The sequence below is a fragment of the Sphingomonas tagetis genome (assembly GCF_024211275.1).
Lineage (GTDB): Bacteria > Pseudomonadota > Alphaproteobacteria > Sphingomonadales > Sphingomonadaceae > Sphingomonas > Sphingomonas tagetis.
Genome location: NZ_JAMLDX010000003.1, coordinates 228,730 through 344,072, shown reverse-complemented (window position 1 = coordinate 344,072; position 115,343 = coordinate 228,730). Strand labels below are relative to the sequence as shown.

Here is a 115,343-nt window from a genome sequence, read left to right as displayed (position 1 = left end):
ACGACAAGATTGGAAACGCGATCAGCGCGATATCGTAAGAGCCGCTCTGGTCGTATATCTGCGCGGTGAGGACCGGGCTGATAATCACCGCGACAAGCGTTAGCGCGAAGCAGGTGCCGAAAATGCGAGCGTAGGCGAGGCGACCGAACCGTCTCGCTATCACATAACCCATCAGGTCAATCTCCGCGCCTTGAACGGCGCCGAGGAAGAACGCCGCGGGCAACGCCCAGCGCAATCCGTCGAGCATGAGCAGCAGCCCCGTGACTTGCCCGAGGTAAAATACCGTGGCGACAGCGCGCACCGACCAACGATCAAGCAGGATGCCGGTGACCAGCCGCCCGAACAGCGAGCCCGCAGAAACCATTCCAACCGCAGCCGCGATCTGCGCGGGCGACCCGCCTGCATCGGCGAGCAGCGCCGGAAAATGAAAGTTGATCCCTACGCACGGCACGAGGAGCAGCGCGAACGAACCCGTAAACAGCCAGAAATCCGCCGAGCGCAGCGCGGCAGCCAGCGACATGCCTTGGTCGGCAGACTCGCGCGCCGCTGTGCGTTCCGCCTCGGGAACAGCGCCGCGATTGTCGCGGAGCAGCAGCACGACATTGAGCATGCCGATCGCCAGTGCGACGCAACCGACCACCAGAAATGCCTGCCGCCAACCCTGCGATACGAGCAGCGCGGTAACCGCCCAGGACGAACCTGCAACGCCCACGGCCACTCCCGCGGACGCAATCGCCAGCGCCATGCCCAATCGCTTGTCGAACCATCGCTGAACCAGGCCGAGATATGCCGGATAGCCGGCCAGGCTTCCGCCGATCACGGCGAAACAGGCCAGCAATACGAACGATGCGAAGGACGAGACCTGCGACATCGCGGCATACCCGCCCATGCCGAGCAGCACCCCGATCGCTATGACCCGCGGCGGCCCGAACCGGTCGGCGAGGAAGCCGGCGGCAGGCAACGCCAGGGCATTGCAAACACCCGCGACTGCCAGCGTCATGGAGAATTGCGTCCGCGACCAGCCGAATTCGGCAGTCATCGGCTTCATGTAGATGCCGAGCGGGATCAGCATGATCGCCGAGGTGGCGACGGACAGACCGATGAAACAGCCGAGCAGAACCAGGAAACGCCGCACTTCTCACCACTCCTGGTCTCTCGGAGCCGGCCTCGCGGCCCGATGCTTCAGGTTCTGAACTGGCGGACCATGTCCGACACCGCGTCGATCAGCCGCGGATTGGAAAGGTTGATCGCGCGCAGGATGTCGTCCTGCTCGAACCGCTCGCGCTGCGCATCGAAATAGCGGTCCATCGCGGCGCGCGCCACGGCGGCATCGCGGGCGCGGATGCCGTCGAGAATAGCGACGCGGTGCGGCTGGAAATCCATCGCGCGCGCGCGCCAGAAGCGGATGCCGCGGCCCGACAGCGTCTTGAACTGCACCTCGTTGAGCAGCGCCAGCAGGAACGCTTCGAGCGATTGCAGCAGCGCATTGTGGGAGGCCGCCGACAGCGCGCGCTGGAAGCCGATGACCCGGGCGATGACGTCGTCCACTTCCTTGAGGTCACCCAATTGCTCGAACTGGTCGGAAATCCGCGCCATCTCGGCGATGTCGGCGTCGGTCGCCTTGGCGACCGCCAGCTCGATCGACAGCCGCCCCAGCGACTGGCGGATATCGATCACTTCCATGATGCCGACGCTCTCGAGCTGAAGCAGCGTCTGCAGTGCCGAGGCGAGCGCGAAATCGCCTTGTCCCCGGACAAAGGTGCCATTGCCGTGCAGCACCTCGACCAGCCCCAGCGTCTCGAGCGCGCGGATCGCCTCGCGGATCGTCGGCTGGCTCACCCCGAACCGGTCGGACAATTCCTTCTCGCTCGGCAGCCGCTCGCCGTCAGGCAGCCGGCGCGTGACGATGTCCTGACGCAGCGATTCGATGATCTCGTCGACCAATTTGATCCGCCGCGGCCGCGGCTTGAGCTCGGTGGGAAGCGCCACGGTCGAGGGTTGCTTCGTCTTCATGTCAGCTGGTCACCTTTCCGCCTGCGTCTTGCAGGGTCGCGCCGGGGTACGCAAGGTTGCAGCTACCCGGCCATAATGGGCAGCTGGAGATAGGACGCGCGCGACCCGCCGGTATGGATGACGTGCTGGCCCTTATTGTCGGGCGTCAGGTCGGTCACCAGCGGCACCAGCGGCCCAGTGATGTTGCGCGCGCCGATCACCAGCCGCAATTGCTCGCCGGGACGGAAGACCATGCCCATCGGCGACAGATCGATTTCGATGTCGACCACCTCGCCGGGCGAGAGTTTTTCGACACGGTCGAAGCTGTGCGCGGGAACCTCGTCGGTCGAGAGCGCGGGGTCGAGATGGCGGGCCGAAACCCGCAGGCGTCCGAGCGAACCCTTGTAGCGGAACACCGACGAGCCCTGTTCGGTGATGTCCTGCATCCGTGCGCCGCTATTGGGCACGGTGATGTGGCTCAGATGGCTGCCCTGGGCGTCGAGCTTCTGGACGAGGAGGAACAGGTCCATATCGTCCGATCCCCTGGCCTCCACCCACAGATGCGCCTTGGGATAGCCGGCCAGAACCGTTTCCTGGTCAAAGCGCACGGTGAAGGAACACAGCGCCGGGTTCGACTCGCTGTCATATTCGGCCGGAATCTCCGGCACCGGCGCGATCGGAGCCAGGATGCGCGGCCCGCCATGCAGGAAGAATTTGGTGTTGGTCACGCCCTCGGGTGGAAAGCTGTCGGCGGGCAGGTTTTCCTGGTCGCCACCGCGCATGTCGTGCACGGCGTAGCGGACTCGCGGCGTCTTCTCCCAGCCATTGTCGGCGCCCTTGAGGAAATGATCGAAGAAGCGGCGCAGATCCTCGGTATTGGCCTCGTCATAATAGTCCGGCCATTCCTGGGTGGCGTGGATTCGCAGCCATTTTTCCTTCGACGCCATTCGCCGCCAGCCGCGGAACGTGCCCATCGTGTGCAAGGTGTTCGAATAGCTGGCGGTGACATAGGCCGGCACGGTGATGCGGTCGAACTTCGCGACCTTGTCGTCCCACAGCGCGTTGACCAGCGGATTGGCCTGTGCTTCGAGCGAATTGTCCTCGCGCTGGCCCGCGCCCGTATAGTTGAGCCGCAGCCGCTCGGCGAACCCGAAATCGGGGATGCCGCCGCGAAAGACCAGATCGCGATAGACGTCGCTGAGCCCTTCCTCGGGATTGATCGCCGCCAGATGCGGCGGCTGTTCGGCGGCAGTGAACCATTGCGAGATGGCGAGATAGGAGGTGCCGCTCATCCCCACCTTGCCGTTGCACCACCCCTGCACCCCGAGCCATTCGATCAGGTCGTGACAGTCCTGCCCCTCCTGCGGCCCGAACATCGCCGCGTCGCCCTCGCAAAAAGCAATGCCGCGCGGATCGGGATTGCAGACCGCATAGCCATGCACGCACCAATAGGCCGGATCGGGCGCCTCGAACTTGGCGAGGCCGGAGACGATCGCATTGTCCATGCCCAGCATCGTGTAGAGCATGGTCACCTTCGGCGCGGTCCCGCCACTCTTGCCATAAGGGCTCCAGGCGATCAGCACCGGCACCTTCTCGGACCCCACCGGGCGGAAGATGTCGACATAGATGGTCACGCCGTCGCGCATCGTGACCGGCACATCCTTTTCGAACACGATATCGCACGGGATCGGCTTGAACTGGGGATCGATCTGATAGCCGGCCGGCAGCGTCCGCGTGCCCGGTTCGAACGGGCTTAAGACTCCGTGTAGCGGCCCCGCTTCGTAAGGGGTGGCGGGAACATAGATCTTCTCTCCGGGACCCATCGGCTTGTCCTTATCGGCTGCGTTTGATTCATGGTGACTTGGTGTCTTTGACACGTCAAGCGCTAGTTGCTAACGCCCGCAAGGTCAAACGCCGGCACGGCAGGGAAGAGGATGATGAAGATGGTGGACGACAAGGCCGATATTATCCAGGTGCTCAACCTCTACGGCTTCGCGCTCGATTCGCGGCAGTGGGATTTGTTCGACCTTGCCTTTACCGACGATATCGTCGCCGATTTCGGGCCGGCAGGCGCATCGTGGACCGGACTCGCCGACTGGAAGCGTTCCTTTGCCGAATTCCACGCCACGCTCGACAATCACCAGCACACGATGATGGGCCATCTGGTCCATGTCGAGGGCGACACGGCCTGGGCGTTCAGCTGGGGCAACTGGCTGCTGGTGCGCGACGATGCCGAGGGTGGATCATCCTGGCTCGGCACCGGCTGGTATGACGACGAACTGGTCCGCACGCCGACCGGCTGGAAGGTCCGGCACCGCATCTGCCGCCTGACCGGCTGGACCGGCAACCCCAGCGTCCCGCACCCGAACGACGAGCACAAGCCCGACATGCGCACCAACGCGCTCCACGAATTCGCCGCGGCGGGGAAGATCCGCTACCTCGAAGCGATCAAGGGCAAGTAAGGCGATGGACGATACGGCAAAGCTCCAGACGCTGTGGGACGAGCGCGCGATCAACCAGGTGATGCTGGCGTTCGGGCATAGCCTCGACGCGCGCGACGCGGCAGCCCACGCGGCCTGCTTCACCGATCCGGTGAACATCAATTTCAAGGCGTTCACCGGCCGCGACGAAGTGCGCGTGCCGGCTTCGCTGTGGGCGCAGTTCGGCGGGTTCATCCTGGCCGATGCGCCCAGCCACCATATCCTCGGCAATTTCAAGATCGCGATCGACGGCGACCGCGCGTCAGCACGGGTCTATATGATCTCGAGCCTGTGGACCGGCGCAGACCGCGCGGGCAACCGGCAATATGGCTGGTACGATGTGTGGTTCGAGCGCGCGGGCGACGAATGGCAGATCTCGCGCCTGAAGCATGAGTTTCAAGGCGTCGAGGGCAATGCCGCCGGGCTGGAGAATCACGACCCGGCCTTTGCCGCGATCGCGCAACAGGTGTTCTCGCCCGCCAACGTGACCGCGGCGCAGGCGTGGCTCGACCAGATGGGCGGCGCGTAGCCGCTCAGCCGGGAATCACGGGCAGCAGGATATGGCTGTCGTAGCGGCCGCCGGCATGGATGACGTGCCGTCCAGCGTTACGCGTGACCGGGTGGAGCGCGATGGCCACGCCGGGTTCCTCCGACGGGGGGAACGGATCGCTGCCCGTCACCACCACGCGCAACTGCTCGCCCGCGCGGAACAGCGTGCTCGACGGCCAGATTTCGATTTCTACGGGCACGATTTCGCCCGGCTTGAGCCGTTCCTCGCGCTGATGCGGGTGATATGGCTGCCACGGCGTGCTTTTCGCCGCGTCGAGTTCGCGGTGTGACACGCGCAGCCAGCCATGCGCGGCATGGCCGAATTTGAACCGCGTGATGTAATAGAAATTGACGAGTTCGCCCGCCGCATCGAGCTTCTGCACGGCGGCGAACAGGTCCATGTCGTCGGCGCCCTCGGCCTCGACCCACAGCTTGAGCTTGAAATAGCCGGTCAGCTCGGTGTCCCGCTCGAACACATGCGAGAAACCCGCCTCGCCAGTCGCCGCGTCATAGGCGACGACCGATTCCGTGCTGACCGGCGCGGGGTCTAGCGAGAGGTTTGCCGCATCGAGATAGAGCGGCGTATATACGGTGCGCGCCAGCGGCCATTCCGCCTCGGCGCGCTCCTCGCCGACCTCGATTCCTTCGCGGACTTCCAGCCGCACCTTTGGCCAGTCATCGACCTCGTTGGGGATGCCCTTCAGGAACCGGTCGAAAAACGCGACCTGCCGCCGCGTGCTTTCCGGCGTGTACATCCGCGCCCATTTGTTGCGGCCATGCACCTCGAGCCATTTCTGCCCCGTGCCCAGCCGATTGAAGGCGGACAGCGAACCGCGCGTATGCACCGCATGGTCGCTCCAGCACGAGATGACATAGGTGGGCACATCGATCCGCTCGACGGTAGGCACTTTGCTCTGCCAATAATCGTCGAAGAACGGATGCAGCTCCATCGCGGTCAGCCAGTTTTCGGCGCGGTTGCGTGAATTGCGCGTCTGCGCATTCCAGAAGCCGATAAAGCCCGAATTGGGAATGCCGCCATGCGCGACGATCTCGCGATAGAGGTCGCTCATCCCGTCATAGGGCATCAGCGCGGCGAGATGCGGCGGGCGCGTCGCCCCGGCGAACCATTGCACGATGCCGAAATAGGAAGCCCCGCCCATCCCGACCTTGCCGTTCGACCATTGTTGCGCAGCGATCCATTCGATCGTGTCGTGGATGTCGTCGCCCTCCTGCGGGCTCCAGGCGGTGGCGTCGCCTTCGGACGCATTGATGCCGCGCGGATCGGGGACGACGATGGCATAGCCGAGCGGGCACCAGGTCAGCGGATCCTGCGCCTCGATCGGGGCATATTCCGATACCTCGGCATTTTGCGTGAACAGCCGCCGCACCGGCTCGGGCCAGCGGTAATGCTTGCCATAGGCGCTCCACAGCAGGATCGCCGGGAGCGGTCCCTCGACACCCGCGGGCCGGTAGATGTCGGCATAGATGGTCAGGCCGTCGCGCAGCGTGACCGCCACGTCATAGTCGATCGTCAGGCCATCGGCGGTGACGCGGCGGGGGTTGAAGCCGGGGTAGAAGCGGCCCTCGGGCGGCAGGCCCGGCTCCATCACCGCGTCGTCGACGCCGTTGACCACCTGCCCCATCGTCAGCCGGCCTTTTTGAGCGCCGCGGGTGCGAAGCGGTCGAGCGTGGTGATCCCCGCGAAATTGTGCGGCTGAATGCCCGCCATCAGCCGCCCGTAATTCTCCGACAGTGCCTCGAGGTTGAGCGCGCCGTGAAGCGTGATCACGCGCGCGTCGCGCCAGGCCCGCTGGATCGACTCGCTTTCCATGATCGCGGTCGATCCCGAGTTGCGCTGGAGCAGCTCGATCGCCTCGGCGCACCATTTGGCGACGTAGGCCGTCTCGACCAGCACGCGCGCGCTGAAATTCTGCATATATTCGGGATCGGCCGGCGTACCCGCCGCGGCAAGCTCGCCCAGCCGGTCCGTCTCGGCGGCATTGGCCTGCGCCATCAGCGTCGCCGAGCGTATCTTCGAATGCACCTCGGCGAGCATCAGATGCGTGAGCGGCGCCTGGAGCTGGTCTTTGTAGGTGGTGCCGCGGATCGGGCGGCCGGCGGAACGGTCGAGGAAGCGGTCCAGCGCGCCCTGCGCGATCCCGATCGACATGCCGCCCATCAGGCTGAACGCCCAGCCGAGCGAAGGTGCCTGCCACAGCGATCCGGCAAGGCCGTTGTCGATCGTCATGCCCGCGATGTCGCTGAAATCGACCACGCGGTAATCGGGCACGAACAGCTCGTCCGACGGCAGCATCAGCGAGACGCTGCCGGTGCCGCGCATGCCGGCGACCTGCCAGTCGTCGAGGAAGCGAAGCTCGCCGATCGGCACCTGCACGGCGAGCAGGCGTTTCCCGTCAGCTTCGTCGGTGATGCAGCCGAGATTGGTGTACGGCGCCCACAGCGAATCACTGCCGAAGGTCCACGGGCCGCCCGAGATGATCCAGCCTCCCTCGGTGCGCCGCGCCCGGCCGCGCGAGGCGGGGAAGTGGCTCGATCCGGCCACGCGCGGCCCGACCCATTGCGGCCCATAGACTTCCTCAACCACGCGCGCGCCCGAACCCGCCGGGATCCAGTTGGTCGAGGCCGCGACCCATACGCACCAGCCGCACGAGCCGTCCCATTTGGCGACTTCGGACACGACGTCGAGCTGTTGCCGCACCGACAGCTCGTCGCCGCCATATTCGGCCGGGCTGCCGATGTTGAACGCGCCGGTGGCGTCGATATCGGCGATCGTCTGGTCCGACAGCCGCCCGGCGCGCTCGGCGTCGAGCGCGCGGTCACGCAACGTGGGTCCCAGCGCGCGGACCTTCTCCACTATTTCCGCAAGCCGCCCGGACTTGTCCTGAACCGCAGCCATGATCGTCAACTCCTGTGAATTTGATGCGGCTCGGCCGCGGCATGTGCCGGCGGACGCCACCATTTCTGCGGTTCGGGTGAGAAGCCGAACTGGCGTTCGACCTCGTGCGGCACCGACAGCGTCTTCAACCGGTGCGTCACCACACCAATCGCATGGTTGCCGCCGATGAACGAGGCGGGTTCGGGGACGGTCCAGCCGAACCCAGCCGCCCTGACGCGCTCGAACACCCCGCCGGTCAGCGCGGGGTCGCGATGGCCGACCGCGATTGTCTTGAAGCCCTGCCGGTCGAGCCGGTCGTCCGCCGGACTGCCGCCCGCAGGCGATTGATATTCGACGACCTCCAGAAACACCGTGCCGCCGCGCAACGTCGCCACCCGGCGCTGAGCATCGGGCAGCCCCCAGAGCCCCTCGTCATCGGCCGAATGCAGTGTGACATCGCTTCGTTCGAGTCCGACGACATCGCCGAAAAAGGCGAGCGCCGCGTCCAGATCGGCCACCGACACCGCGGCATAGACCACCGCTGGCTCCGCATCGTGATAGCGGTCGCGCTCGCCCGGAAGCGCCGCCCCCTCCTCCATGATCTCGACCGGCACGCCGGTCGTGGGATCGCGAAAGCACACGCGGCGCAACCCATCGGCCTCGACCGGCGGCGTGATCGTCGCGACGCCGAGCTCGCCGAGCCGCGCCAGCACATCGTCGAAATCGGGCACCGAAATACCCAGGCGGCAGAAGCCGATATCGTTCGGCTGCCAGTCAACGGGCAGCGCCCGCTGTGGCGGCGTGCTGTGAGTCCAGAATTCGAGCTGAAGCAGCTCCTGCCGGCCGACCATGTAGAGCATCGCCGCACCGCCCCACTCGCCCAGTCCCATCACCTGGCCATTGTGCCGGGTATAGGTGATGCGGTCGCCCGCCGGCGCGAAGCCGAGCACGGTCGACCAGAGATGCTTGGCGAGCGGCAGATTGTCGCTGCCCAGCACGATCTGGACGATGTTGGGGGAAGGCACGCCGGCGGTCATCTGGCCGGCACGATCGGAAGCTGGATATAGCTGGGATGATCGGGGCCGGTATGTACCGTGTTGGCCGCGCCCACATGATAGCTGGGATCATAGGCGCGCACTGGAATACCCGCCGGCGAATAGGGCTGGATATCGATGCGCAGGCGGCAGCCCTTCCGGATGAGCGCGCTGCTGGGGTACAGGCCGACCTCGATTGCGACGATCTCGTCGGGCTTGAGCGGCGCATGGTCCGCTTCGAGATGCGACGGGACCGGCCAGTAATCGGTCGTGCGGGCCTCATCGAGCTTGCGGTGCGAGACCTTGAGAATGCCATGGCCGACCGGGTGAATATGCACCGGATCGTTGGGCATCACGGGCGTTTCGTAGCGGATCTCGCGGCCCGTTTCGTCGAGCACGCGCAGCGACACGAACACGTCCATGTCGTGATGCGTCGAGGACACCCACAGGCCGGCCTTCATATAGCCGGCCAGCACCATGTCCTCGGCCATCGGCTCGCTGACGAAGCTGATGCCGGTCGATCCGCGCGGCGTGCCGCCAATGCGGCCGAGCGGCGCCGGGATCGGGTGCCCGATGTCGAGATGCGCGTCGTAACTGGCGCTTGCCGCCGTCTCGGGCGGCCGATCGGTGATGCGCAGGAAGTCGGTGCGCAGCCCGTCGCCCGGCCAGTCCGAAGGCGAGGCATCGAGATACCAGCGCGGATATTGCGTGCGCGCGATCGGCCATTCGCGCTCGTGCATCAGCTGATGCGCGCCGTCGCCGGTGCGCAGCTGGATGCGGACCGGCGCCTCGTCCATCACGCCATTGTCGATGCCCTTGAGCCAATGGTCGAAGAAGCGGACATGGTCGGCGGTCGTCGCTTCGCTGTAGCAGCCCGGGAACCACGCGTCGGTGAAGTCGAAGCGGCGCGCCTTGGCCGCGGTCGAGTGGATGAAGGTCTCGCTGCTGCCGAGCTGGTGGATGGTGACGCCGGTCTGCGGCCCGGTGATCCACACCGGTGCGGTCGCCTTCGACAGGTCGGGGCGCATGAAGATCGACCCGTTCGGACCATAGGCCGCAGGGTCGTTGAACGGCGTCGCTAGCGTGCGCGCCATCCAGTCGGTCTCGCGGCGCTCGCCGCACCAGTTGTTGCCCGACCAGATCTGGTGCCACCAGGTCCAGAAGCCCTCGCCGAAAAGGCCCCCGCCATAGATCGCTTCGTTGTAGATATCGGCGTCGGTGCCCTGCGCGATCATCGCCTTGAGGTGCGGCGGCTGGAGACTCGCGACATTATGCTGGGTCATGGCGAGGTACGACATGCCCCACAGCCCGACATTGCCGTTCGACCAGGGCTGAGTCCCCGCCCATTCGATCGCGTCGTAATAATCCTCGGCTTCCTGCACGCTCAACGGCGACTGGATGCCCGGGCTGTTGCCGACGCCGCGCGCATCCACGCGGACGCAGGCATAGCCCTGCGGCACCCACACCGATGAATCGACGCTCTCGTGATTCTCGTACTGGAGCCCATCCGGATTGCCGGAGAAGAAGCGGTCCTCGAGGATTTCCTTCTCGAGCGCGTCGTCCACGCTGCAAATGCATTCGTGGTAGAAGGCCTTGCCGTAAAAGCCCTTGTTGAGGACGACCGGATATTGCCCGTCCCCGGCGGGTCGGAACACGTCGCCGAGGACATAGGACCCATCGCGCAACGGGATACGGACATCGGTCATCTTGACGATGCCGCGAATGTCCCGGCGCAGCTGATTGCGGGCCGCGGCGGCGTGACGCAGCGTGCGCGGGGCGGCGAACGCGCCCGCTATGCCGTTGAGCTTGTCGAGCAGCGCCGTCACCGCGGGGTCAGCCGCGAAGCTGGCCTCGTCCTGGCTGTAATTGATGACCGTCGCGCCGATCGCCTCATGGACCGCGGGCGAAATCGTCACCCCAGCCTCGACATTGCTGTCCTGGGCGAGCGACTGCACCAGCCGCGCAAGGTTGGTGACGGCCGGATCATGGAGCTTGTCGATCTTGCCCGCGACGCGGTTGACGAGCTGCACGAGATTGACTCGCGGCGCGCCCGCCGTGGCGCCCAGCACCAGCCCACCGACCGAGAAGGCGACGGCCTCACCCGCGCGATAGTCGAACTCGCCGCCTGAGCCGGTGACGCCAGCCAGCGTCGGCGTCTGGTACTTCAATCCGGCGATGGGGCCGGCGAAAATACCGGTGGCGACAGGGTTGGACATCACACTCTTGCTTTCACTCGTCATTGGCGCGGCAAACCTGCCACGACACGTCGGAAAAACGCAGATCAGGCCGGTGAGGCGCGGACCGTCCGGCCCGCGCCCCTGCCCCGGTCAGAACTTGACCCTGACCGAAGCCTCGAAGGTCCGCGGCGCACCCGGCGTTTCGAGCGGCACGGTGACCATGTCGAACGCCAATGCGGTCGCGATATACTGCTTGTTGAACAGATTGCGGACCGAACCGCGGATCTCGAAATTGCCCCAGCTGAAGCTCGCATTGAGGTTGGTCAGCGCATAGCCCTTGACCCGGTACAGGCCGAGCACCTGGCTCGTCGTCGTGCCCGCCGGCAGCACGCCGGGAATGCCGGGATAGGCGGTGCCGGCCGGAACGCCCTGATAGTCGTTGGTATAGCTCGACGAATAGGTTTCCTGAGCGGTCAGCTCGAACGTGCCCGGCCCGACATCATGGCTGAACGTGACCGATCCGTTGAGCGAATGCTTGGGCGAACGCACCAGCGGCACGCCGGTCAAATTGACCTGCGGCGAAGGCGGCGCGGGCAGGCTGTACTGCGTGATCTTCGAGTCGACATAGGTGTATTGCAGGCCGAGGCGCAGGTTGCGCGAGACCACCGCGGTGGCATCGAGATCGACGCCGCGTCCGCGCGCCTTGGCGGCGTTGCTGATGATCGGCGTGATCGCGCCGTTGACGATGATGTTCTGCGCGAGCTGAAGTCCGCTATATTCATTGTCGAACAGCGCGACGTTGAGCTGGAGCCGCCGGTCCAGAAACTGCGATTTGAGACCCAGCTCATAGGCATCGACATTTTGCGGGCCATAGTTGATGCGTGCGACCGCGCCGGTGTTGAGTCCGCCCGGCGAATTGCCCTTGGCGTAGCTGGCATAGACCATCACGGCGGGCGTGATCTTGTAGCTCAGATTGGCGCTGCCGGTGACCGCGTTGAAGTTGGCGGCGCGATAGACCATCGGCACGGTCGGGATGACGAGGTTCGCCAGCCGGTTGCGGATCGCGACACCGGCCGTTCCCGAAATCTCGTCCCGCCCCCAGCGCAGCCCGACATTGAGGTTGAGCTGATCGGTGATGTCATAGCCGACCTGGCCGAACGCGGCGTAGGAGAAGGTCTCGGTATAAGACGGCTGGTAGAGCGCGTTGACGTTACCCAGATCATATTGGACCGATCCCGGCATGAAGCTCGCGAACGGACGCGTGGTGTCGAAGATCTTGCCGCCGCCCTGCTCGACGTCCGAATGCAGCAGGTACACGCCGAAGATGTAGTTCCACGGCCCCGCCTTGTCCGACACGCGCAGCTCCTGCGAGAAGCGCTTCTCATAATAGGGGCTCGACCCGTTCGCCCAGTTGAGCCGGGTATTGTCGAGCGAGAAGAATGGATCGAGCGTCGAGTGCTGATAGTCCGAAAGCGAGGCGAACTCGCCGAACGGCGTCTGGAAGCGCATGTCGAGCGTGACCTGCTCGCCCCTGATCTTGCCATGCTGTTCGGTCTGCAGCTGGCCCCGCCACACGTTCGGCGCGAAGACGAGCGCGGCGCGCGAAGCGGCGCTGGCCGGGTTGGCGAACACCACCGACTGGCCGAGCGGCGCGCGGACGAGGCCGGCGGTGACGAACGGCAGCGGGAGATCGTCGCGGTAGATCGCGCCGGTCAGGCGGATCGCGACGGCGTCGCTCGGCTCCCACAACACGCGGATGCGACCGATCTGGCGGTCATAGCCGGCCGAGTGAATGTCGGTGACGGGATCATAGACATAGCCCTCGCGCTTTTCGGCAAGGCCATAGAGGCGTACCGACAGCGTGTCCGACAGTGGCAGCGACACCGCGCCCTGCACCCGCCACATCGTGTCGCCATGGGTCGAGCTGACGCCTGCGCCGGCATCGAGATAGCCCGAGAATTCCTTTGCGGGATCGGCGGTGGCGATGTTGAACGCGCCGGTGAACGAAGCGCGGCCATAGAGCGTGCTCTGCGGCCCCTTGGCCACCTCGACGCGTTCGGTATCGGTGCGGTTGATCACGGTCGACAGCGTCGGCGCGACGAAGACGCCGTCCTGGAAGATGCCGACCGCCGAGTTCGACGGGTTGCCCGCCGCAGAGCGGTTGCCGAAGCCGCGAATGCCGATCACCGGCACCGGGCCGATCACCTGGAAGGTCACGCCCGACACTTTCGACTGGATATCGGCGAGCGAGGCCATGCCACCCAGTTCGTCGCCGGTGATCGCGGCCACACTGGCCGGAATGTCCTGCTGCCGCTCTTCGACGCGGCGGGCGGTCACGACGATGTCGGCGATCTGCGCGCCGTCACCGGCATCGGCGTCCTGTGCAGGTGCGGCGACCGGCGCCGGATCGGCGGTTTCGGCTTGCGCGACACCCGGCGCGGCGAAAACGGCTGCGAGTGCCAGTGACGAACCGGCCGCGAACCAGGTGCCGAGTTGCCGCCGCGGGTTCGACCCCATCCGAATCTTGCGCATCATATCCCTCCCAAGATGTTTTGATCTTCGACTCAAAGTGACTTGGTGTCTTTAACTCGTCAAGTGCAATCTGTCGCCATTGGATTTCAGTCAAGAAAATCAGGCGGAGGCGGCGGACCCCATACCGCCAGCGCCTCGTCGGCGACGTCGTGCCGTTCGCGCTGGTGGGCTTCGGTCAGGATGTCGCCATCGGCATAATGCTCGATCATGAAGCCCGAGCAGTCGCGCCAGTAATCGAACACCTGGCTGCCAAGGATGTGGCGCCCGACGCCCCAGAATTGCGTCCAGCCCTGTGCCTTGAGCCACTCGCTGCCCATCATCACTTCGTCCGGGTCCTGCACCTCGAACGAGCAATGGTGAACGTGCGTCGCCGGCGATTCGAGGAAGAACAGGCTGTGGTGATCGACCCACTCGTCGCCCTGCGCCACGCGCAGGAACGCGGCGATGTCCTTCTCCTGCGGCCCGGCATGCAGCGTGTCCGACGCGGCCATGCCGAGATTGTCGCGATACCAGGCGAAGGTCGCTTCGAAGCTGCTGACGTTGAACCCGAAATGCCCGAGCTTGCGGACGCGTGCGGGCCGCCGTTCGAAGCGCTGGAACTGGCCGAAGCGCTGCTTGCGGTCGCCGAAATTGACGACGGCGGCGTCGGTCTCGGGCAGCGGCGCGAGCGGCGTGCGCCCCGCGACGAGGTCGATCCGGAACCCGTCGGGGTCGCGAAGCTCGACACAGGCGCCACCCTGCGGCCCCGGCAGCGGACGCACAAGCGAGGCGCCCTCGATCGACCGCGACGCTTCCTCGAGCACCGCGACATCGGCGACCTCGAACGCGCCGGCGACGAACGCCGGCTCGCCCTCATGCGCGACATAGCAATAGCCGTCGGCGGAGACGCCGCGGAAGTAGATCGCCCCCGGCTCGCGCCCGCATGGCAGGAAGCCGAAATCGGTCAGGAACCGCTCCGCCTCGGCCAGCGACGCGTGGCGATATTGCATGAAGGCCGGCCGCAGCACGCGAATGCCCATGTTATTCATCCCGTCCGTTGCGCGCCATGTGGCGCATAAAGAAGGCCGCGATCAGCGCAGAGGCATCGAAGTCCTCGCCGTCGGGGCCGAAGAGCCGCAAATGCTCGCGATCGGAACTGCCCGGCCAGGCGTGCGCCGCATTGGGCAGTGCATGGAAGTCGAGCAGGCCCGACCCCTGCGCCGCGGCATAGCGCGCGCAGGTCTCATCCATCCCGATATCCCAGCGCATGTAGCCGCTTCCGCCATAGGGATTGATCGGATCGTCGAGGCCATGAAAGGCGATGGTCGGCGGCGGGGCGCGATCCCCCGCGACCGCCCGCAGCCCGGCGACCAGCCCGGCTGCGGTCCACGGCAAACGGCTCTTGACCAGCAGATGCGAGGCGAGCCGTGCGCCGCCCGAATAGCCGGCGAGGAACAGCGGCGCATCGGTGAGACCGAGATCGGACCGTGCGGCGGCCACCCGCTCATCGATCCAGCCAAAATCGTCGCTGGCCGGAACCGCCAGGTCGGAAGCGTCGGGGAGCGGCGCGCCGGGAATGTGCCAGGCGAAGCCCGCTTGCAGGTCGGGCATCAGCTGAAACGGGATCGCCGCTTGCGGCAGCAGCACGGCGATATCGTTCGCCAGCAGCAGATCGGCGAGCCCGCTGATCGCGCGCTGCCGTGCCGCATCCATACCGCTGCCGTGAAGCTCGACCGCCAGCGCGCGGACGCGCCCGCGTTCCGGCGTGAGCAGCAGCGCACGTCGCTCCGGCACGTGGCAGGAAGAGCGCGCCCGATTCACCTTAATGTTGCGGCGGTGGCGTGACCACGATCATGGCCGCCGGCTCGCTGCCCTCATTCACCACCGCGCGCGATTCGTCCGCGGCGATGAAGATGCTGTCCCACTGGCTCAGCACGTGCCGTTCGCCGTCGGCCTGCTCGATCGTCAGCGTGCCTTGCGTGACGACATAGACCTTGCCGATCGGCCCCGCCCCCATCGGCACGCGCGCGCTGGCGGGAAAAGTCGAATAGCCGACCAGCGCGAAGTCGGCGGAACTCGCCTCACCGCCCTGAAGCCGCCGCGCCTCGACCGCTTCATGATCCGGCGCCGTGTAAAATGGCGCGTCGGCAAATCTCACCACATCCATCAGCTCAATCCGATCACAAGAAGATTGACAAGGTCACATGGTGACTTAGTAGATGTTCAGCGGCATGGTCAAGCGCCGGGTGGGAAGAGGATAGATATGATTGACGTGGCGATCATCGGCGCCGGCCCGGTCGGGCTGTTTACGGCGTTGCTGCTCCAGCAGCGGGGCGTGTCCGTCGCGTTGTATGAACGCTGGCCGACCTTTTACCCGCTGCCGCGCGCGTGCGGGGTCGATCACGAGATCGTCCGTCAGTTGCAGGGCGCAGGGCTCGCCGAGGCGATGGAGCCGCTGCTTGATCCGGTGATCGGTCCCGACAAGACCTATGAATTCTTCGACGCAAAGGGCGAGACGATCCTGCAGATCGACTGGAACCGCCCGGGCCTGTCGGGCTTCGCGCAGATGAATATGTTCTACCAGCCCGATCTTGAACGGATGCTCGCCGAGCAGCTCGAGGCCTCGCCGCTGGTCAGCATCCATCGCGGGCGGGAACTTGTCAGCATCGAGCAACATGACGGCCATGTCGCGCTCGAATTTGCGGCGACCGAGGATTTGGCGGACCGGATCACCGTCGAGGCGCGCTACGCGATCGGCGCCGATGGTGCACGCGCCACCACGCGCAACCTGCTCGGCATCGCGGAGACCGATCTCGGCTTCGGCTATGACTGGCTCGTGCTCGACGTCGTGCCGCATGAGAAGCGCGTGTGGAAACCCTATGTGATCCAGCATTGCGATCCCGCGCGCCCGCACACGCTGGTCGGCAGCGGGCCGACACGACGGCGCTGGGAATTCATGCGCCTGCCCGGCGAGACGATCGAGCAGCTCAACTCGCCCGAGATGGCGTGGCAGCTGCTCGCGCGCTGGGATCTCCATCCCGGCAATGCGACCCTGGAGCGCCATACGGTCTACACCTTCCGCGGCGCCTGGGCGGACGAATGGAAGAAGGGCCGCGTGATGCTTGCGGGGGACGCCGCGCACCTGATGCCGCCATTCCTCGGCCAGGGACTGTGCTCGGGCATGCGTGACGCGATGGCGCTCGGCTGGCGGCTGGCGGCAGTGCTCAAGGGCGAGGCGCCGGAGGCGCTGTTCGACTCCTACGGCCCCGAACGCAGCGGGCATGTGCAGGAGATCATCACGCAGGCGGTCGAGATGGGCCGGATCATCTGCATGCTCGACCCCGCCGAGGTCGCCGCACGCGACGCGCATATGAAGGCGGCGATCAAGGACCCCGCGCTCGCGCTCAAGCCGCCGCCCGAGCCACGGCTGGGCGAGAGCGGCGGCTACCGCACCGACGATCCCAATGCGGGCTATCTCTCGGTGCAGGGCCGCGTCGGGCATGGTGGGCGCGAAGGGCTGTTCGACGATGTGATCGGCACCGGCTGGCAGTTGCTGCTGCGTAACGGCTCGGCGGTGCTCGACCAGCGCGCTTGCGAAGGCGTCGCGCGGCTGGGCGGCGTCATCGCCGATTTCGGCCCGGACGGCGGCGTCACCGATCTCGACGGCACCTATGCCGCGTGGTTCGAGCGGCTCGGCGCGGAGGCGGTGCTGGTGCGGCCCGATTTCTACGTGTTCGGCACAGGATCGATCACGGACGCAGCGGCGCTGGTTGCGGACGCGCGCGCGATGCTCGGGACCGAGGCGGTGGAGCTACGCCGCTAGGAAAGCGGCATATTCCCGGCGCACGAACCCCTCGAAGCTGGTTGGCGCGCGGCCGAGCAGCCAGGTCAGGACGTTCGGATTGCCGAGGAAGTCATGTGCGCTGTAGCGCGCAGAGATCGCGCCGCTCATGCGCAGCTGGTGGGCCAGTTCCTCCGGGTCGAGATCACCCAGCCGCGCGCGGATGAACGCCGCCGGGTCGATCCGCTCGACCGCGATCTCGCGGCCCAGCACGCCGGACAGGACACGCCCGATATCATGGGCGGTGAAGCGGCCCGGCGCGGCCAGCTCATAGGTCGCCGCCGCATGGTCCGCCGGATGCGTCAGGACCAGCGCCGCGACATCGGTCACATCCTCCAGATCGACCATCGACTGATAGCGGTCGAGCGCCCAGCTCAGCCGGAACACGCCTTCCTCGAACACCGGCTTCAGCCGATGCGGCAGCATATAATTGGCCGGCTGGAGGATCGTGAATTCGAGTCCCGAGGATAGCAGATGCTCCTCGATGTCGCGTTTGATCTCGTGCTGGATCAGATCGGTGGTGATCGCGTGGAGGACCGAGCTGAACACGAAATGCCTGACCCCCGCCGACCGCGCCGCATCGACCATCGCGAAGCCGATCGCGCGCTCGTCGCGGTGCAGCGTCGGGCCGATATGATAGAGGCCGGCCACACCGTGTATCGCCTGAGCAATGAATTCCGGGTCGGCAAGGTCGCCGGTCAGCACCTCCTGCACGCCCAGTTCGCTCAGGCTCCGCGCCGACGCATCGGAACGCACGCATGCCCGCACCCGATGGCCGGCCGCGAGCAGCTTGGGGATCAGCCGCTTGCCCTGATTGCCATTGGCGGAGGTGACGAGAATCACCGCGGCGCGGCTCCGTGCGCGATCTCGGCGAACATCCTGGCAAAGCCCGCGCGCGCGAAGCCGATCGTCGTCTCGTCCTCGAAGCGGCCATCGGTCATTTTGGTGTTGACCATGCCGACCACGATCTCCGGCGTATTGACCGGCCGCGCCAGCGCCGACACGAGCGTCTCGCGAAGCTGATATTGCGCGCGCACGCCCCCGGTGAACGCATGCGAAGACGTCGCGATCAGCACCGGCTTGTCCTTGAGCGGGGAACCGTTATGCGGCCGCGACGCCCAGTCGAGGGCGTTCTTGAGCACGCCCGGAACGCCGTGATTATATTCGGGCGAGACGATCACGATCCCGTCCGCCGCGGCGATCTGCGCGCGCAAGGCCGCCACCGGCCCGGGCAATGGCTCGACATAAAGGTCCTGATTGAACAGCGGCAGCGCGCCGATATCGGCATGGTCCCAATCCGCCTCCGCCGCCGTCGCTTCGGCGAAAGCGGCCAGCACCGCTGTCGAATAAGCCCCGCCCCGCAGGCTGCCCGAAATGCCGAGCAGGCGATGCCTCATGCCGCGCCCCGCGCGATGGGGTTGCACAACGTGCCGATGCCCTCGATCTCGATCTCGCACACATCGCCCGGCCGCATGAACACTTGCGGCTTGCGGGCATAGCCGACGCCCGAGGGCGTGCCGGTCGCGATCACGTCACCCGGCTCGAGCGTCATCGCTTCCGACAGCGTCGCGATCAGCGTCGCCACATCGAAGATCATGTCGCCGGTATTGCTGTCCTGCATCGTCTCGCCGTTGAGCCGCGTCATGATGCGCAGCGGCGCGGCGCCAGCCGGCAGTTCGTCGGGGGTCACCAGCTCCGGGCCGAAGCCACCGGTGCGGTCGAAATTCTTGCCCATCGTCCATTGCGTCGAGAGGCGCTGGTAGTTGCGCACCGATCCATCGTTGAAGCACGAATAGCCCGCGACATGATCCAGCGCGTCATCCTTGCTGACGGCGGTGGCGGTCTTGCCGATGACGACGGCCAGCTCGGCCTCATAGTCGAGCTGCTCTGAAACCTCGGGATAGGTCAGTGCCTCGCCAGGACCCACGAGCGAGGTCGCCACGCGCAGGAACACTGCCGGATAATCCGGGATCGGATTGCCGCCTTCCAGCGCATGCAGGCGATAGTTGAGGCCGATGCAGATGAACTTGCCCGGCCGCGCGACCGGCGCGAGCAGCGTGACATCGGCGAGCGCGACCTCCTCGCCGGCCGGATGGTCGGCCGGGCTGACCGCCAGATCGACTGCCGAGGCCGCGCTGGGATGGATGGTGACCCGGTCGCCGTGGCGGACGCCATAATGGGTGCCGCCGTTACGGCTGAGCGCTACAATCCGCATCGGTCAGCGTCCCGTTTCGGCAAAGGCCATGGTGTCGTTCCACCAGCGGTCGGGCGGGACGATCCAGCCACCCGCCTTGAAGCCCGGCGCTTCCCACCTCACTGGCTCTTCCTCGATATCGATCGTGTGATAGTGGCTGGGGAACAGCTCGACGCGGTGCCCGTCGGGATCGCGCAGATAGAGGAAGCGGGCAAGGCCGGGGCTGAAATGCCGCGCGGGGCCGAACTCGACCTGCCCTTCCTGATCGCGGCACACGAACAGGTCGCAGACATGCATCAGATGATGCGTCTCAGGCACCTGATAGGCGCAATGGTGCAACCGCGGCCCTTCGCGATTGGCGAAGACGATGTCGTGCGGATTGCCCTTGCGCTGGAGGAACACCATTTCCAGGCTGCCGTCCTTGGTCACATATTCGGACAGGCGAAAGCCCATGCCGTTATAGAAGTCGAGGCTCTCGCGCACCTTGGGCGTCACGATCTGGAAATGGTCGAGCCGCAGCGCGCAGGCGCCATGATAGGCGTCCGCCTGCGCGAACAGCCGCGGGCGCGTCTCCATCGTGGCGCAGAATTCGAGCGGCGTGCCGGCGGGATCGGTGGTGTGCAGCGTGCGGCCCTGATGGGGAATTTCGACCCATGCCGTCGGAAATCCCGCCGCACGGAAATGCGCCTCGAGCAGGTCGAGATCCTCCTCGGTCAGCACGCGCAAGCCGATCCGCTCGACCGCCGGCTCGCCCTTCTTGAGCACCAGGCTGTGGTGGCATGCCTCTTCCAACCCGCGCAGCCACAACGTCGAGCTGTCCTCGTCGCTGACGACCAGCCCGAGCAGCTCGCAATAAAAGGCGCGGCTGGCTTCGAGGTCGCTGACGCGCGACACCAGATGGCTCGCTCGCGTGATGTTGAACGCCGGCTTGTAGACGGGTGTGGGCAATTGCATCCTGATTCTCCTGAACGTCGCGCCGGTCTCAGGCCGAAACCGCGGTGAAACTATCCTTGTGCAGGCCGCGCAGCTCGACCTTCTGCACCTTGCCCATCGCATTGCGGGGCAGTTCGTCGACGATGATGATGCGCTTGGGCCGCTTGAACGCCGCCAGCTCGGTCGCGAGCGCGTCACTGATGGCAGCCGGGTCCAGTTCGCGGCCGGGCGCACGCGCCACGACCGCGACCACACCCTCGCCGAAATCGGGATGCGGCACGCCGATCACCGCGCTCTCGGCCACGCCATCGAGCGCGTCGATCGCCAGTTCGATCTCCTTGGGATAGACATTATAGCCGCCCGAGATGATCAGGTCCTTGGCGCGGCCGACGATGCGCACAACGCCGCCCTCGTCCATCGTCGCGACATCGCCGCTGATGAACCAGCCGTCGGGCGTGTGATCCTGCGCAGTCTTTTCGGGATTGCGCCAATAGCCCGCGAACAGGTTCGGTCCCTTGATCTCGAGCACACCGGGCTCGCCCGCCGCTGCCGGCTTGCCGCCCTCCGCGACGACGCGCACCGCGATGCCCGGCAGCGCCGGCCCGACACTCCCGGCGATGCGCGGGCCATCATAGGGGTTCGACGTCACCATCAGCGCTTCGGTCATGCCGTAGCGTTCGAGGATGCGGTGGCCGGTGCGTTGTTCAAACGCCTCGAACGTCGCGTCGAGCAATGGCGCAGAGCCGCTGATGAACAGGCGGATATTGCTGACGAGCGCCGCCTCGAACGCAGGCTCGGTGAGCAGCCGCGTGTAGAAGGTCGGCACGCCCATGAACACGCTCGCCCGGGGCAAGTCCCGTATCACGGCAGCGGCGTCGAACCGCTCGTGGAACAGCACCGGCGAGGCGTTGCAGACCGCCAGATGCAGCGCAACGAACAGGCCATGCGCGTGGAAGATCGGCAGCGCATGCAGCAGTACGTCGTCATCCTGCCAGCGCCACGTCTCGCTCAGCGTGCGGACGTTCGACGACAGGTTGCCGTGCGTCAGCACCGCGCCCTTCGACCGGCCGGTCGTGCCGGAGGTGTAGAGAATCGCGGCGGGCTCATCGCGCCTGGCCTCGACCGTCGCCAGCGCGCCGCCGAACCCGGCCCAGGGCGCGGCATCGAGCGCGCCGGTCAGCACGGCACGCGCGCCATCAAACACGACCGTTTCCGCAGGCAGGCCGGGGCTGGCGACCAGCAAAGCCGGCTCGGCGTCGCCCAGGAAATAGGCGAGCTCACCCGCCTGATAGGCGGTGTTGAGCGGAATGAAGGTGACGCCCGCACGCAGGCAGGCGAGGTACAGGATCACCGCGGCGGGTGACTTGTGCACTTGCACCAGCGCGCGATCACCCTGCGCCACACCGATCGAACGCAGCCAGGCCGCCGCACGCGCGGTCTCGTCGAGCATCGCGTCATAGCTCAGCAGCGGCCTGCCCTCGACGATCAGGAAGTCCCGCTCGCGATGCGCCGCAGCGGCAGCCTCGAACAGCGCGAAGACATTCTCGTTGGCGGTCATCGTCAGTTATCCTCGAACTGGATCGCGACACGCGAGGCGACCAGCGGCGTCACGAAATCGGCGAGAAAGGCCTTGTGGCGCGGGTCGGTCTGATAGGCGTCCCAGGCGGCGCGGTCGGAAAAGGTGGCGACCAGCGCGTAATCGCCATTGCCCTCGCGATAGGCGAGGTCGGCGCCGTGGCGGATCGTGCCAAGCGCCGCGACCTCACCGGCGAGTACCTCCAGCGCATCGCGAAAGCCCGCCGCCTGATCCGCCGTGACCCCGTCCCGCCAGTTGAAGATCACGACATGGACGACCACCCTGCCCCTCCTGCATCATTACCAAGTCATCTGGTGACTTTGGGTATAGCAGCCATTTGCCCGCGTCAACCGTCTGTCAGCGGAAACGGGGTTGCCGCTTGTTCAGGAACGCCTCGATCCCCTCGCGAAAGTCATCGCCCTGTGTCGCGACGACGAATTCGCCAAGGCTCGCCTCGGTCTCCAGCGGCGTGCCGTGACCCACCTCACGCAGCATCACCTTGCTCCGGCGCAGCGTGAAGGGCGAGCCGCGGCGAATGATGCCGGTCAGCCGCGCCAGCGCCGCTTCGAACCCGTCCACCGGCACCACCTCATCGACCAGCCCGATCGCCAGCGCCCGCGTCGCATCGACCGGCTCGGCGGTGTAGATCATCCGCCTGGCCTGGCCGGCGCCGACCGCCGCGACCAGCCGGTGCAGGTCGCTCTGCAGATAGAGCGCGCCGAGCTTCGCCGGGGTGATCGCGAACATCGCATCATCTGCTGCGAACCGCAGGTCACCGGCGAGCGCGAGCGCGACCGAGGCGCCGTAGCAGCACCCCTCGATCGCCACGATCACCGGCTTCGTAGCCATTTCCACCGCGCGCATCGCATCCGCCATGGCCCGCGCGAACGTCATCGCGGCGGTGGGATCGCCATGCAGCGCACCGAATTCCGAAATATCGTTGCCCGCGCCGAACGTGCCCCCGGCACCGCGCAGCACGATCGCGTCGATGGCGGGATCGCCGTCCGCCGCTTCGACCAGCTGCGTCAGCGCCAGCCATGTTTCCAGCCCCAACGCATTGCGCCGCACTGGCCGGTCCAGCAGGATCGTCGCCACGCCGCCGCTCACCGACAGCGACACGCCATGATCCATGCCGGTCAGTCCTGCTGCGCGGCCATGCGCCGGGTCGCCAGCTCGATCATCGGGAAGGGGTCGTAATAATGCGGGCGGATCTCGCAGATCTTGCCGTCGCGAAAGCGGATCATCTCGCATATCGGCAGGGGCGGACCATCATGGCCATCGAGCGTGAACTCGACCAGTTCGATCGCATAGTCGCCGCCCACCGTGGTCGCCACGAAATCGAGCTTCTTCACCGCGATCGCGTCGCGCACCCGCGGAATCAGCTCGAGGAACGCGTCCTTTCCCGTCCACGTACCGCCGAACGGCATATAGGCGGGAATCGTGATCGTGAAATCGTCGGTCAGCAGTTCGCGCGCGGCGGCGTGGTCGCCCGAATAGTTGAGCGCATAATGCTGCCGGACCAGCGCCAGCTTATCCTCGTCGGTCATCGCGACACCAGCGACGTCGCGCGCACCGGCGTGCCGCCGAACCCGGCGACCTTGCTCAGCACGACATCGGTGCCGTCGCGTGGGGCACCCGAGGCGTCGGGGTGGTCGTCGAACCAGTTCCCCTTGGGATAGCGGTACATCATGTCGACCAGCAGCCGGCGCTCGGCGATCAGCCACACCCCGTCGCGCTTCTCGAACCGGTCGAAATAGCGCGCCCACAGCTTGACCGTCTCGCCCTTCCAGTGGTGCCGGTCGGACGCGGCATGATCGGCCTGAAGATAGGTCTCGACATAGGCGGTCTCGGGTCCGTCGAACTCGATCAGGCTGTTGCCGAGGAAATGCTGCGTGCGGTCGAAGCGCGGCATTTCGTCGGTGAGAAAGGCGAAGAACCCCTCCGCGCCACCGACATGCAGGCTTTCCGGGAAGTGGATATAGGCGTCCTTGTGGAACGCCCCGCGCACCAGCGCCATGTCCACCCGGTCGAGGCCGCGGCAATAGCGCAGCAGCACGTCGTGGATTTCGGTGCGCGCGGCCAGTTCTTCGAGAGTCATCAAGTCGCTCCTGTCAGCGGTTCGGCACGATCGGGAGCTGGACCCAGCTCGGATGATCGGGGCCGGTATGGATCATGTTGGTCGCACCATCGTGATAGCTCGCGTCATAGCCGTGGCGCGTGCCGTGGCCGAAGCCGTCATAGGGTTGAATATCGATTCGAATGCGGTGCCCAGCACGGATCAGCGCAACATTGGGGATGATCTCGATCTCGACCGGTACGATCTCGCCGGGTTGCAAAGGCGCGTGGTCGGCCTTCAGATGCGTGTGCTTGACGGTGTACTCGGTCGTCCGCGCTTCATCGATCTTGCGGTGCGACGCCTTGAGCCAACCCTTGGCCAGCGGATAATTCTTCACCGACAGGCCCATCGTGGTCGGGCCGGCATAATCGACCTCCTCGCCGTCGGCGTCGATCACCCGGATCGTGACATAGATGTCCATGTCCGCAGCACTGGACGATACCCACAGCTTCGCCTTGCTGTACCCTGCGAAGACCATGTCCTCCGCAACCGGATCGCTGATGAACGACACGCCGGTCTTCCACAGCAACAGCGCCGAGGGTGGCATGACCGGCAGCAGCGCGGCGGGCGGGCCGGTGCGGCTCTCGACCGGGATTTCCGCCGAATAGCTCGCCTCACCAGCCGTCGCCGCCTCCGTCAGCGACAGGCGCCGGAAGTCGTTGCGGTGCGCATCCCCCGCCCAGTCGGACGGCGACAGGTCGAGATGATATTTGCAGTATTCGGTCCGCGCGACCGGCCATTCCTGCTCGTGCTGCTCGTAGGAGCTACCATAGCCCGCGCGGACTTCCAGCGTGACCGGCGGCTTGTCCATCACGCCATTGTCGATGCCCTTCAGCCAATGGTCGAAGAACGCCATATGCTCGGCGACCATCGCCGCCGAATAGGAACGGGTGAACCAGTCCTCGCGGAAGTCGATCTTCTTGTGTGGCGTCGGCGTGGTCAGATAGGCTTCGCTGCTGCCGAGCTGGTGGAAATGCGCTGGGTGCGTGGTGCAGGCGACGGTCCAGGTCGGCACCGTCACGCCGCGCATGTCGGGGCTCATGAACACCTCGCCCCGCGGCCCGAAGATCGCGGCGGGATCGCTGTCCTTGAACGGGCAGGCGCGCGCGACCGCCATGAAGTCGATCGCATCGGGCTCGCCGCACACCGCGGGCAGCACGCCGCCCTTGTACCAGTGCGGAAAGAACTCCTCGTTGAGGATGCCGCCGGTGTAGAGCACCTCCTCGTACATATCGACATCGGTGCCGATCGCGATCATCGCCTTGAGGTGCCTGGGCGCCAGCGCCGCCGCCTGATGCTGGGTCATGGCGTAATAGGACATGCCCCACAGTCCGACATTGCCGTTGCACCAGTCCTGCACGCCCGCCCAGTCGATCGCATCGCGATACGCCTCGGCGGTGCTGTAACCCCAGATCGCCAGCTTGCCGGGGCTCTTGCCCATGCCCGGTCCGTCGACGCGCATCACGGCATAATCGTGCGGCACCCAGGCGGCGGTGTTCACGCTCTCGTGATTTTCGAACACCAGCCCGTCAGCATTGCCGTGGAAATACCGTTCCTCTTCTTCCTCGTGATGCTCGAAATCGGCCTCGTTGCAGACGGTGTGATGGTTGAACGCGCGGCCATAGGGACCGCAGTTCATCACGACCGGATATTTGCCGTCCTTTGCCGGGCGGAAGATGTCGGCAACGACATAGGAGCCGTTCGCCAGCGGCACCTTCACGTCGCGGAAGCGCAGGATGCCGAGCAGGTTGCGCCGCACCTCGTTGCGCGCCGCCGCCGCGGGGAACAGCGTGCGCGGCGCGCGCGCGGTGAACATCCCGCTGGCGTTGCACGCGTCGAGCAGCTCGGCGACCAGCGGGTCGGCGGCGAACGCCGCGACCTGATCGCCCGCCGCCCCGGCGAACGAGACGTCGTGACGGAAGTTGATCCGGCGCTTGCCGATGATCGCATGCACTTCGGGCGCGATCTCGATGCCGTTGTCGAGATTGCCGTCGCGGTCGAGCGTGCACAGCAGCCGCGCGACGTTGGTGAGGCCAGCATCCATCAGCTTGTGGATGTTGCCGTCGACCCGGCTGATGATGTCGGCCAGCGTCAGCCGCTCGCAGCCGAGCGCATAGCCGATCGGGCTGTCGCCGAGCAGGAAGGCGATGCGCTCGCCCTTGCGGTAGCGGAACTCGCCCGTCGCGCTGGTCACCCCTTCACAGCTGGGGGTGACATATTTGAGGCCGGCAATCGGCCCAGCGAAAACGCCCGTCAGGATCATGGGATCGTCCTTTTCCGAAATCACGCGGCCACGCCCGGAAAGCGCATCCGTTCGCCGCCCCACCCATCCTTGAGCGGCACGAAATAAAAGAAGCTGACGGTGCGCTTGGCGAACTTCCAGACGCCCTGCTCCCTCGCGAAAACATCGTCATAGCGGCAGGCGCAGACATAGCTCTCGCCCTCGAACACGCACGGCATATGGCAATAGGCCTGCCCGGTCGCGCGATCGCCGTCGATCTCGATGATCTCATTGGCGCCGAAATGCCACATGCCCGACAGCGCCTGACGGCTGTAATGCTCGACATGCTCGGCACGCCCGACATAGCTTTTGACCGGGCCGTGGAACTCGCCGTCCCCGGTGAACAGGTCGGCAGCTTCCTCGGCCATGCTCTGATCGACCAGGAACGAATAGCGCGCGCGCAACTCGCTGATAGCGATGCGGTCCTCGATGTGCGCGATCCGCGCTTCCAGCGTCTCGGCCATGTCAGCCCGCCCGCTCGAGCACGCCGGTCGAGATCGCCGCCTCGATACCACACAGATGGCGCCCGAAATTCTCCATGCACGTCTGGATATTGTGAACCGCGTGCATGCTGCCCGCGCGGCAATTGCGTGCGACGAGCTGGAGCGGCTGTTTCTTGGCGATGCCCGACGCGCCCGATGCCTTGAACAGCGCCTCGATCGCCGTCGCGCAATTGTCCCACACATAAGCCGCGTCGGCATGGAAGCGCGCCAGATCGTCGTCGGTCGCGTCGGCGCCATCGGCATACAGCCGGTCGAGCCGGTCGAGCGCTGCTTCCGCCACCAGCCGCGCGGCATTGATCTGCATGCGGACGTAACCGACATTGAGATGCGTCACCGGCGCGTCCTGCTGGCGGGGATAGGGCGAATAGGCGATCGCCTTCTTGCCGATGCCGTCGAGGAACAGTTCGAGCGCATGCTCGGCCATGCCCACGGCGTTGCCGGTGCCAACCATGATCGACCGGCCGAGGCCCCCGGGCCGCAGCCCCACGCCCTGCGCCTTCAGTTCGGCCAGCCGCTCGATCAGCGCCTGCGGCGTGCTGAAGTGCGCGTCGGGTACGAACAACTCCTGCTCGATCGCGATCGTAGCGCTGCCGGTCGCCGCCATGCCCATCGCGTCCCAGTCGTCGCGCAACACGAAGGATTCCTTGGGCAGCAACACCATGCCGATCTTCGTATCGTCGGTGTCGTCATAATAGACCGCGAGATAGGCGTGCGAGGCGTGCGCGCTGGCTGTCGCGAACGGCCAGGCGCCCTTGATCATCCAGCCGCCATCGACCTTGCGTGCAGTGCCGGACAGACGGCGCGTGCTGCCGCCGACCGCGCAGGTGCGGTTGCCGATCCAGGGCGCGTCATAGACTGGCCGGATGACCTCGTCCGCAAAGGCAGCGCTCCACATATTGCCGCCGGTCGAGGCCCATAAGGTCCACGCCGTCGCGCCGCATCCGCGCCCTAGCGCCTCATAGATCGCGAACAGTTCGCGCGCCGAGAAATCCGCGCCACCAAAGCGCCCCGGCATCGCCACACCATAGACCCCGGTCTCGTCGAGCCGCTCGACCGTTTCCTGCGGAATGCGCCGCTGCCGCTCGGCTTCCGCCTGCATTCCACGCAGCCACGGACGAAGTGCTTTGAGCCGAGCTATAATTTGGCCGACCCCCGGTTGTACGGCCTGCTCAACGTCGCTGGCTGGCTTCGAAATAGGCAAAACTGTCATGCGACATCCCTCTCATGACCGAGCGACTGGGGCGGAATCGAGCGGTGCTAACGCCACGCGGCAACCCCTCCGGAAGCTCGTCTAGCCCAACTGTAGCGCGACATTCATCAGTCGCCAAGAGACCAAGTGTCTTTTTCTCTTTTTTAATTTCAAAGCACGATGACGTCCCCCGCCTCTGCGTTTGGCGCACGTCACACATGGCCGCTGGCTACGTTGAATCGGCCCAGCCTTTTCTGTCGACGACCGATGAAATCATCGACGAGGCCCGAAATGCCGCATGTTCATCTCGTTGACGAAGAAGCCGACCTTCAACAAAGCTCGGCGTGGCTTACGGATTTCCCGATTGTGTGCATCTTACCTCGGGGAGGGAGGCGCCGAACACCCGATGGAGCAGGAAGCCCGCCAGAGGATCATGGCCTGGGTGGTCAGCGAAGTGCTTCCCCACGAAGCGCAGGTGCGGTCATGGCTGCGCCGGATGATCGCGCCCGACGATATCGAAGAGATTATTCAGGAAGCCTATTTCCGGATCTCGTGCCTCGCGGACATCGCGCACATCCAGAATGGCCGCGCCTATTTCTTCACGACCGCGCGCATGCTGGTGCTCGAACGCATTCGCCGGTCACGGATCGTTCGTTTGGATGCGCTAACGGAAATCGAAGCGTCGAACATCATAAGTAGCGAGCCCTCGCCCGAACGTTCGGTCGCGGGCCGGCGGGAACTGGCGCGGGTCCGGCGGCTGATCGAGGCGCTACCCGAGCGATGCCGCCAGATCTTCGAGCTGCGCAAGATCGAAGGGTTGAGCCAGCGCGAGGTCGCGCGGCGGATGGAGGTGCCCGAGCACACGGTGGAGAATGATGTCGCAAGAGGTCTGAAGCTGATCCTCCACGCGCTGGCGGAGGGCGAGCAGCAGGCAGAAGAAGCTTTTTCGAACGCGAGAGAAGATGAGCGAACGCGAGACCTCAGACGCGATCAATAGCGCCGCCGCCGCATGGGTCGCCCGCCTCGACACGGGCGCCGATGCCGCGGTGCGTGCGGAATTGGATGCCTGGCTCGCGGCCGACGAGCGGCGGCGGGGCGCGTATTTTCGCGCGCAGGCCGCGTGGACGATGCTGGATCGCGCGTGCGTGCTGCGCGGCAGTCTCGACATGCAGCCAGCGGAGGACATCGAGACGGAGCGTCCACGGTTTTCCCGCCGCACGGTGATGTTCGGCAGCGGAATGATCGCGGCCAGCGTGGCAGCCGCAGCGGTCGGGATCGGGCAGTTGCGCCAGTCCACCGAGCGGATCGAGACCGCGGTCGGCGAGATCCGCCGGGTGCCGTTGAAGGACGGCTCGTTCGCCGCGGTCAACACCAATACCCGCCTCGCCGTCACGTTGAAGCGCGAGAGCCGCGAGGTCCAGCTGGACAGCGGCGAAGCGTGGTTCGAAGTCGCCAAGGACGCGGACCGCCCCTTCGTGGTGGCGGCAGGCGATGTCCGTGTCCGCGCGGTCGGCACCGCCTTCGCCGTGCGGCGCACCGGCGACGGCGCGGACGTGCAAGTCACCGAAGGGGTGGTCGAGGTCTGGAGCAAGAGCGACCCGACCAATGTGCGGCGATTGTCGGCAGGGACCGCTGCGTTCGCGAGCAATACCGCCGGCCCCTCTTTGCCGGCGGATACCGGACCCGATCTCGATCGCACGCTGGCCTGGCGAAACGGCCAGCTGATGTTCGATGGCGAAACGCTCGAGGCGGCAGCCGCCGAGTTCAACCGCTACAATATGATTCAGGTCGAGATTGCCGATCCCGCGCTGGCCCAGGAAAAGATGGTCGGCCGCTTCCGCACCAATGAACCCGACGCTTTTGCCCGCGCCGCCGCCACCGTGCTCGGCGCGAGCGCCCGCGAAGAGGGCAATAAGATTGTGCTGACGCGCGATTAGTTTCGCGGTTCGCCAAGCGGAACCCCCATGGCCATCCATCTCAATAGGTGACCTTATAAAAAGGTAGGGGAGAGGGAATGATCCATTCGGTAACGCGCGCGGCGCTCGCCGCGTCGGCGGCTGGCTATGCGCTGGTGATTGCTTGCCCGGCAACGGCGGCACAAACCAAATCCTTCGACGTTCCCGCACAGCCGGCGGCGACCGGCATTTCCGAACTGGCGCGTCAGGCAGACATCCAGATCCTGGTGAGCGAAAAGGTCATTCGCGGCAAACGGACCCGGCCGGTTCGCGGGACGATGAGCATCGAGCAGGCGCTTCGCCAGCTTCTGGGCGGGACCGGGCTTCGCGCCAGTTCAGCCGATGGGCGAACCTTCACCCTCGCCGTGCAGGTCGCGACCGCCGCGGCGCAGCCGCCCAGGCCGAGCCCGGTCGTGGCGGAGGCGCCAGTCCAGTCCGCCCCCGCCCCGGTGCCCGAGCCGGTCGAGCCGGTCGAAGCGGCACAGTCGGAGGCGATCGTCGTCACCGGCTCACGCACGATCCGCAACGGCGACAACAGCCCTACGCCGGTGACGGTCATCACCACCGAAACGCTGCAAAATGTGCGTCCGACCAGCCTCACCGAATCGATTCAGGTCATGCCGGTGTTCTCGGGGTCACGCAGTCAGACCGCCAACCCCTCGGCCGCAGGCGCGACCGGCGGCGGCAACGGCACGGCTGCACAGCTCAATCTGCGTAACGTCGGGTCACAGCGCAATCTCGTGCTGATGGACGGCCGCCGCGTTCCCCCGACCTCATTTACAGGCATCGTCGACGCCGACGTCATCCCGCAGTTGCTGATCAAGCGCGTCGATGTGGTCACGGGCGGTGTCTCGGCCGTTTATGGCTCCGACGCCGTAACGGGCGTGATCAACTTCATCACCGACACCGACTTCACCGGTTTGAAAGCGCAGGCCCAGGCCGGCGTCTCCGAACTCGGCGACGATGGATCGCAGGAAATCGGACTGGCGTGGGGCGTGAACATCGGTGAGCGCAGCCATTTCGAGGCGAGCTACGAGTTTCGCAACAGCGAGGGCATCGGCCGCCGCTCCGAGCGCGACTGGTTCAACCGCGCGACCGTGATCGGCAATGGCACCACGATCCCGTACCGCTCGATCGTCGACTCCACCCTCCCCAACCAGCCGTTCGGTGGTCGCATCACCTGTGGCGCCGCCTGTGCGATCAACGGCCAGTATTTCGCCACGGACGGTGTGTTGTCGCCGTTCGTCAACGGCACGACTTATACAGGCGTCACCGCGACGCAGAGCGGCGGTGCCGGCGGCTATTACGACCTCTCGCTCAAGGCCTCGCAGCGATCGCACCAGTTCTTCGCACGGTTCGACACCGAGCTTGTCGACGATCTCAACTTCTTCGTTTCGGCCAGCGCCAATTTCAAAGAGAACCGGTTCTACGGCCTCGACCTCAGCCTCTCGGGCATCACGCTGAACCGAACCAACGCCTTTCTCGCGCCGGTCTATCAGGCGCAGATCCCGACGGCGACCTTCACCCTCGGCAAGATCTTTGCGGAAGGTGACAGCCGGCTCGACATGGCGCCCAAGACCCGCCAGCTGACCTTCGTCACCGGCTTTGACGGCAAGATCGGCGATTTCACCTGGGACGTCGGTTATGTGCACGGCGAATCCCGGCTGACCACCGATTTGCGCAACAATCCCAACCAGCAGAAGCTGTCCGCCGCGCTCGACGCGGTGACCAACGCTGCCGGCCAGATCGTGTGCTATGCCGCGACCCAGGCCGCGACCGCCGCGGCCTATGCGAACTGCGTGCCGCTCAACGTCTTCGGCCCGAGCGCTTCGAGCGCGGCGGCGCGCGACTATATCTTCGACGACACCCATTATGTCGCGACCACCAAGCAGGACGACATCGCCGCCAGCATCGGCGGCTCGCCGTTCGCGACCTGGGCCGGGCCAGTGAACGTCGCGTTGTCGGGTGAGTGGCGCAGCGTGTCGTTCCAGTCGCAAAGCAATTCCGCGCCCGACGGCGTCGCCGACTGCACAAACCTTCGCTACAATTGCGTGGGCACAGGCAGCCGCACGCTGCTGCTGCAGAACGTCTTCTCATCCAGCCCCAAGGTATCGATGAGCGTGTGGGAAGTGGCCGGCGAGGCCAGCGTGCCGCTGGTCAAGGACGTGTCGTTCTTCAAGTTGTTCGAGGTGACCGGCGCCGCGCGCTACACGAAATACGACACGGTCGGCGATTACTGGACGTGGAAGGCCGGCGTGAACTGGGCGATCAGCGACGATCTGCGCGTCCGCGGCACGATCTCGCGCGACATCCGCGCGCCAACGCTGGGCGACCTCTATGCGCCGACGGTCTCGAGCGTCGCGACCGTTCAGGACATCAAGAATCTGGTCAGCGTTCAGGTCACGCAGCGCAACCAGTCGAACCCCAATTTGACCGCGGAAATCGGTGACACCAAGACGATCGGCGTCGTCTTCAAGCCGAGTTTCGTGCCCGGCTTCAGCCTCGCGGTCGATTATTACGACATCTCGATCAACAACGCGATCGTGTCGGTGCAGGGCGCGCAAGCCGTCATCCAGAATGGCTGCAACCTTTCGGGCATCGCGCTCTACTGCAACCAGATCGAGCGCGACAGCACCGGCCGGCTAACCGCAGTGATCACCAGCCCGGTCAATCTGGCGCAAATCACCACCAGCGGCCTCGATGTCGAGATGAACTATCAGGGCACGCTGTTCGGCAACCGCTTCATGCTGCGCGGGCTTGCCGCCTATCAGCCGCACATCCGCTATATCCAGCCGGGCGTGACGACCGTCGATCAGGGCGGCGTCGCCTTTGGCTCGGCGGGCCTGACCGCCAGCCCGTCGCTGCGGCTGACCGGCATCATCAGCTATGAACTGACGCCGAACCTGCGCATCGACATCCTGGAACGCTGGCGCAACGCGCTGAAACTGTCGGGCGATCCCACCGTGACGTTCGTGGCGGGCGACAACCGCATCGAACCCTATGCCCAGACGTCGCTCAACGTCGCCTACACGGTGAACAAGCAGTTCGAACTGTCGCTGAACATCCAGAACCTGTTCGACGCCGATCCGCCCGTCGGCAACGCCGCCGGCACCGGTGGTCAGCCGGGCTATTTCGGCGGGTTCGCCGCTACCGACGATGTGGTCGGCCGCTATTTCACGGTCGCCGCGCGGGTGAAGTTCTGAACGAACGCGACTGACACATCTGACCGGATTGAGAGGACGATATGGCAAAGTCTCGGATGAAACGGAGCATATTGGCGGCAATTGCCGTGCCAGCGTTGATGGTCAGCCTGACCGGTGCAGCGCCGCAATCGGGTGAACAACGCTGGACCGGCGAGGTGCAGCCGGGGTCCGGCTGGCTGACCCGCCAAGGTCTGGCGCCGTCCTTTGCAATCGAGTTCACCATGGACACCGCAGGCGCCGCAGTCGGCACGATCCAGTTCACCGGCAACAGTTATCCGGCGATCAGCGGCAAGGCCGTGTTGAAGGGCAATCGCGATCCGGACGGCTCGGCCTACTATCTCTTCGCGACGATCCCGGGCCGCGCCGACCTGCCGGCCGCAGCGCGCGAACAGGCGAAAATCGAAATCACGATGACCGGCTTCGATGAAGAGGACGGCTCGCTGCAGGGCGTCGTCACACTCGACATGGCTGATCTCGCCTGTGTGACGGACCCGGTGCGTTCGGCAGCGAAAACGCCGTGCGCCCGGCGGAAAGTGCCCGCCAAATGGACCGCGAAGAAGTGAGGAGCGAAGCGATGAAGACACCCGAAATCCGTCGCCGGGACCTGCTGCTCGCCACCGCGGCCATGGCGCTGGCGGGCGGCTTCGCTTCCGCCGGGCGTGCTGCACCGAAGGCTCGCTACGATCCGGCCGCACGGTTCAAACTGAAGGTCAGCGAAGTCGAGTTTCGCCGGACGCCCAAGGGAACGCCGCTGCTGGCGCGAATCTATCAGCCGATCGGCGACGGGCCGTGGCCGGTCGTGATGGACCTGCACGGCGGGGGCTGGGCGGAGAAGGACCGTCAGGCCGAAGAGCTGTTCGACCGCAAGATGGCAGTCGCCGGCGCACTGGTCGTGGCGATCGACTATACGCTGTCGGATGAGGCGCCCTACCCGGCGTGCATCCAGGACGCCAATTACGCGATCCGCTGGCTGAAGCACAACGCTGCCAAATGGAATGGCGACGCGTCGAAGATCGGCCTGTTCGGCAGCTCGAGCGGCGGCCATATCGCCCAGCTGCTGATGCTGCGCCCGCACGATCCCCGCTATGGCGCGCTGCCGTTCGCGGAGAACCCAAAGCTTGATGCGGTGGTCGATTACGTCATCGGCCGTTCGCCCGGCAGCGACCCCTACGCCATGTACCAGACGGTGGTGGAGCTGAAGAACACCGGCATGGTCGACAAGATGAAGACCTTCTTCACGCCGTTCGCGAATATCCACGACGCCAACCCGCGAGAAATCCTCGAACGCCGCGAGAAAGTCACGCTCAAGCCGCTGCTGGTGATGCAGGGCGAGCTGGACGACAACGTCCCCACCGCCGTGCAGAACCGTTTCGTCAAGGCGTTCCGGGCGATGGGCGGCCAGTGCGACTATGAGATCTTCAAGGATTGCGACCATCAATGGGTGGGCGTGCCGGGTCCGCAGACCGACCGCGCGCACCAGATGGCCAGGGCGTTCATCGCCCGCCAGGTGAATATGTGACCCGTTCGATGTCCGCGATCGTCGACATCCATCCGCATATCATCTCGGACGACGAGCAGCGTTATCCGCCTGCCCCGCTGTTCGGCAAACGCTCGGACTGGTCGCGGGAAGGGGCGAACACGGTCGAAACGCTGATCGCAGCCATGGACGAGGCCGGCGTAAGGAAGGCCGCGGTCGTCCACAGCTCCACGACCTACGGGTTCGACAACAGCTATGTCGCCGACGCCTGCGCGGCCTATCCCGACCGGCTGGTTGCGGTGGGTTCGGTCGACATGCTCGCACCGGACGCCGGCGACACGATCCGCATGTGGCATGCCCGAGGGCTGGCCGGGCTGCGCATCTTCACCGGAGGCAGCACCAGGGACTTCGACCCGAAGGAACTCGAGGACCCGCGCGCCTTCGCGGCGTGGGAAGTCCTCGCCGAACTCGGTCTGCCAATGGCCATCCAGACCGGCCCGGTCGGCCTGCCGCAAGTGCGGATGCTGGCGGAGAAATTCGCTTCGGTGCCCATCATCCTCGACCATCTCGCCCGGCCCGACGTGCTCGACGGCCCGCCCTATGCGAATGCCGCGGACCTGTTCGCGCTGGCTGACCTGCCGAACATCTACCTCAAGCTGACACCGCGCATCTTCGGCGATGTGAAGAAGGGCGATGCCAGCGCCGAAACCTTTTTCCCAAGGGTGGCCGAGGCGTTCGGCGCCAACCGCATGGCCTGGGGATCGAACTTCCCCAATTCACCCGGAACCCTGTCCGAAATCCTGATGACGGCGCTGGCAGGGCTGGCGCTGCTGAGCGAGAGCGAACGCGAATGGGTCTTCGGAAAGACGGCGCAGCATCTGTATCCGGCGCTGGCCGGCTGATGGGGGAAGTCGAAATGACCGAAACGGACGATGTGTCCCGACAAGAGCGGGCTGCGCTGATCCGCCGCTGGGCGATCCTCACCCTGCTGATGCTCGGCGCGTTGATCGGGTTCGTCGACCGCGTCAGCATCTCGTCGGCGCTGGCCGTGGCCGAGTTCAAGGCGCATTTCGGCCTGTCGGACGTCGCCCGCGGCTGGGTCAATTCGGCCTTCTTCTGGTCCTATGCGGTGATGCAGGTCCCGATGGGCTGGGTGGTCGACCGCTATGGCGTCAAATGGCCCTATGCGGCCTGCTTCCTGCTATGGTGTATCGCATCGGCGGCGATCGGCCTCATGTCGGCGCTGTGGGGGCTGATCTTCATGCGGCTGATCATCGGCGCGGCGGAGGCGATCGTCGTCCCCGCCACCTATCGCTGGGTGCGCAACAATTTCGACCCGAACCGCAGCGGCGCCGCGCTGGGCTTCTACGCGCTGGGCACCAAATTCGGCCCCGCACTCGGCGCGCCCGCGGCGGCGTGGCTGATCGTCTGGTTCGACTGGCGCATGATGTTCGTCATCACCGGGCTCGTCGGGCTCGTGTGGCTGGTCCCCTGGATGCTGCTGGCGCGGGAGCGAGTGAGTGCGGTCTCCACCAAAACGGATACGCACAAACCGTCGGCCGAAACCAGCATCAGCCTGCGCGCGATTCTCGCTAACCGCTTCGTGCTCGCGACGCTGGTGGTCTATTTCTGCTACAACTATTTCACCTTCTTCTGCATCACCTGGATGCCCGCCTATCTGGTCGAGCAGCGCGGCCTCTCGCTCGAGCAGATGGGGCTGTACGCATTCTTCAGCTTTGCAGGGATCGCCATCGTCGCGTTCCTGTCCGGATGGGCGGCCGACATCATCATCGGCCGGTACGGACGCCCCGTTTTCGTGCGCAAGGTGTTCGTCATCGCCGGGTTCGCGGTGGCGAGCACCGTCGTGCTCGGCGCCTGGTCCGAGAGCCAGCAGGCCGCACTTTTCTGGAATGTCGTGTCGCTCTCGGGACTGGGGCTCGCAACAGCGAACAATCTCGCGCTGTGCAGCATCATGCTGATTCCCGGCCCGATCGTCGGGCGGGTAAAGGGCATCCAGAACACCGCCGTCGCTATTGCCGGCATCGTCGCACCATTGATGACGGGCTGGCTGCTGCATCTGACGGGCTCGTTCGTCGCCCCGATGACGCTGATCCTCGCATTCCTCATCCTCGGCGCCGTCACAGTCCTGTTTGCGATCAGACCCGAATGGGCGCCCAGTATTCCGCAGCGGGCGTGACGGGTTCTCTCAAGCTAGGTCCGATGCGTGCTGTCAGAGCAGCGTGGCAGCGCCGGTTCGACGCCGCCGCCTGGTCTCTCGCCCTCGCAACATCTTGCGGCTCACTCCTCACGTCAGGTTCGTCAGTGACGAAGCTTTACCCGCCGACGTGGCGAAGCCGCCTGACCGTCAGCGCGACAACGGCCAGAACGATTGGCACGAGGACCGCGATAGCGGCTTCGACCGGTACGGCCGGAACAGCCAGATGCGCCGCCTTCACGACATAAGCCAGCAGGCCGATGAGATAATAGCTGATGGCAACCGCCGACAGGCCTTCCACGGTTTGCTGGAGACGCAATTGCATGTCCGTGCGGTGGTTCATCGACGCCAGCAAATTGCGGTTCTGACGCGCAAGCTGCGTGTCGATCCGGGTGCGCAGCAGCGCGTCGGTCCAGGCAGCGCGCTCGGCGAGATCGTCGAGGCGGCGGGAAAACGCGGCACATGTCCGCATGGCCGGGAGCAACCTGCGCTCGGTAAAATCCCCGAGCGAGGGGAAACCCGCAACCGGACGAACCTCGAGACTTTCAAGGCGATCGAGACATATCTCGGCATAAGCCTGCGTGGCGCTCATGCGGAAGCGAGTCTGCGCGCCGATCCGGGCAACCTCGGCGCTGAGCCGCGAAATATCGGCCATCACCGCGTCATCGTCCGTGCGTTCGTCAGCGATGCGTTGCGCGAGATCGGCCAGTTGCTGCTCCAACAGGCCCACCCGCGGCATGTGTTCCTGCGCGATCGGCAACCCCAGCAGCGCCATCTTGCGGTAATTTCCGAGTTCCTGAAGGCGCTGCGTCAACAGGCTCGCATCGCTTCCGGCCAGCCCCTTGTCGGCGATCAGAAGGCGGCCAAAGCCGTCACCATGAATACGAAAATCGCTCCAGATCTGGGCCTTGCCGTCCGATGCCGTGCTGCTGACGAGATCGTCGAGCGAAAAATGCCGGGCGAGCTGGGCGGCTGACGGAATCGCCGTTCCGGCGTCCAGCAACTGAACATGATTTGCCCGGATGAGCTTTCCCGGGATCGCGTCGATGTGAGGTTTGATCGGTGCGAACTGCGCGACATCGAACAGATCGTCGCGGCGGCCGGGCGCGATGAAGCTGTAGGTGATGAATTCGCTATGCCGCTCGAACGCAAATGCGAACCCGTCGATCTCACCCGTCCAGAAACGCCCGGGGATCGCGGCAGCCGAGATATGCGTATGCAGGAAGCTTTCGGCGGCGGCGGCGGCGCGGTGGTCGGCCAACATCACGAACTGAATCATCTGCCCCGGGGCGGCGAGACGCAGCGGCTTTCGCAGATGCATCTCGGCAGTGAGGGAAGCACGCTGCGGATGCGAGCGCAGATCGAGCGAGTCGAGCAGAGAGAAGGGAGGTGACACCAGCGCCGCTTAGCACCTACTCCCTTCACTGACCTGTCATTTGGAAGCGTGCTGTCATTCGGCGGCTTGGATCGGTGTCGGCCAGCTATCGTTGAGACGATAGCCTTCGGGGAAGGGGTCTTCGGGATCGGTGCCGTAATAAGAGACCCCAGTCAGCCACGCCCGGCCGCTCACGCGGGTGACGACCGCATCGCTCGCGCCAACTTGCGCCACGCCTTCGATCGCGCACGCGAATTCGGTGTCAAGGATCGACAGGTGCAGGAACGGTTCGCCCACCGCGAGTTCGCCACGCGCATGGAACAGCGCCATCCGCGCCGAGCTGCCGGTGCCGCACGGGCTGCGGTCGATCCGGCCGGGCGAGACGACCACGGCGTTCTTCGCTGCCTTCACGCCGTCCTTTTCGAACAGCGGTCCGGCGAACAAGGTTTGGTTGATCGTGTGGATGCCGGGATTCTCGGGGTGGACCGCGGGCAGCTGGACGGCGGCCGCGCGCTTGATCCGTTCGCCCAGCTCGACCAGGTGGCGCGCCTCGTCGCGCGCCAGCGTCAGGCCGAGCGTTTCGGCCTCGACGATCACATAGATCATGCCGCCATAGGCGACATCGACCTCGACCGTGCCGAGCCCCGGCACCTCCACCGGGCTGCGGCGGTGCATGACGAAAGCGGGCACGTTGCGGAACGACACGCGCCGGCATTTGCCGTTCGCACATTCCGCATCGACCTCGACCAGACCGGCGGGCGTATCGACGCGCAGCCGCGTCACCGGCTCGGTCATCGGCACCATCCCGGTCTCGAGCGCGACGGTGACGGTGCAGATCAGGTTCGACCCCGACATCGGCGGATAGTGATCGGCCTCGATGACGATCATCCCGAGATCGGCATCATCCGCGACCGGCGGCGTGATCAAATTGACCGCGGCATTGACGCTGCCGCGCGGGTCGGAAAGCAACAGGCCGCGCAGATGGTCCTGCTCGCGGGTGAAGCGCTGCTGCCGCTCGAACATCGACGCCGCGCGCGGCGCGATCACGCCGCCCGTGATGACTCGCCCGACTTCGCCTTCGGCATGCGCCCCGACCACCGTGATGATTTGCTGCAACCGCATTTTTATACCTCGCTAGCGCACGAAGTATATTGGATACAATTGAACGTCAATCGGCGACGGGCTGGTCGCTCCGGTCAGCCCGATGGCGCCGCAACCCAGCCACCAGTGCACGTCCCGCGCTCAACACATGCTCGCGCAGAAACGCCACGGCACGGTCGGCCTCCCGAAGCGCGCAGAGCCGCAGCAGCTCGCGATGCTCCTGCTGCGCGGTGTCGAGCCCGTTGGTGATCACGAGATGGACCCGGATGTAACGCTCGGTCTGGAGATTGATGCCTTGCAGGATCGCCAGCGTCTGGGCGCGCTGCGCAGGCAGATACAGGCGGCGGTGGAACGCCCAGTTGAGCCGGCCCCACGCCGCCATATCCTGCTGCTCATATGAGGTTTCGAGATCGACCAGCAGCGCGCGGGCGGCCTCGATATCCTGGTCGGTCATGCGCAGGATCGCGCGGCCGAGCAGTTCACCTTCGAGCAGCGCACGCAGCTCGAACAGCTCCTCCACCTCTTCGGTCGGCACCGTGGTAACGATCGCGCCCTTGTGCGTGCGCATCGCCACCAGTCCCATCGCCTCGAGCTGGCGCAGCGCCTCACGCACCGGCATGCGGCTGACGCCGTAGTCGTCGGCGATCGCGTCCTGCACCAGCGCGTCGCCCTCCTGAAACTCGCCGCTCAGGATGCGCTCGCGAAGCGAATCGCACAGGCTTTCGGGAATGCTCTGCCGCTGAATGCGGTGGCTGCGGGACTGGGCCGTGCGCATGGGCTCCTTTCAACAAAATCCATTCCGCTTTTGCCGCATCGGCGATGCCGCAGCAATGGTTATCGACATACCTCCATCATATATGTATATTGGATACAGTTGAACAGGAGCGACAGCTATGACGAAGTGGGCAGGCGTGTTTCCGGCGGTGACGACCAAGATGACCGAATCGGGCGCGGTGGATATCGACGCGACCCAGCGCAGCATCGAGCGACTGGTGGCCAATGGCGTCTCAGGTGTGATCGTGCTGCCGATGCTGGGCGAGAACGCATCGCTGAGCATGGCCGAGCGCGAATCGGTGATTCGAGGCGCGGTCGAAGTGGTCGGCGGCCGCGTGCCGGTGCTGTCGGGCCTTGCCGAAGTGACGCTCGAGGCCGCCCAAGCTAACGCCGCGCGCTATCAAGGCTTCGGCGCCGAGGGGCTGATGGTGTTCCCCAGCATCGCCTACAAGAGCGACCCGCGCGAGACGGCGGAATGGTATCGCCGCGTCGCGCAGGCCTCGCCGCTGCCGATCATGATCTACAACAACCCGATCGCCTATGGTGTCGACGTCACGCCCGAAGTGCTGGCGATGCTCAGTGACGTCGAGGAAATCGTCTGCGTCAAGGAAGAGAGCGGCGACATCCGCCGCGTGACCGACATCGCCGTCGCTGTAGGCGACCGCTACAGCGTGTTCTGCGGCGTCGACGACGTGATCGTCGAAAGCATGGCGCTCGGCGTCACCGGCTGGGTGTCGGGCATGACCAATGTCTGGCCCGCCGAATGCGTCGAGATCTTCAACCTGTGCAAGGAGGAGAAGTTCGCCAAGGCGCGCGAGCTTTACCGCATCCTCACGCCGGCTCTTCACCTCGATACGCACGTCAAGCTGGTGCAATATATCAAGCTCGCCGAGAATCTGGTCTATGGCGCGCCGGAATGGCCACGCGCGCCGCGCTTGCCACTGATCGGTACCGAGCGCGACTTCGTGGTCGAGACGGTGCGGGGCGCGATCCGCGGCCTCGAACATTATCGCGCGGCGTGACGGCAAGAACGGGAAGGATCGGGCAATGAGGATCGGGTTTGTCGGCACGGGGACGATCACGGCTGCGATCGTCGACGGGCTCCGCACGGCGGGCAATGACACGCCGATCCTTCTTTCCCCGCGCAGCGCGGATATCGGGGCGGCGCTTGCCGCGCGCCACGCCGATGTGCGCGTCGCCGACAGCAACCAGGCTGTTCTCGACGGCAGCGATCTGGTCGTGCTGGCCGTTCGCCCGCAAGTCGCGGACGAAGTGCTGCCCGCGCTGCGCTTCCGGCCCGACCATCATGTCTTGAGCGTGATCGCGACGGTGAGCCTCGACCATCTGCGCGGCATCGTCGCGCCGGCGACGCGTATCACGCGCGCGGTGCCGCTTCCCGCCGTCGCGCTGCGCCAGGGGCCGACCGCCATCTATCCCCCCAACGCCGAGGTGCAGGCGCTGTTCGACCAGCTCGGCACGGCCGTAGTGCTGGCGGACGAAGCCGCGTTCGACATCTTCACCGCCGCGACCGCGACGATGGCGAGCTATTTCGCCTTCGCCGCGACGGTTACCGTCTGGATGACGCAACGCGGTGTGCAGGCCGAACAGGCCCGCACATTCGTCGGCCAGATGCTCGGCGGGCTCGCCGTCACCGGCCCCGGCGTCGATTTCGACCAGCTCGCCGACGAGCATCAGACGCGCGGCGGGCTCAACGAGCAGGTCGTGCGTGCGGTCACCAGCGATGGCCGCTTCACGCAGCTTGACGCCGCACTCGACGGGATACTGGCGCGGCTGCGCGGCTAGCTTCCCGCCAGTTTCACGTTCCACAGCCGCTGCGACTGCGCCGGCCAGGCGCGAAAGCCGGTCACACCCTGGCGCAGCGCGGTCACCCGCTGGCTGTTGTACAGGATCACCGCCGGCGCTTCGGTGCGGAAGGCGCGGTCCATCTTGTCGAAGATCGCCTGACGCTCGTCGGGCGTAGGCGCCGCGACCGACTGGCTCATCAGGCTGCGCGCCGTCGGCGTGTCCCATACTTTGCGCGGATCGGTCTGCTGATCGCCGAGAAAGGCGTTGAACATCAGCGACGGATCGAGCCGCGCCGAATAGCCGAACACCATCGCCTGATAGTCGCCACTGGAATAGCGCGCGAGCTGGCTGCTCCAGTCGAGTACCTCGACGCGCAGGTTGATCCCGGCCTCGCGCCCCATCGCCTGCGCGATGATGGCGACATCGTACATCTCGGGCGGCTGGCGGCCCGTGATCAGCTGGATCGGCTCGCCCTTATAGCCAGCCGCCCGCGCAAGCGCGCGCGCGGCGGCGAGGTCGCGCTTGATCCGCTCGCGTTCGACTGTTTTGAAGAAGGGGCTGGCGGCGGGGATCGGCGAGCTGTTGGCGATGCCAGTGCCGCGCGTCGCAACCTTGGTCAGCGCCGCCACATCGAGGCTGAGCGCGATTGCCCGCCGCAGCCGCGCGTCGCGCAGCACGGGATCGTGCGTGCGGAACAGCATCGCGAACAAGTCCATGCCCGGCGCCGAGGAGAAGCTGACGCCCGGTGCGCGCTCGACCGCGCCCATCTCGTTGGGCGGCAGGCCGTCGAGTATGTCGAGGCTGCCGCGCAGCAGCGCCGCGCTGGCCGACGAACTGTCGGGGATCACGTCGAAGCGCACGCGATCGACCAGCGCCTGCTTGCCGCCGCCATTGCCGTCGGGCGTGCCGGGCAGCGAGGCGTAGCCCGGGAAACGGCGCAGCTCGACATATTCATTGTGCCGCCACTCGCTCCACTGGAACGGGCCGGTGCCGATCGGATGGCGCCAGCTGCCGTCGGCACCCACCGAATCACGATGATAGATGCCGGTGCCGCCGCAATCGGCGCGCGCCAGCGTCTGGAGGAGCAGCGGCGCGGGACGGTCGAGCACCAGCTCGACCGTGCGCGGATCGAGCGCGCGCACCTCGAGTAACGCCGCAATGCCCTTCGGCCCGAGATCGGAACCGCAGCGCCAATGCGTGGCGGGCGTGAGATAGCGCTTGAACGACCATACGACATCGTCGGCGGTCAGCGGCGCGCCATTGTGGAAACGCACGCCCTGACGCAGCGCGAAGCGATAGCGTTTGCCGTCGGGCGAAACCGTCCAGCTTTGCGCCAGCATCGGCCCGGCCGAGCCGTCCTCGCGCGAGGCGACCAGTCCTTCGACCACATGCAGCAGCACCGCATCGGTGTTGAGATCGCGCCGCGTTCCCGGATCGGACGAGACGATGTCGGCATTGATCCGCGCGTGCAGGATCGAGCCGCCATCCTCGCGGCGCGCCTCTGGGGCGCAACTCGCGAGCAGCGCGGTCGCGGCGAACAGCGTGGCTCGGATCGATCGCATGCTCAAAGTGCGGCGATCACGCCGATCTCGACGGCGAACCGCGGATCGGTGAGCTTTGCCTCGATCGTGGTGCGCGCGGGCATCTCGCCCGGCGCGACCCAGGCGTCCCACGCGCGGTTCATCGCCGCGAAGTCGCTCATGTCGGCGAGATAGATCGAGGCGCTGAGGATGCGGCTCTTGTCGGTGCCGGCGTCGGCGAGCAGCCGATCGATGCGGCCAAGGATTTCCTCGGCCTGCCCCTGTGCATCGGCATCGGGGTTCGCTTCGGCGCACTGGCCGGCGGTGAACAACAGCCCGCCATGCGCCACGGCCTGGTGCATGCGAACGGTCGGTTGCCAGCGGCGAATCTCGGTCATGTCTTTCCCTTCCAGATATCGTGTCATGCAGCGAACGGAAACGCCCCGACCAGCAGCGCCGCGGCCATGAAGACCCCGCATGATGCCAGCGCCCATTTCCAGACGAACCGCTGCAGTTCGCCGAACTCGACGCCCGTCTGGCCGACGAGCAGATAGGTCGAGGCGACGAGCGGACTGAGCAGGTGAATCTGCTGTCCGACCAGCGACGCACGCGCGAGATCGGCGGCGTCGATGCCGTAGAGCGCAGCGGTCTTCGCGATGATCGGCAGCATCCCGAAATAAAAGGCGTCGTTCGAGATGAACACGGTGAACGGGATGCTGATCAGCGCGGTCACCGGCGCCAGATACGGCCCGAGCTCGGGCGGGATGACGTACATCACGGTCCCGGCCATCGCGTCGACCATCTTGGTGCCCGACAGGATGCCGGTGAAGATACCCGCAGCGAAGACGAGACTGGCCGTCGCCATTGCATTGGCGGCATGCGCGGCGATCCGCGCACGCTGCTCGGCGAGATTGGGGTAGTTGAGCATCGCCGCGGCGGCGAAGGCGATCATGAACAGCGGCACCAGCGGCACCAGACCCGAGATCAGCAGGCCGAGCAGCGTCAACGTCAGCAGCAGATTGGGGACGAACAGGCGCGGCCGCTTGATCGACAGGTCGCCGCCGACTTCCTCCAGCAGTACGTCCTGCTCGATCTTCGCAACCGGCTCCTGCGGGTTGGCGGCGAGACGGACGCGCTCACGCAGCCCCATCCGCCAAGCGACGAACAGCGTCCAAGCGCCCGACGCGGCGATCGCCGGCAGCAATCGCACGAACACATCACCGGGATCGACATGCAGCGCGGTGGCCGCGCGCGCGGTCGGTCCACCCCAGGGCGAGAGGTTCATCACCGCACAGGACATGATCAGCAGACAGGCGAGCACGCGCCGGTCCATGTCGATATGCTTGTAAAGCGGCAGCAGCGCCGCGATGCAGATCATGTAGGTTGTCGTGCCATCGCCATCGAGGCCGACAACCAGCGCCAGCACGACCGTGCCGATCGCGATCCGCACCGGATCGCCATGCACCGTCCGCACGATCACGCGAACCAGCGGATCGAACAGCCCCGCGTCCATCATCAGGCTGAAATAGAGGATCGCGAAGAGCAGCATCACGCCGGTCGGCGCGAGGTTGCGCACGCCCTCGATCATCATGTCGCCCAGCCCGGCATGAAAGCCGGCGGCAAGCGCGAAAACCGTGGGCACGACCATCAGCGCGATCAGCGCCGACAGCCGCTTGGTCATGACGAGCGCGAGGAAGGTCGCCACCATCGCGAACGCCAGCAGGGCCAAGCCGTCCATCCATCCTCCCGGCGCCGCGAACCGCGGCCAGTCATCGCGCTTGATTGTATCTTCACTTCTCAATAATACAATAACGGAAAGATGAAAGGGAAATCATGCGCACCGTCGAACTGGAGCAGATCATGGCCGCGCTCGACCCGGAGCGCGTGATGGCGGCGCTCGCAGCAGGGTTTCGCGCCTTCGCCGCGGGCGAGTGCCAGGTCGCCGCTGTCGGGCATCTCGGCTTTCCGGGCGATGCCGATTGCCACATCAAGTCGGCGCATCTCGACGGTGACGATGTCTTTGCGGTCAAGATCAGCAACAGCTTCTACGGCAACCCCGCCGGCGTGCCCAAGGAGGACGGGGTGATCGTGGTCGGCAGCGCGCGGACCGGCGCGATCCTCGCGGTGCTGCACGACCATGGTGAGCTGACCGGAATCCGCACCGCGATGGCCGGCGCGCTCGCCGCGCGGCTGATCGCGCCCGAGCGGCCGCGGACGCTGGGCGTGATCGGCAGCGGCGATCAGGCGCGCCGGCAGGTCGCCGCGATCCGCGCCGCACTGCCGTTCGAGCGGCTACTGGTTTGCGCACGTCGCCCCGAAGCCGCGGCGGCATTAGGCGGCGAGGCCGTCGGGATCGAACGGCTTTGTGCCGAAGCCGATCTGATCGTCACCGCCACAACGGCACGCGCGCCGTTGTTCCCCGCCGCGCTGGCCCGGCCCGGCATGCGGATCGTCGCGGTCGGCGCCGACGCGCCGGGCAAGCAGGAACTCGATCCCGAGCTCGTCGCCGCCGCGACGGTGATCGCCGATTCGCCCGGCCAGTGCATCGACCATGGCGAGGCAGGCTGGGCCGTGCGCGCCGGCTTGCTCGACCCTGCGCGGCTCATCCCGTTCGGACAAGCGCTCGCCGAACCGCCGAGTTTCGCGGCGGCCGAGACCGTGGTCGTCGACCTGACCGGCGTGGCCGTGCAGGATGTCGTGATCGCCAAGGCGGTGTGGGAGGCGCTGGCGCCGGCTTAGAACCCCGCCGCCGTGGCGATCCCATGCTCGACCTGCGGCGGGCCGGCGAAATACGGCCCGACCAGTTCGCGCCAGCGCGCGAAAGCGGGCGTCGCTCGAAACGCCTCATGCGCCGCGACGTCGCGCCACTCGATGATCAGCCAGTAACGCCCCTCCCGCTCATGCGAGCGCAGCAACCGCATGTCGGTGCACCCGTCCGCCGCGCGGAACAGCGCTACCGCCTCCGCCGCCCCGGCCTCGAACGCCTCGCCCGAACCCGGCGTCACATCGATGCACGCAATCTCGGTGGCCATGGTCAGCGCTCCTCGTCGATCCGCGTCGTGACCCCCGTCGCGACGATCGTCCGCGTGGCATCGATCGAGGCATAGGTCCAGAAGATCGACAGCGGCTGCTCGGCCGAAGGGTTGCGGAAGCAATGCGGCACCCCGGCGGGAATCCAGCTCGTATAGCCCGGCCGGACGGGATGATCTGCGCCGTCGATATGCGCGAAGCCCTCGCCCGACAGCACGATCACGCACTCCTCGCAATTATGCGTGTGGAGCGGCACCGCGGCGCCCGGCGCGATCGTGGTGATGCCAGTGAGCATCGCGCGCGACCCGCGCCCGGCGGTGACCAAGGGCGTGGTGACGATCCCGCCGCCGCGGTCCTTGACCGGCAGCCCCTCGGGCCGCAGCACGATCGGCGGCGCGGCGCCTTCAGGCAGCGATGCGGATGGTCTTGGCATTGGTGAACTCCTTGAGGCCGAGCTCGCCCAGCTCACGGCCGTAACCCGAATGCTTGATGCCGCCGAACGGCGCTCGCGGGTCGGACGCGACCATGGCGTTGACGAACACCGCGCCCGCATCGATCCGCCGCGCCAGCACGGCGCCACGCTGTGTGTCACCGGTCCATACCGATGCGCCGAGCCCGAAGGCGGTACGGTTGGCGAGTTCGATCGCCTGATCCGCATCCGCGGCGCGGACGATCGCCGCGGCGGGACCGAACGTCTCCTCGTCGAAGGCGGCCATGCCGGGCGCGACCCGGTCGAGGATCGTCGGGCGATAGAAAAAGCCCGGACCATCGGGCGCCGATCCGCCGGTGACCAGCCGCGCGCCCGAGGCGATGCTGCGCTGGACCTGATCATCGATCGCGGCACGCAGGTTGGCTCGCGCGAGCGGCCCCAGCGTGGTCGCGGGATCGGCCGGATCGCCAAGCTTCAGCCGCGCTGCGATCGCCGCCGCGAACGCCTCGACGAAGCGGTCGGCGACCGCATCCTCGACGATGAAGCGCTTGGCGTTGACGCAGCTCTGCCCGGCATTGGTGAAGCGCGCAGCGACCGCCATCGCCGCGGCACGCTCGATATCGGCGTCAGCCAGCACGACGAACGGGTCCGATCCGCCCAGTTCGAGCACCTGCTTCTTGAGCGCCGCCCCGGCCTGCGCCGCGACGATCATGCCGACTTGCGTGGAGCCGGTCAGCGTCACCGCGGCGATACGGTCATCCTCGATCACCCCGCGCACCGCGCCGGAGTCGACCAGCAGATTGCCGAACAGCCCGGCCGGCGCGCCCGCCGCCGCGACGATCCGCTCGATCGCCAGTGCGCATTGCGGCACGTTGGCGGCATGTTTGAGGATCGCGCCATTGCCCGCCGCCAGCGCCGGCGCGAGGAAGCGTAGCACCTGCCAGATCGGATAGTTCCACGGCATGATCGCCAGCACGACGCCGAGCGGCTCATGCGCGATCAGCGTGTCGGCCATGCCCGGCACCCGCATATCGGCGACCATCGCGGGCGCTGCATCGGCGTAGAAGTCGCAGTTGAGCGCGCATTTCTCGACCTCGGCCATCGCCTCGCCGATCGGTTTACCCATCTCCGCGGTCACGATCGCGGCGAGGCGATCGCGCTCGGCGCGGAGTTCCTTCGCGATCGCGCGAAGCAGCTCGACGCGGCGCTCGACCGGCACGTGACGCCACTCGCGCTGCGCCGCCGCGGCGCGCGCAAGCACGCCATCGATTTCCGCCGAATTCTGCTCGTCGAAGCGGGCGAAGGTCTCGCCCGTGGCAGGATTGGTCGAGCCGATCATGCGAGCCTGCCGATCACCGCATCGGCGAACGCATCGGTGCCGAGCGCCCCGCCGATATCGCGCGTGCGCGAAGCCGGGTCGTCCAGCGCGCTATCCACCGCCGCCTCGATCCGCTCACCGATCGCGGAAAGCCCGGCATCACCGTCACGCCGTCCCATCCAACTCAGCAGCATCGCCGCCGACAGGATCAGCGATGTCGGGTTGGCCACCCCCTGCCCGGCAATGTCGGGCGCCGAGCCGTGCTGCGCCTGCGCGACGCAGATGTCGTCACCGGCATTGATCGACCCGCCCAGTCCCAGGCTGCCGCTCAGTTCCGAGGCTTCATCCGACAGGATGTCGCCGAACATGTTGGTGGTGACGATCACGTCGAAACGCTCGGGGCTGCGGATCAACAGCGCCGCAGCGGCATCGATGATCACTTCGTCCAGCGTCACACCCGGAAACTCGGCGGCGACCGCCCTGACCTCACGCAGGAACAATCCGTCGCTGAGCTTGAGCACATTCGCCTTGTGCACCACGGTCAGTCTGCCGCTGCGCGCCGCCGCCAGCTCGCACGCCGCCCGCGCCACCCGGCGCGAAGCGGCACCGGTCACCTTGCGGATTGCGAAGGCGCTGTCGGGATCGGGCATGAACTCGCCCGAGCCCATGTACATGTTGCGGTCGGCGTAGAAGCCCTCGGTATTCTCGCGCACGATGATCAGGTCCATCGGCTTGCGCAGGATCGACAGGTCCGGCCGCGAGCGGCATGGGCGGATATTGGCGTAGAGATTGAACGTGGTGCGCAACTTCGCGGACGGATTGGGCTGTCCGGCCGGATAGGTATAGTGCGACACCGGCCCCAGGATCACGCCATCGGCTTCGGGCACCGCCGCCAGCACCGCCTCGGGCAGGGTCGATCCGGCAGCGGCGAGGCTGGCCTCGCCAATGTCCATCTCTATGAAGCTGAGCGCATCGCCCGCCGCCGCGCGCAGCACCGCGAGCGTCGCGCGAGTGATCTCGGGACCGATCCCGTCGCCGGGCAATACGAGGATGTTCTTCATCTGCATCTTTCCAAAAGCGTTCAGCGAGTTTGCGCGGCGGGAGTCGCGCCCCGCGCCGCCTGCGCCCGGCGGCGCCTGGCGGCACGCGACCACCATAACCACGGGCCGGTGAGGCCGAGCCCGGCGAGCAGCAGTCCCTCGATCAGCATCACCAGCCTGGTCGGCACGCCGCCCCACAGGCCGATATGGACGGTGTAGATCCAGTCGATGAACTCGGTCGCGCCCGATAGCTCGCCCGCGACATAGCGCCCCAGCTCGCGCCCGTCATAGGCGTTGTAATAGATCTGGCTGGTGCCGTCGGGCCGGACCGTGTGGGTGCCGTCGAGATAGACCGCGACGACTCGCTCGCCGCTCGAGAAACGCAACTGCTGCAAGGCAGCGCCGCCCTGCGCCGCCTGAGCCGACGCCACGAGCGTATCGACCGGCAGCATAGCGCGGCCTGTCTCCTCGGCGACCTTGGGCGTCGGCTTGCGCTCGACCGCGGTCACCGTTCCCAGCGCATCGCGGAACGGCTCCTTCCACACCAGCAGCGCGCCGGTGACCGCCGAGAGGATCAGCACCGCCGAAACGCCCGCGCCGACCGCGCGGTGCAAGGTCCGCCAGCGCGTGTCGGCGCTGCCGTCGAGCTTGACGCGGAACCCCTGGCTAAAACGCCCCTTGGCCGGCCACCAATGGACCAGCCCGGAAATCCCCAGGAACAGCAGGCACAGCCCTTCGATCCCGATCACGGTCTCGCCCATCGGCCCGAGGAACAGCTGCTCGTGCAGCACGAAAATCCATTCGGTCGGCCAGGCGGACAGTCCGCCGTCGCGCACGATCGTCCCCCGATACGGATCGACCGCCAAGAGGATCTGGTCGCCACCCTGCCTGGTCTTGAGCTTGAACAGCACCGCCTGATCGGGCGATTCCGGAAACTCGGCGCGCGATACGGTCGCCTCGGGGTGCCCGGCGCGGACGGTGTCGAGCATCGCCTGAGCGGACACGCGCTGCGGGCCGGGCGCGACGGTCAGTTCAGAATGAATCAGCGGCTCGATCTCGTCGCGGAATACCAGCGCTGCGCCGGTGAGACCCTGACTCAGCAGGAACACCGCCAGCACGCCACCGACCCAACGATGCAGCTTCAGCCATTGCGCCCTTGAAATACCCGCCTCCTCTGCCTGGCTTGTCGCCTCCGGTTAGACTCGTTTTGGATTTTTCGCAACAACAATACAAAATGATTGACGTCGGCGCTCCGCGATTTTAGGCCAGTGATGCGCCGCAGTTCCGGCGCCAGTCTCCCTGCTTTCCGGAACCCATCAGTGACTCAAGTGACCGCTTCGCCATGTTCGCCTCTCGCCGACGGCCTTACGCGTGCCGCGCCGTCGCAGCGCGGCATCGACGCGGGCGCGGTGCTGGCGTTGCTCGACGATATCGAACAGGCGGGGCTTGAGCTGCACACCTTCATGCTGTGGCGAGACGGCGTGGTGGCCGAAGGATGGCGCTGGCCCTATTCGGCGACGCGCCCGCGCATGTCGCACAGCATGACCAAGAGCATCCTCGCCTGCGCGATCGGGATGCTGATCGAATCGGGGCAGCTTGCCCTGACCGACACGGTCGCGTCCTTCTTCCCCGAAGCCGGCGTCATGCCAGGCTCGCATGCGGGGCAGATGACGGTCGAGGACTTGCTGACGATGCGCTCGGGCCACGGCGCCGAAGTCTCGGGATCGGTGTGGCGGGGGATCAGCACGAGCTGGGTCGCCGAATTCTTCAAGATCCCGATCCCGCACCCGCCCGGCACGGTGCACGTCTATTCGAGCGCGGCGAGCTACATGCTCTCGGCGATCGTCACCCGCATCACCGGCGAGACCGCTGACGAGTATCTGCGCCCGCGGCTGTTCGAGCCGCTTGGGATGCGCGACGTGCGCTGGGACATCGGCCCCGACGGCATCAACCCCGGCGGTAACGGCATCACCTTCACTACCGCCGACGGGCTCAAGCTCGGCATCCTCCACGCACAGCACGGCATATGGAACGGCCAGCGCCTTCTTCCCCAATGGTGGGTCGAGGCAGCAACGCGCGTGCACACCGCCGACTATGGCTATCACTGGGTGATCGGCGATACGTACTACTGCGCGCTCGGTCAGTTCGTGCAGGCGGTGATCGTCTATCCCGAGCATGGTGCGGTGCTCGCGATCAATGCGGCGATGGACGAGAGCAAGGTCGTGCTGCCGCACCTCAAGCGCCATTTGCCCGACGCCTTCACGCGCGGCGGCAGCCCGGACGACGACCGCAAGCTGGCCGAGCGGCTGGCCGGCTGGGCTGCCGTGCCGCGTATCGCATCGGAGGCGCCGGGCGACCCGGCAGCGCTGACCGGACATTGGAACGTCGAGACCAATGCGCTCGGCATCGAGGCGCTCGATCTCGCCTTTGCGGACGATGGCGAATTGCGGCTGACGATCGGCGATGGATCGATCGCGGCGCCGCGCGACGGCTGGCGCGAAATGCGAGCAACGTTGAGCGCGCCTGTGCTTCACCACGGCTATGCGCTGGCGAATGCACCGACCGTGGCCGGCTATCGCTGGACCGCCCAAGACGCGATCGAGTTGGTGCTGCACTTTGCCGAGACGACCTTCCGCGACACGCTGCGCATCCGTCGCGTTGGCACTGCGCTCGAACTCGACCGCGGAGTCAACATCAACAGCGCCGCACGCGCTTGGCCGACGCTGCGCGCGACGCGCTAGCCGGGCAGCGCGTCCACGACCCGGCGCGGCAGGTGAAGCCATGCGCGAAACGGTCGCCCGGCTCGGCGATCAGTTCCGAGCGCCCCGAATAGTAAGCCCGGCCTTCGACCCGCGCGCGCGATACCGGGCCGTGCGGCCCCGGCCGCACCGAGGCGAGTGTCCCGATGAAGCCCTCGCCCGACACGCCGCGAATCTCGCAGCTTTGCCCCGGCGTCATCGTACCGCGCGCAGCAGCGAGCGCGATCCGCGCGGTGACGCCGCTCCCGGTCGGCGAGCGGTCGATCTGCCCTTCGGCGAAGATACACAAATTGCTGCTCGCCGCCCCGCCATGCGCGCCCAGATCGACATCGTCGGTCAGGATCGTGCCGTAGAGGAAACCAAGGTCGGGCTCGCTCGGATGCGTGATCGCAACTGCGGCGCGCGCCGCGTCGGTGACCTCAACCCCGGCCGCGACCAGATCGGCGAGCGGCGATTCAAGCAGCGACAGCCCGATCCGCGAGGCGGGCAGGATCGCGTAGAAGGCACCGCCGAACGCGATATCCAGCCGCACGCTGCCGTGATGCGGCGTGGCCACATCGACATCGATCGCATGGGCAAAGGATTCGACGCTCTCAAACGCGACGCGCGGCGCCCCGGCCCCATCCTGCTCGACCTCGACGCGGATCACCCCGCACGGCGCCTCGAGGTTGAACGACGCGCGCCCGTCGTGCAGCGCGACCCGGCCGCTATCGACCGCCCAGCGCCCGATCGCGATCGTCGCATGGCCGCACATCGTGCTGTAGCCGTCCTGATGGGTGAACAGCGCGGCGAGATCGGCGTCCGGCGCACACGGCGCGGTCGGGATCACACCGTACATGCCGTCATGCCCGCGCGGTTCGAGCATCAGCATCGTGCGCAACGCGTCGTGGTGCGTCAGCGCGTCGCGCCGCTTCTCGAGGATCGTCGCGCCACGCAGCTCGGGATAGCCGCGCTCCACGATCCGCACGGGCTCGCCCGCCGTGTGCATGTCGGTGACGGCGATGATAACGGGCTGGCCCATGATATTCCTCAGGTCATGGCGCGGTAGATCAGCGCCGCCGCCGCAAGATCGGCGAGCGCGGTACCCACCGCCTTGAAGATGGTGCGCTCGCCGAGCGTGACGCGCCCCGCCACGCGCCCGGTGCACAGGTCGGCAAGTGTGCCGGCGAGGCGGGTGGCGGCGAATACGCCCGATGCGATCGGGCCGAGCAGGTCCCCGGATTCATCGAGCGCTTCACGCGCGTCGACGAACACCCGAGCCTCGGCGAAGCAGGCATCGTCCGCCTCGCGCATGCCGGGCGTAAAGCTGCCGATCAGGTCCAGATGTGCGCCCGGCCTCAGCCACTCGCCGCGGATCAGCGGCGTGGTCGACAGCGTGGCGCAGGTGACGATGTCGGCCTCGCCCGCCGCCCTCGCGAGATCGCCGGTCGCGGCTGCATCGAAGCCTTGTGCCGCCAGCTCAACCGCCAGCGCTTCCGCCTTAGCCGCCGTCGGGTTCCAGATTCGCACGCGTTCGATCGGCCGCACCGCCGCGAACGCCTCGGCCGCCAGGCTCGCCACGCGCCCCGCGCCAACGACGAGCAGCGTCCGCGCATCGGGCCGCGCGCAATGATCGGCGGCCAGCGCCGATGCTGCGATCGTTCGCCGCGCGGTGATCGCGTCGCCGTCGATCAGTGCGAGCGGCCGCCCCGTCGCCGCTTCGGCTAGCAGGTAACTCGCATGCACCCCCGGCAGTCCCAGCGCGCCATTGCCGGGATGGATCGTCGCGATCTTGACGCCGAGCAGACCGCCCTCCTGCCACGCCGGCATCAGCAACAGCGTCGCCGCCGGACCGCCCGGTGATTCGATCTCGTGATGGTGGCGCGGCGGTACGACCGCGCCTTCAGCAAAGGCAGACCGCAGCGCCGCAATCAACTCGGGAAAACCTAGCGCCGCCCGCGCCGTCTCGCCATCGATCACGCGCGGCAGGCTCATGCCGCCGCCAGCTCGCGCGCCCGCATCGCCGCCGCTGCGACGGTCTGCTCGACCAGCCCCATCAGCACGCCATCCGCCGTCAGTATCTCAAGTCCCGCCTGCGTCGTCCCGTTGGGCGAGGTCACGTCGCGGCGAAGCTGCTCCGCACTGGGTCCATCCGGCGCGAGCATCGCTCCCGCGCCGGCGACCGTCGCACGCGCCAACCGCTCGGCGACCTCCGCGGGCAAACCTGCCGCGATCCCCGCCGAGGTCAGGCAATCGGCGATGTAGAAGAGATAAGCCGGCCCCGATCCCGAAACGCCTGTGGCCGCGTCCATCAGCGCTTCGTCGTCGAGCCATTCGAAAGCCCCGGTGCTCGACAACAGCCGCTCGGCCAGCAGGCGCTGCCCAGCGGAACAGTCGGCCACCGCAACGGTCATCCCGCTCCCCACCGCGGCCGGCAAATTGGGCATGGCGCGCACGAAGCTCGGCACCTCCGGAAACAGCATGCGAAGATCGGCGATCGTCTTGCCCGCCATCACCGAGACGATGAGCGTATCCGGCGTCGCGATCGTGGCGATCTGGTCAGCGATCTCGGCGACACGCTGCGGTTTCACCGCGAGGACCACGGCCTGCCCCGCCCGCGCCGTCAGTGGCGGATTGACCCGGACCCCGCATTCCGCCGCCAGCCCGAGCAGCGCCTCGTCCGGACGCGGCGTCATCACATGGATCGCGCCCGGGCCGATCCCGCTCGCGATCCAGCCGCGCAGCATCGCCGAGCCCATCCGGCCGCCACCGAAAAGGATGATCGAAACCTCGAACGACACGGCTGAACCTCCTGCTGCTTGCGCAGGATATTGTCTTATTGAAATCAATAATACAAGTATTAGGTGACGGTCGGCGCGACGTCGCGGGCATAGACCAGATGCTCCTTGAGCAGCTGGCAGGCGCGCGCATTATCGCCAGCATCGAGAATATCGAGGATCTCGAGATGCTCGTCGATCGAATCGACCACACGCTCAACCCCGTTCACCCACTGGATGTTGAGGAACGAGCGCAGCCGGTTCTGGCGCTGGACCGAGTCGAGGATGTAGCGGTTGCCCGAGCAGCGCGCGAGCTGCTCGTGAAAGTCAGAGTTGATCTCGAAGAATTCCACCGCCAGCGTATCGCGCCATTTGCGCTTGCGGAACGCCAGATGCCGCGCGCGCGACCGTTCCATCCAGTCGCGGTCGAGCTCGAACGTGCTTTCGACCAGCCCGGCCGGTTCGATGAGCGCGCGGAACGCATAGCTTTCCTGCCGCGCACGGCCCGAATTGATCGGCAGCGCGAACGACCAGCCATTGCCCGGCTTGCGCTCGACCAGCCCGAGTTCCTGCAACTGGCGCATCACCCGCACGACCGTCGCGAGCTTGACGCCGAGGATGCGGACGATCTCCTGCTGGCTGCACTGGTCGGGCAGGCGCCCGGCGTTGCGCGCCTTGGCGATCTCGACGAACAGCCGGCGGTCGGCCTCTTCCTCCAGACTCACCGGCTCGCTGTCGGGCGCGCTGACCACCGGTTCGCGCAGCACATAGCCGCGATTGGCCCGCGCCTCGACCGCACCCTGCTCGGCCAGCAGGCGCAGCGCGCCGCGAACCGGCGTGCGCGACACGTCGAACATGCGGCACAGGTCGAGCTCGACCAGATGATAGCCCGGCCCCGCGCCCCGCTCCTTGAGCATGCGCAGGATCCGTGCGGCCAGATCGGCCTGAAGGCGGCTCGCGCGGAGGGAGCTGGACTCTTCGGTACGGCGGACCGCGGCGGCGACGTTCATGCGCAAACCATTCTCGATATGCCCCGGTCTCGAGGCGGTCGCTCCGAATATACTTTTGCGCCGAAGAATGCAAAGCGGCGCCACGGCCATGGACGAGCCGACATGAAAAAAGGCCGCGCACCCGGTGGATGCGCGGCGAGATACGTCACGGGAGAGGGCCCGGCGTCAGTATTTGAACGCAAGTGAAAGCTTCACGGAGGGCGGCGGCGCCATGCCGAGCGAGTTCCCGCCGACCGACGACCAGTATTTCTTGCCTCCGACATTCTGGCCGTTGATCCGCGCCACCACCTCGCGCTCGCCCATCACGAACGTGTAGGAGCCGCCGACGTCGAAGGTGGTGTAGGGATCGGCGAACGCCTGGTTGTTCGCGTTCACCGCCTGGCTGCCGGTATGATAGACGCCGCCGCTGATCTTCAATTGCGGGTCCAGCCACGACAGGCGGTACTCGCCCGACACCGACCAGCTGCTCTTCGGCGTGCCATCGACGCGGTTGCCGGCGATCACCGGCTGGTCGCGATACTTGGCGGACAGCACCATCGCCGCGACGTTCACCGCCAGATCGGGCACGACATAGCCGGTCAGGCTGAACTCGGCGCCTTCATAGATTTGCCGCCCGTCGGTGTAGTAATGCCCCAGCGTCTGCCCGGGCAGCGGCGGGCCGACATAGGCCGCGCCGCGGTCGATCTTGAAATAGGCCGCCTGGAACAGCAGGTTCGAGCGCGGCTGGATCTTGATGCCGGCTTCATACTGGCTGCTGATCGTCGGATCGAACACCGCGGTCGCATTGTCGGTGTTGGACGGGGCGGCGGGGGTTTCCTCGAGACCCTCGATATAGGTGCCGTAGATGCTGGCCCATTCGACCGGCTTGATGACCGCGCCCACCGAATAGGCCATCGGCTCGGCCGTATAGGGCGTCTTGGTGATCGTGTTGATCGACCCGTCATTCTTGTACCAGCTCTTGCGGATACCGCCGAGCACCTGGACGACGTCGTTGAAGCTCAACCGGTTGAACAGATAGATGCCCTTGTCGTCGATCTTCGACACCGGCGGCATCGCCGAATAGGGGATGCTGGGGTTCGGAATATACACCGGACGGACGAAATTCTGGGTGAACGACTGACGCACATTGGGCGACGAGGCGTTGGCGCGAAGCGTGCGCGAGGCGCCGATCAGCACTTCATTGGTGATGTTGCCAAAGCGGAACTTGCCGTTCACCTCCAGCGCATAGTTGGTGTTCTTGAACACCGCCTGCTGGCCCGAGAATTGAACGCGCCCGACGCCATAGGTCGCACTGGACGGATTGAGCGACGTCGTCTGCTGGGCCAGGTTGAGAAAGCCGAACTGCGGATTGTTGCGGAACCGCACCATCCGCGACTGGCCGTAATAGCCCGAAACGTCCCAGTCCGCGGCGATCTCGTACACGACCTTGCCGAGCAGGTTGAGTTCGTGCGTCTTGTTGTAATCCCAATCCGCGCCGCCGATGTTCGTTTTCGCTTCAAGCAGCTGGACGTCCGGAATGGGCATCGCCGTCCCGACCGCGGGCTGCGTCAGCACGAAGAAGGCCGGCTCGACGATGTGCTTCTGGAACCACTCGATATCGGCGGTGATGGTCAGGTTGTTGGTCGGCTTCAGGTCGAACGTGCCCGAGGCCATGTAGCGTGCGCCGTCGGCATAATCGATGCCCGAATCGAGATGCGCAGCGACCGCGTTCAGGCGATAGCCGAAGATCCCCATCGTGTCGCCAAGGTCGGCATGCTGGCCGATGCCGCTATTGGTGTCGCCGAACGTCGTCGTCGAGAACAGCAGTTCGCGGGTCGGGCGCTTCATCACCAGGTTGACGATACCGGCGGGCGAGGAGAAGCCGTAATAGAGCGCCGACGCGCCCTTGAGCACTTCGACGCGGTCCTTGTTCTCGAGCGGGAAGGCGGTTGCCGAGATGACGTTCAGCGAACCGTTGAGGCGGAAATTGGCGCGCGTGTCGGCGGTGATGCCGCGGATCGTGATGTTCTGATACGCAACCGTGCCCGTGCCGGTCGACGACACCCCCGGCGTGTTGCGCACGGCATCGATCAGCTCGATCGCCTGCTGCGATTGCAGCACGGCCGCGGGGATCACCGCGATCGTCAGCGGCACGTCGAGAATCTTGGCGTTGCGGAAGCTGCCCGACTGAACCGTATCGGTGCCGAATTCGTTGGCGCGCTCGCCGGTGACGACGATTTCGCCCGTGTCTTCTTCCTCCGCGGCGCCGCTCTGCGCCCAGGCAATGTTTGGAATGGCCAGCGCCAGTGCGAGCGCACTCGCCACCGACGCCTTCGAACGAACCAGATCACCGTTCTTCATGTCTCTTCCCCTTGCCCTTGCTGCCCCGATCTCGGTCGGTTTCCCTGTGCGGACAGCTGGTCGCGCCAGCTTTGTATTTCGACCGACGATAATAGATGATTGTTTTTTGTAAAGCTAAAAATACATCTTCTGTCAGGCTGGCGTCAGGCTTCGGCGAGCGCGCGTAGCGCGAGGCCCGGCGTGGCCGCGAGAAGCTCGCGCGTATAGCCGCTGCGCGGGTCGGCGAAGACCGCTTCGGTCGCGCCTTCCTCGACGATTCGCCCCTGATCGAGCACCACGACCCGATCCGCGATCTGCTCGACCACCGCGAGATCGTGGGTGATGAACAGGCAGGCGAAACCGCGCTCGGCCTGCAGCCGCTGCATCAGCGAGAGCACCTGCAGCTGGATGGTAAGGTCGAGCGCCGACACCGGCTCATCCGCGACGATCAGGTCGGGATCGCCGACGATCGCGCGGGCGATCGCGACTCGCTGGCGCTGGCCGCCCGACATCTGGTGCGGCAACCGGTCCCCGAACCCCGTCAGCCCGACATCGGCGAGGCTCGCCGCGACCCGGCGGCGGCGCTCGGCGCGGTCGATGCCGGGGACGTGGCGGAGCGTCGCGCCGACGATCTCACCGATCCGCATCCGCGGGTCGAGCGAGGAGAACGGGTCCTGAAAAACAAGCTGCGCCGCGCGGCGGAAGTCGGCCCGCTGGCCGCGCGACATCTGCCCGAGCGGCACGCCGCGGAAACGGATCTCGCCGCCGGCGAGCGGCTTCAAGCCCAGCGAGGCACGCCCGAGCGTGGTTTTGCCCGAGCCGCTGCCGCCGACTAGCGCGACGATCTCACCGGGGCGCACGGTCAATTCGACGCCGTCGATCACGCGCACCGGCGCGGCGGACCGCAACAGCCCGGACTTGCCGGCATATTCGACCACCGCGCCGTCGATCTCCAGCACCGGCGACGTATCCGCCACCGGCTGGCGGTCCTCGACTCGCTTGGGCATCGATCCGACCAGCTTGGCGGTGTAGGGATGCTTGGGGGCGGAGAGGACCTGGCGGGTATCGCCCTCCTCCACCAGCACACCCTTTTCCAGCACCAACGCGCGGTCGGTATATTGCGCGACCAGCCCGAGATCGTGGGTGATCAGCAGCAGCCCGGTGCCGAACTCGGCGGTGAGCTCGACCATCAGTTCGAGCACTTCGCGCTGGCTGAGCGTGTCGAGCGCCGTGGTCGGCTCGTCGGCAATCACCAGCTTGGGCGCGAGCAGCAGCACCGAGGCGAGCATGATCCGCTGCCGCATCCCGCCCGAAAATTCGTGCGGATAGCGGTCGAGCGCGGCTTCGGGGTCCTTGATGCGCACACGGCGGAGCATCGCGACGATCCGCTCGCGCATCTCGGCGTCGCCCAGCCTGCGGTGAAGCGCGAGCCCCTCTGCGAGCTGCCGCCCGATCTTGAGCGCCGGGTTGAGCGACGTCATCGGCTCCTGGAACACGAGGCCGATCCCCGCCCCGCGCACCGCGCGCAATTCTTCCTCGCTCGCGGTGGTCAGGTCGCGCCCGTCGAAGCGGATACGGCCCGCGACGATGCGCACGCCCGGCGACAGCAACCGCGGGATCGCGCGTGTCGCCATCGTCTTGCCGCTGCCGGATTCGCCCACGATGCCAAGCCGCTCGCCCGGACGCAACGTGAAGCTAAGCCCTTCGAGCAGCGCGCGCGGCTCGGGACCCTCGGTCTCGATGCGCAGACCATCGACCTCTAGCAGGAACGCCTCGCTCATCGCCCCGCCCTCGGATCGAACCGGTCGCGCAGCGCGTCGCCCAGCATATTGATGCCCAGCAATGTCGCGACGATGCACAGGCCCGGCGCGATGCTCAGATACGCCGCACCATGCATGTAGGGCCGCGCCGAAGACAGCATGTTGCCCCAGGTTGGCTCGGGCGGCGGCACACCGACGCCGAGGAAGCTAAGCGCGCTTTCCGACAGCACCACCCAGCCGAACATGCTCGTCGCCAGCACGATGATCGGCGGCGTCGCATTGGGCAGGACATGGCGCCACATCGTGTAGAGCGCGCCATCACCGGCGACGCGCGACGCCTCGACATATTCGCGCTCGCGGATCGACAGCACGGCCGAGCGCACGATGCGGATCGTCGAGGGCAGATAGGCGATGGCGAGCGCGATCACGATGCTGTGGCGGCTCGGCCCCAGCACCGCGATCATCGCGAGCGCGAGCAGGATACCGGGAAAGGCGAGGATCGCATCGCTCGCGGTCATCAGCAGCCGGTCGGTCCAGCCGCGCACGAATCCGCCGAGCACGCCGAGCGCCGTCCCCAGCGCGATCGCCAGCGCGACCGTCTGCAGCGCGATCAGCACGCTGATCCGCGCGCCCAGCATCGCGCGCGCGGCGACATCGCGCCCGAACTCATCGGTGCCGAGCCAGTGTGACAGCGACGGCCGCGCCAGCGTATGGTCGAGATCGATCGCGATCGGATCATATGGCAGCCACACGAAGCCGAGCAGGATCACCGCGATGAGCAATCCGGTCAGGCCATAGCCAAGGGCGACATTGACCCTCATTCCGCCGTCACCCGCGGATCGAACAGCGGATAGAGCAGGTCCACGGTGAGGTTGACGAGCACATAGATCACCGCGGTGAACAACAGGCACCCTTGGATCACCGGATAATCGCGCGACAGCACTGCATTGACCATCAGCCGGCCGAGGCCGGGCAAGGTGAACACCGTCTCGATCACCGCCACGCCGCCGAGCAAATGGCCGAGCGTCAGCCCGACCAAAGTCAGCGTCGGCGCGAAGGCGTTGGGAAAGACGTGGCGGCGCAGCACCACGCCCTCGCTCAGCCCCTTGGCGCGCGCATGCGTGACATAGTCGTAACCGAGCACGTCGATCGCGCTCGACCGCATCATCCGGGTCAGCACGCCGGTCTCCGAGATGGTCAGCGTGACGATCGGCAGCACGAGGAACACCAGCGCCGCCAGCCCGCCCTCGCCGACGGAGACATAGCCGACCACCGGCAACCAGTGCAGCTCGACCCCGAACACCAGCAGCAGGATCAGTCCCAGCCAGAAGCTCGGCACCGCCAGCACCAAGCTGGCGGCACCGCTGATCGTCCAGTCGAGCCGGCGGTTGCGGCGCCACGCCGCGAGCAGGCCGAGCGCGACCGCGATCAATGTCGCGAACGCGACCGAGGTCAGCACGACGGTCGCGGTCAGCGCAAAGCGCGAGAGGATCAGCGCGCCGACCGGCTGGCTCGTGACGATCGAGGTGCCGAGATCGCCGGCCGCGACATTGCCGAGCCACGCGACGAACTGCACCGGCAGCGGCTCGTCGAGTCCGAGCTCGCCGCGCAGCGCGGCGATCGCCGCGGCGTCGGCGCCCTCGCCCAGCATCACCTGCGCCGGATCGCCCGGGATCATCCGGACCAGCGCGAACACCGCCAGCGCGACGAGCAACAGCGTCGGCACCGCGAGCAGGAAGCGCCGCAGGATATAGCGGATCATCGGCGCGACGCCCGGATGCGAGCGCGAAGCCTAGCCATTGGCGGCTTGCGGTTCCGCCGCACGCGCTGACTCGTCCGCCAGCGTGTAGCGGACATAGCGGCCGCCCTCGGACGGCATCATCGCGATCTCCATCTCGCCGAGCGCGGGACGCATGATCAGCGAAGCCACGGTCGCGGTCCGTCCGGTCACATTCGACGCGCGCGGCGGCACACAGATCGACAGCGGCGCGCCGAGATCGTCGAGCAGCACGCGGCGGACATCCTCCACCCCGATCTTGGCGACATCCTGCAACAGCCGCCGCGCGCGCTGTTCGCGCCAGAAGCTGCACGGCGAATCAACGATGCCCGGCTCACGGAACTTGCCGAGCGCGATCGGGCTGAGCCAGTGATTGGTGTGGACGAGCAGGCCATCGACCGGTTCTACCACGAACGTCTCGTCGGGCGCACATTCGAGGTCGTGCACCACGCCGCTTTCCGCATGGCTGATCGCGAGATTGTTCGACGCCGACTTGGCCGGGACATAGGCCGCGGCGAAGGCGAGCGACGGGTTCGCTTCCTGCAGCACCTTGCGCCGCAGCAGCGCGAGCGGCACGCCAAGCTGCGTATAGTCGCGCTCGCACTCGAGGTAATTGCCGGTGATCGCGATCCCGGCCGCGTTGAAGCCGAAGCGCGCCAGCCCGCCCGCCTCGGTGAAGGTCAGGATGTCCGGCCCGTCGTCGTTGCGGATGCGCAGCACGACGCAAGTGTCGGCGCAGGTCGCCTTCCAGTCCCAGTTGTGCGCGTGGATCAGCCGGCCCTCGGCGGCGCGCTCGGGCTGGACGATGATCGTGCTGCACCCGTCCGCGCCGCGCTCCAGTTCCAGCGCCGCGCGCAGCTGCGGCAGCTTCGCCATCTTGAGCAGCTCGGTCCGCGCGTTCATCAGCAGCACATGGGCCAGCGGCACGTCCGCGCCCGCGGCGATCCCGCGCATCTCCTCGACATGACCGGCGTCGAAATTCTCGATGATCGGCAGATAGCCCTGCGCGAGCTCGGCCATCCCCGACTCGCTCAGCCCGGTCTGCGCCATCTGCTTGAGATAATGGCCGACGCCCGCGCGGATCTCGCCCTGCGCCGCGGCGCCATAGCGCTCGCCCCGCGCCCGCGGCGTTCCCCAAATCTCGATCACCCGGCACGGCTTTGTCATGCTTTCCCCTCTCCGATCGCTCAGCCGTAACATTGTTCTGATAAAGTTGAAAAGACAAAAATGCACTTTTGACGAACCGGCTCAATCTTGTATCGTACCGGCATCGTTCGGGAGGAATAAGCCATGCCGTTGCGGCGCAAGATCGGAATCGGGCTGGGGCTCACCTTGTGCGGTCTCGTTCCGCATCAGGCGCAGGCGCAGGACAGCTGCGCGGCACTGCGCGGACTCAAGCTGCCGAATGTCGAAATCCTCATCGCCACCCGCGTCTCGGGCGACTTCACCGAGGATTTCGTCACCGACCGCGATGTGCGCACCTATCGCGGGCTGCGGCCCTTTTGCCGCGTGCGCGGGATCAGCCGCCCGGTGCCCGGATCGGAGATCGGCTTCGAGCTGTGGCTGCCGCAAACCCGCTGGAACGGGCGGCTGCACATGGTCGGCAACGGCGCGTACATCTCGAACATCCAATACAGGCAGATGATCGCCCGGCTCGAGGATGGCGACGTCGCGGTGGCGACCGATACCGGCCATCAGGGATCGAGCCTCAAATTCGGCTGGCGCGCGCCTGAGAAGATCAAGGATTTCGGCCACCGCGCCGTCCACGAATCGGTCGTCGCGGCCAAGGCCGTCACCCGCGCCTTCTATGGCAAGCCGGCGCGCTTCTCCTATTTCAGCGGCTGCTCGACCGGCGGCTATCAGGGGCTGAGCGAGGCGCAGCGCTATCCGCAGGATTTCGACGGCATCATCGCCGGCGCACCGGGTAACAACCGCACCAACCTGACGCTCGCATTCCTGTGGAATTATCTCGCCAACCACCGGCCCGGCGACGATTCGCGGCAGATCCTGCACACCGCACAGCTCAAGCTGATCAACCGCGCGGTGACCCGCCAGTGCGACAAGCTCGACAAGGTCGCCGACGGCGTGATCAGCGATCCGCTCAAATGCCGCTTCAACCTCAAGACGCTCGCCTGCAAGCCCGGCATGGCGGCAGAAAGCTGCCTGACCGCGGAGCAGATCACCGCAGCGCAGAAAATCTATGACGGCCCTCGGGACGCCCGCACCAGCGCGCGGCTCTATCCCGGCTACCCGTTCGGTACCGAAGGCGTCGCCACCGGCCCTGGCGACAAGGTGATCGGCTGGGAGGGCTATTGGGCGCAGACCGAGCGCCAGAACGAACCGTCACGCGCGGACATGTTCCGCTATTGGGTGTTCGACGATACGAACTGGAACTGGTGGAAGTTCAACTGGGGCAGCGATGTCGACACGATGCAGGCCCGCCTCGCCGATGAGTTCAACGCTGTGAACCCGGACCTGTCCGCCTTCCACCGCGCCGGCGGGCGGATGCTGATGTTCATGGGCTGGCAGGACCCGGTCGGCTCGCCGATCGAGGCGATCAACTATTATGATTCGGTCGCCGCACTCTCGCCCGGGCGCACGCCGGCGCAACGGCACGCCGCGACTCAGCGCTTCCTGCGGCTCTACATGGTGCCGGGCATGGACCATTGCGCGGGCGGGCCGGGCGCGTCCGCCTTCAACACCGCGACGCGCGATTCGGCGCCGCCGGTCGATGACGCCCGGCACGACATGCTGCGCGCACTCGAAGCCTGGGTCGAGCAGGACCGCGCGCCGACCACGCTGATCGCGACTCGGTACGCACGTCAGGACGAAGCGCTACCGCCCGCCAAATGGCCGATCGACTATCAGCGGCCGATCTGCGTCTGGCCAGCCAAACCCGAATATGTCGGCGGACCAGTCAAGGCGGCATCGAGCTTCCGCTGCGTGACCCCGCGGTGACTGCAGGCGCATGAACATCACGACCCTCGAAAGCGGTGGCCGCGATTACCGCATCGTCGACCTGAAGGCGCTCGGCGCCGATCGACTGCCGGTGGTCCACCGCGTCCTGCTCGAAAACCTGCTGCGCCATGGCGAGGCCGATCTCGCCATGATCGCGGACTGGCTCGCCACCGGCACCAGCGAGGCGGAGATCGCATTCCGTCCCGGCCGGGTGATGATGCATGACACGACCTGCGGCCCCGCGCTGGTCGATCTCGCCGCGGCACGCTCGGCGATCGCCGAGGCCGGCGGCGATCCTTCGGCACTCAACCCGGTGCTGCCCGTCGATGTCTCGACCGATCACAGCCTGGCGATCGATGTGTTCGGCACGCCCGACGCCAAGGCGCGCAACATGGCGAGCGAGATGCGGCGCAATGCCGAGCGCTATCGCTTCATGCGCTGGGCGAGTCAGGTGCTCGACCGCTTCACGGTGCACCCGCCCGGCACCGGCATCATGCACACGATCAACCTCGAGCGGCTTGCCACCGTCGTCGCCACGGCGGAGATCGCGGGCGAGCGCTGGGCGGTGCCCGACACGCTGATCGGCACCGACAGCCACACGCCGATGATCAACGGCATCGGCGTGCTCGGCTGGGGCGTCGGCGGACTCGAGGCGGAGAGCGTGATGCTCGGCATGCCGGTGATGCTGCGCGTGCCCGAGGTGATCGGCGTGCGGCTGACCGGACGGCTGCGCGAGGGCGTGACCGCAACCGATCTCGCGCTGCTGGTCACGCACGAATTGCGCAAGCACCAGTTGGCCGGACGCTTCATCGAGTTTTTCGGCTCCGGCGTCCCGTCACTGTCGGCGGGCGAGCGCGCGACGGTCGCCAACATGGCCCCCGAATATGGCTCGTCGACCGGCTATTTCCCGATCGACGACGCGACGCTCGCCTATCTCCGCACCACGGGCCGCGACCCCGAGCGGATCGCGCTGGTCGAGGCCTATGCCAAAGCGACCGGGCTATGGTTCGATCCGGCCGCCGAGCCGGTGTTCACCGAAGTCGTGGAAATCGACCTTTCCGCCGTGACGCTGTCACTCGCCGGCCCGCGCCGGCCACAGGATCTGGTCGCGCCGTCGCAAGCGCCGGAACTGGTCGGCGCGACCCGCGGTACCGGCGCCCTGCCGCGCCGCCCGGTGGCGATCGCGGCGATCACCAGCTGCACCAACACCTCCGATCCGCGCCAGCTGATCGCCGCCGGCCTCGTCGCCCGCAAGGCGCGCATGCTCGGCCTCGCCCCGCCGCCCTGGGTCAAGACCGTGCTCGCGCCCGGATCGCCCACCGCCGAGCGGCTGCTGACGCGAGCGGGGCTGCTCGGCGACCTCGAAGCGCTCGGCTTCGGCATCGCCGGCTATGGCTGCGCGGTGTGCATCGGCAATTCGGGACCGCTTGCCGAAGTGTTCAATACTGTCCCGGCCGATGTCTCGCCGGTCGCAATCCTCTCCGGCAACCGCAACTTCCCCGGCCGCGTCCATCCGCAGGTCGAGGACGCCTTCCTCGCCTCGCCGCCGCTGACCGTCGCCTATGCGCTCGCCGGCGACATGGCGGTGGATATCGCGACCGATCCGATCGCGCCCGGCGTGACGCTCGCCGATCTCTGGCCGAGCGGCGCCGAGATCGACGCGCTGCTCGCGACCGCATCGGACCCCGGCGACTATGCCGCCGCCTATGACGAAGCCGAAGCGAGCGCCGCCTGGGTCGCGCTCGACGCGCCCGAGACGCCGCTGCATCACTGGGACCCCAGATCGACCTATCTGCGCCGTCCGCCCTTCGCGTCGATCGAGATGCACAGCCGGCTCGGCCGCTACAGCGCCGCCCCGCTGCTCGTGCTGGGCGACGACATCACCACCGACCATATCTCGCCGGCGGGCGCGATCCCGCGCGACAGCGACGCGGCGCGCTGGCTGATCGAGCGCGGCGAGGACCCCGCCGACCTCAACGTCTTCTCGTCGCGCCGCGGCAATTGGGAAGTGATGCTGCGCGGCCTGTTCACCAACCGGACGGTGCGCAACCTGCTCGCCGATGGGTTGAAGCCGGGCGAGACGGTGCACGCCCCCACTGGCGAGCGCGTCCCGCTATGGCAGGCCGCGGCCTGGTATGCCGAGAGCGACACCCCTGTCGTGATCGTCGCCGGCGAGCGCTACGGCATGGGCTCATCGCGCGACTGGGCGGCGAAGGGCGCGAGCCTGCTCGGCGCGCGCGCCGTGCTCGCGAGCAGCTTCGAGCGCATCCACCGCTCGAACCTCGTCAATATGGGCATCCTGCCGCTCCGCCTCCCAGCCGACCGCCACCCGGCCACGCTAGCGCTCACCCCCGCCGACCGCATCGAGATCGACGCTGCGCCGGAGGCACTGGCGCCGCGGGCATCCGTAACGGTGACGATCGTCCGCCCCGATGGCGGCCGCGACAGCTTCACCGCGCTCGCCGAAATCGAGACAGCACTTGAGATCGCCACGCTCCGCGCCGGGGGGATCATTCCGATGATCCTCAGCGAGCGGCTGCGCGGCTAGCGCTTCTTCGTCACCCGGTCGAAAAAGGTCAGCGTGCGGTCGAGCGCCTGCCAATGCGCCGCGCGCGTGGCCGCCGGGGTCTTGCCGATGAAGCCATGCGCGACATCGGGAATCATGAGCATCTCGACCGGGCGTCCCGCCTTGCGCAGCGCTTCCGCCATAAGCTCGCTTTGCCCATAGCCCACTTCCTCATCGGCCGTGCCGTGGATCAGAAGCATCGGCGGCGTGTCCGCACCGACATAGCGAATGGGACTGGCGCGGCGAGCCGGCTCGACGCAGGCATCGCCATCGCATCCGAGCATCGCCGCGACATTGTCGCCCAGGGCCAGCGCCCGTTCCGCCTTGTGCTGTCCGAGATCGAGCGGCGCATACCACACCGCCGCGCCCTGCACGCAATCCGACTGCGGCAGCGGCCTCGCGCTCGCCGCAGCCGCGCGGCTCATGCGGCCGGTCGAAGCGGGCGGGTCGAATTCCGTGACCCGGCAGGTGGTCGCCGCCAGCGCCGCGAGATGCCCGCCCGCCGAACCGCCCCACACCACCACGCGCGATGGATCCACGCCATAATCGACGGCATGCGCCCGCAAATAGCGGATCGCTGCCTTCACATCCTGTATCTGCGCCGGGAATTTGGCTTCCCCGCTCAGCCGGTAATCGACCGAGGCGACGACATAGCCGCGCACCGCCACCGCCGCGAGCACCGCGGGAAAGTCGGCGAACGCCGCCGAGCCGCGCGCGTCGCCCCGGCTCCACCCGCCGCCATGGATCCACAGGATCAGCGGGCGCCGCGCCGCCCTGGCACGGTCGGCATGGAGGTAGAGGTCGAGCTGGAGCGGACGAAAGCCGAGCTGATTGGCGAACTCGACATGCGGCCGCGCCACGATCCCGCCGGGATAGCGCGCCGCGGTCTCCGGAAAGCGATCCTCGCGAACCGTCCCTGCCGCCACCGGCGACCGCAACGGCGCCTCCGGCGCGGCAGGCGCGGCGGCGAGCAGCGGAAGGAACAATAATGCCCGCATCATCGTCTCACTCCGCTGCCCCGCTCGTGATCAATGCGCGATCAGTTCGGCGATGCTGTTCTCGGCCTCGGAGCGCAGGCTCTGCTTCTTGTCGCTCCATACCTTCCACTCGGCATTGTCACGCAGCGTCACCCGGGTCGATGCGGTCAGCTTCTGGCGCTGCCCGAATGACCCCATGTCGCGATAATGCTGAATGAACAGCGCGTCCCATGGCGATCCGGTACCATAGCGGTTCATGTAAAGCTCGTACCCCGTCAGCGCGCCATTCTTGATCCAGCCGTCGAACTGCGGAAGCACATAGGCCTTCACATAATCGCGATACTCGTCGGCGTTGGTCAGATACTCATAGGGGATGACATAATAGACCTGCCCGTCGAGCAAATCGTCCTCGTTCTTGCCCCAGGACAGGTCGGACGAATAGCTTGCGACCGGATCGGCCAGCGTCATGCCGCGCGCATCGAGTCCGCCCGGCGCGCCCTGCTCGAGCGCGTTCCATTTGCGCACGGCGTCGAAGGTCGGAAAACGCAGGATGACGAGCCCATCCCAAACCGCCGGCTGGCGGTACCAGCTGTAGAAGATGCGGAAATCGGCCAGTTCGCCGCGCGCCTTCATCGCCCGCAGCTTCGGCGCGAGCGTGTCGACCAGATAGCGCCGGAACGGCACGCGGTTGGGAAGCTCGGCGCGATACTGGATGATCAGCGACTTGGGGCCGTCCTCCAACTCCGCCTGCGCCGCGGCGGGCGCGATCGACGCCGCCGAAAATCCGATGGCAAGCGCGGCCAGGATCGCGCGCAGGATATGCTTGTTCACGAGAACTCCCTCCATTTTCTGATGTGCGGCACCATGATCTGCCGCTCTGTTTTGTACCATTAAATTGAATAGTACAATCAAGTTGAAAGTCGGGCAAGTGCTTTCGATGGCCAGGCAGCGCGTCACGCCGCGGCGCCCCCGGTCAGCTGATAGCCAAAGCCTCTTCGTGTCTCGATCGCGTCCGCGCCGATCTTGCGCCGCAACCGCATCACCAGCGTCTCGATCGCATTGGCGTCGTTGAGGTCCGCCGTGCCATAGAGATGCTCGGCGATCTCGTCGGTCCGCATGTATCGACCGGTATGATGCGCGAGGAAATTGACCAGGCGGAATTCGAGCGGCGAGGTGCGCACCTCAGCGCCGCCGGCGGCGATCCGCATACGGTTGGTGTCGATGCGCAGGCGGCCGAGTTCGAACACCGGCTCGGCCCGGCCGCCCGCGCGGCGCAGCAATGCGCGGACTCGAGTCACAAGCTCGCCCATGTGGAACGGCTTGGCGAGATAATCGTCGGCGCCGGCCTCGATTCCCTCGACCTTCTCGGTCCAGTCGGCGCGTGCCGAGAGGATCAGCACCGGAAAGCTGCGCCCGGCGCTGCGCCAGCGCCTGAGCACGGTAAGCCCGTCAAGACCCGGCAAGCCAAGGTCGAGTACCACCACCGCGTAATCCTCGGTATCGCCGGAGAACCATGCGCTTTGGCCATCGGCGATCAACTCGGCCACGAACCCGGCCTGACCCAGCCCTGCGGCGACGTCGGCGCCGATCACCGGATCGTCCTCGACCACGAGCGCGCGCATCGGCGTCTAGCGGACCAGCGCGGCGCGGAGCACCCGGCGGGTCGCTTGCGGTGCATCGATCCACGGGAAATGCCCCGCCCGCGCGATGGTCCGAACCGACGCGCCGCGATAGGCCGCCGCAAGACGCGCTTCATCACCGCGAATCCAGTCGATGTCGCCGGCGACGATTGCCACGGGAAAGGGACGCGTCGCGGGACGGATCGAGAAGCGGCGCCGGAAGTCTTCGGCCAGCGGCGCAAGGTCGAGATGGATCGCCGAATCGAGCAGCGCTGCGTCGAACGCCCTGGCGCGGGTGGAATCGAAGAAGCCTGCGCGGAACTTGATCCGCATCGCGGTGATGCGATCGCCCGCCTTGCGCGCCGCATCATAGGCGGCCAGATCCGCCGCCGGCAGCCGCGCGCGCCAGCCGTCGAGTGGCCGTGGCGGCGCGAAATCCGGTCCGGCCGAACTGAGCAGGACCAGCCGCGACACGCGCGACGGATGCGCCGCGGCATAGGCCTGAGCCACCGCGCCGCCGAACGAATGTCCAAGCAGGGTCACGCGCGCCGCACCGAGCGCGGACCGCAGCGCCTCGAGATCGGCGACGCTGCCCGCGACGGTGAGTTGCGCACCATCGCCCATCGCTCCACGCGATCCGCCCGTGCCGCGCGGTTCGATCAGGACGGCGCGATACCCCAGCGCCGCGACCATTTGGGCTAGACCGAGCATATAGCCTGCGTCGAGCCCGGGTCCGCCGGGCACTAGCAGCACCGGGTCGCCACGGCCGCAGCTGCGATAGGCCAGCTCTCCGTCCACCGCTGCGACGCGGTCCATCCTGCACGGCACGGCCGCCCCGGCATCACCCGGCCCTGCCAGCCAGGCGAGCGCCAGCGCGGCCAACCACTTCACGGGACGACGGTCGGCTTGGTCGAGGGTTCCCACAGGTCGCTGGTGGTCGCGACCAGCTCCTTGGCGTCGCGCCACGGACGCCCGCCGGGAATCGTCTTCGCGCCATGCACCACTGCGCGGCCATAGGCGATCATCCGGTCGGAGACGCGCTTGCGCTCCTCCTCGGGGAAGGTCGTGAAGGCATGCGGCGCGCGCACCACGACCAGCTCCTTGAGGCCGTTGACGCGGCTGTACGAGTCCATCGATCCTTCGAGGCTGTCGGCATAACACCACAGCCCGCGGGCGAGGAACACGGCCGGCCATTTGTCCATGCTCGCGAGGATCGCCGAACTCGGGAAGAACACGATATTGTGCTCGACCTCGATGCCGCCGATGAACAGCGCGCGGTCGCGGCCAGGGCCACGGCTGTCATCCTTGAGTGCAGTCTCCAGCGGCAGATAGCCGACGCCGCCCGAAAAGCCCGCGGTCAGGATCGCACCGACGATCGTCGGATCGCGCCGCGCCGGGCGGCAGACGATCTTCGGCAAATCATAGCTGCAAACCTTGTCGAAATTGGCGGCCATCGCGAAGCCGCTCGCCATCGTCCCGCGCGACGAGCCCGACAGCATCACCGGCAGCGGCCCCGGCGCGTCGCCGCGCAACGCCGCCACAGCCGCCCGACCCGCGCTCAGCTTGCCGTCCGGCCCAAGCATCCGCATGCCCTTGCCGGTGCGCAACTGCTCGACCGCATCGAGCAGGTCATTGCCCTGCTGGAGCGTGTTGGTGTCGCTGAAGCCGCCCGAGATGCCGATCCCGCGCCGGTCGAGCGCCAGCACGTCGAACCCGGCATCGTTCCATTCGCGCCAGGTCTTGCGCCACTTGCGCTGGCCCTGCACGCCGGTCGTCGCATTGGGCCAGTCGTCGTTGGGAACGGCGATGCCCTCGGAATCGACGACATAGCCGACGTCCACCGGGTCGTCGATCGCGGCGATCCGGTCGCCGCCGCCGCCGCTATGGATGATCAGCGCGCGCTTGCGGTTGCCCTGGCCATCCTCGACCCCCTTGCCGCGAATATACCAGCCGCGGATGCGGATATCGCCCGACATCTTGCGATGGATGCGCTCATAGGCTTCCACCGGCACGGTGAACTCGACCACATAGGTATGCGGATCGACCGCGGCGATCGGCTCATTGTAGGGCGCGCGGGCGAAATAGCCCGGACGGCGCACCTGGGTCAGGTCGGTCGCGCCGCCGCGTTCCACGACCTTGCCGAGCAGGAAGCGGCCGCGCTGGTCCGTGAGACCGTATTCGCGGTTCGGCGGATGCCGCTTCATCACCTGCGCGAAGACGCGCTCGTGGCACGCCTTGTCGCGCTTGCATGCTTCCCAATCCGCGCGCAGCTTCACGTCGGTGAACTCGTCGACATAATAGTCGGCGCCGCGATAATCCTTGGGCGGCTGGAAGCGCGCCGTGGTGAACGGCACGCAGGTCCTCGCGCCCGCCTTGGTCGGGATCAGATAGCCCGGCAGCTCCTGATCGCGGTCATAAGCGACATAGGCCTTGCACTCGAACGCCGGCACCGGTGCGCGCGCCGGCCGGACGCCCTGCCTGTCCTGCCCGCCCGCCGAAGCGGCAGGCGCAAGCGCGCCCGCCATCATCAACAGAACCATCCCAATCCGCATCGCATCCTCCACTTGACGGCGCAGAGGATCATATTGCTTTATTTACGTCAATAGTACAAATTTCGGTCATGGAACGACGGTGGGCTTCGTGGAAGGCTCCCACACATCGCTGGTCGTCGCGACCAGTTCCTTCATGTCGCGCCACGGACGCCCGCCCTCGACCTCCTTCTGGCCAAGCACCACCGCGCGGCCATAGGCGATCATCCGGTCGGAGACGCGCTTGCGCTCTTCCTCGGGGAAGCTCGAGAAAGCGTGCGGCCCGCGCACCACGACCAGTTCCTTGGGTCCCCGGATCCGCGCATAGGCGTCCATCGAGCCCTCGAGGCTGTCGGCGTAGCACCACAGGCCACGGGCGAAGAACGCGCTCGGCCATTTGTCCATGCTTGCGAGGATCGCCGAGCTGGGGAAGAACACGATGTTATGTTCGATTTCCAGCCCGCCGATGAACAGGCTGCGGTCGCGCCCCGGCCCGCGCCCGTCATCCTTGGGCGCGGTCTCGAGCGGCAGATAGCCGGCCCCGCTCGAATATTCCGCCGTGAGGATCGCGCCGACGATCGTCGGATCGCGCCGCGCCGGGCGACAGGCGATCTTTGGCAAGTCGTAGCTGCAGAATTTGTCGAAATTGGCGGCCATCGCAAAGCCGCTCGCCATCGTTCCACGCGACGAGCCAGAGAAGATCACCGGCAGTGGCGCCGGGGCATCGCCGCGCAGCGCCGCCACCGCCGCATTGCCCAGCGTCAGCCTTCCGTCGGGCGTCAGCACGCGCATGCCCTTGCCGGTGCGCAGCTGTTCCACCGCGTCGAGGAGGTCGCTGCCCTGCTGAAGGGTATTGGTGTCGCTGAATCCCCCCGAAATGCCGATCCCGCGCCGGTCGAGCGCCAGCACGTCGAACCCGGCCGCGTGCCATTCGCGCCAGGTCGCCCGCCACTTGCGCTGCCCCTGGAATCCGGTCGTGGCATTGGGCCAGTCGTCATTGGGAATGGTGATGCCGGTCTTGGGATCGACGACATAGCTGACATCGACCGGATCATCGACCGCGACCGTCCGGTCGCCGCCCCCGCCACTGTGAATGATAAGCCCGCGCTTCGTACCGCCCTTGCCGTCAGCGACACCCTTGCCGCGGATATACCAGCCGCGGATGCGGATATCGCCCGACATCTTGCGGTGGATGCGCTCGTAAGGCTCCACCGGCACCGTGAACTCGACGATATAGGTATCCGGATCGGACGCCGCGATCGGCTCGTTATACGGCGCCCGCGCAAAGAAGCCCGGACGGCGAACCTGGCTGAGATCGGTCGCGCCCCCGCGCTCCTCGATCTTGCCGAGCAGGAAGCGGCCATGCTTGTCGGTGTAATTATACTCGCGGTTCGGCGGATGCCGCTTCATCACCTGCGCGAACACGCGGTCGTGGCAGACCTTGTCGCGCTTGCACGCCTGCCATTGGGCGCGCAGCTTCACGTCGGTGAACTCGTCGACATAATAGTCGGCGCCGCGATAATCCTTGGGCGGCTGGAAGCGCGACGAGGTGAACGGCACGCAGGTCTTCTTGCCCGCCCTGGTCGGGATCAGATAGCCCGGCAACACCATGTCGCGGTCATAGACGACATAAGCCTTGCACTCGAACGCCGGGACCGGGGCGCGGGCCGGGATGATGCCATTGCGCGGCTGGCCTTGCACCGATGTGCCGGAAGCGAGCGCCCCCGCTATCAGCATCGCTAACCCAAGCCGCATCGAATCCTCCCGTTGTATCCAATCTTCAGCGCAACGCACCACATAGATTTATTGACGTCAATAGTACAAATTGCGATGAGGCGGAATGGCCGCTGCATTTCCCGCCTTCACGCGAATCATCGCCGCGATCGGCGAGCCCGATTTCGTCGACCGCGCGGCCGCGGCGGTGCGCGATCTCGCCGGGTTCGATCTGGTCGCGGTCTTCGCGCATCGCGGTGGAACGCCGATCGCGCTGCACGACAATTTCGACCTGGTCGGCTGCCGCGCGGGGATCGAGCGCTACGTCCGCCACACCCACCGCATCAATCCGATCCTCGGCGCCCGATCGGGCTTCGGGGTCCATCGCGCGCGCGACTTCCGCACGCCGCCGGGCTTGAATGGCACGATCGCCCGCCATCTCGTCCGCGCCGAGGAGGAAGAACTCGGCTTCCGCACGCTGGGCTGGCCCGAACGGCAGGAGGAGGTCGTGCTCTGCTTCGAAGCATGGGGCGGGCTGGTCGAGCTCGGCCTTTACCGCGCGCGCAGCCCGCGCACCCTCCCGCATGCCACGCTCGACGACCTGACTGCGCTCACCGCCCCGCTCGCCGCCGCGTTCGAGCGCCACCGCGCGCTCCAGCCCAAGCCCGAGACCGATGAATGGCGCGACCCGCTGTCGCCGCGCGAGCGCGAGATCGTCGAGCTGATGCTCGCCGGCTGTTCGAGCGAGGCGATCGCGCTCCGGCTCGGCATCGCGCAGTTCACCGTCAAGGACCATCGCAAGCGGATCTTCCGCAAGCTCGGCATCGGCGCGCTGGCCGAGCTGTTCGCGCTCGACCGGCACATCCCTCCCCGGAGGGATGGCGCGCGCGCCGCGCTGCTGTGAAACTGCCGGCAATCGCGAAACAGGAGCCTGCCCGATGCGCTATGTCCGCATGCCGATCGAAGTCGAGTCGCCCGAGGAATATGGCTATGGCAATATCCGCAACAATCTCTCGGAAAGCTCGATCACCGATCAGTCGCTGAGCAGCCTCGGCCTGACCATTCCCGACCTCACCTTGCTCTACAACGAGCACCGCGGCAGCCCGAAGCTGCGCGCGCAGATCGCCGCCGACTGCCCGGGCCTGTCCGCCGACGACGTCCTCGTCACCGGCGGCGCAGCGGGCGCGCTGTTCATCATCGCGACCGCATTGCTCGGCCGTGAGGACCAGCTCGTCGTGGTCCGCCCCAACTATGCCACCAATATCGAGACGCCGCGTGCGATCGGCTGCAAGATCGCGTTCGTCGAGCTCGAGTTCGAACGCGGCTTCGTGGTCGATCTCGACCGCATCGCCGCCGCGGTCACGCCACGCACCAAGCTGATCAGCGTCACCTGCCCGCACAACCCCACCGGCACGATGATGACCGAAAGCGAGCTGCGCGCGCTCGCCGATCTGGCGGCGGCGCGCGGCTGTCTGCTGCTGGTGGACGAGACCTATCGCGACCTCGCGCTCACTCCGGCGCTCCCGATCGCCGCCTCGTTCGGCCCGCACGTGATCAGCGTCGCCTCGCTGTCCAAAGCCTATGGCGCGCCGGGCATCCGCATTGGCTGGATCATCAACAGCGATCCCGCGCTTCAGGAACGCTTCCTCGCCGCCAAGGAACAGATCAGCATCTGCGGCGCCGTGCTCAACGAATGGGTCGCCGAGCAGATCTTCGACCAGCGCGAGGCGTTCCTCGCGCGCACTTTGCCCGAATGGCGCCGCCGGCTCGACCGCGTCGCGCAATGGATCGAGGGCGAAGACCTACTCGAATGGGTCCGCCCGCAAGGCGGCGTCGTCTGCCTGCCGCGCATGAAGGCCGAGCCGCCCGGCGGCTATGACGGCTTCTACCGCCGGCTGCTCGAGCAGCACGGTACCTATGTCGGCCCCGGCCACTGGTTCGAGATGTCGGACGCCTATTTCCGGCTCGGCTTCGGCTGGCCGAGCGCCGACGAGTTCGAAGCCGGGCTCGCCGGGATTTCCGCCGCGCTGCGCGGCTGAACCAAAGGACTGATCATGAACGATCTGATCGACCGTATTCACGAAGCCGAGGCCGCGATCCGCCCGATCGTGATGGTGTCGCCGCTCGAGCGCAGCAATCTGCTGTCCAGCGAATTGGATTGCGATGTCTGGCTCAAGGCCGACCACCTCCAGCCGACCGGGTCGTTCAAGCTGCGCGGCGCGACCAACTTCGTCCGGCTGGTCGCAGATGAGCACAAGGAAGTCATCACGGCATCGACCGGCAATCACGGCCGCGCCGTCGCGCATGCCGGGGCGGCGTTCGGGGTGAACGCGATCGTCTATCTGTCGAACGCGACTCGGCCGTCGAAGATTCAGGCGATCCGCGACGCGGGCGCGGAAATCGTCATGATCGACGGCAGCGTGCTCGATGCGGAATTGGCCGCGCGTGCCGAATCCGAACGGCGAGGCATTCCCTATGTTGCCGCGTACAACCACCTTGCGACGGTCGCCGGCCAGGGCACGATGGGCGTGGAACTGGTGCGGCAGGCGCCCGATCTGGATGCGGTGTTCGTCTGCCTCGGCTGTGGCGGGTTGGCCGGCGGCCTGGGGATCGCGGTCAAGGCGCTGTCGCCGGCGACACGGCTGATCGGCGTGTCGGCCGCCAACTCGAAATGCATGATCGATTCGCTGAACGCCGGCGAGATCATCGAGACACCCGAGACCGAGACACTGGCCGACGGGTCGGCCGGCGCGGTCGAGCCGGGTTCGGTGACCTTCCCGATCTGCCAGCAGGTCATCGACGAGACCCTTACCGTCAGCGAACAGGAGATCGCGCAGGCGATGCGCAAGGTTGCTGAGGGCAACAATTGGATCGTCGAGGGTTCGGCCGGCGTGGCCGTTGCCGGACTGATCCAGACCGCAGAACGCTATCGCGGCCGGAAGGTCGCTGTCATCCTGTGTGGGCGCAACATCGCGCTCGACACGTTCATGGGCGCGATGGCGCGGGCCACCTAGCGCTGTTCCGCCTTGGCCGCGGTCGCCGCGCATCCCGCCGACGCGGCGACGATGCAGGCGATCGCGGCCCATTGCGTCACGCTCAGCCGCTCGCCCAGGATCGCAAAGCCGGCCAGCGCGCCGGTCACCGGATAGAGGCTGAACAGCAGCCCGACGACATGCGGCTGCAGATGGCGCATCGCCTTCATCTCGAGCGAATAGGGCAAAGCGCTCGACAGGCACGCGACCGCCAGCCCAACAAGCAGGATGTTCGGCGCGAACATCGCCGTCCCCGCGCTCGCCAGCCCAAACGGTAGCGTCAGGATCGTCGCCACCGCCATGCCCCATGCGACCGCATCGCCGCCCAGCCCGTGCGACACCCGCGTCCCGAGCAGGATGTACATCGCCCAGCACGCCGCTGCGCCCACCGCGAACAGCAACCCGATCGGATCGAGACCGCTCTGCGCCCGCAACGGCACGAGCAGCAACAGTCCGACCACCGCCACCGCCAGCCACAACCGGTCGATCGCCCGGCGCGACCCCGCCAGCGCGACGCCGAGCGGCCCCAAAATCTCGACGCCGGCGGCGACGCCGATCGGGATGCGGGCAAAGGCTTGGTAGATCAGCAGGTTCATCAGCCCGAGCATCGCGCCATAGCCGATCAGCGCCGGAAGCATGTCGCGCGGCACCGCCCGACGCCACGGGCGCAGCAACGCTCCGAGCAGCAGCGCCGACAGGGTGATTCGAACCGCGGTCACGCCGAATGCGCCGATCAGCGGGAAGATCAGCTTGGCGAACGCCGCGCCGACATTCTGCACGGCGAGCGAGGACAGCAAAGCGGCCACGCCGGTCGCGACGGAATTGCGGGCGTCGCGGCTGGCGTGAGTCATCGGGGAAAAGTCGCGATCATCGCATGTTCATAACCACCGCTGACCGCCAAATATATCCAATATCCAATCGTGAGGATGCTTATTTTTCGGTTGCGACGTAAACCCCGTTCCAGTCCGCGGGCGGCGAGGATGCGGCCAGTTGCGCGATCCGCGTGCGGTAGATGCCGTGCACCGTGTCGAGTCCGAATTTTCGCGCCGCGGCGGCCTGCGTATCGAGAAGCTCGATCGCGGCGCTCCAGTCCCGGCCGCGATAGGCGTCGAGCATGGCCTGATGCGCCTGCGCAAACTGACGGAATACGGAGTCCTGTTCCAACTGCTCATCGCCGATCAGCGCCGACACCTCCTCGGGAGTGTCGCGCCCCACCACCTGGACGAGATCGATGGCAACTGTGGCGAATTGGGGAATGCGCTCCCGCAACGTCTGCCCCATCGCGATGGGCACGCCATAGAATTTGGTCAGCCCCTCGATCCGCGAGGTCAGGTTCACCGTGTCCCCGATCAACGAATAGGACAGGCGCTGCGCCGACCCCATATTGCCGACGCAGCACGGGCCGGCGTTGAGGCCGATCCCGATCCTGACCTCGCCGGGCCAGGGCTGGCCGGTGCGGGCCGGCATCTCGCGATTGAGTGCGTCGAGACGCGCGAGCATCGCCAGCGCCGCGCGGGCGGCATTTTCGTGTTGCTCGGGGTCATCGAGCGGCGCGTTCCAGAAAGCGAGAATGGCGTCGCCGATGAATTTGTCGATCGTCGCGCGCTTCGCCAGCAGGATGTCGCACATTGGAGTCAGGAAATTGATCAGGAAGCGGATGACGTCGCGCGGCGCCAGCTTTTCCGAAATGCGCGAAAAGCTACGGATATCGCAGAACAGCACCGTCATCTGCCGTTCCTCGCCGCCCAGTTCGAGCTGGCCCGGATCGGCGGCGATGCGCTTGACCAGTTCGGGTGAGAGGTAGCGGTCGAAGGCGCGGTGGATGTAGCTGCGCCGCCGCTCCTCGCGGTAATAGGTCAGCACGGTCTGGGTCACGTAAACGCCCAGGATCGCGAGCATCGGATAGGTCGGATCGAGCAGGAAATGGGCACGCTGAAAGGCGAACCAGCTGCCCGCCAGCGTTCCGCCCGCCAGCAGCAGCCCCAGCGCCGCGCCCCGCGCTGCGCCGATCCGGGGGAGCAGGAACAGTAGCAACACGCCCAGCACCAGCACGAGCACGCGTTCGAGCCCATCGGACCAGTCGGGCCGGGTGAGGAATTGTCCGAGCAACATCTGCTCGGCGGCCTGAGCGTGAACCATCACGCCGAGTTCGCGGTCCTGCGTCGGCGTCGAAACCAGATCGCGCAGACCGATCGCGCCGGCGCCGACGAACACGATCTGGCCGCCAAACAGCCGCGCCATTTCCGCCTGGGACAAGTCGCCGGACAGGATCTTCCATGCCGGGACCACGCGTTCGGGACGAGGCGCGGTGAAATACATCCACAGCTCGCCGGCGCGCGTCGTCGGCACTTCGAAATCGCCCACCTTGATCGACACGACCTCGCTGTCCTTGCGCCCGCCGCCGAAGCTGCCGCTGCCGTCGCTGGTCTTGACGATGATCGAGCCGGCTCCTTGCGCCACGCGCAGCGCCTCCAGCGACAGCGACGGCAGGATCTGATCGCCCTGCCGCGCCAGCAGCGGCGCCTTGCGGACGATGCCGTCGCCATCGCCGCCCAGCGTCAGCGATCCGTTGCCAATCGCGGCCCGGTCGAGCGCCGGCAGCGGCAGAATCGCATTGCGATAGGCCGGCAAGGCGCGGTCAGGCGACGTGCCGGAGATGGCGAAGCCCGCCTTGGGCCTTGCCTGAACTCGCCGCGGCTCGTTGGTCAGGAAAAAGCCCGCCACGACCGGGAGATCGCGCATGGTCGCGGCCAGCTCGGCGTCATTGTCGGGAAAACCCTGCAGCGCCGCCAGCAACGCCGGGCTGGCGCTCGTCGATTTCAGGCGATCGGCAATGCGCGGCGGCGAGGTGCGGTCGGGCTCGGAAAAGACGATGTCGAGCGCGATCACCGCGGCGCCGGCTTCGCCAAGTTTCTGCATCAGCCGGGCGATATCGGTTCGCGGCCAGGGCCACTGGCCATAGCGCTGGATCGACCCTTCATCGATGTCGACGATCCTGACCGGCACGTCCTGATACGCACGCGGTTGCGCGCGCGCATAGGCGTCGAACACCAGCTGGCCGATCCGGGTCAGCGACGACGTGCCCGCGAGCTGCAGCAGGAAGACCGCGAGCAGGGCCACGGCACCGGGCAAGGCGGTGCGCGTCCAGTCCAGCATCCGGTCCCGATAGGTTCGCATCAAGCCAGGTCCCCGCCGCGCCGCCAGCAGTATATGCCTCCCGGGAAAAATGCTATCGAGGCTGGAGAATTCGACTCATCGGCCGAGTTCGAGGGGAGGCTTCATGGGCATCCGGATCGACAAGACCCCGCTTTTCGCCATTGCCGCCACCGTGTTTCTTGCCGCCGTGCCAGCCCATGCGTCGGGTCAGGCGGACCCGGTCGCGGCGCTGGACGCCCTGTCGCGCGCGACGGCCGACGCTTCGTCCGGTCTCGCGCTGGCGCGCAGGCAGATCGGCGAAGGCGATCTGCTCGGCGCGCTGGCGACGGTCGAACGCGTTCTGCTCAACGACACGCGAAGCGACGAGGCGCGGCTGCTTCATGCCAGCCTGCTGTGCCGGCTCGACGATCCGAGCGGGTATCTGATCGAATTGGAGGATATCGACGAGGCCGATTTTTCCGCGCGGACATGGTCGGAAGCCACCGCGCCCTGCCGGATGGGTGAGCCATGAGCCTGCGCATGCCCGTCGCGATATGCATCCTGCTGCCGGTGGGCGCCGGGCTGGCCGTTGCAGCATCGCAGGTCGTCGGCATCGCGGCGACGATCGTCAACGACGTGCGGATCAAGGGCGCGGCGGGGCCGCAGGCGCGTCCGGCAGTGGCGCGGCAACGGATCGCACTCGGCGATCAGGTGCAGACCGGCGCGCGGAGCCGGCTGCAGGCGCTGTTGCTGGACAAATCGGTGTTCACCGTCGGCGCCGACGCGCGATTGACGATCGACCGTTTCGTTTATGATCCCAAAGGCGGGTCGTTCAGCGCATCGGTCGCCAAGGGCGCGTTCCGCTTCATGTCGGGGCGGCGGGGCGGCACGGGGTCGTCGATCAACACGCCTGTCGCGACAATCGGCATTCGCGGCACCATCCTCGACGGCGTGGTCGGCCAGACGGCAATCGACATCGCGCGCGGCGAGCCGCGGCTCGGCCCGCGCATCGACGGCGATCCGAACAGCGCATCGCTCGTCGTCCTGCGCGGTCCCGGCGCACGCACGCAGGGCGGGGTGCGGGTGGGCGCGGTTTCGGTCACCGCGGCAAACCAGACCGTGCAGCTCGACCGGCCGATGCTCGCCACCTATGTGCCGCGCCCCGGAGCGCCGCCAATGGCGCCCTTCACCATCTCGCTGCGGGGTCTGGCGCGGCTCAACGACATGATCCTTCCGCCGAGCGACCGGCCGCGGCCCGAGAGCGCCACGCCCACCTATGTCCCGCCCGCGCCGTCCTCCCGCCCGCCGCGTGGCTACAGGCCACCACCGGGCGCGTTCGGCGGATCGCAGCCGCCGGTGCCGGGGGGCGGTTTTCCGGGTTCGCAATATGTGCCGTCGCTGCCGCGACTGCCGGCACAGCGAGCGCCCCAGACGCAACAGGCGCCGCAACGCGGAACCGCTGCGCAGCCGGCGCCCGCAGCGGCGGCGCCAGCTCCGGCAGTCCAGCAAGCCCCCGCGCGGGCGCCCGCCCCCGCGGCACAACAGGCGCCGACGCCCGCGCCAACGCCGACGCAACAACAGGCGCCCACGCCCGCACCGACGCCGACGACCCAGCAAGCGCCAACGCCCGTCGCGCCCGCCACAAACCTGCAATCGCCCACGCCGCCAAGGCCAGCGCCGTCCCCCACCCCTTCGCCCACCCCGACGAAGAGTCCGAACCAACCGAGTCCCAATCAACCTAAGCCCTGAAACGCGCACGTCAGCGGTTGACGAACCGGCGAGCGGCGTGAGTAATGCGGATCATTGATCGGGTTCACGCTGTCAGGGTGCGGAGCGCGGTCAGAAAGGGGGAAGCCGGCAATGCATGTGGGGGTGCATGCGAATCGGGCGGCAAGCAGCGATCGGGCGATGCTGTCTTGGCCGCTGATCCTGCTCCTGCTCGTCCTGCTGGTGCCGATCGACAACTCAGCCTCATCCACCGCCGCGCGCCGCTTTGAAGGCGTGGCGAGTTGCGCCGGCTCGACCTGTCACGGCCGCATGGAAGGCGACGGCAAGGTCGTGCGTCAGGACGAGTTGCGACTGTGGCAGGAGCCGTCCTCGCGCGGCGGGGCGCATAGCCGGGCTTATGCGGTGCTTTCCTCCCCGCGTGGACGGTCGATCGCCGCCACGCTCGGTCTCGGCGCCGCGACCGGCGCGCCGGCTTGCCTCGGCTGTCATGCGACGCCGGGCGGCAACCGTGGCGAGCGGTTCCAGCTCTCGGACGGGGTCAGCTGCGAATCCTGTCACGGCCCCGCCTCGGGCTGGATCTCGAGCCATTACGCCATGCCGGCAACGCATGCGGGCAATATCGCGCAGGGGCTGATCCCGCTCGAACGTCCGGCAGTCCGCGCGGCGGTGTGCCTCGACTGCCATTTCGGCAGCGCCAAAGGCGGCCAGTTCGTCACGCACAGCATGATGGCGGCCGGCCATCCGCGCGTCTCGTTCGAGCTCGACCTCTTCTCCTCGCTCCAGCAGCATTGGGACGAAGACGCCGACTATGCCCGGCGCAAGGGCCGCAGCGACAGCGTGCGGCTGTGGGCGGTGGGTCAGGCGCAGGCGGTGCAGCGTTCGCTCGGCCTGTTCGCCCGGTCCGACTTCGGCATGCGCGGTGTCTTCCCCGAATTCTATTTCTACGATTGCCACAGCTGCCATCGCCCGATCGATGACGGTCCCGCGCAACGGCGGACGTTCGAAACCAATGCCGGCCGCCCGATCCCGTTCGCCGCGCCGCCTTTTAATGACGAAAACATCATCATGCTCTCCGCCGTCGCGCAGGTGCTGGCGCCGGGTCAGGCGAGCGCATTCGACGCGGCCAGCCGCAATTTCCACGCCGCGATGGGCAAGGGCCGCGCCGAAGCCGTGGCCGGCGCCAGCCGGCTCGACGCGGCCGCAGGTGCGCTCGGCGATGCGATGGCGCGGCAAGGGTACAGCGCCGACACCGCCTTCCGCGTCGTCTCGGCCATCGCCGGCAAGACGATCTCGCCGCGCTTCACCGACTATGCCGGTTCGGCGCAGGCGGTGATGGCAGTGGACACGCTGCTCAACGCGCTGGTGCGCGAGGGGCGCGTGACGGTCGGCGCCGCCGCGGGCATCCGCGCCGACATCAACCGAGCCTATGGCGCGGTGTCCGGGCCGAAAACCTACAACCCCGCCGCTTTCCGTGCTGCGCTCGGGCAGGCGGTGCGCAGCATCGAGGCGCTGCGGTGACAGGGCAAGCGGCACGGTATTTCGTGGCAGCGTCGTTATTCTCGCTTGCCGCCTGTGGCGGCGGCGGTTCGGGCAGCGTTTCGACCGGCGGGGGCTCGTCCGGCGGTTCGGGCGGCGGTGGCGGCGGATCGGCGACGACGGGCTACGCCATTCCGGCACTCGAATCGCTGAGCGTTGCAGACGTGCAAAAGGTGGTCGCGCAGGCCGCGTTGCAGGCGCAGACGCAGGGGCGTCCCGCGGTGATCGCCGTGTCCGACCGGGTCGGCAATGTCCTCGCGCTCGTGCGAATGACCGGCGCGCCCGCCAACGCCCACATCCCCGAAGCGCCCGATGGCAGCCGTCAGGACGCGCAGGGACTCGACGTTCCCGCCGAAGCGGCCGCCATCGCCAAGGCGCTCACCGGCGCCTATCTGTCGAGCGCGGGCAACGCCTTTTCCTCGCGCACGGCGAGCATGATCGTGCAGCAGCATTTCCCGCCCGGCCCCTCGACGATCGGCCTCGAAAGCGGGCCACTGTTCGGCGTGCAGTTCAGCCAGCTGCCCTGCTCGGACTTGGCCGCGCGCGTCGCGGCCGGGCCGGCAGCGCTGATCGGCCCGAAACGCTCGCCGCTCGGCCTTGCCGCCGATCCCGGCGGCTTCCCGCTCTACAAGAACGGCGTGGTCGTCGGCGGCATCGGGGTGATGGCCGATGGCGGCTATGGCTTCGACGCGAATGTGATCGACAGCGACAGCGACGTGGACGAGCCGATCGCGCTGGCCGGCACGGTCGGCTTCGAGGCGCCCGAGACGATCCGCGCGAACCGGATCAGCGTCGACGGCACCTCGCTGCGCTATTCCGACGCGGACTATGCCAGCCTGACGAATGTGTCCGGCGCCAGCTATGCGGCGACCGTGCCGGCACGAGCGGCCTTGATCACGCTGACCGGCTATTATTCCACCGCCGCGGTCCAGCCAGGCGCGGCTTATGGCAGCGAGACGTCGGGCGTGCGGCGCGCCACGTCGGGCGAGTTCAGCAACGCCGACGCCTTTGTCCTCACGGACGGTTCGGGCTCGAACCGCTATCCGATCCGCGCAGGGACCGACGCCGCCGATGTCGGCACGGCGGTCACCGCTGCCGAAGCCAGGGCGATCCTCGAACAGGCGTTCGCGGTGATGGCGCGCGCGCGGGCGCAGATCCGCCAGCCGCTCGACAGCCGCGCGCAGGTGACGATCTCGCTGGTCGATACGCGCGGGCAGGTGCTCGGCATTGTCCGCTCGCCGGACGCGCCGGTGTTCGGGATCGATGTCAGCCTGCAAAAGGCGCGCACCGCGTCGTTCCTGTCGCATCCCGGCGCGGGCGCCCAGTTGCTCGCCGATCCCAGCGCGGACGTTCGCGGTTTCGTCAGTTCGACGCGGACCTTTCTGAGCGATCCGAGCGCGCTGACCGGGCGCATCGCCCTTTCCGACCGGGCAGTCGGCAACCTCGCCCGCCCCTATTCGCCCGATGGCGAGGTCGGCCGCCCGAACGGGCCGTTTTCGCGCCCGATCGCCAAGTTCAATCCTTTCTCGACGGGTCTTCAGTCGGCGCTGGTCCTCACCAATCTCGCACAGCATCTGGGTCATGTCGGCGGCGGCGGCGCGGATACGCCGCAACGCTGCACCTTCCTGCCCGATGCCGCGCCGGGCCAGAACCGCCTGCAAAACGGCTTGCAGATCTTTCCGGGTTCGGTGCCCGTCTATCGTGGCGGCACACTGGTCGGCGGGATCGGCGTGTCGGGCGACGGCATCGATCAGGACGACATGATCAGCTTCCTCGGCCTGCACAATGCGGGGGTGGCGGTCGGCGGAATCGGCAATGCGCCGGCGGGCATTCGGGCGGACACCATCACCGTCAATCCGGGCAATGTCCGGCTGCGCTATATCAGCTGCCCGTTCGCGCCATTCCTCGACAGCGCCAGCCAGAATGTCTGCCAGGGCCTATGATGGCGGCGCTGCTCCTTTTCCTTCCGGTGCAGGTGACGGACGAACCCGCGGGCGCGCCGGCACAGGCCGAGCAACCGCCCGTCATGGCCCCGCCCGGACAGGAGCCGCCCCCGCCCGAGGTCGATCCCGGCGTACTCGAAGGGCGCCGCCGCCCGGGCTATGAAGCGCCGCTGCCCGATCGGCTGACCCAGGACAATGTCGGCGCCGTCCGCGCCCCGCCGCCCGAAGCCTTTCCCACCGACCAGTTGCCGATCCCCGACCGCTGGCGGCTGATCGAGTCGCTTGGGCTGGTCCGGGAACGCTGGTTCGATCCGTACAACCAGAACACCTACAAGGGCGACCGGCCGATCGACCGGACCAAGGTGAAGTGGCTGCCCATCAAGGGTGACGACTGGTTCTTCGCCGCCAACCTCACCTCGGACACCGTGCTCGAGCCGCGCACCTTCCCGATCCCGGTCGGCGTGCAGACGACGGCGCGGCCGGGCAGCCTCGACATCTTCGGCAAGGATGCGAGCTTCGTCTTCTCGCAAACCTTCATCGCCGGCGCCGCGCTGATCAAGGGCAACACCGCGTTCAAGCCGCCCGAGATCGAATATCGCGTCACGCTGGCGTTCAATTACAGCTATGTCGACGTGCCCGAGCGGCGCGTGCTGTTCGTCCAGCCGTCCAAACCGACGCACCGCCACGACCATTTCCTGGGCGTGCAGGAAGCCTTCGTCGACTATCACCTGCGCAACACGTCGGACCGCTATGATTTCGACTCGATCCGCGTCGGCATCCAGCCGTTTCAGGCGGATTTCCGTGGCTTCCTGTTCAACGACCAGCAGCTTGGCATCCGCCTGTTCGGCAACCGCGACAACAACCGCTTCCAATATAATCTCGCGGCTTTCTGGCGGCTGGAAAAGGACACCAACAGCGGCCTCAACAGCGTCGTGCAGCGCCCGCGCGATGACTTCGTGTTCCTCGCCAACCTCTACCGCCAGGATTTCCTGATCCCGTCGCTGACCAGCCAGGTCACATTGGTGTGGAACCGCAACCGCGAAGGGGACCAGATCGCGATCGACGACAATGGCTTTCCGGTGCGCCCCGCCTTGCTCGGCACGCTGCACGGCCGCGACTATGATGTCGTCTATCTGGGCTATAATGCCGATGGCCGCATCGGGCGCATCAACCTGACGGCATCGGCCTATTATGCGTTCGGCCGTGACCGCGACAGCTTCTTCACAGGCCGCCCCGCCAATATCCGCGCCGGCTTCGCCGCCGCGGAACTTAGCTACGACCGCGACTGGATGCGCTTCCGATTGTCCGGACTCTACGCCAGCGGCGATGGCAAACCCTATGACGACACCGAATCCGGTTTCGATGCGGTGTTCGAGAATCCGATCTTCGCCGGCGCCGACACCAGCTACTGGATTCGCCAGAGCATTCCGTTCGCCGGCGGCGGGCGCGCGGTCGCTGTCAGCGGCCGAAACGGCATTCTCAATTCGCTGCGCTCGTCCAAGGAACAGGGCCAGTCGAATTTCAACAATCCCGGCACGATGCTGCTGGGCTCGGGCGCGGATTTCGACCTGACGCCGCAGGTGCGCGTGTCGGGCAACGCCAACCATTTATGGTTTGAGAACACCGCGGTGCTGCAGGCGCTGCGCAACGAGGGCAGCATCCCCAAGTCGATCGGTTGGGACCTGTCTGCTGCCGCCATCTGGCGGCCCAAGGCGACGCAGAACATCGTGCTGCGCCTGTCCGCCGCCGCGCTGCTGCCGCGCAGCGGGTTCCGCGATCTGTTCGACAATGCGAACGGGCGCCGGAATTATTATTCGGTGCTCGCCAATGTGATATTGAGCTACTGATGCGGCGGCTTTGGCGCCTCCTCCCGCTGCTCGGCCTCGCGGCGCTGGTGTTGCCGACCAGTATCCTCGCGAGCGATGCGGAAAAGCCGGTCAAGCGCGTCTATGTGAAGGCCCCGCCCGCGCCCGCATTGCAGAGTCTGGCCGAGGCCGACGCCAAGTCGGCGGGCTGCAACAGCTGCCACATCAAGACCGACGCCCCGACGATGCATATGTCATCGGCGATTCGGCTCGGCTGCACCGACTGCCATGGCGGCAATGCGGCGGTATCAGGCGATGCCAGCCTGCCGCACGACCATCCGGCCTATGTCGCAGCGCGCGAGAAGGCGCATGTCCTGCCGCGCTATCCCAAGAGCTGGCACTATCCGTCCTCGGCCAATCCGCAGCGTTCCTACACCTTGCTCAACCGCGAGGCGCCCGAGTTCGTGCGCTTCGTCAATCCCGGCGACTATCGCGTCGCGCGCGAATCCTGCGGCGCCTGCCACATGCCGGTGGTCGAGGCCGCGGAGCGCTCGCTGATGGCGACAGGCGCGATGCTATGGGGCGGGGCCGCCTATAATAACGGGATCATCCCCTACAAAAACTACATCTTCGGCGAAGCCTACACAGCCAGTGGCGAGCCGGCGAAGCTCGTCTCGCCCGGCGATCCGCCGGGCGAGCTGACCGAGGGCCAGAAGAACCGTGGTGCGCTGGCCGCGCTCTATCCGCTGCCCCGCTGGAACGTGATCCCGCCCGGCGACATCTTCCGCGTGTTCGAGCGCGGCGGGCGCAATATCGGCACCCAGTTCGCCGAGGTCGGACTGCCCAATCCGACCGGCAGCGTGCAGCGGCTGGAGGAACCCGGCCGCCCCGACCTCAAGCAATCCAGCCGCGGTCCCGGCACCGGCCTTCGCGTCGCGATTCCGGTGCTCAACATCCACAAGACGCGCCTGAACGACCCGCTGATGTGGTTCATGGGCACCAACGAGCAGCCGGGTGACTACCGGAATTCCGGCTGCACCGGCTGCCACGTCATCTATGCCAATGACCGCGAGCCGCGCCACAGCCTGACCTATGCGCAACATGGCCGCGACGGGCAGACGGTCACGTCCGACCCGACCATCGCCGGCAAGATGTCGCACGGCGCGCTCAAATCGGGCGGCGAAGAGAAGGAGCGCGGTCACCCGCTGCAGCATGTCTTCACCCGCGCGATCCCGACCGCGCAGTGCATGAGCTGCCACATGCACCAGCCCAACAGCTTCGTGAACACCTATCTCGGCTATACGATGTGGGACTATGAGTCCGATGCGCCGGCGATGTGGCCCGAACGGCAGAAATATCCGACCGCGGCGCAAGTCCGCGAAGTCACCGACCGCAACCCCGAAGGCGCCGCGCCGCGCGGAAACTGGGGCGACCCCGATTTCCTGCGCAACGTCTATGACCTCAACCCCGGCCTCAAGGACACGCAGTTCGCCGACTATCACGGCCATGGCTGGAATTTCCGCGCGATTCTGAAGCGGGACCGGCAAGGCAATCTGCTCGACAAGGACGGTAATATCGTCTCGCCCGACGACCCCGAAAAATGGCGCAGGCGCGGCGAGGGCAAGTTCGTGCCCCCCGGCACCAACCCCGGCAAGACCGTCCATATGATGGACATCCACGCCGAGAAAGGGCTGCAATGCGCCGACTGCCATTTCTCGCAGGATAGCCACGGCAATGGCCTGATCTATGGCGAGGTCGCCAATGCGGTCGAGATCGGCTGCAAGGACTGCCACGGCACCGCCGACGCCTATCCCAATCTGCTGACCTCTGGCCCGGCCGCGCCGCCCAAGGGCAACGATCTCGCGCTGCTGCGCAACCCCGACGGGCAGCGACGCTTCGAGTGGATGGAGGACGAGTCCGGCCGCCGCGCGCTCTACCAGCGCTCGATCGTCGATCCCGCGCTGGTGTGGAAGGTCAGCCTGGTCAAGGACGCGGTCGACCGCACCTCGTCCACCTTCAACGCCAAGGCGGCGCGCGCCAAGCTGATGAGCCGGTCCGGCGCGGAGGACGGCAGCTACGCCTTTGGCCCGGGCGTGCCGAAAAGCGACCGCGCCCATGGCGAAACCGAACTCGCCTGCTTCAGCTGCCACACCAGCTGGACCACCAGTTGCGGCGGCTGCCACCTGCCGATCGAGGCCAACGTCAAAAGCTCGACCCACCATTTCGAGGGCGAGGAGACGCGCAACTTCGCGACGTACAATCCGCAGGTCGCGCGCGACGAGATGTTCCAGCTCGGCCGCCACCAGACCACCAAGGGCAACCAGATCGCGCCCGTCCGCTCGTCCTCCGCGCTGATATTGTCATCGACCAACGTCAACCGCGAGCGCATTTATATCCAGCAGCAGCCGATCAGCGGCATCGGTTTCTCGTCGCAGGCTTTCGCGCCGCATTTCCCGCACACGGTGCGGCTGACCGAGACCAAGACCTGCACCGATTGCCATTTGAGTCGCGCGGACGACAACAACGCGATCATGGCGCAGCTGCTGCTGCTCGGGACCAACTTCGTCAACTTTGTGGGGATGAATGCGTGGACCGGGCTCGACGGCGGGTTCGAGGCAGTGCGCGTGACTGAATGGGACGAGCCGCAAGCCGTGCTCGGCTCCTACCTGCATCGCTATGCCTATCCCGATTATTATTACGCGCACGTCGAGCGGAACGGGCGCGAGTTGAAGAACTGGACGCGGGGCAAGACCTTCGACCGCCGGCTATCGGGCGAGACGCGGCCGGCCGAGGAATTCCGCAACATCGTGCAGGGCACGCGCGGTAAGGTCGGATGCCTGCAGATGCGCGGCGAATACATGTTCGTGGCCGAGGGGCGCGGCGGTTTTCGCGTCTATGACATCGCCTCCGTCGCGAACAAGGGCGTGTCCGACGCGGTCGTGTCCGCCCCCTTCTCGCCGCTCGGGCAGGACGCGCATGTCGGCACGACCAACGCGACCTGCATGGCGCTGCCGACCAATCAGGCGATCAACCCGCTGCGCAGCACGCCCGAGCTGCGCCGGATCAATCAGGAGCAGCCGTTCCTGCCGATCTACAGCTATGCCGCGATCACCGACAGCGTCGAGGGTCTGATCCTCGTCAATGTCGAGACCTTCGCCGATGGCGAGTTTCGCAACAACAAGTTGAAGCGTGCGGTCACCTGGAACCCGGACGGCGTGCTGAAGGGCGCGCGGCATATCCAGCTGGCGGGTGAGGTCGCCTATATCACGGCCGACCGGGGGCTGGTGGTGGTGGACCTTAAGGACCCGCTGCAACCGCGCCTCGCCGCGGTACGGCCGCTCGCCGACGCGCGGGCGAGCGCGATCCAGTTCCGCTATCTCTGGGTGACCGACCGCGACGGGCTCAAGCTGTTCGACGTGACCAACCTGCGCAACCCGGTCGCGGTGCCGTCCGGCACCGTATCGCTCGCCGATGCGCGACGGCTCTATCTTGCGCGCACCTATGCCTATGTCGCAGGCGGCAATGAGGGGCTGGTGATCGTCGACATGACCCGGCCCGCCGCGCCGCGGATCGACCAGAAGGTGACGTTCGGCGGGCAGCTCAATGATGCGCAGGACGTCATCGTCGGCAGTGCCAACGCGTCGCTGTTCGCCTATGTCGCCGACGGGCGGAATGGCCTCAAGGTGCTTCAACTCACTTCGCCCGCCAGCCAGCCCAATTTCTACGGCTTCTCGCCCGCGCCCCGGCCCGAGCTGATCGCCTGGGCGCGGACGCCGTCACCGGCGCTGTCGCTATCCAAGGGACTCGACCGCGACCGTGCGGTGGACGAGACCGGCGGCCAGATCGCCGTATTCGGACGGCTTGGCTCGCGCCCCTTCAAGCGCCCGGAAATGGAGCGGCTGTTCCTCAACCGGCGCGGCATTCCCTATAAGGTCAGCGATCAGGTCGATATGTCGGTGTGGCGCGCGAGATAGCGCGGTCAGCCGGGCCGCTCGGCCATGATCGTGCGCACCACCGGCTGCATCGCCTCGTCATAGCGCGCCAGCACCCGATGCGGCGCGACGCTTTCCAGATGCGTGACCAGCCGCTCCCCGTCCCAGCGATGCAGCGCATAGCCGGGCGGCTCGTCGACGATCATGTCGCGCCCGTCGGGAAGGCCCGGATCGATGGGGTTGAGATCGAGCGCGACGGCAGGTGCGGTGGACATGCACACCACCAGCGGCACACCGTTCCACGCGGTATGGATCGGACGATGCAGATGCCCCGCGATGATCCCCTTGACCTGCCTGTGCCCGGCAATCGCGTCCCCGAACCGGGCGATCCACGGCTCGCGCGCATCGCTGTCGAGCCAGGCGATGCCGGTTTCGAGCGGCGGATGGTGCATGGCGACGAGTGTCGGCGTATCGGGCCGGGCGGCGAGCTGCGCCTCCAGCCATGTCGCCCGCGCGTCGCAAAAGCTGCCGCCGTGACGGCCGGGTTCCAGCGTGTCGAGCACCAGCACGCGCAGTTCGTCGCCCTCGATCGCATAATGGACGAAGCCGCCTTGCGAGGGCGTGTCTGGAAAGGCGGCGAGCAAGGGCGTCCGCGCGTCGTGATTGCCCACCATCTGCCAGACCGGGAACGGACAGCCGGCCAGAGCGCCGGCCAGCCGGGCATAGCTCGCGGCGTCGCCATGCTCCGTCAAATCGCCGGTAAGGAGCAACAGGTCGGGCCGGTTCGGACCCTCGGTCAGCCGCTGCAGGACCGCCCGAAAGCGCTGCATATTGTGCTCGTCCGGATTGCCCGGATCGAACCCGATATGGATGTCGGTCACCTGCGCGATCAGCACGGCATCCTCCCGGTCACAGCTTCTTGTTCCATGCGCTCATCGGCGCCTGCCCCGTCGGGTGAAAAGAGTGGCACATCGCGCAACTCGACGGAACCTTGGCAGCGCTGGCGGTCTCGCCGAGATGGCAGGCGCGGCACTGGGCGATGCCCGGCAGCAGCAGGTCGGACGAGGATGCCGACTTCTCCGCCACGTGGCAGCTGGTGCAGCTTTCCTGCTTGTGCGGCTTATGGTCGAACCAGCCATGCGCCATATAGCGCGTCACCTGCGACACCGGCATCACCGACATGCGTCCGCCCGAGAAATCGGGGGCGTGGCATTCGCCGCAAATGCCGTCGCGCGACAGCGCGCGGCGGGCAAGCCCCATGCCGCTCGCCGGCCTTCGGAAGTCCGCATAATAGGCGCCCTGCGCGGCATAACGGCCCGGCCGGCGGCGTCCGGTGACGACGGGATTTTCAGCGCGCGCCACGCTCAAATCGGCGACCATCTGATCGACATCGCCATGGCGCAGCCGGCGGAAGATTCCGCCGACGCGGTCATAGGCGAGGCTGTGGCAGCCTTCGCAATCGCGCTCCATATCGACCTTGCCGAAGCGCACGCCGTCCTCGCTCGGGCGGTGGCAGTTGGCGCAGACCAGACCGCTCGAGCCGTAATCGCGTTCCGCGCCGATGCTCGCCGCCATCCGCGCCACCCCGCCGAGCTTGTCGAGATGAAGCTTGTGCGAAAAGGCGAAGCCAGGGTCCTCGCGCGGATCGGTGTCGAGCGAAACCCGCTTCGCGCTGCCCGCCACCGCCGGGCTGAACTGCGGATGCAGCTTGCCGAAATCGGCGGCGTTGCCGAGCCGGGTGTCGGGCAAGCGGCGGTCGAGCGTGCCATGGCAATCCGCACACATCGCCTGCCGCGCCGGCTCCATCCGCGTCGGGCCTTCATGTTCGGTGTGGCAATCCGTGCACGCGCCCGGCCCGGGCTTGCCAAAGGCATGCGCGACAGAGCGGAGGAGCTTCCCGCCCATCGGCGGTTCACCCATCGCCACCGCCAGCCGCGCGCCCGGGGCATGGCCGTGCACGTCCTTGTGGCAGGACTGGCAGGTCTCGTCGCGCACCGCCTCGAACGGGCGGACGTGGCAGGACTCGCAGCTGCCCTCCAGCGCGTGGTGCGCGAGACTGAGCTTGCCGGTGCTCCAGCTGGCGTCGCCGGCAACGGTCTGCTTCCTGGCCGGATCGCGCATCAGGCTGCTGGCGATCGGCAGCGCGAGGAACAATCCGGCGACCAACAGCGCGAGCAGCCACGACATCGGGCGCTTGCCGGGCAGCAGTCCCGCCAGCGAAAATCCGCGCTTCTCGTCTAGTTCGTCGGTCATGCCCTCGGCTTGCTCGATCGTGAGCAGCGGGGTGCGGTCGGTATCGAGGCTGACGGCGATGCGATAGCTGCCGAAACGCAGCTCTGCGCCCTTGCCGCCGTCGATCTCGGCGGCGCGGACGGTCCTGCCATCCACCGCGAAGCCGAGCGTCCCGGCCGCAGCGGCATAAAGCTCGCCGCCGCCGCGATCCTCGAGCGTCGCATGAGCCGGCTCGACCGCCAGATCGGGGAGGTGAATGTCATTTTCCGCCGAGCGGCCGATGGTGAGGCTGGCCGTTTCGACGTCGCGGTCGCGGACGATCCTGCGTCCGTCCGCGGTGAATTCGATGGTTCGCAGCCTGAATGCCATCCGCGCCCGCCTACCAGTAATAGAAGACGCTGATGATGTGCGCGGTCAGCGCGGCAAGCAGCGCGAAGGTGGCCGGCACATGGACGTAGAGCCACACCTCCAGCAGCGCCTTGAGCCGCATGTGCCGCCGCATCCGGTCGAGCTGGGCGAGCCGCCGCTGGAGCAGCGCCTCGACCCGCTGGATCGCTGGCTCAGCCGAGTGCGCGGCGTGGATGCGGTTGAAGGCATCGACCGCCGCCTGTGTCGCACTGTTGCGGTAATTGCCGCTGAGCCGCCGCCACAGCCCGCCCGACAGCGCCCCCTCGCCCAACGCCGACAGCACGAAGTCGGCGTGATCGCGCGACAGCGGCTGGGCCGCATCGTTGAGCTGGCGATCGACCGCCTTGAGCGCCTCGAGCATCTGCCCCTGCGTCATCTCCTCGCGATTGCCGCTGAGCGCGGCGGGCAGCGTGGCATAGGCGACGACGCCGAAGATGCCCGACACGATCACCAGCACCATCAGGGCAAAGCTAAGCGTATGGACGTTCCAGCCGAACTGGAAGCCGGTGTGCAGCGTGGCGATGACGATCAGGCCGAGGCCGAGGTAGACATGCGCCGAGGTCCACGCCTTGAGCGACCATGATCCGCGCGTCATCGCCCGCTTGCGGATGCCGAGCAGCGCCAGCCACAGGATCAGCGCTGCGCCGATGGTCCCGAGCGTATAGCCATACCAGCTTCCGCCATTGGGCCGGGGTTCGACATCGGCGGCGACATAGCCCGCCAGCGCGGCGAGACAGAGCAGGGCCGAGAGCTTGAGCCAGCGGAAGCCGCGATGGCGCAGGAAGCCCTCATGGTCCGTGGAAATCTGGCGGCTGGTCTGCCTGGCGGCGCGCGGCGTCGATGCCATCAGGTCTCGTCCGCCAGCCGTGCGACCGAGAGGAAGGCTTCGGGCGCCACGCGGATCGCCGCCCCGGTCGGACAGGCGCGGACGCAGGCCGGGCCGCCCGAGATGCCCGAGCACATGTCGCATTTGATCGCCTGCTTGGGCGCAGGCCCCTTGGCGGCATGCTCCTTGCGCCACTTCTTCGATGGTTCGCCCGGTCCCGGCCCGCGTCCGAGGAACATCCAGGATAGCAATGACGGCTTGGGCGGCGGCACGCTGTCCATGCGGATCACGCCATAGGGGCAGTTGCGCTCGCAATTGCCGCAGCCGATGCAGCTGTCGTCGATGACGACCTCGCCATCCGGCCCGCGCTTGATCGCATTGGGCGGGCAGTCTGCCATGCAGTGCGGATGCTCACAATGGCGGCAGCTGGTCGGCACGTGCAGATGCGCGAACGTCTTGCCCGCCTCGCGGTTGAGGCGCGAGAGACCGTCATGGCTGTCGGCGCACGCCTTTTCGCAATTGTCGCAGCCCACGCACAGTTTCTCGTCGATCAGCAGCACGTCGGTCGCTTCGCCGATGCCGTTGTCGACCAGAAACTGCGCGGTTTCCGAATACAGGTCGACCGCGCCGGAGAAATTGTCCTTGCGCCCTTCGATGAAGGCGTTGACGTCGCGCCGCGCCGCCATGTCGGTCAGCGCCTTGTCCAGCAATTGCGGCTTGCGTTCGAGCAGACGCAGGAACGCCTCGCCGGGCAGGCGGATCACTTCGGACTTGATCGCCGCCTTGACCGTCGCCGTGCGCTGCCCGCGGTCGATCAGCGCCATCTCGCCGACATAGGAGCCGGCCGGCAGATAGGAGAGGAATACCGGCTTGCCGCCGATCAGCTTCTCGACGACCATCGATCCGCGGCGGATGACATAGAGATCGTTGCCGTCATCGCCTTCGGCGAGCAAGACTTCGCCGGCGCGCTTGGTCTGCACTTCGGCTTGTGCGACCAGCTCGGCGACATCCTCGCTGGTCAGCCCCGATCCGAAGATCTGAAGCAGCTGCCGTTCGATCGAAATGCGCGCGATCGCCCGTCCGGCGGCAGGCACGGTGGCGATGAGCTTGAGCGCCGCGGTGCGCGTCAGTTCGACCACCACCGTCGGTTCCGCCGCGCGCACCGTCGCGCCGCGCCGGCGGCCGGAGATCAGCCCGACCTCGCCGAAGATCGAGCCCTGGTCGATCGGCACCGTCTTCGCGGTGTCGTTTCTGTCGACCTCGACACGCACCGCGCCCAATGCGATGGCGAACAGCGAGGCGCCGGTCTCGTTGCGCTCGAAGATCACGTCGCCCGGGCCGAAGCGCTTCACCTCGCTGTCCAGCATCAGTTCGCGTAGCTGGAGCGCGGACACGTCGGCGAAAATGCCGATATTGCTGCCGAACAGCGTCAGCCACTCGTCGACGCTGCGCTTGCCCGGCAGGCTCGCGAATTTCGCCGCCAGCATCGGTTCGTCGGCAGGCTTGAGCGCGGTGTTGCCGTTGAGGAACTCGACCACGTCATAGCCCTGATTCATGCAATGCTTGATCAGCGGATAACCGGCCAGCGCGCCGATGACGTGGATGCCCGGCCGGGTCGTTTCGAACTCGGGCGAGAGCACCGGGAACGCCTCACGGTCTTCGCTGGTGAAGGCGATGCCGCATGCCTCGAGAAACGCGCGCGGCGCGGTCGAGCCCATGCGCGCGATGATGCGGTCGCAGCGGATCGTCTCCTGCCCGTCGCGCGTGTCGAGCAGCAGCTCGCCGGAGCGGACTTGCGCCGGGGTCGTCTCGGTGCGGATGCGGATGCGTCCGGCGGCTTCGGCCTCTGTCAGCAGCTTGACGTTGGCAGGCTTGGCGCGGGCGAAATCGGTGCCGCGGTTGAGGATGGTGACGGTGTTGCGCTGCACCGGGTCGGCGGCGAGGCCGAGCGCGTTCTCGATTCCGGCATCGCCCGTGCCGATGACGGTGATGTGTTCATCGAGGAACGCGCCGGGATCGTCGAGTTGATATTGGACATGCGGCAGGCCCGCGCCATCGCAGCGCAGCAGGTTGGGATTGCCCTGCGTGCCGATGGCGAGGATCACCGCTTCGGTATGGACGGCTTCGCCGCCCTTCAGCGTCAGGACGAACGCGCCCTTCTCGCCCTCGATCTTCGCGACCTCGGCATTGAGGCGGACGGCGATCGCGGCGTCCGCGGTTTGCCGGTTCCAGGTGTCGAGCACCGCCTCGCGTTTGCCCGCCTCGAAATCGAGGTCGGAGCGCAGCACCAGCGAGGCGGGCGTCGCCATGACGTCCTTGCCCTTCTGGTATTTGAAGATCGTGTCGCAAAGGTGCCCGGTCTTTTCGAGCAACACATGGGAGAGGCCCAGCTGCGCGGCGCGGGCGGCGGCGCTCATCCCGGCCGGGCCGGAGCCGACAATGGCAATGCGAAGACGTTCCGTCACCGCTGTCCCCCCTCGCCGTGTGGACGCCGGTTGCATCATCGCACCCCGTCATCCAGACTTGGACAACTATGGACCCTGGGGGCGGAATGACACAACAGGGGATGCGCGTCTCGCGAACCGGGCGGATCGTGTTCTTCGCCGCGATCATCCTGCTGGGCCTCGCCATCGGTTATGCGGTCAAGCGGGATCACGATGTGCCGCTTTCCCCGGCAACCGCGCCGCAGATGGCCGGCGCTGCTGAAGACCCGATCGCGGCGCTCGAAAAGCGCTCGCGCGACAATCCGCAGGACAGTGCCGCATGGGCCGCGCTCGGGGCGGCCTATTTCGATGCCGGCCGCTTCAACGATGCGGCGGCAGCGTATGAGAAGGCGACTGAGCTCAGCCCGGCCACGGCGTCGCTGTGGTCCGCGCTGGGCGAAGCGCGCGTGCTGGCGAGCGAGCGCGACCCGATGCCGGCGGCCGCGGCCGCGAATTTCGAGCGTGCGATCACGCTCGACGCCAGGGACCCGCGCGCACGCTATTTTCTCGCGGTGAAAAAGGATCTGGCCGGCGACCATGCCGGCGCGATCGAGGATTGGCTCGCCTTGCTCGCCGACACACCCGCCGACGCGCCATGGGAAAAGGACCTCCGCCGCACGATCGAACAGGTCGGCAAGATCAACAAGATCGATGTCGCACCGCGCCTCGCCGCCGTCGTGCAGCCCGCCCCGCAATCGGCAGTCGCAACCCGCGCCATCCCCGGTCCCACCGCGCAGGACCTGCAAGCCGCAGCGAAACTTCCCCCCAGCGAGCAGCGCGGCATGGCCGAGGGCATGGTCGGTCGGCTCGAAGCGCGGCTACAGGCCGAGCCGGGCAACGTCGATGGCTGGGTCATGTTGATGCGCAGCCGCATGACGCTCGGCCAGCCCGAGAAGGCCGCGCAGGCGTTGCAGCAGGCGCTGGCCGCAAATCCCGGCAAGTCGGACATGCTGCGTCAACAGGCCGCGATGCTCGGTATCCGCTGAGAGCCGTCAGAAGAGCCGGGGCAGGTTCGCGCGATTGTCGATCAGGAAAGTGACGAGCGTCAGCGTCAGGCCGATCAAGAAGACGCGATAAGCCAGCCCCAGAAAACGGTATTTCTTCCGCTGAAGCACCATGCCGTTCTGGTGGATGTCGCGAAGCATGGCGCGCATGACCGTTTCGTCGCTCGCCAGCGCCTCGAACGCGCGGGCGGTGAACTCCTCCTCGCTCATCTGGCTGAACACGCCGAAGAACAGGATATTCTCGCCGCCGGGGGCGACCTTGCTCGGCCGGATCGCGGGCAGCACCGCCACCACCGCACAGAGCGCGGAGAGAAACGCCGCGCAGGCCAGCACCAGCAACGCCGGCGGCACGCCGCCCCGCCCCGCCTGACCGACCGCGACGGTGAAGACGACGAAGTTCGCGCCCATCAGGATGCTCGCCTTCTGGTCGGCCATCTGGCTCAACGTGAGGTTGGCCGTGGTTGTCGTGCGAATGAGATGGATCGCCTGGGGCGACAGCACCGGCGCGCGTTCCGTTTCGCCGGTCATACCACCCCGAACGCGAGCATCGCATCACCGACCTTCTTGAAGCCGGCGACGTTGGCGCCCTTCACATAGTCGATATAGCCGCCCTCGCCCTCACCGTAGGCGACACAGCGCTGGTGAATGCCGGCCATGATGTCCTTGAGCATCTGCTGGAGCTCTGCCTCCTTCCACGACCGCCGTTCGGAATTCTGGCTCATCTCGAGGCCAGACACCGCGACGCCTCCGGCATTGGCCGCCTTGCCCGGCGCGAAGAGAGTCCTGGCCGATTTGAAGACGTGCACACCGGCAAGGTCGGTCGGCATGTTCGCGCCTTCGGCGACCGCGATGCAGCCATTCGCGACGAGCGCCTTGGCATCGTCGCCCGACAGTTCGTTCTGCGTCGCACAGGGCAGCGCCACGTCGCAGGGCACACCCCACGGCGTCTGGCCGGAATGGAAGGTCGCGCCGGGAAATGCCTCGACATACTCCTCGATGCGCCCGCGCCGGTGAGTCTTGTGCGCCTTGACCCAGTCGATCTTCTCTTGCGTGAGTCCGGCAGGATCGTGGACGAAGCCCGCCGAATCCGACAGCGTGACGACCCTCGCCCCCTGTTGCACCAGCTTCTCCGCGGCATGGGTCGCAACGTTGCCGGAGCCGGAGATCACCGCGGTCTTGCCGGTCAGGTCCTGCCCTTTGACCGCGAGCATCTCGGCCAGGAAATAGACCGCGCCATAGCCGGTCGCCTCGGGCCGGATCAGCGAGCCGCCATATTCGAGACCCTTGCCGGTCAGCACGCCGGTGAAGTGGTTGGTGATGCGCTTGTACTGGCCGAACATGAAGCCGATCTCGCGCGCGCCGACGCCGATATCGCCCGCCGGCACGTCCACGTCCGCGCCGATGTGACGGTACAGCTCGGTCATGAAGCTCTGGCAGAAGCGCATGATCTCGCGCACGCTCTTGCCCTTGGGATTGAAGTTCGCGCCGCCCTTGCCGCCGCCCATCGGCAGGCCGGTCAACGCATTCTTGAACGTCTGTTCGAAAGCGAGAAACTTGAGGACGCTTTCGTTCACGCTCGGGTGGAAGCGGATGCCGCCCTTGTAAGGACCGATCGCATTGTTGTTCTGCACCCGCCAGCCGCGCTGGACGCGGACATTGCCGCGATCGTCCTCCCAGCACACCCGGAAGGAAACGATGCGGTCCGGCTCGGCGATGCGGCGCAGGATCTGCTGGTCGTGATAGTCCGCCTTGTCGCGGATGAAGTCGAAAATGTCCTCGGCGACCTCCTGCACCGCCTGGACGAACTCCGGCTGGTGCGGATTGCGCCGCTTCACGCCTTCCATGAAGCCGTTGAAGTCGACATGGCCTTCAGTCGCCACAAGCCCCTCCCGCGATTGAGAAGACGGGCCGAACGCTTGCGGCCCGCCAAGGCCCTCGTTGCAGGCGAGGATATGCCTCGATCGTGACGCTGTATAGCGGTTTGACGTGGCGCGGTGCCACCGCTGCGGCACTAGAACGAGCGGTACTCAACAGACAAAAGCCACCTACCTCAAAATTTAAAGTATGATAATTCATATAATGTAGAAGATGTGAGGGTGGAGTAACCATGACGAGGATGACGCGTCGCACAGTGATCGCAGCGGGAGCAGCGGCGGCGGCCGCGCCGTTACGCGCCCAAGGTTCCGCGATCGAACGGCTTCCGATCTGGCCGGCGCTGCCACCCGGTGGCGAGCGAATCCGCGTTCGCGACGAATTCGTCAAGCGCTCGCCGGACGGCCCGCCCGACGATATCGCCTGGCCGCATGTCGCGACGCCGATGCTCAACGTCGTTCCGCCCGGCCAGTCCAATGGCGGCGCGATCCTGCTGATCCCCGGTGGCGGCTATGCGCGCGTTGCCGTCGGCCGGACCGGATCGCCGCAAGCCTGGGCATTTGCCGCGCGCGGCTTCACGGTGTTCGAACTGCTCTATCGCCTGCCGCGCGACGGCTGGGCCGCCGGACCCGATGTGTCGCTGCAGGATGCGCAGCGTGCAATGCGCTTGATCCGCGCCGGTGCGGCGAAATGGCGCATCGCGCCCGAGCGGGTCGCGGCGATCGGCTTCTCTGCGGGCGGCCATCTCACGGCCCGGCTTGCGAGCCGTCATTCGCAAAGGACCTACGAACCCGTCGACGACGCCGATCGGCAGACCCCGCGGCCGACCGTTGCGGGTCTCTTCTTCCCGGTCATCACCATGACCGAGCCTTCCGCGCATGCACATTCCAAGCGCGAACTACTGGGCGGCGATGTGACACCGGCGCGGGTCGCGCGATTTTCGGCGGAGCGCGACTTGCCATCGGACATGCCGCCGACGCTGGTCGCGCATGCTGCCGACGATCCGGTTGTCAGTGCTGCCAACAGCCTGATCATGTTCGCCGCGCTGCAAGCCGCGAAGATCCCGTCCGAGCTTCATATCTTCGAAAAGGGCGGCCACAGCCTGCCGCTCGAGGAAGCGGGCAAGGATCACCCATGGCCGGGGCTGTTCGAGCGTTTCGCGCGCCGGCACGGCATGTAGCTCATCGCTCCGAATAAGTCGGATAAATTGGCCTTACCATTTTGGTTGATATTGGTCAGGCAATCGCTACGACGGTGCCAAGCGACAAAGGAAGTGCCATGAAGATCACCGCCGCCCGCGTCATCGTGACGTGTCCCGGGCGCAATTTCGTCACGCTGAAGATCGAGACCGATCAGGGCGTTTACGGCATCGGCGATGCAACGCTGAACGGCCGCGAACTGTCGATCGTGTCGTATCTCGCGGACCATGTCGCGCCGTGCCTGATCGGCATGGACCCGCGGCGGATCGAGGATATCTGGCAGTATCTCTACCGCGGCGCCTATTGGCGGCGGGGTCCGGTGACGATGCGGGCGATCGCCGCGGTCGACGTCGCACTGTGGGACATCAAGGCCAAGATGGCGGGCATGCCGCTCTATCAACTGCTCGGCGGCCGCAGCCGCGACGGCGTGATGGTCTATGGCCATGCCAATGGCAGCGATATTGGCGAGACGGTCGATGCGGTCGGCCACTATATCGACATGGGTTACAAGGCGATCCGCGCGCAGACCGGCGTGCCGGGGATCAAGGATGCGTATGGGGTCGGCCGCGGCAAGCTTTACTATGAACCCGCCGATGCCGCGCTGCCCTCGGTCACCGGGTGGGACACGCGCAAGGCGCTGAACTATGTGCCCAAGCTGTTCGAGAAGCTGCGCGACACTTATGGCTTCGACCATCACCTGCTGCACGACGGGCACCATCGCTACACGCCGCAGGAGGCCGCAAATCTCGGCAAGATGCTCGAGCCGTATCAGCTGTTCTGGCTGGAGGACGTGACGCCTGCGGAGAATCAGGAAGCGTTCAAGCTGATCCGCCAGCACACCGTCACGCCGCTGGCGGTGGGCGAGATCTTCAACACGATCTGGGACGCCAAGGACCTGATCCAGAACCAGCTGATCGACTATATCCGCTCGACGATCGTCGGCGCGGGCGGGGTCACCCACCTCAAGCGCATCGCCGACCTCGCAAGCCTCTATCAGATCCGCACCGGCTGCCATGGCGCGACCGATCTGTCACCGGTGACGATGGGCACGGCGCTGCACTTCGACACCTGGGTGCCCAATTTCGGCATCCAGGAATATATGCGCCACAGCGAGGAGACCGACGCGGTCTTCCCGCACGACTACCGGTTCGAGGACGGCTATCTGTTCGCCGGCGAGACGCCCGGCCATGGCGTCGATATAGACGAACAACTGGCCGCCAAATATCCCTACAAGCCCGCCTATCTGCCGGTCGCGCGGCTCGAAGACGGGACGATGTGGAACTGGTGAGCCGCCAGCCCGGCCTATCGCCGTGTAGCTCGCCTGAAAGGCCAGCACGAACCAGCTATATTGCTCAGTCGATATCGCGAACTCGCTTTTCAGCATCGGCGCGCCGACCGAGAGCGTCGAGCGGGCGAGATAGTTGAGGATCGTGCCGAGCGTCACGAGCCCGATGATCCACAGCGCAAATGTTTAATCACTGCATGATCCTTGATTTGCGCTGTACCCATCGCTTCATTGCATTTTGTCCTGACCAAAAATCAAAACGTGCCGAATTTGGCATTGCCAATAATCCGCGGATCGGCGGCTGCTCTCGACGCCGCATCGCTCACTCGGTAGGAAACGGCATGACCGGAAGTCAGAAGCTGTATCAGCGGATCGCCGACACCATCGCGGCGCGGATCGACGCCGGGCAATATGCGCTCGGCAGCAGGCTGCCGGCCGAGCGCGACCTGGCCGACGAATTCAGCGTCAGCCGGCCAACGATCCGCGAAGCGATGATCGCGCTCGACATTCGCGGACTGGTCGGCGCCCGCAAGGGTTCGGGCATCTATGTCCGCGCCGCCTCGCCGGACCCGGCCAACCCTCAGGCCGAGCTCGACGTCGGCGCGTTCGAGCTGATCGAGGCCCGGGCGATGTTCGAGAGCGAAGCCGCCGCGCTGGCTGCAGCATCGATCGACGACGCGCAACTGGGTGAGCTGCGACAATTGCTGCGCCAGATGGCGCGGCCCTGCAGCGTGGCCAACGCGTTCGAGGCCGACAAGCGCTTCCACCTCGCCATCGCCGAGGCCACCGGCAACAGCGTGGTCGCGTCGGTGGTCGAACGGCTGTGGACCATCCGCGAGCAATCGCCGCTCTGCGCGCATATGTTCGCGCAGGCGCGGCGCGAGGGCGTCACCCCTCGCGTCGACGAGCATCAGGCGATCGTCGATGCGCTGGCCGCGCGCGATCCGCAGCGCGCTCGCGAGGCGATGCGCACGCATTTGCGCCGGGTGACGGACGACCTGCTCGCCGCGACCGAGCTGGACATGATCGAAAAGGCCCGCGCCGATTTCGCCGCCCAGCGCAAGCGCGTGGTGGCGCGCACCACCGTCTGAGCGCGCCGCCACCGCATGGGCGCCGGCGGTCATCCCGCGGACACGCAGCGCACCGGCCGCAAGGTGATCAAGGGCGGATCGCATCTCTGCGCCCCCAATTACTGCCAGCGCTACCGGCCCGCCGCGCGCCACCCCCAGGCGGTCGACAGCCCGACCAGCCATATCGGCTTTCGCTGCATCATCCGCGGTTGAGGCACGGTCAGAAGTCGAACGGCTCGACGACCCTGCGCTCGCCCACCAGAAACGCGTCGGCGACGAGCTGCAGCGGCCGCAGATCGACGTCGCTTTCCCCCGCTCGTACCAGTTCGGCAAAGCGGCGGTAGAGCCGCGCATATTCCTCATTCGGCCCGGCGAGCGGGGCCGCGTCGGGCAGCTCGAGCCGGCTGCCGCCATCACGCAGGCGCAACACGCCCGCATCGGTATCGACCTCGATATCCCAACTCTGCTGTCCGGTCTGGAGGAAATCGAACTCGGCGGCGACCGGCGCGTCGCCGGTGCGCAACGCGATCGACGCGGCGATCGGGCTGACGCGGTTGGTCGGGACGGACAGGACCGCGCCGGTCACTACCAGCGGATCGGGCAGGATTTGCGTGGCGATCGACAGCGCGTTGATGCCGGGATCGAACACACCGAAGCCGCCCGCGGCGAGGATCCAGTCCTGCCCCGGATGCCATTGGCGAATGTCTTCCTTCCAGCGGATGCGCACCGCGGCGATCCGCTTGCCGGCCAGCCAGTCACGCGCCGCATCGACCTCGGCGGCTTCGCGCGAATGCCAAGTCGCGCACAGCGTCACCCCGCTCGCCGCAGCCATCAGCGCGAGCGCCTCGATCTCCGACACCGTTGCAGCTGGCGGCTTTTCGAGCATCAGATGCTTGCCCGCGCGGAGCACTGCCGCCGCTTGCTCGTATCGCCCGTCGGGCGGCGTGCACAATGACACCGCGTCCAGTTCGGGCCGCGCGGCGAGCATCTCCTCGACATTCGGATAATGGTCGACACCCTCGAGCCGATTGTGACGGCTGGCCGCGGCGCACAGGTCGAAATCAATGCTCCGGGCCAATGCCGGGACATGCTGATCGCGCGCGATTTTGCCGATGCCGACGAGGCCGAGTTTCATGCTGTTCATCCATTCGCTCTTTTATACGATATATATGCTTCCTATCCGCCGCCAAACATATTATCAATGCATGCTGTGAGGGCATAAGGTGCGAGTCCGCAAGGGGACTCGGCGAGCGGAGAGGAAGTGATTTTGGGGCAGGGAAGCAATGGGCCACGGGAGTTGCGTTCGCGCGCGTGGTTCGACGACCCCGACAAGCCCGACATGACCGCGCTCTATGTCGAACGCTATCTCAACTACGGGATCAGCCTGGAAGAACTGCAATCGGGCCGCCCGATCATCGGCATCGCCCAGACCGGCAGCGACCTCGTTCCCTGCAACCGGCATCATATCGAGCTCGCCAAGCGCGTGCGCGATGGCATTCGCGACGCAGGCGGCATCGCGATCGAATTTCCGGTGCACCCGATTCAGGAGACGGGCAAGCGCCCGACCGCGGGCCTCGACCGTAACCTCTCCTATCTGAGCCTGGTCGAGTCGCTTTACGGCTATCCCATGGACGGCGTGGTGCTGACGATCGGCTGCGACAAGACCACGCCAGCCTGCCTGATGGCGGCCGCGACCGTGAACATCCCCGCGATCGCGCTGTCGGTCGGCCCGATGCTCAACGGCTGGTTCAAGGGCGAGCGCACAGGCTCTGGCACGATCGTGTGGAAGGCACGCGAGATGCTCGCCGCCGGCGAGATCGATTACAAGGGCTTCATCGAATTGGTTGCATCGTCGGCACCCTCGACCGGCTGGTGCAACACGATGGGCACGGCGACGACGATGAACTCGCTGTGCGAGGCGCTCGGCATGTCGTTGCCGGGGTCGGCAGCGATCCCCGCGCCCTATCGCGACCGCCAGGAAAATGCCTATCGCACGGGGCTCCAGATCGTCGAGATGGTCCAGACCGACCGCAAGCCGTCGGACATCATGACGCGCGCGGCGTTCCTCAATGCGATCCGCGTCAATTCGGCCATCGGCGGATCGACCAACGCGCCGATCCACCTCAACGCGATCGCGCGTCACATCGGTGTCGAACTGACCCTTCAGGATTGGGAATCGCACGGCGCCGGGGTGCCGCTGATCGTCAATCTCCAGCCGGCCGGGACTTATCTCGGCGAGGACTTCTACCGCGCCGGCGGCGTGCCGGCGGTGATGGGGCAATTGCTCGACGCAGGCCTGCTCGACGGCACGGTGACGGGTGCGAACGGCAAGACCGTCACCGAGAATGTCGGCGGCGCGGCGACGCAGGATGCCGATGTGATCCGCCCGCTGGCCGATCCGCTCAAGCCGTCCGCCGGCCTCACCGTCCTGTCGGGCAATCTGTTCGACAATGCCGTGATGAAGCTCAGCGTGATCTCGCCCGAATTCCGCGACCGCTATCTCAGCAATCCGGCAGACCCCGATGCGTTCGAGGGCAATGCGATCGTCTTCGACGGCCCCGAGGATTATCATGCGCGCATCGACGATCCCGCGCTCGGCGCTGACGAACACTCGATCCTGATCATGCGCGGCACCGGCCCGATCGGCTATCCGGGCGGTGCCGAAGTCGTCAACATGCGCCCGCCCGTCGCGCTGATCCAGGCCGGCGTCAACGCGCTGCCCTGCCTTGGCGACGGCCGCCAGTCCGGCACCAGCGGCAGCCCGTCGATCCTCAACGCGGCGCCCGAGGCCGCGGTCGGCGGCGGGCTTTCGCTGGTCCGCACCGGCGACCGCATCCGCATCGATCTCGCCCGGCGCAGCGCCGACATGCTGGTCGATGAGGCTGAGCTGGCACGGCGGCGCGCTGAGCTGGCCGGCTCGCCCGATTATGTCCCGGCCTCGCAGACGCCGTGGCAGGAAATCCACCGCACCATCACCGGCCAGTTCGATGGCGGCGCGGTGATCGAGCTGGCCGTCAAATATCAGCGCATCGCCCAGACTCAGGGGCTGCCGCGGGACAGCCATTGATGGCTGACGTGCGCGTGATCGAGCGCGAGCGCGGCGACCGGCTGGGCGAAGGTCCGCTCTGGTCGGCGCGCGACGATGCGCTCTATTGGGTCGACATTCTCGATCACCGCATCAACCGCCTGTCGCTGGCGGACAGCCAGGTCGAAAGCTTCGAACAGCCCGACTATGCCGCGTGGATCATCGAACGCGAGCGTGGCGGCTTCGTCGCCGGGATCGGGCTCGACATCGTTCGGCTGGACCTGCCCGCGAACCGCCGCGCGCCGATCGGATCGGTCGATCGCGGCATCGCCGGCAACCGCCTCAACGACGCCAAGGCCGACTCGCTCGGCCGCATCTGGGCAGGGACGATGCCGGCAAGCTGCGACCGGCCAAGCGGCGCCTTCTTTCGCATCGACCCCGATGGGCTGATCGTCCATGCCGATGGCCCCTATACGATCGCCAACGGCCCCGCGATCGACCCGCAAGCCCGCTTCCTGCTGCACACCGATACGGCGCTTGCGACGATCTTCCGCTTCGACGTCAATGACGACGGCAGCCTCGGCCAGCGCCAGCCATTCATCATGTTCGAGGCCGATTGGGGCAATCCCGACGGCATGACCTTCGACGCGCAGGGCGGGCTGTGGGTCGCCTGCTGGGGCGCGGGCTGCGTCACGCGATTCACGCCGGAGGGTATCCGCGACCGTTCGATCGCGTTGCCCGCCAGCCAGATCACCAGCTGTACCTTCGCCGGCCCCGGTCTCGACCGCATGTTCGTCACTTCGGCGGGCGAAGGCGTGGACGAGCCGCACGGCGGCGCCCTGTTCGAAATCGATCCCGGTTGCCGTGGCCGGGCACCGGAAAATATGGCGGATAGAGGAGAGCGTTCGATGGCGAGCAACAAGGCACTGTTTTTGACGGCGGCTGCGGCGGCCTGCATCGCGGCGGGAAGCGCCGAGGCGGCGACCGCCAAAAGGTCGGTCTTCGGCAAGCTGCAGGATGGCCGCAATGTCGGTGCGGTCACGCTTGCCAACGGGCGCGGCGTCACCGCCACCGTCATCGCCTGGGGCGCGACGCTGCAGTCGGTGGTGATGCCCGATCGCACCGGCAAGCGCGCCGACGTCGCGCTCGGTTACGACAATATCCGCGACTATCTGGAAAAGCCGCAATATTTCGGCACCACCGTCGGCCGCTTCGCCAACCGTCTCGCGGGCGGCCGCTTCACGCTGGACGGCAAGACCTATCAGACGCCGATCAACAACGGAAAGAACGCGCTGCACGGCGGCACCACCGGCTTCGACAAGGTGCTGTGGGAGATCGTGTCGGTGAAGGACGGCCCGGCCGCTTCGGTCACGCTGCGCTATGTCAGCCCCGACGGCCGCTTCCGGTCAGACCGCCGTGTCGCCCTTTTCCTCGATCAGGTCGAGCACATCGCCGATCAGCGAGCGCATCGCATTGCGGGCGCCGTCAGGGTCGCGCGCCATGATCGCGTCGCGCACCGCGGCGTGATCGGCGACGCTGGCGGTCCGCCCCTTGATCCGGTTGGTGAAGCGGATCGAGGTGCGCAGCGCGGTGCCGACGACGTCGCGGAACTGCGCGTAGAAGGGATTGCGCGACGCGCGCAGGATGGCGACGTGGAACGCGATGTCCGATTCCAGCGTGTCGTCGAGACCGCGGTCGGCGGCCTCCATCCGTCCGAGGCCCTGATCGATCCGCTGCAGATCGTCCTCACCCGCAAACTGCGCCGCCAGCGCCGCCGCCTCGGGTTCGATCGCGACGCGCAGCTGGTTGAACTGTTTCAGCAGCTCGACCGAAAACTGCCGTTCGAGCAGCCAGCGCAACACATCGGTGTCGAACAGGTTCCACGAGGTGGTCGGCTGAACCACTGTCCCCTGCCGCGGCCGCGCGCTGAGCAGACCCTTGGCGGTCAGCATCTTCACCGCCTCACGCGTGACCGAACGGCTGACCCCATGCTGCTTGGCCAGTTCCGCCTCGGTCGGGAAGCTTTCGCGCTCGAACCGGCCGGTCACGATCGCCCGCCCCAGATTGTCGAGCAGGCCATATGTGAGGTTGCGGCCCAGCTCCGGCCGTACCCCATCAGCCAAGGTCGTCAGTACGCTCGCCAAATCCTCGCCTTCCCTGCTCTTGCCGACCACATTCTTTAGCGAATGCGCCACGCTTTGCTAGACAGACCCAATTTATATGATAATTAGCCAATGGCAAGGCGCACGGCGTCGTAAGGAGGGGAACAGCGATGACGAGTTTGTCGCAAATCGATCTGATCGTCGTGATCGTCTACGCCATCGGCATCTTCGGCCTCGCGCAATGGGTGAGCCGCGAGAAAGCGGGCCATGCCAAGGACACGTCCGACTATTTCCTGGCGTCCAAGTCGCTGCCGTGGTGGGCGATCGGCGCGTCGCTGATCGCAGCCAATATCTCGGCCGAACAGATCGTGGGCATGTCGGGCTCGGGCTATGCGCTCGGCCTCGCCATCGCGTCCTATGAATGGATGGCGGCGCTCACGCTGCTGATCGTCGGCAAATACTTCCTGCCGATCTTTCTCAAGAACGAGATCTACACCATGCCGCAGTTCCTGGAGCAGCGGTACGGCCGCGTGCTGCCGGTGCTGATGGCAGTGTTCTGGCTCGCGCTCTACGTGTTCGTGAACCTCACCTCGATCATCTGGCTGGGCTCGATCGCGGTGAACAAGGTGGCCGGGATCAACCAGGATGCAGCGCTGATCGCGCTCGGGGCCTTCGCCCTGCTCTATCAGCTCTATGGCGGCCTCAAAGCGGTGGCGCTGACCGACATCGTGCAGGTCACGCTGCTCGTGCTCGGCGGGCTTGTGATTTCCTATCTGACGCTCAACCAAATCGGCGGCGGGCAGGGCGTGCTGGCCGGATTCGGCGTGCTGAGCGAGCGCGTGCCCGGCCATTTCGACATGATCCTCGCCAGCGACCATCCCTTCTACAAGGACCTCCCCGGCATTTCGGTGCTGGTCGGCGGCATGTGGATCGCCAACCTCTCTTATTGGGGGTTCAACCAGTATATCATCCAGCGCGCGCTCGCCGCGAAGAACCTCGGCGAGGCGCAGAAGGGTGTGGTGTTCGCGGCCTATCTCAAGCTGCTGATGCCGGTGATCATCGTGCTGCCGGGCATCGCGGCGGTGGTGCTGGCGCCGGAGCTCGCCAAACCCGACGAAGCCTATCCGACGATGATGAAACTGCTGCCGCCGGGCCTGCTCGGCCTCGTCTTCGCGGCGCTGATCGCCGCGATCATCGCGTCGACGGCGAGCAAGATCAACTCGATCGCCACCATCTTCACGCTCGATCTCTACGCCAAGGCGCGCGGGATGAGCGCGCGGACCGTAACCGGTGACCCCGACGCGCCGGGCGGCACGGTCGGCCACGAAAAGCATCTGGTGTTGGTCGGCCGCCTCGTCGCCGCGCTGGCCGTGGTGATCGCCCTGCTCACCGCACGGCCATTGCTCGGCAATTCGGATCAGGCGTTCCAGTTCATCCAGGAATTCTCCGGCTTCTTCACGCCGGGCATCACGGTGATCTTTCTGCTCGGCCTGTTCTGGAAGAAGGCCAGCGAAGCCGGCGCCATTGCCGCGGCGATCACTTCGGTGGCGCTTTCTTATGGGTTCAAGATGTGGATGCCGGAAATTCCGTTCATGGATCGGATGGGCATCGTCTTCCTTGCCAGTCTCGCGCTCGCGGTGGGATTGAGCCTCGCGTTCAAGGGCCGCGGCGACGCCAACCGCGTGACGATGGAGGGTGTCAGCTTCCGCACGTCGGGCAGCTTCAACATCGCCGGTGTCGGCGTTATCCTGATCCTGATCGCGCTCTATGCAACCTGGTGGTGAGCATGGGTGAGCCGTTCCTGGCGGTTGATTGGGGGACCACCAACCGCCGGGTCTATCTAATCCAAAACGGCGAGGTCACGCGCACCGAACGCGACGATCTCGGCGTCACCGCCGTGCGGGATTTCGACGCAGCGGTGACCGAAATCCGGGCACGGTTCGGCGACCTCCCCATGCTGCTCGCCGGCATGGTCGGATCGAACATCGGCTGGCGGCTGGCGCCCTATGTCGCCGCTCCCGCCGGGGCCGGCGAGCTGGCCGCCAACCTGCTGCGCATCGACGCGAAAACCGCGATCGTCCCCGGCGTCTCGACGCTCGCCGGCGGCCGGCCCGACGTGATGCGCGGTGAGGAAGTGCAACTGCTCGGCGCGGTGGCGGCCGGGCTGGTACCTGGCGACGCGCTGCTCGCCCAGCCCGGCACGCATTGCAAATGGGCGGAGATGGCGGCGGGCTGCATCGCCGGCTTCACCACCGCGATGACCGGCGAGCTGTTCGCGCTGTTGCGAAATCACGGCCTGCTCGCGGCCCAGCTTCACGGCGAGGTCAGCGCTAATGCCGCATTTCTGGCGGGCGTCGAGGAAGCGAAGCAGCGCGATTTCGGCGCTTCGCTGTTCGGAATCCGCGCCGCGAAGATGCTGGGCACACGCGACGATGCGGACGCCGCATCCTATGCCAGCGGGCTGCTGATCGGCAGCGACGTCGCCGCACGGCTCGAAGCTTCGCTACATGACACCGTCCACATCCTGTCGGGACCCGAACTCGGCAAGCTCTACGCCGCCGCAATCCGCGCCAACGGCCGCGAGGCCGAACTGATCGACAGCCACGCCGCGTTCGTCGCCGGCATCATCGCCATCGAGAGCCAGTCATGACCCATCTCGCTGAATTCGACGCCGCCTTTGCCCGCTGCCCGCTGATCGCGATCCTGCGCGGACTGACGCCGGACGAGGCGGTGCCGGTCGGCGAGGCGCTGATCGGCGCCGGCTTCACGCTGATCGAGGTTCCGCTCAACTCGCCCGATCCGCTCGAGAGCATCGCGCGGCTCGCCCAAGCGGCAGCCGGGCGCGCGATGGTCGGCGCGGGGACGGTGCTGAGCGAAGCCGATGTCGCTGCCGTCGCCGCGGCTGGCGGCACCCTCATCATCTCGCCCAACGCCAATCCCGGGGTGATCGCCGCGTCGGCAGCGCGCGGCCTCGTCTCGTTGCCCGGCATCGCCACACCGACCGAGGCCTTTGCCGCGCTCGATGCCGGCGCCACCGCGCTCAAGCTGTTCCCCGCCGAGGCTGCTTCGCCCACCGTGCTCAAGGCAATGCGCGCCGTGCTGCCCAAGGTGCTTCGCATCCTGCCGGTCGGCGGGATCGCACCCGACAATATGCAGCCTTGGCGCGACGCAGGTGCGGCAGGTTTCGGCCTCGGCTCGGCGCTCTACAAGCCCGGCTTCACTGCCGCCGAAGTCGGCACGCGCGCTGCTGCCTTCATCAAGGCGCTCGGCTAGGCCTTTGGGACCGATGCGCGCTGACGGCGCGCGCCTGCGCCGTCAGCACGAGTTCGGCGGCGAGCAACGCGCCGTTGCCGCTATGCCCGTCCACCGAATGGAGCGCCCGTCCGCATAAGCGAGGTCGGGCTGCATCGTGTCGATGCGGTCGTTGGCGCCCCTGATCCGCGCATAGCTGCGCTGACCGCCATGCCGAGGGCGACGCCGGCGCCCTTCATCATCGTTCGGCGATCGACCATTCCACCTCTCCCGTTCGGTATCGAGCGGGACGCTAAACCGGCGTCAGGTCATTTTCAATATATATCATATATATAGATATAGATTTGCGGCTCGAACATGGCTGACCTTGCTTAGAATGGTGCGGCGAGCCGGTGCAGCGCGGCCCCGATCCGGGCGCCGATCGCGTCCGGGCTGCCGCCTTCAAGCTGGAGGCGGCCGACGGAAATGCTGGTGTCGACGATATCCTTGCAGCGATCGAAGCGCCTCGCCTCATAGGCAGCGAGCGCCGACTCTGCCGGCACGTCGCGGTCGAGTTCCTCGGCCAGCACGATCGCGCTTTCGACCGCCATGCCCGCGCCCGACGCCAGATGCGGTGTCGTCGCATGGACGGCATCGCCCAGCAGGACGATGCGGCCGTTCGACCACGGCCCGGGCTGCAGCCTGGCCGACAGCGGCCGGTAGTTGATCCAGTCATCGCGGGTCATGTTGTCGCGGATCCAGCCTGCGCTGCCGCCGAACCCGGCGAGATTCGCCTTGAGCTGGTCGTAGAGTTCGGCGTCGTCGAAATGGCGCTCGCGCCGCACATGTGGAGTCAGCATCCACATATACACCGCATCCTCACCGCAGGGGGTGATGCCGACCGGATATTGATGCCCGAAATAGAATTCGCCGCGTTCGAGGCCGGGGGGGCGACTGATCGAGATGCGCCAGCACCCCTGCCCGGTCCGCTCGGGCTCGCCCATGTGCGGGAAGGCGAGCGAGCGCACGCGCGAATGCACGCTGTCAGCCCCGATGACGAGATCATAGCGGCCGGTGCTGCTGTCCGAAAACACCACCTTCACGCCGCCGCCGTCATTGGCCAGCGCGTCCACGGTCACACCGAGCCGCACCGGGACCTCGAGCGCGCGGACCCGCCCCTGCATGATATGGTGCAGGACCGGACGCATGATGCCTCCGGTTGCCGGGAGCCCTTCCTCGAGCGCCGGCTCATCGAGGTCGTGGAGATGCTTGCCCGTAAAGTGGAAGATGCTCGAACCATTGGTGATCGCGCCCTGTTCGGCGATGTCGCGCACCATGCCGAGATGCTTGTACGCGCGCAGCGTCGGCCCGGTGATCGTGATCCCCGCGCCATAGACTCGCCACTCAGGGTCGAGATCGATCAGCTCGACCGCCACGCCGCGTTCGGCGAGGCTGATCGCTGCCGCCATGCCGCCAACGCCACCGCCGACGATCAGCGCGCTGGAAATACTCGAAATCATCGTCGCGCCCCTCCGCTTTGTCATGATCGCTAATCGTTGGGCCGGCCGCGGCAAAATCGACAGAATGGATGGAGCTGTATCGGTCGCGGCAAAGCGTCCCGCGCGGTGGATGACCGGCTATCGATAGAATTCGCAGGCGTTGGGCGCGTTGGCAGAATAGCCCGTGCGGCGAATGGAGAGGCACAGGCGATGACGATCATAGTGACCGGCGCGGGCGGGTTCGTCGGCCGCCATCTGGTGGCCAGGCTGCTTGCGGGCGGGCCGCCGGTCGTCGGACTGGACACGGCCGCGTCGTCAATCCCTGCGGGAGCCCGCGCGGTGGCGGGCGATCTGGGCGATCCGGCGGTGCGTGCCGATGCGCTCCGCGACGGGTGCGAAGCGCTGATCCATCTCGCTACCGTTCCCGGGGGCGCCGCCGAGGTCGATCCCGGCGCCTCGCGACGGATCAACATCGATGCGATGTACGACCTGCTCGAAGAAGCCGCCGCTGCTGGCAATCGTCCCCGCGTGGTCTTTGCCAGCACGATCGCGGTCTATGGCGATCCGTTGCCGACCGGCGGGGTCGACGACGCCACGCCGTTGTCGCCGCGAATGATCTATGGCGGACACAAGGCGATGATGGAGACGGCGGTCGCCATGCTGTCCAATCGCGGCGCGATCGATGGCGTGACCGTGCGCCTGCCCGGCATCCTCGCACGCCCCAAGGGACCTTCGGGCATGAAGTCCGCATTCATGTCCGACCTGTTCCACGCGCTGAAGGCGAGCGAGCCGTTCGTCTGCCCGGTGTCACCCGACGCGACGATCTGGGCGGAGTCGGTCGAGTGCTGCGCGGCGAATTTCGTAACCGCGCTGGCCTGCGACACGGCGCTGTTGCCGCCGACGCGCGCGGTGACGCTGCCCGCGCTGACGATCCGCATGGGCGATCTTGTCGAGGAAATCGCGCGCCAGTGCGGCGTCGATCCCTCGCTGGTCAGCCGTGCGCCCGACCCCGACCTCGAACGCGCGTTCGGGTCGCATCCGCGCCTGACCACCGCCGCCGCCGAACGCGCGGGATTTGCGCATGATGGAAGTGTCGCTACACTCGTGCGACGAGCGCTTGCGACGCTCGACTAGCGCGGGAGAACGAGCGTGCGGTTTCAGAGGCTCGACCTCAATCTCCTCGTGGCGCTCGATGTATTGCTGGAGGAAAAGAGCGTCTCGCTCGCCGCCGACCGGCTCTGCCTGTCGCAATCCGCGACATCGAGCGCGCTCGGCCGGCTGCGCGAATATTTCAAGGACGAGCTGCTGCTGCTCAAGGGGCGGCAGATGATCCTGACGCCGCGGGCCGAGGAGTTGATCGATCCGGTCCGCGCGGTGCTCGAACAGATCCGGACGACGGTCGCCGTCGCGCCCGAATTCGAACCGGAAAGCTGCGACCGCCAGATTAGGATCATGGCGTCGGACTATTCGACCGAAGTGCTGCTGACCGAAGTCATCGCGAGGCTCGCGGTCACCGCGCCGCTGATGCGTTTCGAGATCCAGGGGATGGCGAGCGCGCCGGTCGAATCGCTCGAACGCGGACTGATCGACTTGCTGCTGACGGTCGATTTCGCGCTCTCGGCGGATCATCCCAGCGAAATCCTGTTTCAGGACGATTATCTCGTGGTCGGCGACGCCACCAATCCTGCGCTCGCGACGGAATTGACGCGCGAGGCCTATTTCGAGCTCAGCCATGTCA

Annotated in this window: 95 protein-coding genes and 2 pseudogenes (2 of these 97 only partly in view); 37 read left to right on the top strand and 60 right to left on the bottom strand. The window is 66.7% G+C overall.

What is annotated here, in order from left to right:
- The 3 genes from M9978_RS06180 to M9978_RS06170 form a co-directional block, all read right to left on the bottom strand.
- A protein-coding gene (locus tag M9978_RS06180) for an MFS transporter (RefSeq protein ID WP_254292125.1) crosses the window boundary here: on the bottom strand, positions 1-1,135 show its 5' portion. 53 nt of this gene lie to the left of the window's left edge; the window shows 1,135 of its 1,188 coding nt (coding positions 1-1,135); the start codon lies at positions 1,133-1,135; its stop codon lies off the left edge, out of view.
- Between the two features lie 47 nt (positions 1,136-1,182).
- The gene (locus tag M9978_RS06175) at positions 1,183-2,013 is read right to left on the bottom strand and encodes a FadR/GntR family transcriptional regulator (RefSeq protein WP_254292124.1); all 831 of its coding nucleotides are present in this window, start codon (positions 2,011-2,013) and stop codon (positions 1,183-1,185) included.
- A 62-nt stretch (positions 2,014-2,075) separates the two neighbouring features.
- Positions 2,076-3,815 carry a CocE/NonD family hydrolase gene (locus tag M9978_RS06170; protein ID WP_254292123.1) on the bottom strand — a complete coding sequence of 580 codons (1,740 nt, stop codon included), beginning with the start codon at positions 3,813-3,815 and terminating at the stop codon, positions 2,076-2,078.
- Positions 3,816-3,929: 114 nt separating this feature from the next.
- On the opposite strand from M9978_RS06170, the gene M9978_RS06165 reads away from it, so the two are divergent.
- Complete coding sequence (locus M9978_RS06165; protein ID WP_254292122.1) at positions 3,930-4,454, top strand: nuclear transport factor 2 family protein; 525 nt, start codon at positions 3,930-3,932, stop codon at positions 4,452-4,454.
- A gap of 4 nt (positions 4,455-4,458) precedes the next feature.
- A complete protein-coding gene (locus M9978_RS06160; RefSeq protein WP_254292121.1) occupies positions 4,459-5,001 on the top strand; it encodes a nuclear transport factor 2 family protein in 543 nt (180 codons plus the stop codon).
- A gap of 4 nt (positions 5,002-5,005) precedes the next feature.
- Here the strand turns inward: M9978_RS06160 and M9978_RS06155 are convergent, their stop codons facing one another.
- The 8 genes from M9978_RS06155 to M9978_RS06120 all read right to left on the bottom strand — a co-directional run bounded on the left by M9978_RS06155 (position 5,006) and on the right by M9978_RS06120 (position 15,806).
- Positions 5,006-6,664, bottom strand: a complete 1,659-nt coding sequence (locus M9978_RS06155) for a CocE/NonD family hydrolase (RefSeq protein WP_254292120.1) — start codon at positions 6,662-6,664, stop codon at positions 5,006-5,008.
- A 2-nt stretch (positions 6,665-6,666) separates the two neighbouring features.
- Positions 6,667-7,938 (bottom strand): acyl-CoA dehydrogenase family protein, encoded by a 1,272-nt coding sequence (locus M9978_RS06150; protein WP_254292119.1) that lies wholly within the window; start codon positions 7,936-7,938, stop codon positions 6,667-6,669.
- Positions 7,939-7,943: 5 nt separating this feature from the next.
- Positions 7,944-8,954, bottom strand: coding sequence for a VOC family protein (locus M9978_RS06145; protein ID WP_254292118.1), 1,011 nt, complete (start codon positions 8,952-8,954; stop codon positions 7,944-7,946).
- On the bottom strand, positions 8,951-11,167 hold the full coding sequence (locus M9978_RS06140; RefSeq protein WP_254292117.1) for a CocE/NonD family hydrolase: 2,217 nt from the start codon (positions 11,165-11,167) through the stop codon (positions 8,951-8,953). Before M9978_RS06140 ends, M9978_RS06145 begins: the two co-directional genes overlap by 4 nt.
- Positions 11,168-11,278: 111 nt before the next feature.
- Positions 11,279-13,660: a TonB-dependent receptor gene (locus tag M9978_RS06135; RefSeq protein WP_254292116.1), complete on the bottom strand. Its 2,382-nt coding sequence runs from the start codon at positions 13,658-13,660 to the stop codon at positions 11,279-11,281.
- 86 nt (positions 13,661-13,746) lie between these two features.
- Positions 13,747-14,679 (bottom strand): VOC family protein, encoded by a 933-nt coding sequence (locus M9978_RS06130; RefSeq protein WP_254292115.1) that lies wholly within the window; start codon positions 14,677-14,679, stop codon positions 13,747-13,749.
- A gap of 1 nt (position 14,680) precedes the next feature.
- Positions 14,681-15,433, bottom strand: a complete 753-nt coding sequence (locus M9978_RS06125; RefSeq protein WP_254292114.1) for a CE1 family esterase — start codon at positions 15,431-15,433, stop codon at positions 14,681-14,683.
- Between the two features lie 28 nt (positions 15,434-15,461).
- Entirely contained in the window at positions 15,462-15,806 is a 345-nt protein-coding gene (locus tag M9978_RS06120) for a cupin domain-containing protein (protein ID WP_254292113.1), read from the bottom strand.
- Positions 15,807-15,902: 96 nt separating this feature from the next.
- Here M9978_RS06120 and mhpA point away from each other — a divergent pair, with 96 nt between their 5' ends.
- Positions 15,903-17,462, top strand: a complete 1,560-nt coding sequence (gene mhpA, locus M9978_RS06115; protein ID WP_254292112.1) for a bifunctional 3-(3-hydroxy-phenyl)propionate/3-hydroxycinnamic acid hydroxylase MhpA — start codon at positions 15,903-15,905, stop codon at positions 17,460-17,462.
- On the opposite strand, the gene M9978_RS06110 is transcribed toward mhpA, so the two are convergent.
- The 12 genes from M9978_RS06110 to M9978_RS06055 all read right to left on the bottom strand — a co-directional run bounded on the left by M9978_RS06110 (position 17,451) and on the right by M9978_RS06055 (position 28,182).
- The gene (locus tag M9978_RS06110) at positions 17,451-18,323 is read right to left on the bottom strand and encodes an SDR family oxidoreductase (protein ID WP_254292111.1); all 873 of its coding nucleotides are present in this window, start codon (positions 18,321-18,323) and stop codon (positions 17,451-17,453) included. The two genes, mhpA and M9978_RS06110, sit on opposite strands and share 12 nt — an antisense overlap.
- Positions 18,320-18,877, bottom strand: a complete 558-nt coding sequence (locus tag M9978_RS06105) for an NADPH-dependent FMN reductase (RefSeq protein ID WP_254292110.1) — start codon at positions 18,875-18,877, stop codon at positions 18,320-18,322. Before M9978_RS06105 ends, M9978_RS06110 begins: the two co-directional genes overlap by 4 nt.
- Positions 18,874-19,695 (bottom strand): fumarylacetoacetate hydrolase family protein, encoded by an 822-nt coding sequence (locus tag M9978_RS06100; protein WP_254292109.1) that lies wholly within the window; start codon positions 19,693-19,695, stop codon positions 18,874-18,876. The genes M9978_RS06105 and M9978_RS06100 overlap by 4 nt, the downstream gene beginning before the upstream one ends.
- A gap of 3 nt (positions 19,696-19,698) precedes the next feature.
- The gene (locus M9978_RS06095; protein WP_254292108.1) at positions 19,699-20,628 is read right to left on the bottom strand and encodes a VOC family protein; all 930 of its coding nucleotides are present in this window, start codon (positions 20,626-20,628) and stop codon (positions 19,699-19,701) included.
- Between the two features lie 28 nt (positions 20,629-20,656).
- Positions 20,657-22,165: an AMP-binding protein gene (locus M9978_RS06090; protein WP_254292107.1), complete on the bottom strand. Its 1,509-nt coding sequence runs from the start codon at positions 22,163-22,165 to the stop codon at positions 20,657-20,659.
- A 2-nt stretch (positions 22,166-22,167) separates the two neighbouring features.
- Positions 22,168-22,464: a Dabb family protein gene (locus M9978_RS06085; RefSeq protein ID WP_254292106.1), complete on the bottom strand. Its 297-nt coding sequence runs from the start codon at positions 22,462-22,464 to the stop codon at positions 22,168-22,170.
- 76 nt (positions 22,465-22,540) lie between these two features.
- Positions 22,541-23,314 carry an enoyl-CoA hydratase/isomerase family protein gene (locus M9978_RS06080; RefSeq protein WP_254292105.1) on the bottom strand — a complete coding sequence of 258 codons (774 nt, stop codon included), beginning with the start codon at positions 23,312-23,314 and terminating at the stop codon, positions 22,541-22,543.
- Between the two features lie 5 nt (positions 23,315-23,319).
- Positions 23,320-23,730, bottom strand: a complete 411-nt coding sequence (locus M9978_RS06075; RefSeq protein ID WP_254292104.1) for a nuclear transport factor 2 family protein — start codon at positions 23,728-23,730, stop codon at positions 23,320-23,322.
- Entirely contained in the window at positions 23,727-24,281 is a 555-nt protein-coding gene (locus M9978_RS06070; protein WP_254292103.1) for a nuclear transport factor 2 family protein, read from the bottom strand. The genes M9978_RS06075 and M9978_RS06070 overlap by 4 nt, the downstream gene beginning before the upstream one ends.
- Before the next feature lie 13 nt (positions 24,282-24,294).
- A complete protein-coding gene (locus M9978_RS06065) occupies positions 24,295-26,562 on the bottom strand; it encodes a CocE/NonD family hydrolase (protein WP_254292102.1) in 2,268 nt (755 codons plus the stop codon).
- 20 nt (positions 26,563-26,582) lie between these two features.
- Positions 26,583-27,044 carry a nuclear transport factor 2 family protein gene (locus M9978_RS06060; protein WP_254292101.1) on the bottom strand — a complete coding sequence of 154 codons (462 nt, stop codon included), beginning with the start codon at positions 27,042-27,044 and terminating at the stop codon, positions 26,583-26,585.
- 1 nt (position 27,045) lies between these two features.
- Positions 27,046-28,182: an acyl-CoA dehydrogenase family protein gene (locus M9978_RS06055; RefSeq protein WP_254292100.1), complete on the bottom strand. Its 1,137-nt coding sequence runs from the start codon at positions 28,180-28,182 to the stop codon at positions 27,046-27,048.
- A 388-nt stretch (positions 28,183-28,570) separates the two neighbouring features.
- Between M9978_RS06055 and M9978_RS06050 the strand changes: the two genes are divergently transcribed.
- The 7 genes from M9978_RS06050 to M9978_RS06020 all read left to right on the top strand — a co-directional run bounded on the left by M9978_RS06050 (position 28,571) and on the right by M9978_RS06020 (position 37,104).
- Positions 28,571-29,269, top strand: coding sequence for an RNA polymerase sigma factor (locus M9978_RS06050; RefSeq protein ID WP_254292099.1), 699 nt, complete (start codon positions 28,571-28,573; stop codon positions 29,267-29,269).
- Positions 29,235-30,209 carry a FecR family protein gene (locus tag M9978_RS06045; protein WP_254292098.1) on the top strand — a complete coding sequence of 325 codons (975 nt, stop codon included), beginning with the start codon at positions 29,235-29,237 and terminating at the stop codon, positions 30,207-30,209. Before M9978_RS06050 ends, M9978_RS06045 begins: the two co-directional genes overlap by 35 nt.
- 77 nt (positions 30,210-30,286) lie before the next feature.
- Entirely contained in the window at positions 30,287-33,430 is a 3,144-nt protein-coding gene (locus M9978_RS06040) for a TonB-dependent receptor (protein ID WP_254292097.1), read from the top strand.
- A 98-nt stretch (positions 33,431-33,528) separates the two neighbouring features.
- On the top strand, positions 33,529-33,993 hold the full coding sequence (locus tag M9978_RS06035) for a hypothetical protein (protein WP_254292096.1): 465 nt from the start codon (positions 33,529-33,531) through the stop codon (positions 33,991-33,993).
- An 11-nt stretch (positions 33,994-34,004) separates the two neighbouring features.
- Complete coding sequence (locus M9978_RS06030) at positions 34,005-34,949, top strand: alpha/beta hydrolase (RefSeq protein WP_254292095.1); 945 nt, start codon at positions 34,005-34,007, stop codon at positions 34,947-34,949.
- Complete coding sequence (locus M9978_RS06025) at positions 34,946-35,809, top strand: amidohydrolase family protein (protein WP_254292094.1); 864 nt, start codon at positions 34,946-34,948, stop codon at positions 35,807-35,809. Before M9978_RS06030 ends, M9978_RS06025 begins: the two co-directional genes overlap by 4 nt.
- 14 nt (positions 35,810-35,823) lie before the next feature.
- Positions 35,824-37,104, top strand: a complete 1,281-nt coding sequence (locus tag M9978_RS06020) for an MFS transporter (protein WP_254292093.1) — start codon at positions 35,824-35,826, stop codon at positions 37,102-37,104.
- Positions 37,105-37,240: 136 nt separating this feature from the next.
- On the opposite strand, the gene M9978_RS06015 is transcribed toward M9978_RS06020, so the two are convergent.
- From M9978_RS06015 to M9978_RS06005, 3 genes are all read right to left on the bottom strand, one after another.
- Entirely contained in the window at positions 37,241-38,443 is a 1,203-nt protein-coding gene (locus M9978_RS06015; RefSeq protein ID WP_254292173.1) for a DUF3422 family protein, read from the bottom strand.
- A gap of 129 nt (positions 38,444-38,572) precedes the next feature.
- Complete coding sequence (locus M9978_RS06010; protein WP_254292092.1) at positions 38,573-39,619, bottom strand: proline racemase family protein; 1,047 nt, start codon at positions 39,617-39,619, stop codon at positions 38,573-38,575.
- 46 nt (positions 39,620-39,665) lie between these two features.
- Entirely contained in the window at positions 39,666-40,373 is a 708-nt protein-coding gene (locus tag M9978_RS06005) for a GntR family transcriptional regulator (RefSeq protein WP_254292091.1), read from the bottom strand.
- A gap of 118 nt (positions 40,374-40,491) precedes the next feature.
- On the opposite strand from M9978_RS06005, the gene M9978_RS06000 reads away from it, so the two are divergent.
- Positions 40,492-41,394, top strand: a complete 903-nt coding sequence (locus tag M9978_RS06000) for a dihydrodipicolinate synthase family protein (protein WP_254292090.1) — start codon at positions 40,492-40,494, stop codon at positions 41,392-41,394.
- A gap of 25 nt (positions 41,395-41,419) precedes the next feature.
- Positions 41,420-42,175 carry a pyrroline-5-carboxylate reductase gene (locus tag M9978_RS05995; protein ID WP_254292089.1) on the top strand — a complete coding sequence of 252 codons (756 nt, stop codon included), beginning with the start codon at positions 41,420-41,422 and terminating at the stop codon, positions 42,173-42,175.
- Here M9978_RS05995 and M9978_RS05990 read toward each other — a convergent pair.
- From M9978_RS05990 to M9978_RS05980, 3 genes are read right to left on the bottom strand one after another with little or no spacing between them, the layout of a single operon-like run.
- Positions 42,172-43,740, bottom strand: a complete 1,569-nt coding sequence (locus M9978_RS05990) for an ABC transporter substrate-binding protein (RefSeq protein WP_254292088.1) — start codon at positions 43,738-43,740, stop codon at positions 42,172-42,174. The genes M9978_RS05995 and M9978_RS05990 overlap by 4 nt on opposite strands.
- Positions 43,741-43,742: 2 nt before the next feature.
- Entirely contained in the window at positions 43,743-44,096 is a 354-nt protein-coding gene (locus M9978_RS05985; protein WP_254292087.1) for a RidA family protein, read from the bottom strand.
- Positions 44,097-44,119: 23 nt separating this feature from the next.
- A complete protein-coding gene (locus M9978_RS05980) occupies positions 44,120-45,436 on the bottom strand; it encodes a CitMHS family transporter (protein ID WP_254292086.1) in 1,317 nt (438 codons plus the stop codon).
- A 95-nt stretch (positions 45,437-45,531) separates the two neighbouring features.
- On the opposite strand from M9978_RS05980, the gene M9978_RS05975 reads away from it, so the two are divergent.
- On the top strand, positions 45,532-46,437 hold the full coding sequence (locus M9978_RS05975; protein WP_254292085.1) for a Rossmann-fold NAD(P)-binding domain-containing protein: 906 nt from the start codon (positions 45,532-45,534) through the stop codon (positions 46,435-46,437).
- Here M9978_RS05975 and M9978_RS05970 read toward each other — a convergent pair.
- From M9978_RS05970 to M9978_RS05950, 5 genes are read right to left on the bottom strand one after another with little or no spacing between them, the layout of a single operon-like run.
- Entirely contained in the window at positions 46,434-46,730 is a 297-nt protein-coding gene (locus tag M9978_RS05970) for a putative quinol monooxygenase (RefSeq protein ID WP_254292084.1), read from the bottom strand. The two genes, M9978_RS05975 and M9978_RS05970, sit on opposite strands and share 4 nt — an antisense overlap.
- A gap of 2 nt (positions 46,731-46,732) precedes the next feature.
- Positions 46,733-47,161, bottom strand: coding sequence for a cupin domain-containing protein (locus tag M9978_RS05965; protein WP_254292083.1), 429 nt, complete (start codon positions 47,159-47,161; stop codon positions 46,733-46,735).
- Positions 47,133-48,497, bottom strand: coding sequence for an NAD-dependent succinate-semialdehyde dehydrogenase (locus tag M9978_RS05960; RefSeq protein ID WP_254292082.1), 1,365 nt, complete (start codon positions 48,495-48,497; stop codon positions 47,133-47,135). Before M9978_RS05960 ends, M9978_RS05965 begins: the two co-directional genes overlap by 29 nt.
- Positions 48,494-49,537 (bottom strand): isocitrate/isopropylmalate dehydrogenase family protein, encoded by a 1,044-nt coding sequence (locus M9978_RS05955; RefSeq protein ID WP_254292081.1) that lies wholly within the window; start codon positions 49,535-49,537, stop codon positions 48,494-48,496. Before M9978_RS05955 ends, M9978_RS05960 begins: the two co-directional genes overlap by 4 nt.
- Before the next feature lie 20 nt (positions 49,538-49,557).
- Positions 49,558-50,655: a PepSY-associated TM helix domain-containing protein gene (locus M9978_RS05950; protein ID WP_302053832.1), complete on the bottom strand. Its 1,098-nt coding sequence runs from the start codon at positions 50,653-50,655 to the stop codon at positions 49,558-49,560.
- Positions 50,656-50,835: 180 nt separating this feature from the next.
- Here M9978_RS05950 and M9978_RS05945 point away from each other — a divergent pair, with 180 nt between their 5' ends.
- On the top strand, positions 50,836-52,257 hold the full coding sequence (locus M9978_RS05945; protein ID WP_254292079.1) for a serine hydrolase domain-containing protein: 1,422 nt from the start codon (positions 50,836-50,838) through the stop codon (positions 52,255-52,257).
- Here the strand turns inward: M9978_RS05945 and M9978_RS05940 are convergent.
- The 9 genes from M9978_RS05940 to M9978_RS05900 all read right to left on the bottom strand — a co-directional run bounded on the left by M9978_RS05940 (position 52,211) and on the right by M9978_RS05900 (position 63,064).
- On the bottom strand, positions 52,211-53,296 hold the full coding sequence (locus tag M9978_RS05940; protein WP_254292078.1) for a proline racemase family protein: 1,086 nt from the start codon (positions 53,294-53,296) through the stop codon (positions 52,211-52,213). The two genes, M9978_RS05945 and M9978_RS05940, sit on opposite strands and share 47 nt — an antisense overlap.
- A gap of 8 nt (positions 53,297-53,304) precedes the next feature.
- Positions 53,305-54,249, bottom strand: coding sequence for a bifunctional Delta(1)-pyrroline-2-carboxylate/Delta(1)-piperideine-2-carboxylate reductase (gene lhpI / locus M9978_RS05935; RefSeq protein WP_254292077.1), 945 nt, complete (start codon positions 54,247-54,249; stop codon positions 53,305-53,307).
- Positions 54,246-55,055, bottom strand: coding sequence for a pyrroline-5-carboxylate reductase (proC, locus tag M9978_RS05930; RefSeq protein WP_254292076.1), 810 nt, complete (start codon positions 55,053-55,055; stop codon positions 54,246-54,248). Before proC ends, lhpI begins: the two co-directional genes overlap by 4 nt.
- 59 nt (positions 55,056-55,114) lie before the next feature.
- Positions 55,115-56,041, bottom strand: coding sequence for a GntR family transcriptional regulator (locus tag M9978_RS05925; protein WP_254292075.1), 927 nt, complete (start codon positions 56,039-56,041; stop codon positions 55,115-55,117).
- 165 nt (positions 56,042-56,206) lie between these two features.
- Entirely contained in the window at positions 56,207-58,381 is a 2,175-nt protein-coding gene (locus M9978_RS05920) for a TonB-dependent siderophore receptor (RefSeq protein WP_254292074.1), read from the bottom strand.
- 143 nt (positions 58,382-58,524) lie between these two features.
- Positions 58,525-60,141, bottom strand: a complete 1,617-nt coding sequence (locus tag M9978_RS05915) for a dipeptide ABC transporter ATP-binding protein (RefSeq protein ID WP_254292073.1) — start codon at positions 60,139-60,141, stop codon at positions 58,525-58,527.
- Positions 60,138-60,941: an ABC transporter permease gene (locus tag M9978_RS05910; protein WP_254292070.1), complete on the bottom strand. Its 804-nt coding sequence runs from the start codon at positions 60,939-60,941 to the stop codon at positions 60,138-60,140. Before M9978_RS05910 ends, M9978_RS05915 begins: the two co-directional genes overlap by 4 nt.
- A complete protein-coding gene (locus M9978_RS05905) occupies positions 60,938-61,882 on the bottom strand; it encodes an ABC transporter permease (protein WP_254292069.1) in 945 nt (314 codons plus the stop codon). Before M9978_RS05905 ends, M9978_RS05910 begins: the two co-directional genes overlap by 4 nt.
- 30 nt (positions 61,883-61,912) lie before the next feature.
- Positions 61,913-63,064: a C45 family autoproteolytic acyltransferase/hydrolase gene (locus tag M9978_RS05900; RefSeq protein WP_254292067.1), complete on the bottom strand. Its 1,152-nt coding sequence runs from the start codon at positions 63,062-63,064 to the stop codon at positions 61,913-61,915.
- A gap of 123 nt (positions 63,065-63,187) precedes the next feature.
- Here M9978_RS05900 and M9978_RS05895 point away from each other — a divergent pair, with 123 nt between their 5' ends.
- Positions 63,188-64,855, top strand: coding sequence for a tannase/feruloyl esterase family alpha/beta hydrolase (locus M9978_RS05895; RefSeq protein ID WP_254292065.1), 1,668 nt, complete (start codon positions 63,188-63,190; stop codon positions 64,853-64,855).
- Between the two features lie 10 nt (positions 64,856-64,865).
- Complete coding sequence (acnA, locus tag M9978_RS05890) at positions 64,866-67,403, top strand: aconitate hydratase AcnA (RefSeq protein WP_254292063.1); 2,538 nt, start codon at positions 64,866-64,868, stop codon at positions 67,401-67,403.
- Here the strand turns inward: acnA and M9978_RS05885 are convergent.
- The 6 genes from M9978_RS05885 to M9978_RS05860 form a co-directional block, all read right to left on the bottom strand.
- Positions 67,400-68,422 (bottom strand): alpha/beta hydrolase, encoded by a 1,023-nt coding sequence (locus M9978_RS05885; RefSeq protein WP_254292061.1) that lies wholly within the window; start codon positions 68,420-68,422, stop codon positions 67,400-67,402. The genes acnA and M9978_RS05885 overlap by 4 nt on opposite strands.
- Positions 68,423-68,449: 27 nt before the next feature.
- Entirely contained in the window at positions 68,450-69,229 is a 780-nt protein-coding gene (locus M9978_RS05880; protein ID WP_254292059.1) for a hypothetical protein, read from the bottom strand.
- A gap of 122 nt (positions 69,230-69,351) precedes the next feature.
- A complete protein-coding gene (locus M9978_RS05875) occupies positions 69,352-70,020 on the bottom strand; it encodes a response regulator transcription factor (RefSeq protein ID WP_254292057.1) in 669 nt (222 codons plus the stop codon).
- Between the two features lie 6 nt (positions 70,021-70,026).
- A complete protein-coding gene (locus M9978_RS05870; RefSeq protein ID WP_254292055.1) occupies positions 70,027-70,908 on the bottom strand; it encodes an alpha/beta fold hydrolase in 882 nt (293 codons plus the stop codon).
- Entirely contained in the window at positions 70,905-72,569 is a 1,665-nt protein-coding gene (locus tag M9978_RS05865; protein ID WP_254292053.1) for a hypothetical protein, read from the bottom strand. Before M9978_RS05865 ends, M9978_RS05870 begins: the two co-directional genes overlap by 4 nt.
- 66 nt (positions 72,570-72,635) lie before the next feature.
- Entirely contained in the window at positions 72,636-74,300 is a 1,665-nt protein-coding gene (locus M9978_RS05860) for a hypothetical protein (RefSeq protein ID WP_254292051.1), read from the bottom strand.
- 85 nt (positions 74,301-74,385) lie between these two features.
- On the opposite strand from M9978_RS05860, the gene M9978_RS05855 reads away from it, so the two are divergent.
- From M9978_RS05855 to M9978_RS05845, 3 genes are read left to right on the top strand one after another with little or no spacing between them, the layout of a single operon-like run.
- On the top strand, positions 74,386-75,162 hold the full coding sequence (locus tag M9978_RS05855) for a helix-turn-helix transcriptional regulator (protein WP_254292049.1): 777 nt from the start codon (positions 74,386-74,388) through the stop codon (positions 75,160-75,162).
- A 34-nt stretch (positions 75,163-75,196) separates the two neighbouring features.
- Entirely contained in the window at positions 75,197-76,297 is a 1,101-nt protein-coding gene (locus M9978_RS05850; protein ID WP_254292048.1) for a pyridoxal phosphate-dependent aminotransferase, read from the top strand.
- A 15-nt stretch (positions 76,298-76,312) separates the two neighbouring features.
- A complete protein-coding gene (locus tag M9978_RS05845; RefSeq protein ID WP_254292046.1) occupies positions 76,313-77,272 on the top strand; it encodes a threonine/serine dehydratase in 960 nt (319 codons plus the stop codon).
- On the opposite strand, the gene M9978_RS05840 is transcribed toward M9978_RS05845, so the two are convergent.
- Together M9978_RS05840 and M9978_RS05835 are read right to left on the bottom strand one after the other, a co-directional pair.
- Complete coding sequence (locus M9978_RS05840) at positions 77,269-78,141, bottom strand: EamA family transporter (RefSeq protein ID WP_254292044.1); 873 nt, start codon at positions 78,139-78,141, stop codon at positions 77,269-77,271. The genes M9978_RS05845 and M9978_RS05840 overlap by 4 nt on opposite strands.
- A 79-nt stretch (positions 78,142-78,220) precedes the next feature.
- Positions 78,221-80,467: a CHASE2 domain-containing protein gene (locus M9978_RS05835; RefSeq protein WP_302053810.1), complete on the bottom strand. Its 2,247-nt coding sequence runs from the start codon at positions 80,465-80,467 to the stop codon at positions 78,221-78,223.
- Positions 80,468-80,570: 103 nt separating this feature from the next.
- On the opposite strand from M9978_RS05835, the gene M9978_RS05830 reads away from it, so the two are divergent.
- The 6 genes from M9978_RS05830 to M9978_RS05800 all read left to right on the top strand — a co-directional run bounded on the left by M9978_RS05830 (position 80,571) and on the right by M9978_RS05800 (position 91,411).
- Complete coding sequence (locus M9978_RS05830; protein ID WP_254292043.1) at positions 80,571-80,957, top strand: hypothetical protein; 387 nt, start codon at positions 80,571-80,573, stop codon at positions 80,955-80,957.
- A gap of 8 nt (positions 80,958-80,965) precedes the next feature.
- Positions 80,966-82,174 (top strand): FecR family protein, encoded by a 1,209-nt coding sequence (locus tag M9978_RS23030; protein WP_302053809.1) that lies wholly within the window; start codon positions 80,966-80,968, stop codon positions 82,172-82,174.
- A 159-nt stretch (positions 82,175-82,333) separates the two neighbouring features.
- The gene (locus M9978_RS05815; protein WP_254292041.1) at positions 82,334-83,671 is read left to right on the top strand and encodes a multiheme c-type cytochrome; all 1,338 of its coding nucleotides are present in this window, start codon (positions 82,334-82,336) and stop codon (positions 83,669-83,671) included.
- A 23-nt stretch (positions 83,672-83,694) separates the two neighbouring features.
- The gene (locus M9978_RS05810; RefSeq protein WP_254292040.1) at positions 83,695-85,632 is read left to right on the top strand and encodes a heme-binding protein; all 1,938 of its coding nucleotides are present in this window, start codon (positions 83,695-83,697) and stop codon (positions 85,630-85,632) included.
- A gap of 83 nt (positions 85,633-85,715) precedes the next feature.
- A complete protein-coding gene (locus tag M9978_RS05805) occupies positions 85,716-87,479 on the top strand; it encodes a hypothetical protein (RefSeq protein ID WP_254292171.1) in 1,764 nt (587 codons plus the stop codon).
- On the top strand, positions 87,479-91,411 hold the full coding sequence (locus M9978_RS05800) for a hypothetical protein (RefSeq protein ID WP_254292039.1): 3,933 nt from the start codon (positions 87,479-87,481) through the stop codon (positions 91,409-91,411). Before M9978_RS05805 ends, M9978_RS05800 begins: the two co-directional genes overlap by 1 nt.
- Before the next feature lie 5 nt (positions 91,412-91,416).
- Here the strand turns inward: M9978_RS05800 and M9978_RS05795 are convergent, their stop codons facing one another.
- Genes M9978_RS05795 through M9978_RS05780 form a run of 4 tightly spaced genes read right to left on the bottom strand, consistent with a single transcriptional unit; the run spans position 91,417 to position 97,252 of the window.
- Positions 91,417-92,265 carry a metallophosphoesterase gene (locus M9978_RS05795; RefSeq protein WP_254292037.1) on the bottom strand — a complete coding sequence of 283 codons (849 nt, stop codon included), beginning with the start codon at positions 92,263-92,265 and terminating at the stop codon, positions 91,417-91,419.
- 13 nt (positions 92,266-92,278) lie between these two features.
- The gene (locus M9978_RS05790; RefSeq protein WP_254292036.1) at positions 92,279-93,970 is read right to left on the bottom strand and encodes a cytochrome c3 family protein; all 1,692 of its coding nucleotides are present in this window, start codon (positions 93,968-93,970) and stop codon (positions 92,279-92,281) included.
- Between the two features lie 10 nt (positions 93,971-93,980).
- Positions 93,981-94,856 carry a hypothetical protein gene (locus M9978_RS05785; RefSeq protein WP_254292035.1) on the bottom strand — a complete coding sequence of 292 codons (876 nt, stop codon included), beginning with the start codon at positions 94,854-94,856 and terminating at the stop codon, positions 93,981-93,983.
- On the bottom strand, positions 94,856-97,252 hold the full coding sequence (locus M9978_RS05780) for a cyclic nucleotide-binding domain-containing protein (RefSeq protein WP_254292034.1): 2,397 nt from the start codon (positions 97,250-97,252) through the stop codon (positions 94,856-94,858). The genes M9978_RS05785 and M9978_RS05780 overlap by 1 nt, the downstream gene beginning before the upstream one ends.
- A gap of 134 nt (positions 97,253-97,386) precedes the next feature.
- Here M9978_RS05780 and M9978_RS05775 point away from each other — a divergent pair, with 134 nt between their 5' ends.
- Positions 97,387-98,304, top strand: a complete 918-nt coding sequence (locus M9978_RS05775; RefSeq protein WP_254292032.1) for a tetratricopeptide repeat protein — start codon at positions 97,387-97,389, stop codon at positions 98,302-98,304.
- 6 nt (positions 98,305-98,310) lie between these two features.
- Here M9978_RS05775 and M9978_RS05770 read toward each other — a convergent pair whose 3' ends face one another.
- Positions 98,311-98,850 (bottom strand): Pycsar system effector family protein, encoded by a 540-nt coding sequence (locus M9978_RS05770; protein ID WP_254292031.1) that lies wholly within the window; start codon positions 98,848-98,850, stop codon positions 98,311-98,313.
- Positions 98,847-100,202 (bottom strand): NADP-specific glutamate dehydrogenase, encoded by a 1,356-nt coding sequence (gene gdhA, locus M9978_RS05765; RefSeq protein WP_367305047.1) that lies wholly within the window; start codon positions 100,200-100,202, stop codon positions 98,847-98,849. Before gdhA ends, M9978_RS05770 begins: the two co-directional genes overlap by 4 nt.
- Positions 100,203-100,438: 236 nt before the next feature.
- Here gdhA and M9978_RS05760 point away from each other — a divergent pair, with 236 nt between their 5' ends.
- From M9978_RS05760 to M9978_RS05740, 4 genes and pseudogenes are all read left to right on the top strand, one after another.
- Positions 100,439-101,374 (top strand): alpha/beta hydrolase, encoded by a 936-nt coding sequence (locus tag M9978_RS05760; protein WP_254292029.1) that lies wholly within the window; start codon positions 100,439-100,441, stop codon positions 101,372-101,374.
- Positions 101,375-101,472: 98 nt separating this feature from the next.
- Complete coding sequence (gene manD / locus M9978_RS05755; protein ID WP_254292028.1) at positions 101,473-102,681, top strand: D-mannonate dehydratase ManD; 1,209 nt, start codon at positions 101,473-101,475, stop codon at positions 102,679-102,681.
- A 338-nt stretch (positions 102,682-103,019) separates the two neighbouring features.
- A complete protein-coding gene (locus M9978_RS05745; RefSeq protein WP_254292026.1) occupies positions 103,020-103,769 on the top strand; it encodes a FadR/GntR family transcriptional regulator in 750 nt (249 codons plus the stop codon).
- A 48-nt stretch (positions 103,770-103,817) separates the two neighbouring features.
- A pseudogene (locus tag M9978_RS05740) lies at positions 103,818-103,961 on the top strand (SUMF1/EgtB/PvdO family nonheme iron enzyme); the annotation flags it as partial.
- A 7-nt stretch (positions 103,962-103,968) separates the two neighbouring features.
- Here M9978_RS05740 and M9978_RS05735 read toward each other — a convergent pair.
- The gene (locus M9978_RS05735) at positions 103,969-104,892 is read right to left on the bottom strand and encodes a Gfo/Idh/MocA family protein (RefSeq protein ID WP_254292024.1); all 924 of its coding nucleotides are present in this window, start codon (positions 104,890-104,892) and stop codon (positions 103,969-103,971) included.
- Positions 104,893-105,087: 195 nt separating this feature from the next.
- Between M9978_RS05735 and M9978_RS05730 the strand changes: the two genes are divergently transcribed.
- Together M9978_RS05730 and M9978_RS05725 are read left to right on the top strand one after the other, a co-directional pair.
- A complete protein-coding gene (locus M9978_RS05730; protein WP_254292169.1) occupies positions 105,088-106,815 on the top strand; it encodes an IlvD/Edd family dehydratase in 1,728 nt (575 codons plus the stop codon).
- A pseudogene (locus M9978_RS05725) lies at positions 106,815-108,161 on the top strand (SMP-30/gluconolactonase/LRE family protein); the annotation flags it as partial. The gene M9978_RS05730 and the pseudogene M9978_RS05725, both read left to right, overlap by 1 nt.
- Before the next feature lie 18 nt (positions 108,162-108,179).
- Here M9978_RS05725 and M9978_RS05720 read toward each other — a convergent pair.
- Positions 108,180-108,905, bottom strand: a complete 726-nt coding sequence (locus M9978_RS05720) for a FadR/GntR family transcriptional regulator (protein WP_436977166.1) — start codon at positions 108,903-108,905, stop codon at positions 108,180-108,182.
- A 140-nt stretch (positions 108,906-109,045) separates the two neighbouring features.
- Here M9978_RS05720 and M9978_RS05715 point away from each other — a divergent pair, with 140 nt between their 5' ends.
- From M9978_RS05715 to M9978_RS05705, 3 genes are read left to right on the top strand one after another with little or no spacing between them, the layout of a single operon-like run.
- A complete protein-coding gene (locus M9978_RS05715; RefSeq protein WP_254292023.1) occupies positions 109,046-110,659 on the top strand; it encodes a sodium/sugar symporter in 1,614 nt (537 codons plus the stop codon).
- 2 nt (positions 110,660-110,661) lie between these two features.
- A complete protein-coding gene (locus M9978_RS05710; protein ID WP_254292021.1) occupies positions 110,662-111,525 on the top strand; it encodes a 2-dehydro-3-deoxygalactonokinase in 864 nt (287 codons plus the stop codon).
- Positions 111,522-112,148: a 2-dehydro-3-deoxy-6-phosphogalactonate aldolase gene (locus M9978_RS05705; protein ID WP_254292020.1), complete on the top strand. Its 627-nt coding sequence runs from the start codon at positions 111,522-111,524 to the stop codon at positions 112,146-112,148. Before M9978_RS05710 ends, M9978_RS05705 begins: the two co-directional genes overlap by 4 nt.
- Positions 112,149-112,498: 350 nt before the next feature.
- Here the strand turns inward: M9978_RS05705 and M9978_RS05700 are convergent, their stop codons facing one another.
- Positions 112,499-113,650: an FAD-dependent monooxygenase gene (locus tag M9978_RS05700; protein WP_254292019.1), complete on the bottom strand. Its 1,152-nt coding sequence runs from the start codon at positions 113,648-113,650 to the stop codon at positions 112,499-112,501.
- A 165-nt stretch (positions 113,651-113,815) separates the two neighbouring features.
- Between M9978_RS05700 and M9978_RS05695 the strand changes: the two genes are divergently transcribed.
- Both M9978_RS05695 and M9978_RS05690 read left to right on the top strand, forming a co-directional pair.
- The gene (locus tag M9978_RS05695; RefSeq protein ID WP_254292018.1) at positions 113,816-114,739 is read left to right on the top strand and encodes an NAD-dependent epimerase/dehydratase family protein; all 924 of its coding nucleotides are present in this window, start codon (positions 113,816-113,818) and stop codon (positions 114,737-114,739) included.
- 15 nt (positions 114,740-114,754) lie between these two features.
- Positions 114,755-115,343, top strand: the 5' portion of a protein-coding gene (locus M9978_RS05690; protein ID WP_254292016.1) for a LysR family transcriptional regulator. The gene runs 398 nt beyond the window's last position; only the first 589 of its 987 coding nucleotides appear in the window; it begins with the start codon at positions 114,755-114,757; the stop codon falls past the right edge of the window.

What these genes read in the sequence shown, in the direction of transcription:
- M9978_RS05885 (WP_254292061.1), bottom strand. Translation starts at nt 68,422, where the DNA reads ATGATGCGGGCATTATTGTTCCTTCCGCTGCTCGCCGCCGCGCCTGCC.
- M9978_RS05980 (WP_254292086.1), bottom strand. Translation starts at nt 45,436, where the DNA reads ATGGACGGCTTGGCCCTGCTGGCGTTCGCGATGGTGGCGACCTTCCTC.
- M9978_RS06160 (WP_254292121.1), top strand. Translation starts at nt 4,459, where the DNA reads ATGGACGATACGGCAAAGCTCCAGACGCTGTGGGACGAGCGCGCGATC.
- M9978_RS05875 (WP_254292057.1), bottom strand. Translation starts at nt 70,020, where the DNA reads ATGCGCGCGCTCGTGGTCGAGGACGATCCGGTGATCGGCGCCGACGTC.
- M9978_RS06090 (WP_254292107.1), bottom strand. Translation starts at nt 22,165, where the DNA reads ATGACCGCCAACGAGAATGTCTTCGCGCTGTTCGAGGCTGCCGCTGCG.
- M9978_RS06045 (WP_254292098.1), top strand. Translation starts at nt 29,235, where the DNA reads ATGAGCGAACGCGAGACCTCAGACGCGATCAATAGCGCCGCCGCCGCA.
- M9978_RS06170 (WP_254292123.1), bottom strand. Translation starts at nt 3,815, where the DNA reads ATGGGTCCCGGAGAGAAGATCTATGTTCCCGCCACCCCTTACGAAGCG.
- M9978_RS05735 (WP_254292024.1), bottom strand. Translation starts at nt 104,892, where the DNA reads ATGAACAGCATGAAACTCGGCCTCGTCGGCATCGGCAAAATCGCGCGC.
- M9978_RS05785 (WP_254292035.1), bottom strand. Translation starts at nt 94,856, where the DNA reads ATGGCATCGACGCCGCGCGCCGCCAGGCAGACCAGCCGCCAGATTTCC.
- M9978_RS05860 (WP_254292051.1), bottom strand. Translation starts at nt 74,300, where the DNA reads ATGCGGCTTGGGTTAGCGATGCTGATAGCGGGGGCGCTCGCTTCCGGC.
- mhpA (WP_254292112.1), top strand. Translation starts at nt 15,903, where the DNA reads ATGATTGACGTGGCGATCATCGGCGCCGGCCCGGTCGGGCTGTTTACG.
- M9978_RS05745 (WP_254292026.1), top strand. Translation starts at nt 103,020, where the DNA reads ATGACCGGAAGTCAGAAGCTGTATCAGCGGATCGCCGACACCATCGCG.
- M9978_RS05730 (WP_254292169.1), top strand. Translation starts at nt 105,088, where the DNA reads ATGACCGCGCTCTATGTCGAACGCTATCTCAACTACGGGATCAGCCTG.
- M9978_RS06100 (WP_254292109.1), bottom strand. Translation starts at nt 19,695, where the DNA reads ATGCGGATTGTAGCGCTCAGCCGTAACGGCGGCACCCATTATGGCGTC.
- M9978_RS06055 (WP_254292100.1), bottom strand. Translation starts at nt 28,182, where the DNA reads ATGCAGGCGGAAGCCGAGCGGCAGCGGCGCATTCCGCAGGAAACGGTC.
- M9978_RS05900 (WP_254292067.1), bottom strand. Translation starts at nt 63,064, where the DNA reads ATGACAAAGCCGTGCCGGGTGATCGAGATTTGGGGAACGCCGCGGGCG.
- M9978_RS06015 (WP_254292173.1), bottom strand. Translation starts at nt 38,443, where the DNA reads ATGCATCTGCGAAAGCCGCTGCGTCTCGCCGCCCCGGGGCAGATGATT.
- M9978_RS05855 (WP_254292049.1), top strand. Translation starts at nt 74,386, where the DNA reads ATGGCCGCTGCATTTCCCGCCTTCACGCGAATCATCGCCGCGATCGGC.
- M9978_RS05970 (WP_254292084.1), bottom strand. Translation starts at nt 46,730, where the DNA reads ATGGCCACCGAGATTGCGTGCATCGATGTGACGCCGGGTTCGGGCGAG.
- M9978_RS05835 (WP_302053810.1), bottom strand. Translation starts at nt 80,467, where the DNA reads ATGCGAACCTATCGGGACCGGATGCTGGACTGGACGCGCACCGCCTTG.
- M9978_RS05910 (WP_254292070.1), bottom strand. Translation starts at nt 60,941, where the DNA reads ATGAGGGTCAATGTCGCCCTTGGCTATGGCCTGACCGGATTGCTCATC.
- M9978_RS05830 (WP_254292043.1), top strand. Translation starts at nt 80,571, where the DNA reads ATGGGCATCCGGATCGACAAGACCCCGCTTTTCGCCATTGCCGCCACC.
- M9978_RS06075 (WP_254292104.1), bottom strand. Translation starts at nt 23,730, where the DNA reads ATGACCGACGAGGATAAGCTGGCGCTGGTCCGGCAGCATTATGCGCTC.
- M9978_RS05705 (WP_254292020.1), top strand. Translation starts at nt 111,522, where the DNA reads ATGACCCATCTCGCTGAATTCGACGCCGCCTTTGCCCGCTGCCCGCTG.
- M9978_RS06030 (WP_254292095.1), top strand. Translation starts at nt 34,005, where the DNA reads ATGAAGACACCCGAAATCCGTCGCCGGGACCTGCTGCTCGCCACCGCG.
- M9978_RS05975 (WP_254292085.1), top strand. Translation starts at nt 45,532, where the DNA reads ATGCGCACCGTCGAACTGGAGCAGATCATGGCCGCGCTCGACCCGGAG.
- M9978_RS06080 (WP_254292105.1), bottom strand. Translation starts at nt 23,314, where the DNA reads ATGGATCATGGCGTGTCGCTGTCGGTGAGCGGCGGCGTGGCGACGATC.
- M9978_RS05965 (WP_254292083.1), bottom strand. Translation starts at nt 47,161, where the DNA reads ATGCCAAGACCATCCGCATCGCTGCCTGAAGGCGCCGCGCCGCCGATC.
- lhpI (WP_254292077.1), bottom strand. Translation starts at nt 54,249, where the DNA reads ATGAGCCTGCCGCGCGTGATCGATGGCGAGACGGCGCGGGCGGCGCTA.
- M9978_RS05985 (WP_254292087.1), bottom strand. Translation starts at nt 44,096, where the DNA reads ATGACCGAGATTCGCCGCTGGCAACCGACCGTTCGCATGCACCAGGCC.
- M9978_RS05760 (WP_254292029.1), top strand. Translation starts at nt 100,439, where the DNA reads ATGACGCGTCGCACAGTGATCGCAGCGGGAGCAGCGGCGGCGGCCGCG.
- M9978_RS06035 (WP_254292096.1), top strand. Translation starts at nt 33,529, where the DNA reads ATGGTCAGCCTGACCGGTGCAGCGCCGCAATCGGGTGAACAACGCTGG.
- M9978_RS05815 (WP_254292041.1), top strand. Translation starts at nt 82,334, where the DNA reads ATGCTGTCTTGGCCGCTGATCCTGCTCCTGCTCGTCCTGCTGGTGCCG.
- M9978_RS05790 (WP_254292036.1), bottom strand. Translation starts at nt 93,970, where the DNA reads ATGGCATTCAGGCTGCGAACCATCGAATTCACCGCGGACGGACGCAGG.
- M9978_RS06000 (WP_254292090.1), top strand. Translation starts at nt 40,492, where the DNA reads ATGACGAAGTGGGCAGGCGTGTTTCCGGCGGTGACGACCAAGATGACC.
- M9978_RS05920 (WP_254292074.1), bottom strand. Translation starts at nt 58,381, where the DNA reads ATGAAGAACGGTGATCTGGTTCGTTCGAAGGCGTCGGTGGCGAGTGCG.
- M9978_RS05805 (WP_254292171.1), top strand. Translation starts at nt 85,716, where the DNA reads ATGGCCCCGCCCGGACAGGAGCCGCCCCCGCCCGAGGTCGATCCCGGC.
- M9978_RS06140 (WP_254292117.1), bottom strand. Translation starts at nt 11,167, where the DNA reads ATGTCCAACCCTGTCGCCACCGGTATTTTCGCCGGCCCCATCGCCGGA.
- M9978_RS06105 (WP_254292110.1), bottom strand. Translation starts at nt 18,877, where the DNA reads ATGAGGCATCGCCTGCTCGGCATTTCGGGCAGCCTGCGGGGCGGGGCT.
- M9978_RS05925 (WP_254292075.1), bottom strand. Translation starts at nt 56,041, where the DNA reads ATGAACGTCGCCGCCGCGGTCCGCCGTACCGAAGAGTCCAGCTCCCTC.
- M9978_RS06175 (WP_254292124.1), bottom strand. Translation starts at nt 2,013, where the DNA reads ATGAAGACGAAGCAACCCTCGACCGTGGCGCTTCCCACCGAGCTCAAG.
- M9978_RS05845 (WP_254292046.1), top strand. Translation starts at nt 76,313, where the DNA reads ATGAACGATCTGATCGACCGTATTCACGAAGCCGAGGCCGCGATCCGC.
- M9978_RS06165 (WP_254292122.1), top strand. Translation starts at nt 3,930, where the DNA reads ATGAAGATGGTGGACGACAAGGCCGATATTATCCAGGTGCTCAACCTC.
- M9978_RS05905 (WP_254292069.1), bottom strand. Translation starts at nt 61,882, where the DNA reads ATGATCCGCTATATCCTGCGGCGCTTCCTGCTCGCGGTGCCGACGCTG.
- M9978_RS06135 (WP_254292116.1), bottom strand. Translation starts at nt 13,660, where the DNA reads ATGCGCAAGATTCGGATGGGGTCGAACCCGCGGCGGCAACTCGGCACC.
- M9978_RS06065 (WP_254292102.1), bottom strand. Translation starts at nt 26,562, where the DNA reads ATGATCCTGACGGGCGTTTTCGCTGGGCCGATTGCCGGCCTCAAATAT.
- M9978_RS05990 (WP_254292088.1), bottom strand. Translation starts at nt 43,740, where the DNA reads ATGCGATCGATCCGAGCCACGCTGTTCGCCGCGACCGCGCTGCTCGCG.
- M9978_RS05865 (WP_254292053.1), bottom strand. Translation starts at nt 72,569, where the DNA reads ATGCGGATTGGGATGGTTCTGTTGATGATGGCGGGCGCGCTTGCGCCT.
- M9978_RS05895 (WP_254292065.1), top strand. Translation starts at nt 63,188, where the DNA reads ATGCCGTTGCGGCGCAAGATCGGAATCGGGCTGGGGCTCACCTTGTGC.
- M9978_RS05940 (WP_254292078.1), bottom strand. Translation starts at nt 53,296, where the DNA reads ATGGGCCAGCCCGTTATCATCGCCGTCACCGACATGCACACGGCGGGC.
- M9978_RS06020 (WP_254292093.1), top strand. Translation starts at nt 35,824, where the DNA reads ATGACCGAAACGGACGATGTGTCCCGACAAGAGCGGGCTGCGCTGATC.
- M9978_RS05840 (WP_254292044.1), bottom strand. Translation starts at nt 78,141, where the DNA reads ATGACTCACGCCAGCCGCGACGCCCGCAATTCCGTCGCGACCGGCGTG.
- M9978_RS06050 (WP_254292099.1), top strand. Translation starts at nt 28,571, where the DNA reads ATGTTCATCTCGTTGACGAAGAAGCCGACCTTCAACAAAGCTCGGCGT.
- M9978_RS06150 (WP_254292119.1), bottom strand. Translation starts at nt 7,938, where the DNA reads ATGGCTGCGGTTCAGGACAAGTCCGGGCGGCTTGCGGAAATAGTGGAG.
- M9978_RS05695 (WP_254292018.1), top strand. Translation starts at nt 113,816, where the DNA reads ATGACGATCATAGTGACCGGCGCGGGCGGGTTCGTCGGCCGCCATCTG.
- M9978_RS05960 (WP_254292082.1), bottom strand. Translation starts at nt 48,497, where the DNA reads ATGATCGGCTCGACCAATCCTGCCACGGGCGAGACCTTCGCCCGCTTC.
- M9978_RS05780 (WP_254292034.1), bottom strand. Translation starts at nt 97,252, where the DNA reads ATGAGCGCCGCCGCCCGCGCCGCGCAGCTGGGCCTCTCCCATGTGTTG.
- M9978_RS06095 (WP_254292108.1), bottom strand. Translation starts at nt 20,628, where the DNA reads ATGCAATTGCCCACACCCGTCTACAAGCCGGCGTTCAACATCACGCGA.
- M9978_RS05800 (WP_254292039.1), top strand. Translation starts at nt 87,479, where the DNA reads ATGCGGCGGCTTTGGCGCCTCCTCCCGCTGCTCGGCCTCGCGGCGCTG.
- M9978_RS06145 (WP_254292118.1), bottom strand. Translation starts at nt 8,954, where the DNA reads ATGACCGCCGGCGTGCCTTCCCCCAACATCGTCCAGATCGTGCTGGGC.
- M9978_RS05995 (WP_254292089.1), top strand. Translation starts at nt 41,420, where the DNA reads ATGAGGATCGGGTTTGTCGGCACGGGGACGATCACGGCTGCGATCGTC.
- acnA (WP_254292063.1), top strand. Translation starts at nt 64,866, where the DNA reads ATGAACATCACGACCCTCGAAAGCGGTGGCCGCGATTACCGCATCGTC.
- M9978_RS06040 (WP_254292097.1), top strand. Translation starts at nt 30,287, where the DNA reads ATGATCCATTCGGTAACGCGCGCGGCGCTCGCCGCGTCGGCGGCTGGC.
- M9978_RS06060 (WP_254292101.1), bottom strand. Translation starts at nt 27,044, where the DNA reads ATGGCCGAGACGCTGGAAGCGCGGATCGCGCACATCGAGGACCGCATC.
- M9978_RS06070 (WP_254292103.1), bottom strand. Translation starts at nt 24,281, where the DNA reads ATGACTCTCGAAGAACTGGCCGCGCGCACCGAAATCCACGACGTGCTG.
- M9978_RS05710 (WP_254292021.1), top strand. Translation starts at nt 110,662, where the DNA reads ATGGGTGAGCCGTTCCTGGCGGTTGATTGGGGGACCACCAACCGCCGG.
- M9978_RS06155 (WP_254292120.1), bottom strand. Translation starts at nt 6,664, where the DNA reads ATGGGGCAGGTGGTCAACGGCGTCGACGACGCGGTGATGGAGCCGGGC.
- M9978_RS05850 (WP_254292048.1), top strand. Translation starts at nt 75,197, where the DNA reads ATGCGCTATGTCCGCATGCCGATCGAAGTCGAGTCGCCCGAGGAATAT.
- M9978_RS06120 (WP_254292113.1), bottom strand. Translation starts at nt 15,806, where the DNA reads ATGGATGTGGTGAGATTTGCCGACGCGCCATTTTACACGGCGCCGGAT.
- M9978_RS05770 (WP_254292031.1), bottom strand. Translation starts at nt 98,850, where the DNA reads ATGACCGGCGAAACGGAACGCGCGCCGGTGCTGTCGCCCCAGGCGATC.
- M9978_RS05715 (WP_254292023.1), top strand. Translation starts at nt 109,046, where the DNA reads ATGACGAGTTTGTCGCAAATCGATCTGATCGTCGTGATCGTCTACGCC.
- M9978_RS06010 (WP_254292092.1), bottom strand. Translation starts at nt 39,619, where the DNA reads ATGCGGTTGCAGCAAATCATCACGGTGGTCGGGGCGCATGCCGAAGGC.
- M9978_RS06005 (WP_254292091.1), bottom strand. Translation starts at nt 40,373, where the DNA reads ATGCGCACGGCCCAGTCCCGCAGCCACCGCATTCAGCGGCAGAGCATT.
- M9978_RS05915 (WP_254292073.1), bottom strand. Translation starts at nt 60,141, where the DNA reads ATGAGCGAGGCGTTCCTGCTAGAGGTCGATGGTCTGCGCATCGAGACC.
- manD (WP_254292028.1), top strand. Translation starts at nt 101,473, where the DNA reads ATGAAGATCACCGCCGCCCGCGTCATCGTGACGTGTCCCGGGCGCAAT.
- M9978_RS05775 (WP_254292032.1), top strand. Translation starts at nt 97,387, where the DNA reads ATGACACAACAGGGGATGCGCGTCTCGCGAACCGGGCGGATCGTGTTC.
- M9978_RS05955 (WP_254292081.1), bottom strand. Translation starts at nt 49,537, where the DNA reads ATGAAGAACATCCTCGTATTGCCCGGCGACGGGATCGGTCCCGAGATC.
- M9978_RS05700 (WP_254292019.1), bottom strand. Translation starts at nt 113,650, where the DNA reads ATGACAAAGCGGAGGGGCGCGACGATGATTTCGAGTATTTCCAGCGCG.
- M9978_RS23030 (WP_302053809.1), top strand. Translation starts at nt 80,966, where the DNA reads ATGCCCGTCGCGATATGCATCCTGCTGCCGGTGGGCGCCGGGCTGGCC.
- M9978_RS06130 (WP_254292115.1), bottom strand. Translation starts at nt 14,679, where the DNA reads ATGGGCATTCGCGTGCTGCGGCCGGCCTTCATGCAATATCGCCACGCG.